Annotated in this window: 107 protein-coding genes (2 of these 107 only partly in view); 42 read left to right on the top strand and 65 right to left on the bottom strand. The window is 33.8% G+C overall.

The features are described 5' to 3' along the window. The 5 genes in view from P178_RS0108570 to P178_RS0108550 are tightly spaced (at most 27 nt apart) and all read right to left on the bottom strand, a layout consistent with a single transcriptional unit that may run on beyond the window. Positions 1-767: the 5' portion of a DUF4301 family protein gene (locus P178_RS0108570; RefSeq protein ID WP_027065837.1), read on the bottom strand. The gene continues 772 nt to the left of window position 1, outside the view; only the first 767 of its 1,539 coding nucleotides appear in the window; it begins with the start codon at positions 765-767; its stop codon lies beyond the left edge, outside the window. Next, positions 760-1,326 carry an AAA family ATPase gene (locus P178_RS0108565; protein WP_027065836.1) on the bottom strand — a complete coding sequence of 189 codons (567 nt, stop codon included), beginning with the start codon at positions 1,324-1,326 and terminating at the stop codon, positions 760-762. The genes P178_RS0108570 and P178_RS0108565 overlap by 8 nt, the downstream gene beginning before the upstream one ends. After that, complete coding sequence (gene pnuC / locus P178_RS0108560; protein ID WP_027065835.1) at positions 1,287-1,919, bottom strand: nicotinamide riboside transporter PnuC; 633 nt, start codon at positions 1,917-1,919, stop codon at positions 1,287-1,289. The genes P178_RS0108565 and pnuC overlap by 40 nt, the downstream gene beginning before the upstream one ends. Continuing rightward, the gene (locus tag P178_RS0108555) at positions 1,903-2,163 is read right to left on the bottom strand and encodes a thiamine-binding protein (RefSeq protein WP_027065834.1); all 261 of its coding nucleotides are present in this window, start codon (positions 2,161-2,163) and stop codon (positions 1,903-1,905) included. The genes pnuC and P178_RS0108555 overlap by 17 nt, the downstream gene beginning before the upstream one ends. Before the next feature lie 27 nt (positions 2,164-2,190). Beyond that, positions 2,191-2,829, bottom strand: coding sequence for a 4'-phosphopantetheinyl transferase family protein (locus P178_RS0108550; RefSeq protein WP_027065833.1), 639 nt, complete (start codon positions 2,827-2,829; stop codon positions 2,191-2,193). Positions 2,830-2,911: 82 nt separating this feature from the next. Here P178_RS0108550 and ahcY point away from each other — a divergent pair, with 82 nt between their 5' ends. After that, entirely contained in the window at positions 2,912-4,228 is a 1,317-nt protein-coding gene (ahcY, locus tag P178_RS0108545; RefSeq protein ID WP_027065832.1) for an adenosylhomocysteinase, read from the top strand. Between the two features lie 72 nt (positions 4,229-4,300). Here ahcY and P178_RS0108540 read toward each other — a convergent pair whose 3' ends face one another. Next, entirely contained in the window at positions 4,301-4,885 is a 585-nt protein-coding gene (locus P178_RS0108540) for a DUF3332 domain-containing protein (protein WP_027065831.1), read from the bottom strand. A 223-nt stretch (positions 4,886-5,108) separates the two neighbouring features. Between P178_RS0108540 and P178_RS0108530 the strand changes: the two genes are divergently transcribed. Next, positions 5,109-5,630, top strand: a complete 522-nt coding sequence (locus tag P178_RS0108530; protein ID WP_027065830.1) for a 5' nucleotidase, NT5C type — start codon at positions 5,109-5,111, stop codon at positions 5,628-5,630. On the opposite strand, the gene P178_RS0108525 is transcribed toward P178_RS0108530, so the two are convergent. The 5 genes from P178_RS0108525 to P178_RS0108505 form a co-directional block, all read right to left on the bottom strand. Next, positions 5,622-6,635 (bottom strand): phytase, encoded by a 1,014-nt coding sequence (locus P178_RS0108525; protein ID WP_027065829.1) that lies wholly within the window; start codon positions 6,633-6,635, stop codon positions 5,622-5,624. The genes P178_RS0108530 and P178_RS0108525 overlap by 9 nt on opposite strands. 26 nt (positions 6,636-6,661) lie before the next feature. Beyond that, positions 6,662-9,544 carry a TonB-dependent receptor gene (locus P178_RS0108520; protein WP_027065828.1) on the bottom strand — a complete coding sequence of 961 codons (2,883 nt, stop codon included), beginning with the start codon at positions 9,542-9,544 and terminating at the stop codon, positions 6,662-6,664. 184 nt (positions 9,545-9,728) lie between these two features. After that, complete coding sequence (rpmA, locus tag P178_RS0108515; RefSeq protein ID WP_027065827.1) at positions 9,729-9,989, bottom strand: 50S ribosomal protein L27; 261 nt, start codon at positions 9,987-9,989, stop codon at positions 9,729-9,731. Positions 9,990-10,029: 40 nt separating this feature from the next. Beyond that, complete coding sequence (rplU, locus tag P178_RS0108510; RefSeq protein ID WP_027065826.1) at positions 10,030-10,695, bottom strand: 50S ribosomal protein L21; 666 nt, start codon at positions 10,693-10,695, stop codon at positions 10,030-10,032. A 97-nt stretch (positions 10,696-10,792) separates the two neighbouring features. Beyond that, on the bottom strand, positions 10,793-11,248 hold the full coding sequence (locus P178_RS0108505) for a DUF4199 domain-containing protein (RefSeq protein ID WP_027065825.1): 456 nt from the start codon (positions 11,246-11,248) through the stop codon (positions 10,793-10,795). A gap of 183 nt (positions 11,249-11,431) precedes the next feature. Here P178_RS0108505 and P178_RS0108500 point away from each other — a divergent pair, with 183 nt between their 5' ends. After that, positions 11,432-12,754, top strand: coding sequence for a M16 family metallopeptidase (locus P178_RS0108500; protein ID WP_027065824.1), 1,323 nt, complete (start codon positions 11,432-11,434; stop codon positions 12,752-12,754). A gap of 8 nt (positions 12,755-12,762) precedes the next feature. After that, on the top strand, positions 12,763-14,835 hold the full coding sequence (locus tag P178_RS0108495) for a M16 family metallopeptidase (RefSeq protein WP_027065823.1): 2,073 nt from the start codon (positions 12,763-12,765) through the stop codon (positions 14,833-14,835). Positions 14,836-14,905: 70 nt separating this feature from the next. Here the strand turns inward: P178_RS0108495 and P178_RS0108490 are convergent, their stop codons facing one another. Both P178_RS0108490 and P178_RS0108485 read right to left on the bottom strand, forming a co-directional pair. Then, entirely contained in the window at positions 14,906-15,646 is a 741-nt protein-coding gene (locus tag P178_RS0108490) for a head GIN domain-containing protein (protein ID WP_027065822.1), read from the bottom strand. Positions 15,647-15,706: 60 nt separating this feature from the next. Next, the gene (locus tag P178_RS0108485) at positions 15,707-16,603 is read right to left on the bottom strand and encodes a DMT family transporter (RefSeq protein ID WP_027065821.1); all 897 of its coding nucleotides are present in this window, start codon (positions 16,601-16,603) and stop codon (positions 15,707-15,709) included. Between the two features lie 152 nt (positions 16,604-16,755). Here P178_RS0108485 and P178_RS0108480 point away from each other — a divergent pair, with 152 nt between their 5' ends. Continuing rightward, complete coding sequence (locus P178_RS0108480; RefSeq protein WP_027065820.1) at positions 16,756-17,103, top strand: heavy-metal-associated domain-containing protein; 348 nt, start codon at positions 16,756-16,758, stop codon at positions 17,101-17,103. A gap of 1 nt (position 17,104) precedes the next feature. Then, entirely contained in the window at positions 17,105-17,527 is a 423-nt protein-coding gene (locus P178_RS0108475) for a hypothetical protein (RefSeq protein WP_027065819.1), read from the top strand. A 13-nt stretch (positions 17,528-17,540) separates the two neighbouring features. Here the strand turns inward: P178_RS0108475 and P178_RS0108470 are convergent, their stop codons facing one another. Genes P178_RS0108470 through mutY form a run of 5 tightly spaced genes read right to left on the bottom strand, consistent with a single transcriptional unit; the run spans position 17,541 to position 21,936 of the window. Beyond that, positions 17,541-18,488 carry a pyridoxal-phosphate dependent enzyme gene (locus P178_RS0108470; RefSeq protein ID WP_027065818.1) on the bottom strand — a complete coding sequence of 316 codons (948 nt, stop codon included), beginning with the start codon at positions 18,486-18,488 and terminating at the stop codon, positions 17,541-17,543. A 9-nt stretch (positions 18,489-18,497) separates the two neighbouring features. Next, on the bottom strand, positions 18,498-19,058 hold the full coding sequence (gldD, locus tag P178_RS0108465; RefSeq protein ID WP_027065817.1) for a gliding motility lipoprotein GldD: 561 nt from the start codon (positions 19,056-19,058) through the stop codon (positions 18,498-18,500). Then, positions 19,048-20,376: a gliding motility-associated protein GldE gene (locus P178_RS0108460; protein WP_027065816.1), complete on the bottom strand. Its 1,329-nt coding sequence runs from the start codon at positions 20,374-20,376 to the stop codon at positions 19,048-19,050. The genes gldD and P178_RS0108460 overlap by 11 nt, the downstream gene beginning before the upstream one ends. Before the next feature lie 21 nt (positions 20,377-20,397). Further along, complete coding sequence (locus P178_RS0108455) at positions 20,398-20,859, bottom strand: single-stranded DNA-binding protein (RefSeq protein ID WP_027065815.1); 462 nt, start codon at positions 20,857-20,859, stop codon at positions 20,398-20,400. Between the two features lie 27 nt (positions 20,860-20,886). Beyond that, the gene (gene mutY / locus P178_RS0108450) at positions 20,887-21,936 is read right to left on the bottom strand and encodes an A/G-specific adenine glycosylase (RefSeq protein ID WP_027065814.1); all 1,050 of its coding nucleotides are present in this window, start codon (positions 21,934-21,936) and stop codon (positions 20,887-20,889) included. A 127-nt stretch (positions 21,937-22,063) separates the two neighbouring features. Between mutY and P178_RS0108445 the strand changes: the two genes are divergently transcribed. Together P178_RS0108445 and P178_RS0108440 are read left to right on the top strand one after the other, a co-directional pair. Continuing rightward, complete coding sequence (locus P178_RS0108445; protein WP_027065813.1) at positions 22,064-22,354, top strand: HU family DNA-binding protein; 291 nt, start codon at positions 22,064-22,066, stop codon at positions 22,352-22,354. A 262-nt stretch (positions 22,355-22,616) separates the two neighbouring features. Further along, on the top strand, positions 22,617-24,167 hold the full coding sequence (locus tag P178_RS0108440) for an Rne/Rng family ribonuclease (RefSeq protein ID WP_027065812.1): 1,551 nt from the start codon (positions 22,617-22,619) through the stop codon (positions 24,165-24,167). Between the two features lie 58 nt (positions 24,168-24,225). Here the strand turns inward: P178_RS0108440 and P178_RS0108435 are convergent, their stop codons facing one another. Beyond that, complete coding sequence (locus tag P178_RS0108435) at positions 24,226-25,869, bottom strand: hypothetical protein (protein ID WP_027065811.1); 1,644 nt, start codon at positions 25,867-25,869, stop codon at positions 24,226-24,228. 115 nt (positions 25,870-25,984) lie between these two features. Between P178_RS0108435 and P178_RS0108430 the strand changes: the two genes are divergently transcribed. Continuing rightward, a complete protein-coding gene (locus P178_RS0108430) occupies positions 25,985-26,464 on the top strand; it encodes a regulatory protein RecX (protein ID WP_036145927.1) in 480 nt (159 codons plus the stop codon). 12 nt (positions 26,465-26,476) lie between these two features. On the opposite strand, the gene P178_RS0108425 is transcribed toward P178_RS0108430, so the two are convergent. The 4 genes from P178_RS0108425 to bioA all read right to left on the bottom strand — a co-directional run bounded on the left by P178_RS0108425 (position 26,477) and on the right by bioA (position 31,113). Next, positions 26,477-27,343, bottom strand: coding sequence for a cupin-like domain-containing protein (locus P178_RS0108425; RefSeq protein ID WP_027065809.1), 867 nt, complete (start codon positions 27,341-27,343; stop codon positions 26,477-26,479). Between the two features lie 77 nt (positions 27,344-27,420). After that, positions 27,421-28,512, bottom strand: a complete 1,092-nt coding sequence (gene bioB / locus P178_RS0108420) for a biotin synthase BioB (protein WP_027065808.1) — start codon at positions 28,510-28,512, stop codon at positions 27,421-27,423. Positions 28,513-28,624: 112 nt separating this feature from the next. Beyond that, a complete protein-coding gene (locus P178_RS0108415; RefSeq protein ID WP_027065807.1) occupies positions 28,625-29,836 on the bottom strand; it encodes a beta-ketoacyl synthase N-terminal-like domain-containing protein in 1,212 nt (403 codons plus the stop codon). 8 nt (positions 29,837-29,844) lie between these two features. Then, positions 29,845-31,113, bottom strand: a complete 1,269-nt coding sequence (gene bioA, locus P178_RS0108410) for an adenosylmethionine--8-amino-7-oxononanoate transaminase (protein WP_410477201.1) — start codon at positions 31,111-31,113, stop codon at positions 29,845-29,847. A gap of 114 nt (positions 31,114-31,227) precedes the next feature. Here bioA and P178_RS0108405 point away from each other — a divergent pair, with 114 nt between their 5' ends. After that, on the top strand, positions 31,228-32,667 hold the full coding sequence (locus tag P178_RS0108405) for an ArnT family glycosyltransferase (protein ID WP_231500520.1): 1,440 nt from the start codon (positions 31,228-31,230) through the stop codon (positions 32,665-32,667). Here the strand turns inward: P178_RS0108405 and bioD are convergent. The 3 genes from bioD to P178_RS0108390 are packed head-to-tail and all read right to left on the bottom strand — an operon-like array spanning position 32,659 to position 34,830. Continuing rightward, positions 32,659-33,276 carry a dethiobiotin synthase gene (gene bioD / locus P178_RS0108400; protein WP_027065804.1) on the bottom strand — a complete coding sequence of 206 codons (618 nt, stop codon included), beginning with the start codon at positions 33,274-33,276 and terminating at the stop codon, positions 32,659-32,661. The genes P178_RS0108405 and bioD overlap by 9 nt on opposite strands. 6 nt (positions 33,277-33,282) lie before the next feature. Next, on the bottom strand, positions 33,283-33,666 hold the full coding sequence (locus P178_RS0108395) for a DUF2007 domain-containing protein (RefSeq protein WP_027065803.1): 384 nt from the start codon (positions 33,664-33,666) through the stop codon (positions 33,283-33,285). A gap of 6 nt (positions 33,667-33,672) precedes the next feature. Next, positions 33,673-34,830, bottom strand: a complete 1,158-nt coding sequence (locus P178_RS0108390) for an aminotransferase class I/II-fold pyridoxal phosphate-dependent enzyme (RefSeq protein ID WP_027065802.1) — start codon at positions 34,828-34,830, stop codon at positions 33,673-33,675. A 306-nt stretch (positions 34,831-35,136) separates the two neighbouring features. On the opposite strand from P178_RS0108390, the gene P178_RS22600 reads away from it, so the two are divergent. The 6 genes from P178_RS22600 (at position 35,137) to P178_RS0108360 (ending at position 41,417) form a co-directional block, all read left to right on the top strand. Next, on the top strand, positions 35,137-37,791 hold the full coding sequence (locus P178_RS22600; protein ID WP_051638211.1) for a PAS domain S-box protein: 2,655 nt from the start codon (positions 35,137-35,139) through the stop codon (positions 37,789-37,791). Continuing rightward, on the top strand, positions 37,788-38,189 hold the full coding sequence (locus tag P178_RS0108380) for a response regulator (RefSeq protein WP_027065801.1): 402 nt from the start codon (positions 37,788-37,790) through the stop codon (positions 38,187-38,189). The genes P178_RS22600 and P178_RS0108380 overlap by 4 nt, the downstream gene beginning before the upstream one ends. A gap of 106 nt (positions 38,190-38,295) precedes the next feature. Further along, positions 38,296-40,095, top strand: a complete 1,800-nt coding sequence (locus tag P178_RS0108375; protein WP_027065800.1) for a M61 family metallopeptidase — start codon at positions 38,296-38,298, stop codon at positions 40,093-40,095. Further along, complete coding sequence (locus tag P178_RS0108370) at positions 40,096-40,629, top strand: GNAT family N-acetyltransferase (RefSeq protein ID WP_027065799.1); 534 nt, start codon at positions 40,096-40,098, stop codon at positions 40,627-40,629. Positions 40,630-40,695: 66 nt separating this feature from the next. Then, entirely contained in the window at positions 40,696-41,208 is a 513-nt protein-coding gene (locus P178_RS0108365) for a DUF2975 domain-containing protein (RefSeq protein WP_027065798.1), read from the top strand. Positions 41,209-41,210: 2 nt separating this feature from the next. Further along, complete coding sequence (locus P178_RS0108360; RefSeq protein ID WP_027065797.1) at positions 41,211-41,417, top strand: helix-turn-helix domain-containing protein; 207 nt, start codon at positions 41,211-41,213, stop codon at positions 41,415-41,417. Positions 41,418-41,469: 52 nt separating this feature from the next. Here the strand turns inward: P178_RS0108360 and P178_RS0108355 are convergent, their stop codons facing one another. From P178_RS0108355 to P178_RS0108325, 7 genes are all read right to left on the bottom strand, one after another. Then, positions 41,470-41,748: a F0F1 ATP synthase subunit epsilon gene (locus tag P178_RS0108355; protein WP_027065796.1), complete on the bottom strand. Its 279-nt coding sequence runs from the start codon at positions 41,746-41,748 to the stop codon at positions 41,470-41,472. A gap of 73 nt (positions 41,749-41,821) precedes the next feature. Continuing rightward, positions 41,822-43,330 carry a F0F1 ATP synthase subunit beta gene (gene atpD / locus P178_RS0108350; RefSeq protein ID WP_027065795.1) on the bottom strand — a complete coding sequence of 503 codons (1,509 nt, stop codon included), beginning with the start codon at positions 43,328-43,330 and terminating at the stop codon, positions 41,822-41,824. Positions 43,331-43,497: 167 nt separating this feature from the next. Beyond that, positions 43,498-45,132 (bottom strand): SGNH/GDSL hydrolase family protein, encoded by a 1,635-nt coding sequence (locus P178_RS0108345; RefSeq protein WP_036145921.1) that lies wholly within the window; start codon positions 45,130-45,132, stop codon positions 43,498-43,500. A gap of 17 nt (positions 45,133-45,149) precedes the next feature. Next, complete coding sequence (locus P178_RS0108340; protein ID WP_027065793.1) at positions 45,150-47,939, bottom strand: TonB-dependent receptor; 2,790 nt, start codon at positions 47,937-47,939, stop codon at positions 45,150-45,152. A 243-nt stretch (positions 47,940-48,182) separates the two neighbouring features. Beyond that, positions 48,183-50,027 carry a glutamine--fructose-6-phosphate transaminase (isomerizing) gene (gene glmS, locus P178_RS0108335; RefSeq protein ID WP_027065792.1) on the bottom strand — a complete coding sequence of 615 codons (1,845 nt, stop codon included), beginning with the start codon at positions 50,025-50,027 and terminating at the stop codon, positions 48,183-48,185. 153 nt (positions 50,028-50,180) lie between these two features. Then, a complete protein-coding gene (locus P178_RS0108330) occupies positions 50,181-52,088 on the bottom strand; it encodes a DUF4270 domain-containing protein (RefSeq protein WP_027065791.1) in 1,908 nt (635 codons plus the stop codon). A 5-nt stretch (positions 52,089-52,093) separates the two neighbouring features. Continuing rightward, complete coding sequence (locus P178_RS0108325; RefSeq protein WP_027065790.1) at positions 52,094-52,903, bottom strand: glycogen/starch synthase; 810 nt, start codon at positions 52,901-52,903, stop codon at positions 52,094-52,096. Between the two features lie 102 nt (positions 52,904-53,005). On the opposite strand from P178_RS0108325, the gene panC reads away from it, so the two are divergent. The 6 genes from panC (at position 53,006) to radA (ending at position 58,003) form a co-directional block, all read left to right on the top strand. Beyond that, a complete protein-coding gene (gene panC, locus P178_RS0108320; RefSeq protein WP_027065789.1) occupies positions 53,006-53,851 on the top strand; it encodes a pantoate--beta-alanine ligase in 846 nt (281 codons plus the stop codon). A gap of 9 nt (positions 53,852-53,860) precedes the next feature. Next, on the top strand, positions 53,861-54,211 hold the full coding sequence (gene panD, locus P178_RS0108315; protein ID WP_027065788.1) for an aspartate 1-decarboxylase: 351 nt from the start codon (positions 53,861-53,863) through the stop codon (positions 54,209-54,211). Between the two features lie 2 nt (positions 54,212-54,213). After that, a complete protein-coding gene (locus tag P178_RS0108310; RefSeq protein WP_027065787.1) occupies positions 54,214-55,179 on the top strand; it encodes a lysylphosphatidylglycerol synthase transmembrane domain-containing protein in 966 nt (321 codons plus the stop codon). Between the two features lie 28 nt (positions 55,180-55,207). Beyond that, a complete protein-coding gene (locus P178_RS0108305; protein WP_027065786.1) occupies positions 55,208-56,350 on the top strand; it encodes an alpha/beta hydrolase in 1,143 nt (380 codons plus the stop codon). Between the two features lie 48 nt (positions 56,351-56,398). Beyond that, on the top strand, positions 56,399-56,569 hold the full coding sequence (locus tag P178_RS23200; RefSeq protein WP_155941599.1) for a hypothetical protein: 171 nt from the start codon (positions 56,399-56,401) through the stop codon (positions 56,567-56,569). Between the two features lie 72 nt (positions 56,570-56,641). Continuing rightward, on the top strand, positions 56,642-58,003 hold the full coding sequence (gene radA / locus P178_RS0108295) for a DNA repair protein RadA (protein ID WP_027065785.1): 1,362 nt from the start codon (positions 56,642-56,644) through the stop codon (positions 58,001-58,003). Between the two features lie 106 nt (positions 58,004-58,109). On the opposite strand, the gene P178_RS0108290 is transcribed toward radA, so the two are convergent. After that, complete coding sequence (locus P178_RS0108290; protein ID WP_027065784.1) at positions 58,110-59,150, bottom strand: aldo/keto reductase; 1,041 nt, start codon at positions 59,148-59,150, stop codon at positions 58,110-58,112. A 70-nt stretch (positions 59,151-59,220) separates the two neighbouring features. Continuing rightward, the gene (locus tag P178_RS0108285) at positions 59,221-59,985 is read right to left on the bottom strand and encodes an exodeoxyribonuclease III (protein ID WP_027065783.1); all 765 of its coding nucleotides are present in this window, start codon (positions 59,983-59,985) and stop codon (positions 59,221-59,223) included. Positions 59,986-60,100: 115 nt separating this feature from the next. Between P178_RS0108285 and P178_RS0108280 the strand changes: the two genes are divergently transcribed. Both P178_RS0108280 and P178_RS21665 read left to right on the top strand, forming a co-directional pair. Continuing rightward, complete coding sequence (locus P178_RS0108280) at positions 60,101-60,622, top strand: DUF3575 domain-containing protein (protein WP_027065782.1); 522 nt, start codon at positions 60,101-60,103, stop codon at positions 60,620-60,622. A gap of 26 nt (positions 60,623-60,648) precedes the next feature. Continuing rightward, positions 60,649-62,736, top strand: a complete 2,088-nt coding sequence (locus tag P178_RS21665) for a TonB-dependent receptor (RefSeq protein WP_051638210.1) — start codon at positions 60,649-60,651, stop codon at positions 62,734-62,736. Between the two features lies 1 nt (position 62,737). Here P178_RS21665 and P178_RS0108270 read toward each other — a convergent pair whose 3' ends face one another. After that, positions 62,738-64,282: a glycine--tRNA ligase gene (locus tag P178_RS0108270; protein WP_027065781.1), complete on the bottom strand. Its 1,545-nt coding sequence runs from the start codon at positions 64,280-64,282 to the stop codon at positions 62,738-62,740. A gap of 36 nt (positions 64,283-64,318) precedes the next feature. Beyond that, on the bottom strand, positions 64,319-65,218 hold the full coding sequence (locus P178_RS0108265; RefSeq protein WP_027065780.1) for a hypothetical protein: 900 nt from the start codon (positions 65,216-65,218) through the stop codon (positions 64,319-64,321). Between the two features lie 40 nt (positions 65,219-65,258). Between P178_RS0108265 and P178_RS0108260 the strand changes: the two genes are divergently transcribed. Both P178_RS0108260 and P178_RS0108255 read left to right on the top strand, forming a co-directional pair. Next, positions 65,259-65,966 (top strand): ComF family protein, encoded by a 708-nt coding sequence (locus tag P178_RS0108260; protein ID WP_036145916.1) that lies wholly within the window; start codon positions 65,259-65,261, stop codon positions 65,964-65,966. A 43-nt stretch (positions 65,967-66,009) separates the two neighbouring features. Next, entirely contained in the window at positions 66,010-67,626 is a 1,617-nt protein-coding gene (locus tag P178_RS0108255) for an Ig-like domain-containing protein (RefSeq protein ID WP_027065778.1), read from the top strand. On the opposite strand, the gene P178_RS0108250 is transcribed toward P178_RS0108255, so the two are convergent. Continuing rightward, entirely contained in the window at positions 67,610-68,395 is a 786-nt protein-coding gene (locus P178_RS0108250) for an amidohydrolase (protein ID WP_036145914.1), read from the bottom strand. The genes P178_RS0108255 and P178_RS0108250 overlap by 17 nt on opposite strands. A 5-nt stretch (positions 68,396-68,400) precedes the next feature. Next, on the bottom strand, positions 68,401-68,865 hold the full coding sequence (locus P178_RS0108245; protein ID WP_027065776.1) for an ankyrin repeat domain-containing protein: 465 nt from the start codon (positions 68,863-68,865) through the stop codon (positions 68,401-68,403). 131 nt (positions 68,866-68,996) lie between these two features. Here P178_RS0108245 and P178_RS22595 point away from each other — a divergent pair, with 131 nt between their 5' ends. From P178_RS22595 to P178_RS0108230, 3 genes are all read left to right on the top strand, one after another. Next, positions 68,997-71,192, top strand: a complete 2,196-nt coding sequence (locus tag P178_RS22595; RefSeq protein ID WP_051638209.1) for a sensor histidine kinase — start codon at positions 68,997-68,999, stop codon at positions 71,190-71,192. A gap of 14 nt (positions 71,193-71,206) precedes the next feature. Beyond that, entirely contained in the window at positions 71,207-71,614 is a 408-nt protein-coding gene (locus P178_RS0108235) for a response regulator (protein ID WP_027065775.1), read from the top strand. Positions 71,615-71,777: 163 nt separating this feature from the next. Next, positions 71,778-72,185, top strand: a complete 408-nt coding sequence (locus tag P178_RS0108230) for a response regulator (RefSeq protein ID WP_027065774.1) — start codon at positions 71,778-71,780, stop codon at positions 72,183-72,185. Positions 72,186-72,187: 2 nt separating this feature from the next. On the opposite strand, the gene P178_RS0108225 is transcribed toward P178_RS0108230, so the two are convergent. Together P178_RS0108225 and P178_RS0108220 are read right to left on the bottom strand one after the other, a co-directional pair. Beyond that, positions 72,188-73,552, bottom strand: coding sequence for a DUF5689 domain-containing protein (locus P178_RS0108225; protein WP_027065773.1), 1,365 nt, complete (start codon positions 73,550-73,552; stop codon positions 72,188-72,190). A gap of 2 nt (positions 73,553-73,554) precedes the next feature. Continuing rightward, positions 73,555-76,296 (bottom strand): TonB-dependent receptor, encoded by a 2,742-nt coding sequence (locus P178_RS0108220; protein WP_027065772.1) that lies wholly within the window; start codon positions 76,294-76,296, stop codon positions 73,555-73,557. Between the two features lie 108 nt (positions 76,297-76,404). Between P178_RS0108220 and P178_RS0108215 the strand changes: the two genes are divergently transcribed. Continuing rightward, entirely contained in the window at positions 76,405-77,451 is a 1,047-nt protein-coding gene (locus P178_RS0108215; RefSeq protein WP_027065771.1) for an endonuclease/exonuclease/phosphatase family protein, read from the top strand. Here the strand turns inward: P178_RS0108215 and P178_RS0108210 are convergent. The 9 genes from P178_RS0108210 to uvrC all read right to left on the bottom strand — a co-directional run bounded on the left by P178_RS0108210 (position 77,448) and on the right by uvrC (position 90,543). Next, positions 77,448-78,044: a DUF1080 domain-containing protein gene (locus P178_RS0108210; RefSeq protein ID WP_027065770.1), complete on the bottom strand. Its 597-nt coding sequence runs from the start codon at positions 78,042-78,044 to the stop codon at positions 77,448-77,450. The two genes, P178_RS0108215 and P178_RS0108210, sit on opposite strands and share 4 nt — an antisense overlap. 17 nt (positions 78,045-78,061) lie before the next feature. Next, positions 78,062-78,502 carry a hypothetical protein gene (locus P178_RS0108205; protein ID WP_027065769.1) on the bottom strand — a complete coding sequence of 147 codons (441 nt, stop codon included), beginning with the start codon at positions 78,500-78,502 and terminating at the stop codon, positions 78,062-78,064. 94 nt (positions 78,503-78,596) lie between these two features. Continuing rightward, positions 78,597-81,278, bottom strand: a complete 2,682-nt coding sequence (locus P178_RS0108200) for a TonB-dependent receptor (protein ID WP_027065768.1) — start codon at positions 81,276-81,278, stop codon at positions 78,597-78,599. Positions 81,279-81,448: 170 nt separating this feature from the next. After that, complete coding sequence (gene pgi, locus P178_RS0108195; RefSeq protein WP_027065767.1) at positions 81,449-83,086, bottom strand: glucose-6-phosphate isomerase; 1,638 nt, start codon at positions 83,084-83,086, stop codon at positions 81,449-81,451. A gap of 1 nt (position 83,087) precedes the next feature. Beyond that, positions 83,088-84,368: a peptidoglycan DD-metalloendopeptidase family protein gene (locus tag P178_RS0108190; protein WP_027065766.1), complete on the bottom strand. Its 1,281-nt coding sequence runs from the start codon at positions 84,366-84,368 to the stop codon at positions 83,088-83,090. Beyond that, on the bottom strand, positions 84,368-85,339 hold the full coding sequence (locus tag P178_RS0108185) for a tryptophan 2,3-dioxygenase family protein (RefSeq protein WP_027065765.1): 972 nt from the start codon (positions 85,337-85,339) through the stop codon (positions 84,368-84,370). The genes P178_RS0108190 and P178_RS0108185 overlap by 1 nt, the downstream gene beginning before the upstream one ends. A gap of 7 nt (positions 85,340-85,346) precedes the next feature. Further along, complete coding sequence (locus P178_RS0108180) at positions 85,347-86,126, bottom strand: DUF3108 domain-containing protein (protein ID WP_027065764.1); 780 nt, start codon at positions 86,124-86,126, stop codon at positions 85,347-85,349. Positions 86,127-86,480: 354 nt separating this feature from the next. Further along, positions 86,481-88,772: a patatin-like phospholipase family protein gene (locus P178_RS0108175; RefSeq protein ID WP_081819407.1), complete on the bottom strand. Its 2,292-nt coding sequence runs from the start codon at positions 88,770-88,772 to the stop codon at positions 86,481-86,483. Beyond that, entirely contained in the window at positions 88,753-90,543 is a 1,791-nt protein-coding gene (gene uvrC, locus P178_RS0108170; protein WP_027065762.1) for an excinuclease ABC subunit UvrC, read from the bottom strand. Before uvrC ends, P178_RS0108175 begins: the two co-directional genes overlap by 20 nt. Before the next feature lie 493 nt (positions 90,544-91,036). On the opposite strand from uvrC, the gene P178_RS0108165 reads away from it, so the two are divergent. Beyond that, entirely contained in the window at positions 91,037-91,606 is a 570-nt protein-coding gene (locus tag P178_RS0108165; protein WP_027065761.1) for a 5-formyltetrahydrofolate cyclo-ligase, read from the top strand. Here P178_RS0108165 and P178_RS0108160 read toward each other — a convergent pair. From P178_RS0108160 to ileS, 4 genes are read right to left on the bottom strand one after another with little or no spacing between them, the layout of a single operon-like run. Beyond that, positions 91,585-92,256: a lipoprotein signal peptidase gene (locus P178_RS0108160; protein ID WP_027065760.1), complete on the bottom strand. Its 672-nt coding sequence runs from the start codon at positions 92,254-92,256 to the stop codon at positions 91,585-91,587. The genes P178_RS0108165 and P178_RS0108160 overlap by 22 nt on opposite strands. Before the next feature lie 33 nt (positions 92,257-92,289). Continuing rightward, positions 92,290-92,910: a hypothetical protein gene (locus tag P178_RS0108155; RefSeq protein WP_036145907.1), complete on the bottom strand. Its 621-nt coding sequence runs from the start codon at positions 92,908-92,910 to the stop codon at positions 92,290-92,292. Between the two features lie 38 nt (positions 92,911-92,948). Beyond that, positions 92,949-93,332: a TraR/DksA family transcriptional regulator gene (locus P178_RS0108150; protein ID WP_027065758.1), complete on the bottom strand. Its 384-nt coding sequence runs from the start codon at positions 93,330-93,332 to the stop codon at positions 92,949-92,951. A 3-nt stretch (positions 93,333-93,335) separates the two neighbouring features. After that, on the bottom strand, positions 93,336-96,734 hold the full coding sequence (gene ileS / locus P178_RS0108145) for an isoleucine--tRNA ligase (protein WP_027065757.1): 3,399 nt from the start codon (positions 96,732-96,734) through the stop codon (positions 93,336-93,338). A 188-nt stretch (positions 96,735-96,922) separates the two neighbouring features. On the opposite strand from ileS, the gene P178_RS0108140 reads away from it, so the two are divergent. Continuing rightward, positions 96,923-97,327 (top strand): hypothetical protein, encoded by a 405-nt coding sequence (locus tag P178_RS0108140; protein ID WP_027065756.1) that lies wholly within the window; start codon positions 96,923-96,925, stop codon positions 97,325-97,327. Positions 97,328-97,381: 54 nt separating this feature from the next. Here the strand turns inward: P178_RS0108140 and P178_RS0108135 are convergent, their stop codons facing one another. The 4 genes from P178_RS0108135 to P178_RS0108120 form a co-directional block, all read right to left on the bottom strand. Continuing rightward, a complete protein-coding gene (locus tag P178_RS0108135; protein WP_081819406.1) occupies positions 97,382-99,811 on the bottom strand; it encodes a TonB-dependent receptor plug domain-containing protein in 2,430 nt (809 codons plus the stop codon). Beyond that, positions 99,786-100,514, bottom strand: coding sequence for a DNA repair protein RecO (recO, locus tag P178_RS0108130; RefSeq protein ID WP_027065754.1), 729 nt, complete (start codon positions 100,512-100,514; stop codon positions 99,786-99,788). Before recO ends, P178_RS0108135 begins: the two co-directional genes overlap by 26 nt. 118 nt (positions 100,515-100,632) lie before the next feature. Then, a complete protein-coding gene (gdhA, locus tag P178_RS0108125) occupies positions 100,633-101,976 on the bottom strand; it encodes an NADP-specific glutamate dehydrogenase (protein WP_027065753.1) in 1,344 nt (447 codons plus the stop codon). A gap of 160 nt (positions 101,977-102,136) precedes the next feature. Continuing rightward, positions 102,137-103,291: a cystathionine gamma-synthase gene (locus P178_RS0108120; RefSeq protein ID WP_027065752.1), complete on the bottom strand. Its 1,155-nt coding sequence runs from the start codon at positions 103,289-103,291 to the stop codon at positions 102,137-102,139. A gap of 84 nt (positions 103,292-103,375) precedes the next feature. Here P178_RS0108120 and P178_RS0108115 point away from each other — a divergent pair, with 84 nt between their 5' ends. Continuing rightward, a complete protein-coding gene (locus tag P178_RS0108115) occupies positions 103,376-104,119 on the top strand; it encodes a DUF3298 and DUF4163 domain-containing protein (RefSeq protein WP_027065751.1) in 744 nt (247 codons plus the stop codon). 2 nt (positions 104,120-104,121) lie between these two features. On the opposite strand, the gene P178_RS0108110 is transcribed toward P178_RS0108115, so the two are convergent. Then, a complete protein-coding gene (locus P178_RS0108110; protein ID WP_231500519.1) occupies positions 104,122-104,613 on the bottom strand; it encodes a DinB family protein in 492 nt (163 codons plus the stop codon). Between the two features lie 101 nt (positions 104,614-104,714). On the opposite strand from P178_RS0108110, the gene P178_RS0108105 reads away from it, so the two are divergent. Next, complete coding sequence (locus P178_RS0108105) at positions 104,715-105,068, top strand: arsenate reductase family protein (protein WP_027065749.1); 354 nt, start codon at positions 104,715-104,717, stop codon at positions 105,066-105,068. Then, on the top strand, positions 105,065-105,961 hold the full coding sequence (locus tag P178_RS0108100) for a DMT family transporter (RefSeq protein ID WP_027065748.1): 897 nt from the start codon (positions 105,065-105,067) through the stop codon (positions 105,959-105,961). The genes P178_RS0108105 and P178_RS0108100 overlap by 4 nt, the downstream gene beginning before the upstream one ends. Positions 105,962-105,963: 2 nt before the next feature. Here the strand turns inward: P178_RS0108100 and P178_RS0108095 are convergent, their stop codons facing one another. Continuing rightward, entirely contained in the window at positions 105,964-106,581 is a 618-nt protein-coding gene (locus P178_RS0108095) for a GntR family transcriptional regulator (protein ID WP_027065747.1), read from the bottom strand. 51 nt (positions 106,582-106,632) lie between these two features. Then, the gene (locus P178_RS0108090; protein ID WP_027065746.1) at positions 106,633-107,106 is read right to left on the bottom strand and encodes an acyl-CoA thioesterase; all 474 of its coding nucleotides are present in this window, start codon (positions 107,104-107,106) and stop codon (positions 106,633-106,635) included. Between the two features lie 122 nt (positions 107,107-107,228). Between P178_RS0108090 and P178_RS0108080 the strand changes: the two genes are divergently transcribed. From P178_RS0108080 to trxA, 5 genes are all read left to right on the top strand, one after another. Then, positions 107,229-108,203 carry an NAD(P)H-dependent flavin oxidoreductase gene (locus P178_RS0108080; protein WP_027065745.1) on the top strand — a complete coding sequence of 325 codons (975 nt, stop codon included), beginning with the start codon at positions 107,229-107,231 and terminating at the stop codon, positions 108,201-108,203. Between the two features lie 27 nt (positions 108,204-108,230). Then, positions 108,231-109,193 (top strand): YheT family hydrolase, encoded by a 963-nt coding sequence (locus P178_RS0108075; protein WP_027065744.1) that lies wholly within the window; start codon positions 108,231-108,233, stop codon positions 109,191-109,193. A gap of 170 nt (positions 109,194-109,363) precedes the next feature. Further along, the gene (locus tag P178_RS0108070; RefSeq protein WP_027065743.1) at positions 109,364-109,843 is read left to right on the top strand and encodes a c-type cytochrome; all 480 of its coding nucleotides are present in this window, start codon (positions 109,364-109,366) and stop codon (positions 109,841-109,843) included. Positions 109,844-109,986: 143 nt separating this feature from the next. Further along, the gene (locus P178_RS0108065; protein WP_027065742.1) at positions 109,987-110,676 is read left to right on the top strand and encodes a DsbA family protein; all 690 of its coding nucleotides are present in this window, start codon (positions 109,987-109,989) and stop codon (positions 110,674-110,676) included. A 36-nt stretch (positions 110,677-110,712) separates the two neighbouring features. Further along, positions 110,713-111,009 (top strand): thioredoxin, encoded by a 297-nt coding sequence (trxA, locus tag P178_RS0108060; RefSeq protein WP_027065741.1) that lies wholly within the window; start codon positions 110,713-110,715, stop codon positions 111,007-111,009. Here trxA and P178_RS0108055 read toward each other — a convergent pair. From P178_RS0108055 to P178_RS0108045, 3 genes are all read right to left on the bottom strand, one after another. Continuing rightward, positions 111,006-112,115: a lactonase family protein gene (locus P178_RS0108055; RefSeq protein WP_027065740.1), complete on the bottom strand. Its 1,110-nt coding sequence runs from the start codon at positions 112,113-112,115 to the stop codon at positions 111,006-111,008. The genes trxA and P178_RS0108055 overlap by 4 nt on opposite strands. Before the next feature lie 116 nt (positions 112,116-112,231). After that, complete coding sequence (locus P178_RS21655) at positions 112,232-112,540, bottom strand: DUF2237 family protein (RefSeq protein WP_036146439.1); 309 nt, start codon at positions 112,538-112,540, stop codon at positions 112,232-112,234. 61 nt (positions 112,541-112,601) lie between these two features. Next, positions 112,602-112,979, bottom strand: coding sequence for a DoxX family protein (locus P178_RS0108045; protein WP_231500518.1), 378 nt, complete (start codon positions 112,977-112,979; stop codon positions 112,602-112,604). A 51-nt stretch (positions 112,980-113,030) separates the two neighbouring features. Here P178_RS0108045 and P178_RS0108040 point away from each other — a divergent pair, with 51 nt between their 5' ends. Both P178_RS0108040 and P178_RS0108035 read left to right on the top strand, forming a co-directional pair. Continuing rightward, complete coding sequence (locus P178_RS0108040) at positions 113,031-113,405, top strand: DoxX family protein (protein ID WP_027065738.1); 375 nt, start codon at positions 113,031-113,033, stop codon at positions 113,403-113,405. 119 nt (positions 113,406-113,524) lie between these two features. Then, positions 113,525-113,800 carry a hypothetical protein gene (locus P178_RS0108035; protein WP_027065737.1) on the top strand — a complete coding sequence of 92 codons (276 nt, stop codon included), beginning with the start codon at positions 113,525-113,527 and terminating at the stop codon, positions 113,798-113,800. Positions 113,801-113,828: 28 nt separating this feature from the next. Here P178_RS0108035 and P178_RS21650 read toward each other — a convergent pair whose 3' ends face one another. After that, on the bottom strand, positions 113,829-115,343 hold the 3' portion of the coding sequence (locus P178_RS21650; RefSeq protein WP_051638207.1) for a SulP family inorganic anion transporter. The gene runs 111 nt beyond the window's last position; the window shows 1,515 of its 1,626 coding nt (coding positions 112-1,626); its start codon lies off the right edge, out of view; it ends in the stop codon at positions 113,829-113,831.

The following is a 115,343-nucleotide window of genomic DNA, read 5'->3' as shown; positions in this document are numbered from 1 at the left end:
CTAAATGGATTATTATCCATATCTACCGCCAATGTATCTGTAGACGATTTTTGAAACGAATAATCTACATCATATGCTATACCTGTATCTGCAGATACTTTTGGTCCAGACTCCTTAAACTCTTTACCAAACATCTCTTCATGTTGTTCAGAGATTGTAAAATGAAGTTTTGCCTTTCCATTAGAGCCTGCATATAATGCTCCTTCTTTTAAATGCTCTTCAAATGGTGTAGCTGCAGAAGACCCATAATTATGAAATGGCAATAATCCTTTCGGGTAAAAACCGTAATTAAGTGCATCTTCCCCTAATAATTCAGAAATGAACTTATATACTTTTTCACCTTGAGAATCTGATTTCAATTCTATTCTATCCATTACCTTTTGGTAAAATGGAAAACGTTCTAAACCTTCAGAAAACTTCTTAATGTCTTTATCGTTTGTTCTATTTAAATAAGCATCTAAAGTTTCTTCTACAGGATTATATGCTGATAAAAAACTAAACAAAGCTTTGAACATTCTAGAAGCTGCACCAGAGGCAGGAACAAATTTTAAAATATCAAGCTCTTTTAATTTTGAATCATAAAATGCTATAAGTTCTTTTTCTTCAATTTCAGAAAACTTAAGAATTCCATTACCAATTACGGCCGCATTCTCTAATTTTACATAAGGAATACCTTCTTTAAATGTGTTGATATGACTCAACATCGTTTCTTTAGAAATTCCTTTACTCTCTAATTGCTTTAGGTCTTTATCTGTAATTTCAATCATTTATTAATAACGTATCTATATGGTTAATGGCTTTCGCTAAACGTTGTTTTTTACTTCCCTTCAAGGTAATAAAATTTTTGCCATATTTTTCTAATGTATCTTTAAAATAATTGAACATTTCTTCCCTTTCGTTAGGCTTATCCCTTAAATCATCTGCCTCCCAAGGAATATCTATGTACGTCAACAAATAAAGATCATAAGAATTCTCTAAAGCATACTTTTCTAAAACCGGGTCACAATCGCCAACATAATATGCTTCTGAATATACTTTTGTTTCCAAAAGATCGGTATCGCAAATAAGAATTTCTGTTGCTTTTTTAGTAAGCTTGTTTTCTAATCTCATTTGCCCTTCGGCAATAGGTAACAAATCATGAGGTTCACAAGTTTTACGCTCATTGTTCCATTTATCTTGCAGATAATCTCTGGCATACTCCGGTACCCAGACCGTATGATAATGCCTAGCCAATTGTTCCGATAATGTTGTCTTGCCTGTAGATTCTGGTCCAAAAAGAACCACTTTTAAGACATCTGAAGGTTCTTGTCTGTATTTTTCTTCCATGCATTATAACCGTAGACGGCCAATATTGTAAAAATGAGATATTGAAAACTAGTAAACGTAAATCCTTTATAAAAGTATAATGGAATAGATATTAAATCTCCTACAATCCAATATATCCAATTTTCTACTTTTCTTTTGGCCATTAGCCACATACCCACAAAAAATATGGCTGTTGTTATAGTATCGACATAAGCTGTCCAGCTATTCCATTTGTCAAAAACTTGATACACTGTAAACACAAAAATAATGGTAGTTAAAAAAATGTATACCGAGGTTATATGTTCTTTTTTGGTTACTCTTGTTATAGGGGTATAATGTTCTGCATCAACCTTTCTTGTCCATATATACCAACCATACAAACTCATTATAAAATAGTAGACGTTAATTAGCATATCGCCCAACAAACCCCACTTTAAAAGTAAGTAAACAAATATTGAAGTACTAATTAGCCCTGTTGGGTATACCCAAATTTTGTTTTGTTTAGAAAACCATACAGATAGCAGTCCAAAAATTACGGCAATAATTTCTAAAGCAATATCTAAAACATCGTATTCGGCATACTGCCCAAAGAAATAATCAAAAATGGGGCTCATAGTCGCTTCTATCAGATTTAACTATTTTCATGAATAAAAGACCACGATCCATAAGCTCAAATGCTATTTTAATCTCGGCATTCAACACTTTCATCACCTCATCATATGCACCATAAACTTGAGTACTTAGCGGATTCTCAAGAACCGTTAAACTACTAGCACGTAATTTTTTAATAAAATTTATTATATGTTGTTCAAAATCATCTTGCAGTGGCGAAAAGGTTAATTCTACTGATATTTCCATGATATGCTTCTTGGTATTTATTAAAATTTATTCATTATCTCTAGTGGCATAAACGCAAGTGAAATTTTCAAATTCCAGAAATCGAATTCCGTACATAGAAGATTTACCTTCAAAAATAATTTGAGCAGTCGTCTTATTATTATCAAACATAAAATCCTTCACATTTATATGGTGTAAAAAGCTTAAGCCTTTATGCCCGTAAATCTTATAAAGTGATTCTTTAGCTCCCCAGACAATGGTCAGTTTTCTAATAATAGCAGCCGTATTCGCCAAAGTTCTATATTCTTCGAACTGAGTGAATTTATTTGCGATGCGAAGTATTTTATCGCGCTGCATTTCAATATCTATTCCTACTTCTTCAGCTGTACTAATGATGATGCCCGTAAAATTATGTGAGTGGGTGATCGAAATAAAGTTTCCATCTTTTAAGTGTGGTTTCCCTTTTTCATCATATACCAAATCTGCATCTTCATACCCATACTTAGCCAACAGATGCCGAATGCTTAAAAAAGCCCTACGGTGAAGTTCAGACTTCATACCATTGAATCTATTCTGGCAATGCGTTGTAAGTTCTATTCCTTTCCAAAGATCATCTTCAGACTCTTCAACCTTCCATATAGCTAAAGAGGTTTGTTCGTTTACTGTTATAGTTTTGTAAAGCGGCATGGGATTCTTAGTGTTATTCGTACCTTTGCACGAATTAAAAATTGCTGTACACAGATTAACGAAAGTATAAAATAATAAAGATATGAGCACGAAAACTATTCCGTATGTGCCTTATAAGGTTAAGGATATATCCCTTGCTGATTGGGGAAGAAAAGAAATTGAATTAGCAGAAGCTGAAATGCCAGGTTTAATGGCACTAAGAGAAGAGTACAAAGATGAGCAACCTTTAAAAGGAGCTCGTATTGCTGGATGCCTTCACATGACCATACAAACTGCTGTTTTAATTGAAACTTTAACAGCTTTGGGTGCAGATGTTACTTGGAGCTCATGTAATATCTTTTCTACTCAAGACCAGGCTGCAGCAGCTATCGCATCAACAGGTGTACCTGTTTATGCTTGGAAAGGTATGAACGAAGAAGAATTTGATTGGTGTATCGAACAAACCTTGTTTTTTGGTGAGGACAGAAAGCCATTGAATATGATTTTAGATGATGGTGGCGATTTAACCAATATGGTATTGGACAAATATCCAGAAATGGCAGAAGGCATTAAAGGTCTTTCTGAAGAAACTACTACTGGTGTTCACCGATTATACGAGCGTGTAAAAAAAGGTACTTTACCTATGCCAGCTATTAACGTTAACGATTCTGTTACCAAATCTAAATTTGATAACAAATACGGATGTCGCGAAAGTGCCGTTGATGCTATACGTAGAGCTACAGATACTATGCTTGCCGGTAAAAAAGTTGTTGTTGCTGGTTATGGTGATGTTGGTAAAGGTACCGCAGCTTCTTTTAAAGGTGCAGGTTCTATTGTTACTGTTACTGAAATTGATCCAATTTGTGCATTACAAGCTTGCATGGACGGATTTGAAGTAAAGAAATTAGAAACGGTTATTGGTAAAGCTGATATTGTTATTACTACAACCGGAAATAAAGACATTATTAGAGCTGAACATTTTGAAGCCCTAAAGGATAAAGCTATTGTTTGTAACATTGGTCATTTTGACAATGAAATTGACATGGCGTGGTTGAACAAAAACCATGGTAGCACTAAAGATGAAATTAAACCACAGGTAGATAAATATACTATTAATGGTAAAGATTTAATCATTTTGGCTGAAGGTAGATTGGTAAACTTAGGTTGTGCTACTGGTCATCCTAGTTTTGTGATGAGTAACTCATTTACAAACCAGACACTAGCTCAAATTGAGCTTTGGAAAAATAGCGCTAACTACGAGAATGATGTTTACATGTTACCTAAACATTTAGATGAGAAAGTTGCAAAACTTCACTTATCTCGTTTAGGAGCTGAACTTACAGAGTTAAAGGATTACCAAGCCGATTATATTGGTGTAACGGTTGAAGGTCCTTTTAAGCCTGAATACTACAGATACTAAAAAATTGATTTTAGAAACTAAAAAAGTCCTGATTTTCATCAGGACTTTTTTTTGTTTTACACTTTTTTCAGATTAGTTATTTTCTGCTAACATACCATCTAAATAGTAGCAATCTGTTTGCTCTTTAATTTGAGCTAAACCTTCTTCTTTAGAGCTTAACGGATTAATTTTAACCTCTTTACCGTTTGGCATGTAAACGATATAAAAACCTTCTTCAAAAGAGGATAATTTTATAATCTCCCCATTAGGTCTTACAGCATTCCATGACTTTTCACTTGGCTTATAAACCAAATCAATTTTCTTTCCTTTTTTAGGTCCATCAACAACAGTTACCTGCATTCTGTTTTTAGTTGCCGTCATTTCAAAAGTATTACCATCTCTTTCTACCATTTGAGTCTCTGACTCCCCTTCTTCCATGGCTATTGGGTTAGAGCCGCTCCAAAATTCTATTACGTTGAAAATAACGGCATCTCCTAAAAAGAATAAACCGTAAACCGGAATTATATTCAAGCCCCAAAACACCAAGTTATTTACAAACTTACTATCAGAAACACCCTGGTTCCAGTCTTTTAAATTGTTAAATGCACTAAAAGAACCCAAGCAACTAGAGAATAATAATGTACTCGCCATTGCAACACAGATAATTGATTTTTTCATGATATAAATTGTTTAGAATTAGATTCGTAAAATACCGCTCTACACCTCTTTTACTTTCTCTTATACATAATATTGTTAACTCTATAGATGCTTTTGCCAACACACTACATTAAATGATTGTTAAGCTAGCCTCTATTTATTTCAAAATTCATAGTTTTAATTCTTCATTAGAAAGTTGGTTTTACACTATTACCTTTCTATTAATTAAATCAGAATTTTTTTTATGATACTATTTGTTGACATGGATGAGGTAATTGCAGATACCTACGGTGCCCATATTGAACTTTACAATGCAGAATTTAATGGTGAGCTCACCAAAGATTTATGTTCAGGTACAGACGTTTGGCGAATGGTTCCAGAAGCGCACCAAGACAGTGTTCGTAAACACGCTACAAGAAGAGGGTTCTTCAGAAATCTAAAACCTATTGCAGGTAGTCAAGAAATATTATCTAAACTTGCGGACAAACATGAAGTCTATATCGCATCTGCCGCCATGCAATTTCCGAACTCTTTAGAAGAAAAAAGTGAATGGCTAGATGAGCACTTTCCTTTTTTACCTTGGCAAAATAGAATTCTTTGCGGTCACAAACACATTCTAAAAGGAGATATACTTATAGACGACAGAAGTTTTAACTTAGAAAATTTCGATGGTAGAAGCCTACAATTTACATCGCCACACAATGTAAATACTGAAGGATTTGAACGTTTGAATACGTGGTTTGAGATTGGAGAAAAATTATTGTAACCCCAATCTCTTCAAGTCATAAAAGTAAAAGTTCTTTTCGTCGTTCATTGCGACGAAAAGTCCATTTTTGAATGTATCATTTAACGGCACAGTTACCGCCTCACAACCATCAGTTTCGGTGGTAGAAAGATTCACAGCATTAATATAGGCATTGGTTTCCCTATCAAAAATATTGAACTCGCCCTTCTGCTGGTTCGACACAATTAAATAACCATGTCCATCTGTGTAAGATGCAATAGCAATACCTTCTATATCTTCATCAAAATATTCACCCCCAAAACAAGAAATCTCTTCATTTCCCATACTTGGTTCTGCATGGTATTTTTTAATGCAGACACCTTCATCAGAGAAATAAACAAAACCATTTTCATCATCTACCGCAATTGCCTCAATTTCTTTAACTCCGCTAAACTTGCCGAATTTTCGAACATAATTAGAGGATACACCAAGACTATCAGCATTAAGAGCATACTGGTACAGATAACCTTCTGCAGGACCAGTTTTTCTACCTACAATAGCATATACAGTTGCATCCTTGGGTGACTTAAATAAGCTTACCCCCATAGGCAATCTATTCACTTCTAATTTCTCATCTTCAAATACCTCAAAACCACCACCGTCTAAAGGCTTCATATCAGGTACAGAAAACATTCTTATTTGCTGCTTCTCACGCTCTGTAAAAACCAAAATATCGGTTACCGTAGAATCGTTCAGCTGAAAGCCATATTCAATATCGACATTGTTTGGGCGTTGAATACCTCTAATAGTTTTATCCTGAATAATTTTTCCGTTCAAATCAAAAGCATAGATAGCACCATTAGTTTTTTTATCGGTTCCAAAAACAATACTCTCAGCAGGATTTTTAGGGTTAACCCAAATAGCAGGATCATCGGTATCGTTCAACGTAAATTCCGTGATAACATTAGGTATAATTTTTGGCAACCTACTTTGTCTGCAAGAAATCATTACAATTGTAAGCACTAGTAAATATGATAAATTTTTCATTTTTGATATTTAACGTGGGTACTGAATTATTTTTTAAACAGGTCGTATTTTAAGCCTAAGCTAAAACGTTGTCCATAAAATTCAATTTGCTGTGTACGCTCTTTAACTCCTTGAAAATAACGCAATGGCTGATTGGTAATATTATTTAAATCTGCATACACACTAAGATTTTTATTAATCTGAAAAGTAGTATTAAAATCTAAAAACATTTGAGTATCGTAGTACCTATCTTCAAAATCGTTACCGCCGATTTCATCAATATAACTATCAGAAAAATTTGCCGATAATCTTGCACTGAATTTTTTATCTGCATAACCTAAAGACCCATTAAACATATTGGGTGCCGTATTTGGCAAATCTAAATCGCTACGCTCATCGCCATCTTCATTTCGTATGCCATCGGCAGAAGATGATAAGTAAGTGTAGTTCAAATAAAGACTAAAGTTTCTAGCGAAACCTGGCAGAAAATCTAACTGACGCTGAAATGCAAATTCCATCCCAAAAATTGTAGCGCTATCGCCATTTAATGGTTGAAAAACATCATAGCCTTCTGTTCCTGCACCTAAATTATCATCAGGTGCCTCATATATAAATGTATAAATGAACTCATCTATATTCTTGTAGAACAAACCTCCAGAAATTAAACCTACACTTTCAAAATAATGCTCTGCCATAAGGTCAAAATTCATAGATGTAGTTGGGTTCAAATCTGCATTACCTAAAACCAATTCTTTGTCCTCGTTAATTACTTCTGCCCTTGGAATTAAATCTTGATAATTTGGTCTTGCCAATGTATTGGTCCATGCAAACCTTAATATGGTATTTGTAGATACATCATATTTTAAATGAACACCAGGTAACACATTTGTATATGAATTTTCGCCAATTACTTCTTCTACCAGTACAGCCTCATCTATACCAGCATCTTCATCTTCCTCTATATAAATAACTCTATTACCCTTAGATTCCAGCTTCGTATTCTCTAATCTCACCCCCACCAAAACACTAAATTTTTCAGATAGTTTCTGATTTAGCATAACATAACCAGCAAACACATCTTCATTTACGTTAAAGTTGCTTGGCGCAAACTCATCTACAACTAACTCGCCATCTGCAATGTTTAAATCTAAAGCACCTAGCCAAGCCTCACTCGCAAAAGAACCTATTTGATACTGACTTCCTGCCAGATAATTTGGGTCACTATAATCTTTTACGGGTACTGTTGCCAAGGTTGGAAAATCATCTTCTAAATCAAATTCATAAAAATTATTGTCCCTTAATTTGGATTTAAATCTACCTCTTGCACCAAATTTTAAGCTGCCTTCACCTTGACTAAAAATATCTGATGGAATTTCAAAATTTACAAATACGTTTAAATCTTCTTCTTCTGTATACTGATTTTCTTCAGTAATCTCACTATACTCGAAATTTTCTAAAGCAGCATCTGCAGTATTTACTACCGAATATCTTGGATACCTAGAATTTAATACATCATTATTAATACTATATTCAGATTCAAACTCTGCATAACGCTCATTTAAACGCTCTTCAGATGCTTTAGCAAAAGAAGTCATCCAATCTACTTTTAAACTGCCCCAAAGATGATTTCCTCCTAAGCTGTAATTTTGCATGCGTTGATCTTCTAAGCGGCGATTTTTATTTCTACCGCTATCAATACCACCTTTAGATTGTCTTTTGACTTCTACAGGGAATCTTGTAGGTACACCGTCGGTTATAATAAAGTCGCTTTCTTCAATATCTTCTGCATCTAAAATCTCATGCTCTAAACGAAATCTGTTTTCACGATCATCTCTCCAATTATACATTGTTTTTAAAAACACAGTATTATTTGCGTCGAATTTGTAATCTAAATTTGCTGAAAAACTACGTCTTATCCTCTGTACTAAATATTCTCGTTGCTCATATACATTTACGTAAGGATCAACATCTACCTCTTCTAAAATTGGTTCTCCATCTCCATCTTCAATTCCAGTATTATATTCGAACTCATCTGTCCACTCCGCCTCTACATTATCAGAGCCAAAATCGTTATCATTACCAGAGACTGAAATCATCCAACCAAACTTATCATTTTTACTACGGTCACCTAAAAGAACCGAGCCATTTAAAATGGGTTTATCTGTAATGAAATTAATACCCGACCCCAATGTAGCAGAAAGTCTAAAACCTTGCGGAGATGTTCTTGTTATCAAGTTTACAGAACCACCCAATGCATCTGCATCCATATCTGGTGTAACCGCTTTACTTACTTCTATAGATTGAATCATATCAGCAGGTATCAAATCCATCTGAACATTTCTGTTATCGCCTTCAGCGGAGGGTATTCTGCTACCATTTAATGTCACGGAATTTAATTGAGGTGATAAACCTCTAACAATAACATTTCTTGCCTCACCTTGATCCATTTGCATTGTTATACCAGGAATCCTTTTTACTGCATCACCTATATTGGCATCAGGAAATTTACCTATTTGATCAGTTGAAACTACATTGGTTATATTCAAATTGGTCTTTTGGGTATTTAAAGCTTTTGATTGACCACTTAACCCGTAAGCAGATACCTCAACACCTTCAAGTTCCACACTTTTCTGTTCTACAGATAACCTAATACTAACGGTTTGGTGAGCAACTATGGTAACTTCTTGTGATAAATCTGCATATCCGAGGTAAGATACTTTTATAGAATAGGTGCCTTGAGGCACATCTACTATTGTGAATTTTCCATCAAAGTTTGTAATCGAACCCTTTGACAATGAAGGTATAATGGCATTTGCCCCGGGCAAATATAATCCGTTCTCATCGGTGACGACACCCTGAATGTTACCAGATTGGGCAAGTAAAATAAAAGGTAATAATAAGAGCAAGAAGAGTAATACTGGTTTTTTCATTTTCTATGTGGTTGTTATTGGGCCACAAAGAAATTAGAAACGAGTTGAAATAGTGTTGTCTTAATTTTAAGGCTATTTTAAGATTTCTTGAATTTTAATAGATATTTACATTAAGTTAACCCATTGCTAACAAAAAAACCCTCTTCATTGCTGAAGAGGGTTTTTTAAAATAAGTTATTAAAGCTTATGCTTCAAAAGGCTCAATGGAAACAAATGATTTTCCACCAGCTTTTTTAGTAAACTTTACCATACCATCTACACGTGCGTGTAATGTATGATCTTTTCCTGCGTAAACATTCTCACCAGGATTGTGTCTTGTTCCTCTCTGTCTAACAATAATGTTACCAGCGATTGCAGCTTGACCACCAAAAATCTTAACTCCTAATCGTTTCGATTCTGATTCTCTACCGTTTTTCGAACTACCTACACCTTTCTTATGTGCCATTGTCTAAGGTTTTAAATATTATTTTACTTAATGGTTAAGCTTATTTAGCTACACCACCATCTAATTCGTCTTGCCATTTCTGTAACTCGTCCCATTTACCATCAGCAGCTAATTGTGCTTGCTTTGGCCATGTTTCTGTTACGTGATTTCCACGAACGTCAGCAATAATTTCAGAAATTTTAGCTGCGTCTGTTTTTGCTAAATCAGCAAAAGTAGAAATACCTGCATTGTTTAAAGTTTCAGCGATCTTTGGACCAATACCTTCAACTTTTTTCAAATCATCACCTTTACCTGTAGCTTTTTTAGCTTTAGGCTTAGCTGCTACCGGTGCTGCTTTAGCTTCTTCTTTTTTAGCTTTTGGTTCAGCTTTTTTAGTTTCTGCTTTTTTAGCTCCTTTTGAAATGATAGATTCGATAACAATCTCAGTTAGAGATTGACGATGTCCATTTTTCTTTCTGTAACCTTTACGTCTTTTCTTATGAAAAACGATTACTTTGTCACCTCTTAGGTGTTTAACGACTTTAGCCTCTACTGCGGCTCCGTCTATAGCCGGGGCGCCGATAGTAACGTTCGATCCATCAGCTAAAAGAAGAACATTGTCAAAAGTGACTTTCTTACCTTCTTCTGCTTGTAAACGGTGAACGTACACTTTCTGGTCTTTTGCAACTTTAAACTGCTGCCCTGCCATCTCTACAATTGCGTACATATTGTTAAATGTAATGATTAAACCTGATGGATTTTTTCCATAGGCGGGTGCAAATATAATTCTTAATCGTGAATTTACAAGTGTTTTTTTACGAATTTTATACTCCCTTTAATTTTGTAGTGTTCGAAGTCTTAAATAGTTGCATAAAAGAGAGCGTTAATACCAGACTAGTGGTAAAGCCCATAATTGCCACAACCAGAAATACTATAGCTTCAAAACTACGATAGGTACTTGCCCATTTCGTAGACAATTCTTCTAAAAATCCCGGCTGAAGCTCTGTAGAATACACTGCAAAGAATAGAGTGAAAATTAGAGTTGCCACCCCACCAGTAATTAAGCCAGCCATAAAACCACCCCCATAAGAAAAGGTACTGCCTTTTTTTAATTTGTAATATTTAATGGATTCATAAATTGCAAAGCCCGTTATAACGACGTTAAAAAGACTATAAAAAACATTTACGTGTAGCTGTAATAATGACAATATTAAAAAGTAAGTAATTAAACAGCCACTGGCAGCTACGCCAAATCTAATAGGAAGAGCATAATTATTCATCGCAGTAATTTTTTGTTTAGACTTTTAAGATAATGAATAAACAACAATTATATTGAATTAATCTGTTAAAGAATACTTATATTGAAGATTGTTCCTACAAAAAACTATTTTGACGTAACAATTTATGAAGATTACTTACTAATGATATAGAACTATAAATTACACTAACTTAAAACTGTTTAAATGAAAATGAAATTACTATTGGTTTCGGCCATGTTCCTCTACGGGTTTAGCGCTACTTCTCAAGAGGTCACTTACGAAGAATACAATTTGGAAAATGATCTTCATGTAATTCTTCACCAAGACAATACAGCTCCTATAATATCCATTTCAGTTCTGTATCATGTGGGATCAAAAGATGAAGACCCTAAAAGAACTGGTTTTGCCCATTTTTTTGAGCATTTACTTTTTGAAGGTACAGAGAACATAGAAAAAGGACAGTGGGATAAAATTGTTTCATCTAACGGTGGATCAGGTAATGCCACTACAAATGAAGACAGAACGTATTATTACGAAGTTTTCCCTTCTAACAATTTGGAATTAGGCCTTTGGCTAGAATCTGAAAGAATGCTTCACCCTGTTATTAACCAAAAAGGTGTTGACACGCAAAATGAAGTAGTCAAAGAAGAAAAAAGACTTCGCGTTGATAATTCTCCTTACGGAAAATTCATAGAAAAGATTAAAAAGAATCTATTTCAAAGCCATCCTTATAAAGAAACTGTTATTGGAAAAATGGCCGACTTAGATGCCGCTACTTTAGATGAATTCAAAGCTTTCCAGAAAAAATTCTATTCTCCTAACAATGCCGTTTTGGTTATTGCAGGAGATTTTGAAACCGAAAATGCCAAAAAGTTGATTTCAGATTATTTTAAGGATATCCCTAAGGGAGCAGAAATTACAAGAAGCTTTCCAAAAGAAAATCCTATCACAACAGAAATTAATGCAAAGGCTTACGACTCTAACATTCAAATTCCAGCTTCTATGATTGCTTATAGAACTCCAGGACTTAAAAATAGAGATAGCCAGGTGTTAGAAATGATTTCTACCTATTTATCTGACGGTCCATCTTCAAAACTTTACAAGAAAATGGTAGATGAAGAAAAGCAGGCATTACAAATCGGTGCCATACCGGTAACCTTAGAAGATTACGGTATGTATATTGTTTTTGCACTTCCTGTGGGTGAAACTAGCTTGAGCACGCTTAATACTTCTATTGAAACTGAAGTTGAGAAATTGAGAAATGGCCTTATTTCTGAAAATGATTATCAAAAACTACAGAACAAGTTTGAAAATGAATTCGTAAACAGTAATTCTAGTATTGAAGGTATTGCAGAATCACTTGCTGAGTATTATGCACTTTATGGAGATACATCTCTTATCAACAAAGAAATAGAAGTTTACAGATCTATTACGAGAGAAGAAATCAAAGAAGTTGCCAACAAGTATTTAAAACCTAACCAAAGGTTAGTATTAGAATATTTACCTGAACAAAATACTGCAAACTAAAAATGACTATGAAAACTACATATATATTATTCTTAACATTATTCTCGGCAATTACTCTACAAGCACAGGTAGACCGTTCAGTTATGCCAACACCTGGACCTGCGCCTGAAATTAACTTGGGAGAACCGCAATCTTTTAACCTCAACAACGGATTAAAAGTATTGGTAGTCGAAAACCATAAACTACCAAGAGTATCTATGCAATTATCTATAGATAACCCGCCAATTTTAGAAGGTGACAAAGCTGGCACAGCTAGTTTAACCGGCAGTCTCTTAGGGCTAGGATCTAAAAATATAACAAAGGAAGCCTTCAATGAAGAAATCGATTTTTTAGGGGCTAGACTATATTTTAGCTCTCAAGGCGCTTATGCACAATCGCTTTCTAAATACTTTTCTAGAATGATGGAGCTTATGGCAGACGCGGCTATAAATCCGAATTTTACTCAAGAGGAATTTGACAAGGAAAAGGATAAACTTATTACCGGATTAAAATCTGAAGAAAAAGTAGTTTCTTCGATTTCTAGTAGAGTTCAAAGGGCTTTAGCCTACGGCAAAAATCATCCTTATGGAGAATTCACTACAGAAGCAACAGTAAACAATGTTACCCTTGGTGATGTTGAAGAGTTTTACAGAGAATATTTTGTACCTGCAAATGCCTATTTAATTGTAATTGGTGATGTAAATTTTGAAGAAGTAAAGACTTTGACAGAAACTTATTTTACATCTTGGACGAAAGCCGTGCCACCAAGTTTCTCTTATTCTCAACCCAAGAATGTACCAAATACGCAAATCAACTTTGTTGATATGCCAAATGCCGTACAGTCAGAAATTACTGTACAGAATATTGTAAACCTAAAAATGAGTGATGACGATTACATTGCTGCATTATTAGCCAATCAAATTTTAGGTGGTGGTTCTGACAGTAGAATAAATCTTAATCTTAGAGAAGACAAAGGCTATACTTATGGTGCATATTCGTCTCTTGGAAATGATAAATACGGACCATCTAGATTTGCTGCTTCTGTTGAAGTAAGAAATTCGGTTACAGATAGTTCAGTTGTACAATTATTAAAAGAGATTGAACTCATTAACACACAACCTGTAAAAGACGAAGAACTTAAAACCACAAAGGCATTATATGCCGGTAGTTTTATAATGGCTCTTGAAGACCCAGAAACAATTGCTAGATATGCTTTGAACGTTGAGAAAGAAAATCTATCTAAAGATTTTTACAAAACATTTTTAGAGAAACTAGATAAGATTAGCAAAGAAGAAGTAGAAACAGCTGCTAAAAAATATTTCAATGTTGATAACGCCAGAGTAATTGTCGTTGGCAAGGGAAGTGATATTTTGACTAATCTAGAAAATGTTCAGTTCAAAGGAAAGAAACTTCCTTTGCTTGCTTACTCAAAAACTGCCGACAGAGTTGAAACTCCAAATTACAATGCAGCTATACCTACAGATGTATCTGCGCAATCTGTACTTGAAAAATATATTGAGGCTATTGGTGGAAAATCAAAACTAGAAGGTGTTAACACGCTAGCAATGATGGCTGAAGCAGAAATGCAAGGCATGAAGCTTAATTTGAACATCAAAAAAACATCTAGCGACCAACTAATGCAAGATGTACAAATGATGGGTAATTCAGTTAGCAAACAAGTACTTAATGGCGATAAAGGTTATATGATTGTACAAGGGCAGCGTAAAGATCTTGCTGGTGAAGAAATAAAAACCTTTAAAGGTGAATCTGCTCCATTTTCTGAACTCCAATTATTAAGTGACAACACCATTACTTTGGAAGGCATGGAAATGGTTGGTGATAAAAATGCTTACAAACTTAAAGTTGGCGAAAACAAATCTGCTTTCTATGATGCCGAAACCGGACTTAAACTACAAGAGGTGACCATAACTGAAATGCAAGGTCAGCAAATTGCAAGCACTTCTAATTTTGAAGATTACAAAGAGGTAGCTGGTATATTGTTTCCTTATAAAATAATGCAGACTGTTGGACCGCAATCCTTTGAATTTATAGTTTCTGAAATTAAAGTTAATGATGGTGTTTCTCCTTCAGATTTTGAATAACAACATACTATTTCCAAAAGAAAAACCCGCTAATAAGCGGGTTTTTTATACTTCTATATTGACTTTATTACTATCCTATTTTTCTAATTCTGGCTTCGCCAAATATTAAACCTTTATCCACTTCAGGATTACCTGAGTAATTCACGTTGGTTTCACCATAGCAAGTCACTTTTAATCGTTCCACAACATTTACCCTAAAATTGCTTTCTCCATAAGCAGTAATCTTAGTTTCCTCTGCTACCATGTTTTCAGTATTTACTTCACTTTCTCCGTAAGCTCTAAATACTTGTCGTGATACTTTACCCTTACCTATTTCCAAATAACTGCTACCGTAAATTGCAACGGTTAATTCATCAATAGAAACCGAATCAAAATAGACTTTAGCCTCACCATATAATGACATTTTAAAATCATCAGCAGTAAAAAGATTTTTACATCTTACTATCTCTTCTCCCCTAATAGATAAATTTTCAAGCTTTCTATACGTTACAGTAACGGAAGCCATTGTACCGTTGTAAATAGATTTGCTACCTCTCCATTGATCACTAGAAATACGTTCAGACTTTGTTACCACTTTTGCACCATCTAAATACAACCTTAAGGTTCTACCTTCTACCTCCACATTTAGTTTATCTAACGAGATTTTTGCATTATCAACCACTACACTTTCTTCTTCACCCTCAACTAGATTAACCTCTATATGCGGACTAACTATTAGTTTATCAAAAGATTTTACATTGAATGTTTTTTCTTGTGCCTGAATTCCACTGACCATGAAGATTATAGCCAGAATAAATAGTGATTTTTTCATGATTTCTGTTTTTTGATTAGTTCTCTAAAAAGACAATACTATTTTTCATTTGTTACAGTACTACTTAATTTTTTCATTCAAATTAGGTTTTTTACGATTTACAAGCCAGACTCCAAATAAGATGATAAGACCACCTAATAACTGAATGAAACTAATATTCTCACCATCTAAAAACCCGAATAAGACAGCAACTAGCGGAATTAAATAGGTCACCGATGCCGCAAATACCGGACTAGATAATTTTATTAATTTATTAAATAGAATGTTTGCCAAAGCTGTTCCTAAAAAAGCCAATGCCATTATATACCAAACTGCTTGATGCATAGCACTATTATGAACAAACTGTTGAAATACTCCAGTATACATAAGTATAATCAAGGCAGGAAAAAAAGCCACTCCAAAACTAGCTGTTGTTACTGCCAACGGACTTAAATGAGACAGATATTTCTTTATGATATTGATATTAAAAGCATACCCTAAAGCCGCAAAAATAATGAATAACGAATACCAGTAATTTTGATTTATATTATTCTCCATACCAGCTGCAATCAGCACCACAGTCCCAAAAAGACCTATTAACACCCCAAGAACCTGCCTACCCTTCAGCATTAAACCAAATAGCGCTATACCTACCAAAGTAGTAAACAAGGGAGCAACAGAATTTAAAATTGAGGTTATACCACTACTTATTTCCGTTTGTGCCAAAGCAAAGAAAAATGGCGGAAAAAATGAACTGCAGAGTCCCGCTATCCCAATCCATTTCCAATCTGTTTTAGAAAGCGTTTTCAATGATCTAAACCCTATAATAAAAAGTAAAGTTGATGCAAAAACAATTCTTAATCCGCCTACTTGTAATGGAGTATACCCAATAAGAGATCTTTTAATTAAGATAAATGAAGAGCCCCATATAAATGAGAGAGTTATGAGGTAAAGCCACTTTTGATCTATATTTTTCAAAACTATTAGTTTAAAACAAAAGTGGGATTTTTTACAAGAAAAATATCTAACTACTAGTTTATTTTATCAAATTCTGAATTGCATTTTACATAATTGGTATCTTTACAAGGAGTTTTTGCTCTATTTGTTAATCAGTACAAAAGATTTGAAGTATGAAATTTAAATTATTATTTCTTGGATTGGCACTGTTTGTTTTAGCCACCAATGTTTCACAAGCACAAGAAAGTCCTATCAAAATTGAAAATAGAATTACAAATACCATAGTTGTAAATATTGACGGTATGGCTTGTCAAGAAGGGTGCGCAGATAAAATTGCCTCTAACCTAAAAACTAATGACGGTGTAATTTCCGCTGATATTAGCTTTGAAAACAAAAACGGAATTATCGTTTATGACCCCTCTTTAATTTCTATTGACCAAGTTAAATCTGTTATTACAGATACCAAAGTAAAAGATTACAACTACACAATAAATTCTGTAAAAACTCAAGACAACAATTAAAATGAAAAATATTCTTTATACCCTATTAGCAGCTATTTTGTTGACTTTTACCTCTTGCAAGGAAACAAAGAAAGTTGAAGAAACTTCAAAAATGGAGCATGTAATGAGCATACATGATGAGGTGATGCCAAAAATGGGAACTCTAGGAAAACTAGTTGGTCAATTAAAACCACTGGCAGATTCTCTTGGAGCCGAATCAGTAGAAGCAAAAGCAATGAAAGACCTCCAAGAAGCAAATAGATCAATGATGGATTGGATGCAAGATTTTGGTGACCGTTTTGATGCTGAAGAGATAATGGACGGCAAAGAACTTTCTGACGAAAAGAAAGAATGGCTAAAAGAAGAAGAAGAAAAAGTTAATCAGGTTAAAGAAAATATTAATTCTAGTATTAAGAATGCAGAAGAAATTCTTAACAAGCAATAGAATTTTAAATCTTCTAAAAAGGTAATTTAGAAAGATCTACATTACCACCAGATATAATAACACCTATTTTTTTATTCTGAAAAATTTCTGGCTGTAGTTTTGATTGTTTTAAAACTGCAGCCACAGTTACAGCACTAGAAGGTTCTATAATAATTTTCATACGTTCCCAAACCAATTTCATAGCGACAACTATTTCATCTTCGGTCACTCTTATGATTCCGCTAACCAATTCTTTAATAATAGGGAAATTCTTATCCCCTAACACTGTTTTTAGTCCGTCCGCAATGGTATTTGTGGTTTCATTACTTTCAATTTTACCACTTTGCAAAGAACGGTAGGCATCATCAGCCTCAAAAGGCTCAGCTCCATAAACTTTACAATTATTACTAAAATATTTAGCCGCCAAAGCAGATCCCGCAATGAGTCCGCCACCTCCTACCGGGCAAAATATAAAATCTAAATCAGGCTGTTCATATAAAAGCTCCATAGCCGCTGTACCTTGACCCAAAATAACATTGTTATCGTTAGAAGGATGTACAAACGTAGCTCCAGTCTTTAATGCAATTTCATCTGCCAAAGCTTGTCTTGCATCAACTGTAGGCTTGCACTCATATATTTTACCACCATACTCTCTAACACCAACTTTTTTAACTTCTGGGGCAGTATCGGGCATTACAATATGCGCAGCAACACCAACACTTTGCGCTGCCAATGATAATGCTTGAGCAAAATTACCTGAAGAATGCGTTACTACACCACATTTTTTCTGTTCTTCTGATAATTGTAAAATTACATTTGTAGCACCACGCATTTTGTAAGCACCTGCTCTTTGAAAATTCTCACATTTAAAAAATATACTTGAGTTGACTTCTCTATCGATTAGTCTAGAGGTAAGAATAGCGGTATTATGAACAAATGGTTTTATTCGAGTGTGACAATCTAAAAGATTTTGCTTTGTCATCATGCCTTATTATTTTTTCCACCGTAGTGTTTCAATGATACCCCTTATATCATTTTGAAGATATGCGGCAGCCGGAAGAATAGAATCGTAATTGGGTTTAGTATAAAAATAAACAGAACCCGTCAAAAAGTGTTCTGTACTATCCGTTACAAAAAACTGAGATTGAGAGGCTGCATTTCCTTGAACTTCAAATAAAGCCCCATAAATTTTCTCATTAGGATTTACATATGGTTGCTCTACAATATTATCTGCCTTTGAAGCATGCTCATAACTTAGCCTTTTTGAGTCATTGATCAATTGAGACAAGTTACCTTCTATCTTTTTATAACTTAGAAATATGGCACCTTTCATATCAGGGTATGAAATAGTATATGCTCTATCCCCATTAGGCTCCGCCGTTGCTAGTTGATTGTATTTAAAACTGAAATTTTCAGTTTCTAAATCCGCTAATTTACCTTGTGGATATTCTAAACGCATTTTAGCCTTTGGTTTAGGAATTACAGGCTCAACTTTACAGCTAACTACTAAAATAAATAAAATCAAAAATCCTACTAACGAATTAAGCTTCATGTGGCAAGGTCACTTTTATTTGTTTCAATCTTTTTTTGTCCATTCCTTCAACAACAAACGTATAAGAATCAAAAATTATTTTTTCTCCTCTCTTCGGGAAACTTCCCGCTTTTTCTAAAACAAAGCCAGCTAATGTTTCAGACTCCCCTTTGTTTTCTTCAAACAAGTCACTATCTTCCAACTTAATTACCCGATAAAAATCTTTAAGAGGGGTTTTACCTTCAAATACATAATTAAAATCATCTAACTTAGAGAATATAAGATCTTCATCATCAAACTCGTCACTTATATCTCCAACAATTTCTTCAATAATATCTTCCAGGGTTACCAAACCAGAAGTACCTCCATACTCATCAACTACAATTGCCAGGTGATTCTTCTTTTCTTGAAACTCACCCAATAAATCATCCAACTTTTTATTTTCAGGAACAAAATAAGGCTCCCGTATTAAAGTCATCCAATTAAATGTCTTTCTATCTAGGTACGGCAGTAAATCTTTTACATATAGCACTCCCTTTACCGTGTCTATATTCTCGCCAAAAACGGGTATTCTTGAATATCCATTCTTCTTTATTTCACCTAGAACTTCTGGAAATTTCATTTGCTCATTAAGTGCAAAAATATCTATACGAGGTCTCATTACCTGCTTGGTATCTGTGTTACCAAAGGTTACAATACCTTCTAAAATCTTTTTCTCTTCTTTAGTGGTATCTCCGTGAGAAGTTAAATCTAATGCCTGTGACAACTGATCAATACTTAAGTTGGTTTTTTGTTTCCCTAGTTTATTATACATAAACAGTGTACCTGAACGCATGGGTAAACTTAATGGCGAGAAAATAAAATCTAACACACGTAGCGGAAAAGCCATTAAGTGCGCAAAACTCATTCTATTTCTATTGGCATATACTTTGGGCAAAATTTCACCGAACATTAAAATAAGAAAGGTAGCGACGACAACTTCTAAAAGAAAACGTACAGATACGACACCGAACAATACATTAGTTATATTTTCAAAAAGGGTGTCACCAATAATACTGAATAAAAGCACTACTCCAATATTAATGGCATTGTTGGCAATCAATATAGTTGCCAATAATTTTTTGGGACGTTCTAAAAGTTTAATTAAAATGGAACTTTTGGCAGATTTCTCATCTTGTAATTCCTTAATTTCTGTTGTAGATAGACCAAACATAGCTACTTCGGCACCAGAAATAAGTGCAGAGCAAATAAGCAGTACACAAAGCACAATTATATTCATTGCAAAAACACCGTTAACAACCAATGTTGTCATTAAGAACGGTAAGGGGTCTGGGTCCAATAGTTTCTGTTTATAATTTTGTTAGAATGGCAAATCATCATCTGCATCTTGACTTAAAGGAGCAGGTGCTTTTGGTGGTGTTCTGTTTTCAGTATCTGCCTTTTGAGGACTAGGTGCTGAACCACCACTGTTCTGCATACCCTCTTTTTTAGTAGACAAAAAGGTAAATTCTTGCACATGTACCTCGGTAGAATACCTGGTATTACCATCTTCCCCTTGCCATTGACGATTCTTTAATCTTCCTTCAACATAAACCTTATCTCCTTTACTAAGATATTTTTCGCAAATTTCAGCAGCTTTATTCCTTACAACAACGTTATGCCAATCTGTATTGGTAACGCGCTCTCCCGTAGATTTATTGGTATAGGTCTCATTAGTAGCTATTGGAAATCTACCAATACTACCGCCTCCTTCAAAATAATGCATTTTAACTTCATCACCTAAATGCCCTATTAACATCACCTTATTTAATGTACCGCTCATAACTTAAAGATATAAAAATCAAAAGTACTAAAATTTAAATGCTTTTATAAAGTCTGCTATTAAAACAGGCACAGGAAATTCAGTTAATTTTTTAATCGAAATCTTACCATCAAAATCATTTTCTGTGTTCACTATCCAGAACTTAGTATGTAAATGTTGATGAGATAATTTATGCACAATGGCATTCTCATTATATTCTAACAACTCAACAGATTCAATATCACCTAACGCTTCCTTATACCTTATAGTAATATCATCAATCTCTAAGATTTCTTTTGACTCTAAAAGTGGAAATTCCCAAAGGTTCTGCCAAATACCTTTTCCTTTTCTTTGTTTAAGACCTGTAAATTGAGCTCCATCCATATCCTTATATATAGGTATAAGATAATTGAAGTATCTATTTCTAACTTTTGTCTTCTTTAACTTAACAGGTAATTGATCAACCAGACCTTTTTCTAGACCTACACAACTATCATTTAAAGGACAAAGGAGACATAATGGTTTCTTTGGTGAACATTGTATAGCTCCAAACTCCATTATACCCTGATTATAATCCCTTATTTCCACTGGATCCATCACTTTTTCAGCTAACGCTTTAAAATATTTAATCCCTTCAGTACTGTTAATTGGTATATCTATACCATAGTATCTAGCCAAAACCCTGTATACATTTCCATCTACTACAGCTTGTGGTTCATTAAAACATATAGATGAAATGGCACTAGCCGTATAATCGCCTACCCCTTTCAGTGTTAAAAGTTTCTTATAATTATCAGGAAATACACCACCATACTCGTTTACGACCATTTTGGCCGCCGCATGCAGATTTCTTGCTCTTGAATAGTAACCCAAACCTTGCCAAAGTTTTAAAACTTGTTCTTCATTGGCATTGGCGAGATCATGAACAGAAGGGAAATTGTCTACAAAGCTCAAGTAATACGGGGTTCCCTGGGCAACACGTGTTTGTTGGAGTATTATTTCTGACAGCCATATTTTATAAGGATCAGTAGTCTTACGCCATGGTAAACTGCGTTTATTTATGTGATACCAATCTAAAATTTTACCCGAAAATGACATGCTCTTGAATACTAAGTTATAAAAGTAGCAGTTTATACACTTAAAATTAACCCATTAGAAAGAAAGATTGAATTTAATTTATATATTTGCAACCCGAAAAAACATACAGAAAATCTAATATTGAAAGATGACGAAAGCGGAAATTGTATCGAAGATCTCAGATAAGCTGGGAATTGAAAAAGGAGATGTACAGGCAACTGTTGAATCCTTTATGGAAGAGGTAAAAACATCATTAGAAAGTGGTGACAATGTTTACCTAAGAGGTTTTGGTAGTTTTATCATCAAAACTAGAGCCGAAAAGACCGGTAGAAATATTTCCAAGAACACAACTATTAAAATACCCGCTCACAACATTCCAGCATTTAAGCCTGCAAAGGTTTTTGTAGAAGGAGTTAAGAGCAACGTACACGTAAAATAATTAATCTTAAAAAAAGAACTTTATGCCAAGCGGTAAGAAAAGAAAGAGACATAAGGTAGCTACACACAAGCGCAAGAAGCGTAGAAGAGCTAACCGACACAAGAAAAAGTAGTTTTATAACTACTTTTTCTTTTTAAAATACGTTCATTGACATAGAGGTCCATAGTTTGGATCTCGGCAGATACTTTTGTATTTGTCTATGGTATTGTTTAATCAGTTCGTTCCCTATTTTAATAGTTGGAACAACTAAATATATATTCAGGTGAATAGAGAATTAATCGTAAGATCTAGTTCCCAAGCCGTTGACTTTGCCTTGTTAAAGGACGGAAAACTCACTGAACTACACAAAGAAGAGAATAGTAACGATTTTTCTGTTGGCGATATTTTTCTAGCCAAAATAAGAAAGCCGGTGACTGGTCTTAACGCAGCGTTTGTTAACGTTGGTTATGAAAAAGATGCATTCTTGCATTACCACGATCTTGGACCGCAACTATCTTCTATGCTCAAGTTCATAAAACAAGTGAGTACTGGAAAATTAAAGGATTACTCCTTAGGAAATTTCCCGTTCGAGACCGATATTGACAAAAATGGTGTTATTACCGATGTCATTAAAGCGAACCAATCACTATTGGTTCAAATTGTAAAAGAACCTATATCTACTAAAGGACCAAGAATTAGCTCTGAGCTATCAATTGCCGGACGTTACTTGGTTATGGTTCCTTTTTCTGACCGTGTTTCCGTATCTCAAAAGATAGCGAGCAAAGAAGAAAAAGACAGGTTAAAAAGACTAGTTAGAAGCATTAAACCAAAAGGGTTTGGTGTTATAATCAGAACAGTCGCAGAAGGACAAAAAGTTGCCGAGCTGGACAAAGATCTAGAAAACTTGCTGAACAAATGGACAGCAATGTGTAAAAAATTACAACGTGCTCAAACGCCATCTAAAGTATTCGTAGAACTCAATAGAGCATCATCTATATTAAGGGATGTTTTTAATGATAGTTTTACAGGTATACATGTTGATGACGACACCTTATTTAATGAAATTAAGGAGTATGTTGCGGAAATCGCTCCAGAAAAGGAGAGCATAGTTAAGCACTATAACAACACTAATGTGCCTATTTTTGAAAAATTTGGAATCGAAAGACAAATTAAAACGTCTTTTGGCCGTACAGCCGCAATGAGCAAAGGCGCCTATTTAATTATAGAGCATACCGAAGCACTTCACGTAATAGATGTAAACAGTGGTAATAGATCCAATAAAGCCAAAAATCAAGAAGATACTGCCCTAGAGGTAAATCTTTTATCCGCATCAGAAATTGCAAGGCAGTTACGCCTTCGTGATATGGGCGGTATTATAGTGGTAGATTTTATCGATATGATAAAACCACAACATAGAAAAAGGCTTTTTGAACATCTTAGAGATGAGATGAAAGACGATCGTGCCAAGCACAAAATATTACCTCCTAGTAAATTTGGTTTAATTCAGATTACCCGACAAAGGGTACGACCTGAAATGAATATTAAAACAACGGAAGAAGATCCCAACAACACAGGGAAACAGGTGGAAGCACCAATTGTTTTAATAGATAAAATTACAGTGGATCTTGAAAAACTCCTTAAAGGACCCGCAAAGGATAATAGTATAACTCTTAATATACACCCCTTTATAGCGGCATATATCACAAAAGGATTTCCATCATTAAGAACGAAATGGTTCTTAGAATACAAACGATGGATCAAAATACAACCACGTGATGCGTATACGTATCTTGAATACCGTTTTAAAAATAAAGACGGAAAAACAATATATTAAATAAAAAAAGCGACTTCTTAACGGAGTCGCTTTTTTTGTTTTAGGTTTTTTTTAATTGTTAATCAAAAAATGTATCTGAATCGAACATAAAATTACTATACTTGTCGTTAGATATAAATTTTGCCTCAAACAAAGGGCTTACTTGAAATAGAATTTTATTCTCCCTTATAATTTGATTTAAATAATTATCATAATCTTCTATATTTTCATACCTCTCTACTCTAAACCATTTAACATTTAGATTAGATGAATTATAAAATTTTCCAAAACTCCAATTTTTAATTTCTTGAGGAACCTCAGGAAGTGTAATTATTGATGTTTTATTACTATCAAAATTAATGTTCCAAGTATAATGGTTTAATTTACCTTCAACAGTAGGGATTTCATCAGCCGAATTTCCTGAAGAAATTAATAATTTACCTACATTATGACCACTTCCATTGACTGTTAAATTTATTTGCTTATCAATAATTTGAAAATCTAAATCCCAATTTGGTATATTATATTTTTCAAAAGGGACACCAACCCTATTTGTTATATAATCCTCTAAACGTAAGAAATGTGAATATTTATAAAATGATGTATTTAACACATAATCTTCTATAGGCTGAATGTACATATCAGGAGATTGCGTTGTGGTATGACCACTTCGCCAAATTTCATGATAATTATCATTTTTAAAATCTTTTTCATTTTGGTATCCTCTTATTTGAAGCATTCTAGTATGATCATTCTCTAAACCATCAGAATAAGTTGTATCTACAAAACCTTCAATCTGGTCTTCTGTAGATAGTTCATTCGCATTTAATTCTTGATTGTTTAATAAAGTATCATCGTTAATCCACATATGACTTACTTGTCTAGTATTTCGATTATAAGCGTTGATATAATAAGTATCTATATTATTATCCTCGTTTAAATATTCATACTTGGTAAAAGAAAAAGAAAAATCCAAATGATCATAACCTGTGGAATACCCTGGATTGATTGATCCTTCAATTATTACATCCTCCGAAAAACCAATAGTGTTTAATTTATATTGTTTAGAATACTCACTTCTTCGTGGAGATTTTGGTCTAAATTCATTAAAACCTGACCTTGTTACATCCATTACAGTATATAAATTTGCATATTCTATATCTACGAATTCGTTTCTTGAGGCAATAGTAAACATATAAGGTGTTTCTAAATCTATATCTACTTCAGTAGATAAAACAAACGATATTGGAATAGAATCAATTAACCTAGTTGCTAACAATGAACCATCATATGCTGATGCAAAAATCATAAAATCTTTATTTCCTTTACGAAAAAAGTAATTATCTAATTCAACGTCTAATAACTTTCTATGAATTGTAATTGGATAAATTTTTGAAATAAGCCCACCAGATTTTTCAATTATTTCAATCTTAATATTTGCTAATCCAGTTGGGTATAGTTCAGGATTAAAACTAAAGTTGACATTTGAATCATTCTCTAAATTCAAAAGAATTTCATCATTAAAATAAACTACTATAGATTCTATTGCCCCACTATTATTTTCAACTGTGATATTGACATCAGTTGACTCATAAATAATAGGGTTATTTATTAAAATGTTACTTGTAATATCTTTTAACTCTATTTCATTAACTATTATTTCTTCTTCGTCACAACCAGTTAACATCGAAAAAACAAATACTAGCAATAACAATTTTCTCATTTTTAATATTTTATTATAAAACTCGCAATCGCCCAAAATATTATAAAATTTCAACTTATAGATAAGTTATGGTAAATTTACCTAACGTTTATTCTCAATTATAATAAATATACTTTTGACTACTTCAAAAACTAAAGGCTTCACCATTCAGGAAGCGACAAAAAAAATAGAAAACTATTGTGCTTATCAAGACCGTTGCCATAAAGAAGTGGTTTCCAAATTGAAGGAAATGGGCATGATTCCTATAGCAATCGACACTATCATTGCTCAACTTATTGAAGATCGTTTTTTAAATGAAGAAAGGTTCGCTAAAAGTTTTGCAAGAGGAAAATTCAATATTAAAAAGTGGGGAAAAAATAGAATTGTCAACGAATTAAAATTTAGAAACATTTCTAAATACAACATCACTACTGCGCTAAAAGAGATTGACCCTAATGAGTACTTGAAAACATTAGATATATTGGCCAATAAAAGACTTCAGCAAATATCAGAAACCAATATTCAAAAAAGAAGAAAGAAATTAGCAGATTACCTTCTCTATAGAGGCTGGGAGAGCCACTTGGTTTATGAAAAACTCAAAGAACTCATTAATTAAGTTAAAGTCACTTTAATTCGAAACTCTAAAAACTTCGTTCGTTTTAGCAATAGCTTTTTCATTCTTTTCATCGATCCAATCTTGACCTTTTAATTTTCGCATCAATACATCATAGTAGCGCATGATGAAAATATTATAAGATGCCTTTGCTAAATTTTTTGGATTACGAGCTATTGCTCGCAAACTCATAGAAAAACCAGGGGTGTTGTATTTCATGTAATGCCAATATCCTTCGGGCATGTATAAAACTTCACCATGAGAAAGTGTTGATTTATATCCGCTTGCATTTTTTAATGCCGGCCATTCCTTATAATCAGGATTTGAAAAATCTATGCTTTCATGTGTAATTAATGAATGCGGAACTTTATATAGATGTTTTGTTTCGGATTGCGGAAAAAGCACAACTTCCTTTTCACCATCAAAATGAAAATGAAATATATTGGCCAAATCAATATCGTAGTGCATAAAGGTATACGAATCTTTACCTCCAAAAAATAACATAGGTAACCCCTTCAACAATCGTAATCCAAAATCAGGAAAAGTATAATCTTTTTGAAGTTTTGGAACTTCCTTTAAAATATTCCAAAGAAATATTCTGTATTTAGTTGGTTCAGCTTTTAATAAATCAACATAATCTGCCATCTTCATTGTAGCATGAGGTTCATTGAAACCATCTTTATGTTGTACCGGTCTATTATCATATAAAGGTACTGTAATGTCACCCGCAACATCTTTCATGTACGATAGGTTCCACTTTCTAAAAGCAGGCCAATCCTCAATTGCCCTCTCGATAACGACAGGCTTTTGAGGCTTAAAATAATTCTCGATAAAGTCTTCCTTGGTAATATGACTTACCCTAGGGATTTCTGATAAATTCAATTACTACTGGTTTTTTTGGGAAGCCAAAGGTAATTAACGAATAGAAATTATATTCTTAAAAATGTATTAATATAGAACTAGTTAACTTTTGCTTTCTGTTTTGCAGTTTCATTTCGCTCTATTGAATGCCCAGGTCGAGACCATTTAGGCTTCTCCCCTAATGTTTGTAATTTAGAATCTTCTGCCTCTACTGTCTTAGGTTGGGAAACTTTAGTAAACGGTTTTTGAGGATTTAGCCCTAGTAATTTGAACATTTCCATATCAGCATTTACATCTGGGTTTGGCGTAGTCAACAATTTATCGCCCGCAAATATAGAATTTGCACCTGCAAAGAAACACATGGCCTGCCCTTCTCTACTCATTTCTGTACGCCCAGCAGATAATCTCACTTGGGTTTCTGGCATTACAATTCTTGTAGTTGCAACCATTCTAATCATCTCCCAAATTGAAATTGGCTCAATATCTTCCATAGGAGTACCCTCTACGGCAACAAGTGCATTAATTGGCACAGATTCTGGTTGCGGATTCAATGAAGTCAACGCCACTAACATACCGGCTCTATCTTCTAATTCTTCCCCCATACCAATAATACCACCACTACAAACAGTAACATTACTTTTACGAACATTTTCAATAGTATCTAAACGATCTTCAAAAGCACGAGTAGAAATAACATCTTTATAATAATCTTCTGAAGTATCTAAGTTATGATTGTAAGCATACAAGCCTGCTTCTGCCAAACGTTTTGCCTGATTCTCGGTAATCATACCCAACGTACAACAAACCTCCATGTCAAGCTTGTTAATGGTACGTACCATTTCTAACACTTGATCAAATTCAGGACCATCTTTTACATTTCGCCATGCAGCCCCCATACAAACTCGAGAACTACCAGAAGCCTTAGCTCTTAGCGCTTGAGCTTTTACTTGAGAAACAGCCATAAGATCATTCCCTTCAATATCTGTGTGATAACGAGCAGCTTGAGGACAATACCCACAATCTTCCGGACATCCGCCTGTTTTAATTGAAAGTAATGTAGAAACCTGTACTGTATTTGGGTCATGATTTTTCCTGTGTACAGTTGCAGCTTCATAAAGTAGCTCCATTAAAGGCTTGTTATATATTTCTAGGATTTCTTCTTTTGACCAATTATGTCTTGCTTCGCTCATATAATCTTAGGTTGTTACCAAGGTTCAAAAATAACGGAATTTAAATTGAAAAAATAATTGGAGGTTTTAAAATAATAACCTCATCATCAAATCAAACTTTATTTAAATCAGATTATTCATTCTTACTTACTAAAATACTCACAGCATTACCACCAAAACCAACAGCATTTACCAGTATTTTTTTAAGTTTTCTATTCGTAGTTTTTGACTCCACAAAAGGCACTGAGATCATCCTATTATGTTGTAACATTAAAACTGCCAACTCTAGATTTAGCATCCCCGAGGTTGCGAAAGTGTGACCAATTTTCCATTTGTTAGTAGTCAATTGAGGCATGTAATCCCCAAAAACTTCTTTAATAGCATTGAATTCTGACGAATCTCCTTTAATGGTACCTGGCGCATGCATTACAATTGCATCGACCTCAGCAAAATCTATTTCACCTAAAGCCATTTTCATAGACTTTTGAAAACATACAGCATTAGCAGATATAGATGTGTTATGTTTTAATATTTCAGTCGCATAGCCTACTCCATCTATAATAGCCAACGCATTCTTTACTACTCCTGTTTCTAAACAGGCGACTGAAGCAGCTTCGCCTAAAATCATAGAATTGTATTCTTTCTTCAGGTTTAATGCTTGGCAAGGGTAACTTCGGCTTCGTTCAGTTACCGTTGCGATATTGACTACCGAAGCAGAATTCGACTTGGGCGCTTTTGCATAAATTTTCAATGCCTTCATTTGGGCAATAGTGAAATTGGTCAGCGGCGCTTCACTAGCACCAACCAAAAACTTAGTTGCCATTCCGCTATTTAGCCAAGCTACTCCGTTCAATACAGAATGCAAACCCGTTGAACAGGTGATGGAATGTGATATTTCTGGTCCAACAGCTCCTAAATCATGAGATACCCATGAAGAAATGTTGCCCAATGTTGTTGTAGGCGAACTTAAGGTAGATGTAATGCCCGTTTCCAAATATTCCGCATGATACTGTTCAAATAATTTTGTAGCCCCTCTAGAGGACCCTAAATTGATTCCGAACTCTGAAGTGTTTTCCCAACCAGATTGCTGTACTGCCAATCTAGACGCCTCCATTGCGAATAGCACACTATCATCTAACTTTTTATATTTAGTATCAGAATTTCTAAGTTCATCGACTTTTGTTCTTGCAGCCGGTGACAATGGTGCAACCCAAGAGGTATTTCCATTTTCTTTTACTAAAGAAAAGTAATGGTCATTATTTTGATATGCCGCCCAAGTTTCTTCTATTGTACTTCCCAGGGGAGATAAGGAGGCAATGGCCGATATGGATATTTTTTCTTTCAATTTCTATTCTAAAATGTATCTAATGCTTCAGTAATGGCGTCATAAATTTTCTGAAGTTGTGCATTTGTAATTACATATGGTGGCAATACATAAATTGTATTTCCTAATGGTCTTAATAGCACACCTCTTTGTAAAAAGAAGTTATAAAGTTCATCACGTAAATTACCATAACGTTCCATTTTAATCTGAAGGTCTATGGCTAATATTACGCCCATTACCCTTACTTGTTCTACTTTAATATGACTTTCAATTTTCGATGCAAATGCGGTGTGAGCCTTTTCAATATAAGTTCTTCTTTTTAAGACATCGGGAGAATTTAACAGCTCAATACCCGCTATTGCCGCTACACAACCTATAGGATGTGCACTAAAAGTATGCGCATGAAAAAAACCTTTATGTACCTCATCACTTAAAAACCGATTATAGACTTCTTGAGAACAACTAGTAATACTTAATGGGAACATACCCGCAGTAAGTGCTTTACTTAAACACATAATATCTGGCTTGTTCACTAAATTATCTGAAGCAAAATCTTTACCAGTTTTACCAAAACCAGTCATTATTTCATCTGCTATACATAACACCTTGTTCTCATGACATAGTCCGATTAATTCATCTAAACCTGTAGCGGAATGAAATTTCATGCCTGCCGCACCTTGTACTAATGGTTCAAAAACAAAAGCAGCACAACTATTCTCTTTTAGTATTTGAGCCAGCATCTTTTTTACTTCACCTATATTATCAACTTGGGGAGTAGGTATACGAACGACTTTCAATAAAAAATCTTCAAACGGACCATTGTAGGATGAGAGTCCAGATGCACTCATTGCCCCAAATGTATCGCCATGAAAACCATCTTCAAAAGCAATTAGGGTATCTCTTTTTTCTCCATTATTATGAAAATATTGAAGTGCCATTTTTATCGCTGCCTCAATTGCCGTAGAACCATTATCGTTGAAGAATAATTTCGCCTGATTTTGAGGTAAAATCTCCATTAACTTTTCTGAAAGTTCAATTGCCGGCTCATGAGTTAACCCGCTGAACATCACAAAATCTAACTTCTGCATCTGTTTGGTCATTGCCGAAATAATATATTGGTTACCATGCCCATACATTACCGTATACCATGATGCTATTCCATCAATATATTCGTTTCCTTCCTCATCAAATAACAAAGCATCTTTAGCCTTTACAATGGGTAATTGCGGCTTGTTTAATTTATGCTGCGTTAAGGGGTGCCATAAATGTTTTTTATCGCGAGTAGATAGATTTTCCACTTTCATAGAATTTATAATTCTTCATTTTATCTATCTTGCAAAGATCGGGAAATAAACCGCAACTAAGAGATGCCCTTAAAAAGAAAGCTAAAAGCATTTTTAAATTTTTCCCAAATGAAAAATACATCCGTATTTCTCATTTTCTCTTTTATCACCTTTTTTATTCGTTTCCCCTTTTTCTTTAGGGATTATGTAGATCGCGACGAAAGTACTTTTATACTTTTAGGTCAATCTTGGGCTAACGGCTTTTTACCTTATACACAGTTATGGGATTTAAAACCACCATTAACATTTGCTTTCTTTGCTTCAATAATATCTGTATTCGGTAAAAGCTTTATAGCTATACGTTTTACAGGTGTGCTTCTAGTAATTATAACTGCTTATTTTACATATAAAATAGCACTTACGACCATACCTAAAAGGGCTTCTGTTATAATTGGCATATGCTGTATTTTTCTATTAAGCCTTTTTGGAAGCCTACAAGGTGTTATGTCTGAGCATATTTGCATTGCCTTTTTTGTTCCTGCACTTTACATTTTGTTTACTAAGAAATCTACCATTTATATATTCTTAGCTGGTCTATTAATGGGTGCCACAGTTATGGTGAAATTGAACATGGCATTCCCTATTCTATTCATTGGTATATTCTTGCTTTATGAATCCTTTTTCTCTAAGAAAAACATTAACCTAATTCATGTATTATTATTTGGAATTGGTGTTGTAACAGTAATTTTAGCGACTATACTTCCCTACTATTTAAGCGACCAAACACTTGTATGGTGGAGATCAGTAATTTTAGCGCCCTTAGAATACACCGAAGCCAGAAGATACTCCATTTTTAAGTTAGCACCCATTTTTATAATTACCGGTCTATTCTTGATATATGCATTTAAAACCAAATATCTAAATTTTAAAAATAGAACCGTACAACTACTTCTAGTTGCCATTTCAGGTGTTCTGTTCTCTTTTGTTAAAGGCGGAAGAATTAATGGTCATTACTTAATTCAACTACACCCAATGTTACTTATTTTGGTTGGGACCGTCATCTATAACTTAATATTACAATACAAGCCAAAACTACCTGCATACTTAGTTTTTATAGTCTTTTTGATACCTGCTGAGAGTTATTTAGAGTATGCTAATGTCATAAATAATAAATACAAGAAAGGAACTTTTTTTAATGGCGAAGGTTTTTCTGCACCGCAATTTATTTTAGAAAATAAATTAGAAACCAAGAACATTCTATTTTTTGAATATCACATTGGTTATTGGAATTTAGATACGCTACCGCCTACAACCGCCTCTACACACCCTAGTAATATTTGTAGAGACGAACTATTTTCGTTTTTTAACAATCCAAGAAAAAACTCCATTGAAGAGCTTCAGTTTATAATGGAAGAATTGCAACCTAAAACAGTTGTAATACGAAAGAACAGGCGAATTTTAGATAAAAAGGAGATTGAGGAAAATGAATATATAGATGCCTATTTAGCCCAACATTATAAATTGCTCGCTACCGTAGATAATGCCGAAATATTACAGCGTTTAGAGTGATTTTAATATCCCCTCAAACCTATCTGCATATTTTTTAATCACCTCTTTTGTAAACTCTTTTTCTTCATCTAATCTACCAATTAAAGAGACACCTGTTTTATGAAGAATAATATTTTCTGTATGTGGATTGACCTCTCCACTAAATATTACCGAAACATCATATCCTTTATGCAACAACCATTTAATTGTTAAAAGCGAATGATTTATACTACCCAAATAATTTCTTGATACAACAACAACTTTATAATCTGGCATGATAATATCAAACATGGTATCTTCATCATTTAACGGCACTAAAATACCGCCAGAACCCTCTATTATTAGGTGGTTTTCTGTTTCCGGTTCATTAATATGAAACCTATCTATTCTTATACCATCTATTTCTGCCGCTGCATGCGGACTCATTGCAGATTTTAATTCATAACTACATGGGTGAAATTTAGATTTATTGTTAGAGATAAGGCGTTTCACTTTATCCATATCCGTATTATCTAAATCTCCAGCTTGTACAGGTTTCCAATAATCTGCTTGTAGTGCTTCAGTAAATATAGCCGATGCAATTGTTTTACCTACTTCTGTTGAAATTCCTGTTATAAATATTTTCTGCATGTAATTTTACTTTGAGTTTGTGATTATACCACAATTTAAACACTTATATTTTCTTTTTTCGAAAAAAGGAAAAAGTTTATAAAATATTCCATTGCTGTTATAAAATGGCTCTGATCGTTGTGCTTTACAATTGGGACATACAATTGTATTTCCATCGTTATCAACTGCGTAAGCTCTAATTTCATCATATATAGCTATTGCCCTTTCTTTATCTTTTGAGTAAACCTGTAATTTTACACCCCCAATTGCATTACTAATTAACGGATCTGAATTTAAAGTATTTTCATCTCTAAGAAATACAGGAATACCTTCAGATTCTAATTTACCCCTAACAATTTGTACGTCGGCAACATATTCAAAAGAAGCCAGTTGATAGAATTTTTCTTCCATGTTTACTTATATAAAACCAGCTAACAATTTCACCAACAAACCAATTTCTTCTTTAGAATTAAAACTATGTAAACAAATTCTAAGTCGTTCTTGCCCTTCAGGTACGGTAGGTGATAGAATCGCCTTTACATTGAAACCTTTATCAATTAATTTTTTAGATACCTGTTTAACTTTTTTAGAACCTGCTACTATACAACCCTGTATTGGAGTATCACTAGGGATAAAAGACCCATCTATTTTATGTACTTTAAGCTGATTTTTAAAAAACTCTATATGCTCTTTCAATGTTGCTTTTGACTCTTTGCCCAGCTCATTAATATATTCATGTGCCGTTATAATTGTTGCTAAGGTATGAGGAGTTAGAGCCGTGGTATAAATAAAAGGCTTAGCGAAATTAACTAGATAATTTTTTAAATCTTCAGAACCAAGTATTGCTGCACCGTGGCAACCAAATGCTTTACCAAAAGTAACTGTTCTAGCAAAAACATCATTTTCAAGTCCCAATTCTGCAATTAACCCTTCTCCATTCTTTCCTAAAACACCAACGGCATGGGCTTCATCGACTATTAAATTATAACCATTAGACTTGGAGAATTTCGCCAATGCTTTTAAATCTGGAGAATCACCGTCCATTGAAAAAACGCTCTCCGTTACTATATAAACTGCGAAGTCTTCATTCTCATTTCTTGCAGCGTTTAAGTTGATTCTCTCTTCTAAGCTTGATAAATTATTATGCAAAAAACTATAAGCTTTTGCATTGCTCATACGAATTCCCTCTCGTATACTAGCATGTACAAATTCATCATAAAAAACTAAATCTCCTCTTTGCGGCAATGCACTAAAAAGACCCATATTAGCATCATAACCAGAATTAAAAACCAATGCCGCGTTAGATTTATAAAATGCAGCTAGCAATGGCTCTAATTTTTGATATAATTTATGATTGCCCGATAAAAGTCTAGATCCACCAGAACCATTTGATGCAATACTCTCGGTCAATAACAGCTGAAAGGTTTTAGAAAACAAGGTTTCATTCGTCGCAAAACCTAAATAATCATTAGAAAGAAAATCTATGAGACCATCAAGCGAATTTAACGACCGAAAAGTATCCTCCTTTTTACGATTTTCTAAAACATTAAGTAATTTTTTGGGCAGTTGGTTCATTTCACAAAAATAGCTTTTCTCTGAAATGATTGTAGCCTAATTAACGAATTCCTGAAATTTTTACAATGTGAATCACCATATTACTGAAAGTCTTTCAATCTTTCCACAAAACCAGTGCGAAAATCGTTTTATAAATCTGACTAGTAATGATTTACAAAATCAAAAAAACCACACATTAACGAAAAAATTTTATCCAAAATGATAGAAAGATAAACTAATGGCATATTTTTGCGTCTTTTTTTAAAGAAATTTCCTACTTTAATATTAAAGTAATGGAATAAGTGAATGTCTTTTGACAACGATTAAATGAAAGGGAGCAACATTTTTGATAATAATAGATTAGATGCATTGTTGTCATTTGACGTAATGGATACGCATCCAGAGGCTATCTATGACGAAATTACATCACTTGCCGCGGCTATTTGCAACACCCCGTCTAGTTTAATATCACTAGTAGATGATAAAAGGCAATTCTTTAAATCTCACCACGGGTTAGATATTAATGGTACATCATTAGAAGACTCTTTCTGCAAGAACGTAATTAGTGATGATGTAGATTTACTCATTGTAGAAGACACACACAAAGACAATAGATTTAATGATTATAATCTTGTTAAAAACGACCCCAATGTAGGGTTTTATGCCGGTGCATCATTAACTACAGAAAATGGATATCGTCTTGGTACGTTATGTGTATTAGATTACCAATCAAGAAAACTCGATAGCACTCAAATTGACGGACTTCAAACTCTTGCAAAACAAGTTGTTCAATTATTAGAATTAAGAAGGTCTAAAAAGAAAGAGAAAGACCAAAAATTAGATTTAGAAAGAAAAGGACAACTTCTAGACAATATCGTTTCTGCAACGGGAATAGGTATATGGGAACGTAATCTTAACGAGGATTCTATAATACTAAACAAGCAAGCTTTTGACATTTTTGGCTTAAACAAAGACTCTGTTAATCAATTTAGTACAGACATTTGGTTTAGCCTGATACATCAAGATGATTTACCAGAGGTTAAGAATAAAATGCTGGCATGCTTAAGCTACCCTTCTGTTGGTTGTAGCGTTCAATACCGATTCTTACAAGAAGATGGTACGTATAAATGGGTTCATGAAAAAGGTAAAGTTTTAAAATGGAGCGATACTAAGAAACCATTGGCAATGTATGGTACCATTCAAGATATCACAGATAAAAAAAATTATACTGCCGAGCTTCAAAGGGTTAAAAACAACCAAGAGGCCATGATCAATAGCACTAAAGATCTAATGTGGTCAATTGACTTAGATTTTAACTTGATTACCGCAAACACTGCATTTCACGAACTTGTAAAGAAAATTCAAGGTAAACCATTTGAAGAAGGAAGTCCAGTATTTTCTGCATTTGTACCACAAGGTGTAACTGAAAAATGGAAATCATATTATAATAAAGCCCTTAAATCGGGGAGTTTTTCGGTAAAACAAAAAGTTCAAGATCCAGATAATTTTTGGACAACTTACGGACTTACTTCTTTTGACCTAATGTATAATATAGAAGGGGAAACAATTGGTATCGCCTGTTTTTCAAAAGACATTACTTCAGAAGTATTATCTCAGCAAGTATTGATTAGTGCTAAAACGGAGATGCAAAAAATAATGGATACTTCTTTAGATATTATATGTACTATTGATGAAGAAGGTTATTTCTTGAGTATTAACAAAGCTGTTAAAGAAATATGGGGATACACACCCAAAGACATTATTGGCACAAATTATTTAGAATTAGTATACAAAGAAGACCATATCTTAACAGAACAATCAGCTGCCTCGGTATTGACTGGAGAAAAAGTAGTCAATTTTGAAAATAGATATGTACATCAAAATGGTCATATAGTACCTATGCTTTGGTCTTCTAACTGGGATGAAAAAGACCGTGTATATTATTGTATTGCTAGAGATAACACTGAAAATAAAAAAGCTGAACTTCAATTGGAGAACAGTGAACGCCGCTTTAAAACACTTGTACAGGAAAGTAGTGATATTATTTCCATTTCTGACCTTGAAGGTAATTTTAAATATGTAAGTCCTAGTTCGAAAAATGTAATTCAAATTAGTTCCGAGGAATTAATAGGCAAAAATGCTTTTGACTATGTTCACCCCGACGATACTGAACAGGTATTAAAGTCTTTTAGTTTAATATCTGAACAAAAATCGGTTCAAATAGCACCCTTTAGATTTAAAAATAAATTAGGCGAATGGCGATGGTTTGTTGCAAATGTTTCGAACCAACTTAATGCACCAACAATAGAAGGTGTCATTGTTACAGCTAGAGATATACATGAAACACTACAAGCCAAAGAGCAGTTAATACAAAGTGAGCGACGCTTCAAAACTTTAGTACAAGAAGGTAGTGACATGATTTGTCTATTGGATGAAAAAGCTGACTTCACCTATGCAAGTCCCACTTCTACAAAAGTACTGAACATTACACCCGAACAATTTGTAGGTACCAACTCTTTCGATTACATTCATCCAGAAGATTATGAATTTGTTTATAATGAATTCATTAAAATTTTAAAAACACCACAAGTATATATAAAACCGTTTAGGTTTAAGCACGGTGACGGACATTGGGTATGGCTAGAAACCATTATCACTAATAAGATTGACGAGCCTGCTTTAAAAGGTATTGTTGCCAATTCTAAAAACGTTACCACCAGGGTTCAACATTTAAAAGCTATTGAAGAACAGAATGCCCAGCTTAAGAAAATTGCATGGACACAATCTCATATCGTTAGAGCCCCTGTTGCTAGATTAATGGGGTTGATTGATTTGTTGAAAGATGATAAGGAAAAGTTAAAACTTGAAGAAAAAGAACGTATTCTTAATTATATATTTACCTCTGCAAATGAAATTGACAATATTATAAAGGATATAGTTGAAAATACAATAAATGCAATTGACCTAGACGAAATTACATGAATTACCAAATACTATTAATTGAGGATGATCCTATATTCACATTTTTACTGGAAAAGGGAATTGATCATGCAGAACTGGAAGGCGAAGTACTAAGGTTTTTAAATGGTAAACCTGCTATTGATTATTTAACTAAAGAATATTCAGATAAAAACAACTACATCATATTTCTTGACCTTAATATGCCAGTCATGAATGGTTGGGAATTTATGGAGCAATTAGAAGTTTTAGCCAAAACAGATAATTGTATGGTGTTTGTTCTAACGTCTTCTTCATATCGTGATGATATTGAAAAATTAAAGAAAAAACCACTAGTAGCAGAGTTTGTAACAAAACCTATTACCGAGTATCACCTAAAAGGAATTAAAGAAACCATTCTAAATAAATTTGAAAAAAACTAGATTAACCAAGCCCTATTTTTTTCCAACTTCTAACGTTTTAATTATTAAAAATTTAATGTAGATACATACTTGAAACAGCTTCATTATCTTAGCTAAAAATCATCGTATGCGCTATTTTATTCTTTTTATCATTTTTGGTTTTCAGTCAATTCAAATAATTGCACAAACCAATTCATATTCTATTTCTTTTGAAAATGCCGTTCATCATGAAGCTAATGTCTCTGCTACCTTTCCAGATATAGCATCAGATACTTTAACACTTAGAATGAGTAGAACATCGCCTGGTAGGTATGCTCTACATGAATTCGCCAAAAATGTCTACAACTTTAAAGCAAAGGATAATAAAGGAAACTCACTTCAAGTTTCTAGAACAAACCCATATGAATGGAAAGTTTCGGGCCATGATGGTACCATTGTAATTTCATATACACTTTTTGCCAATAGAGGCGATGGTACCTATTCGCAAATAGATGAGTCTCATGCACATTTAAATATACCGGCAACATTTATGTATGCCCCTATATTAAATGAAAGAAAAATTGAAGTAGATTTTAAAACAAGAGACGATTTAAATTGGAAAATAGCTACACAATTACCACACGTAAAAGACAACATCTATAGTGCTCAAAATCTCTACTATTTTATGGATAGCCCTACAGAGTTAAGCAATCATAAGACCAGAGAGTTTAATGTGGATGGACAAAAAATAAAACTAGCATTACACGACCCAGGTACCGAAGAAGAGGCTGATACTTATTTTGAAAAAATTAAAAAAGTCGTACTTGAAGAAAAAGAAGTTTTTGGAGTATTACCTTCATTTGATTATGGTTCATACACCTTTTTAGCATGCTATGTTCCAAATGCATCTGGAGACGGTATGGAGCATAGAAACTCTACAATTTTAACCAGCACAAGAACTTTGGCAAATGGAGGTTTGGAAGGTAATATAGGTACCGTATCCCATGAATTTTTTCATAGCTGGAATGTAGAACGCATTAGACCAAAATCTTTAGAACCTTTTAATTTTGAAAAAGCAAACATGAGTGGAGAACTCTGGTTTGCAGAAGGCTTTACAAGCTACTACACCAATCTTATTCTTTGTAGAGCAGGACTAATTACTCCTGAAAAATATGTTGAAGGGTTAACCGGCACCTTTAACTATGTATGGAATTCACCTGCCAGGCAATTTTTTAACCCTATTGAAATGAGTTACCAAGCTCCTTTCGTTGATGCATCAACCTCTGTAGACCCTGTAAACAGGGAGAATACATTTATCTCTTACTATTCGTATGGTAGCGTTCTTGGTTTAGCTCTTGACCTTTCTTTAAGGGAAAAAGACTTGAATTTAGATGATTTCATGAAACTAGTCTGGAATACCTACGGAAAAACTGAAAATTCGTATACTATTGAAAACTTAAATGAAACCTTGAACATTTATGCCGGTGACATTTTCGGTAATAACTGGTTCAACAGTTATATTCACAAAAGCGATATGCCGCCGTATAACGAACTATTAAAAACTGTAGGTGTTAGTTTATCTCAAAACAAGGAAGCCGCATATTTCGGTGCCGCTGTTTCTATAACAGATGATTTATATGGCAAAATTAAAAGCAATACTAAAATTGGGAGTCCCGCTTATATTGCCGGATTAGATAAAGATGATATCATCACATCAATAAACAATAAACCTTTCCCTAACGGAATTCAATTTAATACGTTTATCAAAGATGAATTCAAACCAAAAGATACCCTTTCAATAACATTTTTAAGAGAAGGTATAGATAGAAAAACAGAAGTCACTTTAACCTCTGACCCAAACTATGCAATCAACTTAATTGAGAAAAATGACAAAATTCCTTCAAAAAAAGTATTAAAAGCCCGCCAAGCTTGGTTAAAAGTTGAATAAATGAGTCTAATTTATACTAAAGCCACAACTACTGAAGAATTAATACAAATTCTCTCTTTACAAGAAATGAATTTAAAATCGTCTGTTTCCGATTTAGAAATGGAACAAGAGGGTTTCGTTACCGTTCACCATACTTTAGATGTTCTGACAAGAATGAATAATGCCTGTCCACATATCATTGCCAAAGATGGCGATAAAGTGGTAGGCTACGCATTATCGATGACCGATGATTTTAAAGATGAGATTTCAATTCTAAGACCAATGTTTACAGAACTAGAAAATGTAAACATTAAAAATTTTATTACCATGGGGCAAATATGTGTTGCCAAAAGCCATAGAAAGTTGGGTATTTTTCGCGGACTTTATAATGCTATGAAAATTGCCTCTTACCCTAAATATGACGTTATCATCACAGAAGTTGATGCTACTAATACTCGTTCTTTAGGAGCTCATTACGCCGTAGGGTTCAAAAAAATATGTACATATAATAGTTTAGGTCAAGATTGGGAATTGATCTCTTTGAAAACATTTTAAAATATAATTATTGTTTATCGATAATTTTTTATATTTTTGTTATCGTTAAACAATAATTATATTACCATGAGAATATTTGGTCCAAAATCTCTTTCAGCCTTCTTCTATTATATTTTTAGAAGTGCCTCAATTGTACTCTTGGCTTTTCTAGCTTACATGGAATTTGCTTTTATTACCGATAGATTTACGGTCAAAAACGGTAGATTTGATATGAAAATTCCTTTGATAGGAAGTTCTATAGAAGCTGATTATCAGTTTAGCGACATTCTAACCATTACCCTTACTTTAATTTTTGGAATTCTACTTCTCTATTTACTTTCTAACATATTCAAAGCCCTTAAAAAAACAGTTATATTTAATAAAGGTATTATCAAAAATTTAAAACTCTTAACCATCCTAAATTTAATTGTTGGTCCTATTCTATACTTTCTTATTCATTACCCTATAATGCATAAGACGGAATTTAGAAATGTTCACAACCTTATATTATTGGTCATCTTTGGAATGATTTCTTTGTTTATTACCTACGTTTTTCAAAAAGGATATACCGTACAATCTGAAAACGACCTAACTATATAACTATGAGCATAGTCGTAAATCTAGACCATGTATTATCAGAAAGGAACTTAAAAAGCAAAGAGTTAGCAGAAATGATCGGCATTACAGAAGCTAATCTTTCCATACTTAAATCAGGAAAAGCCAAAGCTATACGCTTCTCTACTTTAGAAGCCATTTGTAAGGCATTAGATTGTCAACCAGCTGATATTTTAGCTTACAAAAAAGAATAAAAAAAAGGCTATACATTACAGTATAGCCTTCTTATATTTATAATATATTGAGTTAATCTGCTAACACAATAACCTTATTATTCTTCAACTCAATAGTACCGCTAGAAATTTGTAATACTGTATTACCTTCTGCATCTTTAGTAAACTTAGATGCATACTCTTTTTCTAAAGATATATTACCTGAAATCTTGACTTTACCCTCTTGTAATAATGATACAATTGGCGCGTGATCCTTCAACATTTGAAACTCTCCATTAATACCAGGCACCGTTACCGAAGTAACTTCTCCTGCAAATAATGTAGCTTCTGGTGATACAATTTCTAAATACATATTTTTTTCAGTATTCAGTATTCAGTGTTCGGTATTAAGTTATAAAACTGACACCGTAAACTGTTTACTAGTTTTAAGCTTCAGACAACATTTTCTCACCTGCTTCGATAGCCTCTTCAATAGTACCTTTAAGGTTAAAAGCAGATTCTGGTAAGTGATCTAATTCACCATCCATAATCATATTAAAGCCTTTAATAGTTTCTTTAATATCAACTAAAACTCCTTTAAGACCTGTAAACTGCTCTGCCACGTGGAAAGGCTGAGATAAGAAACGCTGTACACGTCTTGCTCTACCTACCGCAGACTTATCTTCTTCAGATAATTCTTCCATACCTAAGATGGCAATAATATCTTGAAGCTCTTTATATCGTTGCAAAAGCTCTTTTACTCTTTGTGCACAAGCATAATGCTCTTTACCAAGAATATCAGCAGTTAAAATTCTTGATGTAGAATCTAATGGATCAACTGCAGGGTAAATACCAAGCTCAGCAATCTTACGAGACAATACCGTTGTTGCATCTAAGTGAGCAAACGTTGTTGCCGGTGCTGGATCCGTTAAATCATCCGCTGGTACGTATACCGCCTGTACAGAAGTAATAGAACCTCTTTTTGTAGATGTAATACGTTCTTGCATAGCACCCATTTCTGTTGCTAATGTTGGTTGATAACCTACCGCTGATGGCATACGACCTAATAAAGCCGATACCTCAGAACCTGCTTGTGTAAAACGGAAAATATTATCAACGAAGAAAAGTACATCTTTACCTTGACCTTCCCCTGCTCCATCACGGAAATATTCTGCAATTGTTAAACCAGAAAGTGCAACTCTAGCACGTGCTCCTGGTGGTTCGTTCATTTGACCAAAAACGAAAGTCGCTTTTGAACCTTTCATTGCAGCTTTATCAACTTTGGTTAAATCCCATCCGCCTTCTTCCATAGAGTGCATGAAATCATCACCGTATTTTATAATACCAGATTCTAACATCTCACGAAGCAAATCATTTCCTTCACGAGTTCTTTCACCAACACCTGCGAATACAGAAAGACCACCATGACCTTTGGCAATGTTGTTGATCAATTCTTGAATCAATACAGTTTTACCTACACCTGCACCACCAAATAAACCAATTTTACCACCTTTTGCATAAGGCTCAATCAAATCGATTACCTTAATACCTGTAAATAAAACTTCAGTAGAAGTAGATAAATCTTCAAATTTTGGCGCTTCTCTGTGTATAGGAAGACCATCTTTACCAGATTTAGGTAAATTACCTAAACCATCGATAGCATCACCTATTACATTGAACAAACGACCATATACATCATCACCTACTGGCATTTGAATCGCACTACCTGTAGCAACTACATCAACCCCTCTACTAAGACCATCGGTAGAATCCATAGAAATTGTTCTAACCGTATTCTCGCCTACATGAGATTGTACTTCCAATACTAAAATAGACTTATCCTTATTAACAATTTCTAAGGAATCATAGATTCTAGGAAGATCTGCACCTGATTGAAATTCTACATCAACTACGGGTCCAATGATTTGCGAAACTTTACCTGTAACTTTTGACATTACTTATATGTTTATTTATTACGTTTAATAATATCTGAAAAATGCTCTCATTTTCAGGCTGCAAAGATATAGTTTTCAATTTTAAAGAAAAATTGTTTTTTTTCTTTTTTACAAAAGTAAAAAGGTGCCTATTAAGCACCTTTTAAATCTTACTATTTTATATACAATTATTGTAGTGTTGCTGGGTAGTTTGTAGGGTAATCACCTACATTCAATAAATTACCAGAGGCTTCAAAATTTGAACCGTATGTAGCATCAATTGCTTTCATAAATTCATTTGCCAACAATGCATACCCTCTAGCAGTAGGGTGTATACCATCTAAAGAGAAGGCACTACCTGTGACCAAACTAGATGTTAAAGTGAAATCTCCACTTGTAATACCACCATTTGCCAATTGATTCAATAATGTATTTGTATCAACTAAAGCTAAACCTGCCTGATTGGCTGTAGCTGCAATTATTTGATTAAAAGCTTCTGTAGCCGCAGCTATTTCTGCTTGCTCACTAGGAATTAAAACCCATTTATCTTCTAACGGAAGCGAAATACCTTCTACCGAAAATTGACCTGCCAATGTTTGAGGCAATCCCGCTTCCATTAAAGCACCAACCGATTCTAAATTTACCGTACCAATGATAGCTGAACTAGGTAATACAAATAAGTCATCTGCTGTTGCCTCTCTTGTTTGTCCATAAGTATTACCTAACAACCCTGCAACTAAGGGAGCTGCTTCAGCAGGTAACCCGAAAGACTGTACAAAAGCCGGAAATGTTGGACTTGCACTTAAAACTCCTGCTATCTGAGCAGAAAGATCAGTTAATGTTTCATCTCTTATAACCACTTCACTTGCCGCTGTTGTAGAAAATTCTATGGAACGTTCTGGCACACCTAAGAAAGCATACACTTGATTCAGTTGTCCAAAAATTCCATTTAAAGTCGCTATTTGATTTCCAAAATCTGGGTTAGTTGGATCTAAGGGATTATGAGGTACCGTTGTAAAATGAGGTACATCAGTAACATTTGGAATATTCGCAACTACTCCTTGTGCTCCTCCTGCTGTTAAAGTAGCTATCAAAGCTCCATAACTTCCGTCAAAACCAACTCCTGGCGCTCCAGAAACTGGTGTAATTGGATTTGTTCCATCACCTCCTGTAGTAGCGTATCCCAATACATCATTATTACCTATCCATAAAGAGAAAAAGCTTGGTGCCTGCGCTACCGCCATTTGCAACACACTAACATCTGGAGTTGAACCAGTCATTCTAACAAAATAAGGATTTGCAAGACCTAATTGCACATTGGCAATATTACCATAACCAGGCGCTAATAAGTGAAAACTTTTAGCCCCAGGTACTCCTAAATTATTGAAAGGACCTGTTGGATTATTTAAGGCAATATCAGTTGTAACAGTTACATCTCCAATCAAATCTTCTAAAGGTACTGGACCAGCGCCACCAAAAACCAATCTAGGACTCTGAATTCTAGTACCAGCAAGAGCAAGACCTCCAATATTATCACTAGTTAATGGTTGTGTAAAACTACCACCACCTGCAAGACTAAATTTCTGTGACAACAAATTTGGCATTGACAATGTTTGACTTGCTTGAAACAAGGCACCATCTGTGAAACCTGCCGTTAATGAATTTCCTAAAGAAACATAATTAGAGAAATCTGCTGATCCTGCTGTTAATGCAGGCAACTCTTCAGAAATTACCTCTGGGTCAAGATCAACATCTTCAGGGTCATTACAAGCTGTAAAAGCTAATAGACCTAAAGAAATATATAAATATTTTAAGTTTTTCATTTCAACTTTTGATTTTATTAGTTGTTAATTGTCCAAGATAAGTAGTACATAGAACCTATATATCCAGTTCCGAACGCTGTATAATACTCTTTATTAGTAAGGTTGGTACCCCCTAATTTAAAAGTTGATTTAATACTTGGCACATCATAATTAATTTGCGCATCTACTACATGAAATTCTGGAATTACACCATTTCCAAAAGTAGCTTCCCAGTAATAATCATCGCTAAATCTATACGATACATTAAATCCGAAATTTTCAAAAAGTTCTTTATTTCCGAAAGATGCTTTGAACTTGTGTTCTGGAGTGTTGAAATTCAACATAACATCAGGATTAGCATCGCGATCAAAATCTAATTTTGTAAACGTATAACTACCACCTAAATCAAAATTACCCAATACCTTAACATCAAGACCAATAGAAGCTCCATAAGAATTAACATTGGCATCAGTATTAGTGTATGTACTATATGCCTGAAAATCTCCATTCGCTATTGCCGCTACAGAAAGTCCGCCATCACCAACTTCTCCGTAAAATGGGGCAACAACCACCTCTTGAGAAATGAAGTCTTCATAACTGTTATAATATGTACTAAAATCTATTACAAACTTATCAACCTTACCTCTATACCCTATTTCAAAAGATGTTACTTTTTCCGGCTTAACTAAATCTGGATTAGCCACTTCAAGTACAGATGGATCTCCGGTTTGCCCCAAAGCCGTAGCAGATGCTGCAGAGTAGGAATTGTTATATGCCGCTGCACCGGTTTGAGTAACCGACGAAGGCTGACCTAATAATTGACCGGTAGCACTCACATCAAAATCTCTTGAATACTGCTCCAAATTATCGGGTGCAGACCCTACTAGAATTGCTCTACCAGCATCCAAACCAATAAAAAGATCTTGAGTAGTCGGGTTTCTAAAACCAGTTTGAGCAGATGCTCTTATATTATGGTTTCTGTTCAACGTAAAACCTGCAGATAATCTAGGAGAGTAAAACCCATCAAAGAATTCAGATTTATCATAACGCAGAGATCCTGTTAATTTTAAACTTTTTTCTCCCGCCATAGGCAATGTCTTTTGAACCTGAGAGTAAATTCCAAATTCGGAATAATCAATAGGACCGTCTTCCTCGGAATCCGTATAAATGGTACCTAAAGAATTTAAACTATATTCTCTAAAAGAACCACCAACTTGTATTTCTGCCCAATCAATCAAATGACTAAAGTTATAATTAGCATCAGCATGATAGTATTTAGATTGATCATAAAACTGTGACCCCACACTTAAATCTGGATCTTTAATTACTTTATTAAATGCAGCTTCAAATTCTGGTGTACCTGGCAACAATCTGCCTGACTCGGCTTGTGCTCTTGCAGCAGCATGAGCTTGAGCATCAGTAGCCCCACCTAAAGTGGACTGAACATAAGCTCCAGTATATTCACCAAACCAAGTATTGTCATCTTTCCAACTTCTATTAATGTTGATACCTGTAAATACCATATCATAAGAGTCACCGGCTTTATCACTAACAACATAACCTCTTACAAAGAAGTTATCGTTCCTAATTTCAAGTTTATGTTGTTCTTGAAAAAAACCTGCTATATTATACCTGTTTGTACCTTGATAAATTGTGTTACCTGTACCTACTTTACCAACATAAGAAAGCTCCAAGCTATTGTCTTCAATTGGTCTATAATACAAGCCCCAATCTGCTTTAATACTTTCTGCATTATAATTCGTTAAATCACTTTCATTATACCCTGTTCTACTAACAATTTCTGAAGGCACCAAAGCATTTGCTCCTGAAGGTAAAATACCCAAGCCCTCTAAGGTAAGTGCAACTTCTTTAATATTGGTAGACACCTCATCACCATAGACATTGATTCCATCATAGTTCAAGTTATCTCTTGTACCCCCAAGTGTATTTCTATCATCCGTATTATTTGCGGCCCAATCGGTTCCTTTTAAGTAACCGAAGTTAACTTTTGCAGCAAATTTATCACTGAATTTATGTGCCGCTCTAATTCCAAAATCAGTATATGAATTATCACCAGAAGCTTTTTGAGAAGTTATTCCTTGTTTAATAGAAACACTTATACCCTCATAATCGAAAGGACTTTTACTACGCATGAATAAAATACCGTTAAAAGCATTTGCCCCGTAAAGCGCAGATGATGCTCCTGGTAAAAGTTCAACACTTAGTACATCTGGTTCAACTAAACCTACCAAATTACCAATAGGAAAGTTTAATGCAGGTGTTGAGTTGTCCATACCATCAACAAGTTGCATAAAACGTGTATTGGCAAAAGATGCAAAACCTCTAGTATTAACAGATTTAAATGTTAAACTGTTCGTATTTACATCTACACCTTTTAAGTTTTCAAGACCACCATAAAAATCAGCAGCAGTGCTGTTTTTAATTTCAGAAACACCAATTCTCTCTACCGTAACAGGTGATTCAAAAATACGCTCTGGCGTTCTTGAAGCAGATATTACAACTTCATCCAAAAACGTTTGAGATTCATTTAAGGTTATTGTAATAGTTTGACTTGCGCTAGTAATATTTTCTGTTGTACTAGTATACCCGATGCTTGAAATCTCTATTTTAAAAGGCGGAACCTCGGAAGTAGCCAAATTAAAATTTCCATCGAAATCTGTCACTGTTCCAATGGTCTTGCCGACAATAACAATATTGGCCCCGGGGATAGGGTCGTTATTTTGGTCAACAACATTACCATTGATATTGGTCTGGGAATACCCGAATGTACCAATAATCATCAATGCTAAAAGTAGTATTGCTCTCATTCTCAATTAAAGTTTAAAATTAGTTGAGGGTTAAGATACAGATTATTTTATATGGATAATAGTAATTTGAAAAAAATTATGCATGCATAGTAAAATTTCCGTAATTATCCATGGTAATTTCTAAGATATACGCAATTAACTTTAAAATAACAGTGATAAAATCATTATCCAAAAAATGGTTTTTAAACGCAAAAAGGGCATGAAATGAATCATGCCCTTTTTAAAATGTGATAAAAAATTAATTTATTCTACCGTAACCGATTTAGCCAGGTTTCTAGGTTGATCTACATTACAACCTCTCATTACCGCAATATGGTATGACAGTAATTGTAGTGGTATAGTAGTCAACAAAGGAGTTAGGCTTTCTAAAGTCTCAGGAACCTCAATTACATGATCAGCTAAATCTCTAACTTGCTCATCACCTTCAGTAACTATAGCTATAATTTTACCTTTCCTAGATTTTATTTCTTGAATATTACTTACCACTTTTTCATAATGCCCCTTTTTAGTTGCTATTACAAAAACTGGCATATGTTCATCTATTAATGCTATTGGACCGTGTTTCATTTCCGCAGCAGGATATCCTTCTGCATGAATATAACTTATCTCCTTTAATTTAAGTGCACCTTCTAATGCCACAGGGAAATTATAACCCCTTCCTAAATAAAGACAATTTGTTGAGTCTTTATATACGTCTGCGATTATTTCAATAAGTGCATTTGACTGTAAAGATTTTTCGACCTTGTTTGGTATATTCTCTAATTCAGTCAAGTATTCATGATATTTTGACTCAGAGAAAACACCTTTAGCTTTCGCTAATTTTAATGCAATAAGAGTAAGAACTGTGATTTGAGTAGTAAACGCTTTTGTAGAAGCAACACCAATTTCAGGACCTGCATGTGTATATGCACCTGCATCGGTTTCTCTAGCGATAGAAGACCCAACAACATTACAAACACCAAAAACGAAAGCTCCTTTTTCTTTAGCTAATTTAATAGCTGCCAAGGTATCAGCAGTTTCACCTGATTGTGAAATTGCAATTAAAACATCCTTATCTGTAATAACAGGATTTCTATATCTAAATTCAGATGCATATTCTACCTCCACAGGAATTCTTGCTAAATCTTCAAATATATATTCAGCTACTAATCCTGCATGCCATGAAGTACCACATGCTACAATTATAATTCTATTGGCATTTAAGAATTTTTCCATATTAAGGTCAATTCCAGCCATTCTAATTAAACCTTGATCCGCCAATAAACGACCTCTATAAGTGTCTTTAATTGCTCTAGGTTGCTCATAAATCTCTTTCAACATAAAGTGATCATAACCACCTTTCTCAATTTCTTCTAGATTCATTTGAAGCTCTAAAAGATTAGGATATGCCACTGAGTCATCCTTAATTTTTCTAAGCTTAATTTCTTTCCCTAATCTAATAATTGCCATTTCCTCATCTTCAAGATAAACAGCATTATTAGTAAATTCGATAAAAGGAGAGGCATCTGAAGCAATAAAAAATTCTCCATCACCAATACCAATAGCCAAAGGACTACCTAGTTTGGCAACAACAATCTCATCTGGTTTTTTCTGATCAAAAACTGCAATAGCATATGCACCTACCACTTGATTAAGCGCTATCTGAACTGCCTTTCCTAATTTAACACCTTCAGTTTTTTGAACCTCTTCAATTAAATTAACTAAAACTTCAGTATCTGTGTCTGATTGAAAAATATAACCACGCTTTGTCAACTCTTGCTTAATGGACTCGTAATTCTCGATAATTCCATTATGAATAATTACTAATTCACCTGAATTAGAATAATGAGGATGAGAGTTTACATCATTTGGAACACCGTGGGTAGCCCAACGTGTATGACCAATACCTATACTTCCTTCTTGAGAAATACTTTTAGCTTTATTCTTTAAGTCCTCAACTTTACCTTTTGTCTTAGCAAGATTTATTTGATTACCATCAAATAGAGCAATACCCGCACTATCATATCCACGATATTCTAATCTCTGAAGCCCTTTTATTACGATAGGAAAAGCATCCCTATATCCTATGTAACCTACAATTCCGCACATAATACTATTTGTTTGAAAATTTTATTAAAATCTAATTGCATGTTAGATATACGAACATGCCCAAAATTTAGACTATTTAGGATATACAACGTTAATAATCCTTCGCTGGTATGCCATCGATAAAATAAATGGATGTAACCTAAAAATAATATGTTAATCTGCTTTTGTATAAGATATCTCTAATTTTAATCGCTTATCAAAATTAGGATCGGTAGCCTGAATATTACTACCGTACAAGATAGTACCTAATGGAGTGACTGTAGAAGTTGTAGGTAATTCCATTTCACCATTTGTAACCTTTGCATCAGCAATACTCCAATTCTGAATATTTGTTGTTAATGTCAATGCCAAAGTAGCGTTCGTAGAATCCCTAACAACCATATTATTGATATGGTCTGTAATCTTAACAGAATACTGTACACCTTTACCGTTAGACTTTTCTATTATCCCATCGAAATTAAGATATGCACCAAATAGGCTAGATGATTCAAGATCAGTTTGTTCAGTTAGCGTATTTATTAAAGGAAATTTATTTTCTGTATTATACAAATACAATCTTGGCGGCTCTATTGCACTACCTGCTGCGTCTAATTGGTCTCTATCTATATAGAAAATTAAATTTGCCTCATTTATAACCCAATTTTGACTTCTAATTTGCTCAACTACACTCTCGCCTCCATCTTCTTCAAATAGATTTATTTCAGCATAAGTACCAGGACCACCTTTTAAATATAATCTAGAAGCATTTTCACCGTTATCCAACGCCTGTAAAACTTGAGGACCGTAGTTTTCGGTAATTAAAGTATTTACAGCATTACCAGAAACACCAGTTGCAACCGTAGACAGGAATGAAAATGTAAAATCTTTTTCTAAAATATTATTAGGGTTATCATCACTAGTATCGTCAATGGTACCATTAGTATCGTAATTATCATAACTGTAAGTCATTGTGATATTAGCACTTTTAAGATCAAACATGACCAATACATCATTACCCTCTTGATCAACAATTGAAAAATGTAAACCACGAATAAATTCAGTAAAATTAGATTGACTTAACAATTCTGAACTTCCTTCTTTATCTAGAATATTATTTTGAAAGAATTCATTATCTAACGCTACCCTAATACCAGGCTGTAGTTTAGTTGGTGTTTGAGACTCATCAACATCTTCTGTGGATTCATCATCTTCATTAGGAATTAATATTTCTTCATCAATAATTTCAACTACACCCTCAAACAAAGGTTCGCCTGTAACAAAATCAGGAGAGAATACTTGATTTGAATAATATTGTTGTGCTTCTTGAAAACTTGCATTTGGATCTAAATCGCGCAAGAAAAAAGTTGAACGCTCTACCTTTAAATTAAATGAAGGTAAAGGGGATTTACTTACATCATCATAATTTTTCCCGTTTATATAAATACTATCCAATTCAACCTTTTCTGCAAAACTGTCTGCAAAAATAGTTTCACCATCTCCATCGTTCAACCCATCTCTATCGGCATCAACACTTGAACTATCTAACGGATCTGTATTAGATGCTGTCTCTACAATGTTGGAAACACCATCACCATCATTATCATTACTACTATTATCTGGTTCTAAATCATATTCATCTACAACACCATCACCATCACTATCCAATGAATTAGTTAAAAAAGGAATATAAAGATACACCTCTTTTATTGTTTCATTTTCCTGAATTGTTGTAATAGACTCATCTGTTATACCCTCCCTATCTTCTTTATCTTGAGATAAATTACCAAACGACGGATTAGCAGCATTTAAAAATAACTGAGAAGTTACAGATGCTTGTGTTTTACCATAAATTGGATCATTATAAGTTCCCAATTGATAAATTGGCAATTTATTGGTCTGTACCGCCTCAATATTCTTATTGTAGGCAAAAACATCATATACTTCCTTACCGGTCGTAAATGGCTCATTCCCAACAACACCTGAACCTACAGTTGTTAAATCTTGCTCGCAAGAAACCAAAAGACCCAATACCAAAAACAACCCCGATAACTTAGGGATAGCGGACTTAACAATAAAATTCATTCAGATTATTTTAAAACTTCGGTGTTATAAAAATTAGCATAAGCCTCCTCAAACTCTTGAACGGGGACATATGGCAACACTGGTTTTTCTTGGTTGGATATATGGCTTTCTAATTCTTCAGGAATATCTTCCGAAGCTAAAATAATAGCATCAGAATAATCAACAGCAACCTTTAACAAATTATTATAGGTAGGCTCTGCTAATGACGCAATTGCTTCTTCTGGGATGCCATCAAAAGCTATTCTTTTAATCATATCCTTATCTAAAGCCCCTTCAAAAGTTTTACCGTATACAGACAATACTATTTTACTTTCAGCAAAAAGTGGTTCATCTGCATAAAATTTCTTAAGATACAATGGTAATAAACTTGCCATCCATCCGTGAACATGGATAATATCTGGCGACCAGTTTAATTTTTTAACCGTCTCCATAACACCTTTGGCAAAGAAAATTGCACGCTGGTCGTTGTCAGGAAAAAGAGCTCCTTGCTTGTCAGTAAAAGTAGCTTTACGCTTAAAGTACTCTTCGTTGTCTATAAAGTAAACTTGTATTCTCTCTTTTGGGATAGATGCCACCTTAATGATTAATGGCATATCCATATCATTAATGACCAAATTCATTCCAGAAAGTCTAATTACTTCGTGTAATTGATGCCTTCTCTCGTTGATGTTCCCATATCTTGGCATGAAAATCCTAATTTGACCACCATTGCTGTTGACCATTCTAGGTGCTTCATAAGACATTAGGGAAACTTCGTTTTCGGGTAAGTAAGGAACTAATTCAGAAGATACAAATAATATCTTTTTTCCATTCATAAAGGTTATATTTTATTTTTCACTGGAACGCAAGTGCAAAATTACAAAAAATATAGAGATTAGCAGTAATTATAGTAAGTTTGCTCGCTAATGCAATTTTCAATGCTGGTAATAGAGACCAAAAATAAGCTTAAGGAAGTATTAAGTAAATTAGACGACAACCTAAGTCTAGGCCTTGTCCCCACTATGGGAGCACTACATAAAGGCCACGCTTCTTTAATACAGAAAGCGGTAAATGAAAACGACAGAGTAGTCGTCAGTATTTTTGTAAATCCTACACAATTTAATAACAAGGAAGATTTAGATAAATATCCTAAAACTTTAGAATCTGACATTAAATTGATTTCGTCGATTTCAAAAGATATTATTGTTTTCACTCCTGCAGTTTCAGAAATATATACCGATTCAGTCGTTCCCAAAATATATGATTTTGAAGGGCTTGACAAGGTTATGGAAGGTGAATTTAGAGACGATCATTTTAATGGTGTAGGCACTATCGTAGAAGAACTCCTTACTATTATAAAACCCACAAAGGCATATTTTGGGGAAAAAGATTTTCAACAATTACGTATTATTCAAAAACTTACTGAAATACAGCATATTCCTGTAGAAATAATTGGTTGTGAAATTATTAGAGAAGATCATGGCTTGGCCATGAGCTCTAGAAATGAAAGGTTGAGTAAAAAAATACGACAAAAAGCTGCATTCATTTATAAAACATTGCAAACCGCCAAAAATAAATTTGGCATGGAAAATGCATTGAATGTTAAAGATTGGGTTATAAATGAATTTCAAAAAAACGATGAATTTGAATTAGAATATTTTGATATCACCGATGTTGAAACACTGACCCCAATCAACAATAAAATTAATAATGTAAAATACAGGGCATTTATTGCCGTTTACGTTGAAGACGTAAGGCTAATTGATAATATAGCCCTAAATTAGAATATAGATATGCAAGTAGAAGTAGTTAAATCAAAAATACATCGTGTAAAAGTTACCGGTGCAGATCTTAATTATGTTGGCAGCATTACAATTGATGAAGATTTAATGGATGCCGCAAACTTTATTCGTGGCGAAAAAGTTCAGATCGTAAATAATAACAATGGCGAACGCTTAGAGACATATATTATACCTGGTCCAAGAAAAAGTGGAGAAATAACTTTAAATGGTGCCGCTGCACGAAAGGTGTCAGTTGGTGATATTCTTATTTTAATTTCTTATACTTGGATGGATATTGAAGATGCAAAAAAATTCAATCCATCTTTAGTTTTCCCTAACGAAGCAAATAATCTTTTAACTTAACGTTGAAGAATTCAGTAAAAAAAAATCTTAAGATTATACTCCCAATAGCATTGGGAGTTTTTTTAGTTTGGTACTCTTACAATTCTACAACCCCTGAGAATAGAAAAGAAATAATATTCTACATAAAAGAAGCAAACCCATTTTATGTATTTCTTTCCGTTTTACTTGGTATTTTAGGGCATGTATCTAGAGCAATTAGATGGAATTATCTTTTAGAACCTCTTGGATATAAACCTAAACTAATTAATAATATTCTAATAATTTTAACTTCTTATTTTGCTAATCTAGGCATTCCTAGAACAGGTGAAATTCTAAGGGCAACAGCCCTAACTACATACGAAAATGTTCCATTTGAAAAAGGCTTTGGAACAATTGTAACCGAAAGGGTTATAGATGTAATTATGCTACTCTTGGTGGTTACTATTGCATTTCTACTACAGACAGATATAATTATGGGCATTCTTCAAGCACGTGGGTTTAATATAACTGGACTTATTTTACTTGCTGTCTTTGGTATCGTTCTGTTCTTTTTATTCGTGTTTATCATTAAAAAGTCAAAGAACGCATTTGCCATTAAAATCAAAACTTTTGTAAAAGGTTTACTAGACGGAGTTTTTAGCATTTTCAAAATGAAAAACAAATGGCTGTTTATACTGCACACTTTTTTCATTTGGGGATGCTATATAGGTATGCTTTGGATTATTAAATTCACTGTACCTGAAACCATCTCACTTTCCCTTAGCCAGCTCTTGGTTGCCTTCGTAGCTGGGGCATTCGCTATGGCAACTACAAATGGAGGTATTGGTCTTTATCCTATTGCAGTAAGCAGCGCTTTAGCGATTTTTGGAATCAGCGGAGTATCAGGTGATGCCTTTGGATGGATAATTTGGATTGCACAGACTTTGATGATAGTCGTTTTTGGGGCAATATCTTTTCTTCTATTACCGTTATTGAACAGAAGTAAATAGTATCTTACAACTAACAATTACCACCTCTATGCGTTATGTATCTTTAATATTCGCACTTTTATTTGGGATTACATCCTATTCTCAAGTGACACAAGAAATATTTGAATCGTTTAAGCTTCAAGAAAGAAGAGACGTTCAATATTATTTTCCAGAGAAAATGGATGAAACCAAAAAGTACCCCCTAATTATAGTACTTGACGGTGAATATCTTTTTGAACAAGTTGTAGCGACATCAAAATTTTATAGTCGTTTTCATGGTATGCCACAAAGTATAGTTGTAGGCATAAACCAAAGTAAAAATGATATTAGGTACGAAGATTGCTCTTTTGATCCAGACAGCGGTCTTCCATCAGAAAAAGGTAAAAATTTTTATGAGTTTATAGGCATGGAACTTATACCATACTTAGATCTTAATTATAGTACAGCACCATTTAAAATGGTAGTTGGTTATGACATCACCGCAAGTTTCATGAACTATTGGTTGTTTAAAGACAATTCTATTTTTGATGGTTATGTAAGCATATCCCCAACTCTTGCTCCGGAAATGGAAAGTAGGGTCCCTATGCGTTTAGGTATTATAGAAAATCAAATATTCTATCAGTTAATTGTAGAAGGCGAAGACAGCAATGATAAGAAAAGGATTATGTCAATGGACAAAAGCCTTAAAGCATTAGAAAAGGAGTCTTTACATTATTTCTTTGATGAATATAAAAATGCCGATCATATATCTGTTGCCACATACGGTATCGGCAAGGCATTTGATAATATATTCGGGATGTTTAAGCCAATTAGCCCTAAAGAATATAAGACTCAAATTCTTATTAGCGATGATCCTGTATACAGTTATTTAGAAAATAAGTACCAAGGTATTGTTGATATGTTTGGCTTTAGCAAACCTGTTGAGCTGAACGATGTAATGGCAATATATGCAGCATCTAGAAAAAAGGAAGATTTTGAATCGTTAAAACCATTATCTGAACTTTGTAAAAAAGAATACCCAGAAACTATGCTTGGATTTTATTTTGAAGCTGAGTATTACGAACAACTAGGTGAACCTAAAAAAGCATTAAGAACATTTGAAAAAGCTTTTCAAATGGAAGAAATAGATTTTTTAACTAAAGAAATGGCCCTTGAAAAAATGGATGCACTAAAAGCCGATTTCGGTTTTTAAACAGAATTAATAAATGGCTAGTCCCAAATTAGCCCAACCTACTTAATTATGATTAAAATTGACGCAATGTACTTCGTTTTTTCCGGAGTGCTCTTTACTTATTTTGGATTAAAAGGAGAATTTATCTTAGCTTATAATGGTATTGCCCTATTTATGGCATGGGCTTCATTTTTCCTAGCTTTTAGCGCTTTTAAAAAAGAAAGATCAGGTGAAAATTAATTTTTAATTTCTTTCTAAGATATACTCGTTTCAAACTTCTTGCTACCTTTAGCCACACCTTAAAAGCTAAAGATGGCCAAAACAAAAACTGCATTTTTTTGTCAAAATTGCGGAACTCAATATGCGAAATGGGTTGGACAATGTTCTGCCTGTAAACAATGGAATACCGTTGTTGAAGAGGTAGTGCAAAAAGAAGAAAAAACCAATTGGAAGTCCTCTTCACAAGCATCAAAAAGAGTATCCAAACCTCTTTTGGTCAATGAAATTAGTATTGAAAAAGAGGTGCGATTAAATACGTTTGACCTTGAATTTAACAGAGTTCTTGGTGGAGGTCTTGTACCTGGTGCCCTTGTTCTACTAGGTGGAGAACCTGGGGTTGGAAAAAGCACACTGTTACTTCAAATTGCATTAAAATTACCATACAAGACATTATATGTTTCTGGTGAAGAAAGCCAAAAACAAATTAAAATGCGAGCTGATAGAATTTTCGCGAATAGCGAAACGTGTTTTATACTAACCGAAACGAAAACCCAAAACATATTCAAACAAATTGAAGCTACAGAACCAGATATTGTAGTTATAGATTCCATACAAACCCTACACTCAGATTACATAGAGTCTGCTGCAGGTAGCATTTCTCAAATTAGAGAGTGCACAGCAGAACTTATAAAGTTTGCAAAAGAAACCAACACCCCTGTAATACTAATCGGTCATATTACTAAAGATGGATCAATTGCCGGACCTAAAATTTTAGAACACATGGTTGACACCGTTCTTCAGTTTGAGGGTGATCGTAATTATGTGTATCGCATTCTAAGGTCATTAAAAAATAGATTTGGTTCTACAGCAGAGCTTGGTATTTATGAAATGCAAGGTAGCGGACTTAGAGAGGTTAATAATCCTTCTGAAGTGCTTGTTTCTAAAAATGATGATGGATTAAGCGGCACGGCCATTGCCTCTACCGTTGAAGGAATGCGACCGTTACTAATAGAGATACAAGCCTTGGTAAGTACCGCCGTATATGGAACACCACAGCGTTCGACTACAGGATACAATGCCAAGAGACTTAATATGTTGTTGGCTGTTTTAGAAAAACGTGCTGGCTTTAAATTAGGCGCAAAAGATGTTTTTTTAAATATAACCGGTGGAATTTCTGTTGACGATCCAGCTATAGACTTAGCTGTAATAGCAGCTATTCTATCCAGCAACGAGGACATTCCGATAGATAAAGGAATTTGTTTTGCTGCAGAGGTAGGTTTAGCAGGTGAAATTAGACCTGTACAACGCGTAGAACAGCGTATTCTTGAAGCCGAAAAATTAGGTTATACCACAATTATCATTTCAAAAAATAATAAAATCGGACTTAAATCAACCAAAATAAAAATACTACTAGCTTCTAAAATTGAAGAAGTTGCCGGTAATTTATTTGGTTAACGTTTATCTCTCATTATTCTGGCCATGACCATAATTATAATGATTACAATTATAATGAGAATAATTTGTCCAAATCCGACTTTTAAAAAAACTAAACCACTCATAATTAAGGTGCAGGGTTAGGTATAGAATTGTGAATTGCTTCTATTTTCTCAATAATATCTTCCGACAAATTAACGTCTATACTGTCGATATTCTCTTCTAATTGACGCATACTTGTAGCTCCAATTATAGTACTTGTCACAAAAGGTCTGGTATTCACAAATGCCAAAGCCATTTGTGCTAAGGTCAGACCATTTGCCTGTGCCAGTTCATAATATTTTTTTGTAGCCTCTACAGCCGTTTTGCCAATATATCTATTATATTGAGGAAACAAACTTAACCGAGACCCTTCTGGCATTCTATCACCTAAATATTTACCACTTAACGCGCCAAAGCCCATAGGTGAATAAGCTAATAACCCAACCTGTTCTCTCATTGAAATTTCTGCCATTCCTACTTCAAATAGTCTATTTAATAAACTATAAGGGTTTTGAATGGTTATGGTTCTAGGCAATGTTCCATGAACTTTACTTTCCTCTAAAAAGCGCATAGTTCCCCATGGCGTTTCATTAGATATACCTACATGTTTAATTTTGCCTTCACGGATTAAATCTCGCATGGTTTCTAAAACCTGATGAATGTTATCTTCCCAATGGTCAGATATATCATGTTTGTATCCTCTTTGACCAAAATAGTTAGTACTTCTGTCCGGCCAATGTAGTTGATACAAATCAATATAATCTGTTTGTAAACGCTGCAAACTTCCTTCTACGGCATCAATAATAGATTCCCTGGTAAAACCGGTAGTACGAATAAACTTCGTCATATCGGCTTTTCCTGCAATTTTTGAAGCTAAAACTATATCTTCTCTATTACCATTTTTCTTAAACCAATTACCAATAACTCTTTCAGTAGCGGCATACCTGTCTTTATGCGCCGGAACTGGATATAGCTCTGCTGTATCTAAAAAATTAACACCTTTGTCAATGGCATAATTTATTTGCTCATGACCTTCTTCTTCGGTGTTTTGATTACCCCAGGTCATAGTGCCTAGACAAATTTTACTTACTTCAATATCTGTATGGGGTAAATTGGTATAAATCATTCAACTTAATTATTTGCTAACATTAAATACAAAACTACTAAATAAACCAAGGGTTCTTGCACCCTTTTCGTTAACTCTCTACCTCTATTAAAATAGGGCAATGATCACTATGCTTTGCTTCCGAAAGAATAACAGATCTAGTTAATCTATCCTTTAAAGTAGAAGCAACCATAGCATAATCTAAACGCCAACCTTTATTGTTATTTCTAGCATTTGCCCTATAGCTCCACCAAGTATAATTATCTGGTTCAGAATTAAATTCCCTAAAACTATCTATGAAACCACTCTTTAAAAAATCTCCTAACCACTCTCTTTCAACCGGCAAAAATCCCGATACATTTTTTAATCCTACGGGATTATGAATATCTATGGCTTCATGACAAATATTATAATCGCCAAGTACGATTAAATTAGGATTTGTCAATTTCAGCTTATTGGCATATTCTTGAAAATCATCCATATATCTAAGTTTATGATCTAAGCGCTGCATATTTGTTCCCGATGGCAAATACATACTCATAACAGAAATATCTCCAAAATCTGCTCGAATATTTCTTCCCTCAAAATCCATATAATCTATACCAGTACCAAAAACTACTTTGTCTGGCTCGGTTTTAGATAATATGGCTACACCACTATACCCCTTCTTTTGCGCACTATACCAATAGTTGTATTTATAACCTGCATCTTCAAATAAAGAAAGATCTAATTGATCTTCATGTGCCTTAATCTCTTGCAAGCAGACTACATCTGGAGATACAGTACCCAACCAATCTAAAAATCCTTTTCTAATAGCCGCCCTAATTCCGTTTACATTATAGGATATGATTTTCATCTATCTACATTTTGGCCTAAAAATAAAAAAGAGTTGAAGATTAAAGGTGTATACTTTCTATTAAAATCATAATTTCACAGCGTTAAAATATTATTTGCATATTAAAACGCATCTCATGTACAAGTTTATTTTATTCCTTTTAGTATTATTTACAACTACTTCTTCATTCGCTCAGGCTTATGGCAATGATGAAAACAGCCATGAAGTAAAGTTGAACATTGGTCAATTTTTAGTTTCCACTACGGTTGAATTTGGCTATGAATATTACATAAATGAAGATACAAGTATAGGAGGAACCCTATATTTTGATGGTAAGGCAACAGATTACAATGGTAACTTTGGTATAGGACCTAATTTAAGAGCATATTTTGGTTATGGACCAAAAAGCGGCTTATTTGCAGAAATATTTGGACTTTACTACACTGGTGAAGATGATGACGATTCTGAAAATTTAGGTAATAGAAATTACGACTATTCTACCGTAGCCTTAGGTCTAGGTGGTGGTTATAAATGGGCAACTAGGAGCCAAAAATTTACAATTGAACTTAATGGTGGATTAGGTAGAAATATTAATCCTGAAGATTTTCAAAATGACTTTATGTTCAAAGCCGGTTTATCTTTAGGTTTCCGCTTTTAATAGGTATTTTTGGGGTTTATACCTCTATGAACAAAATTTTACGACTATTACCGCTTATCATTATTTCATCAAATATTTTTGCGCAAACTACTATTGAAAATGATAGTATTATGCAATTAAACGAAGTAATTGTAATAGATACGCTTACTGCCAAAAACGCTATAGGCATCATTCCTTCGCAGACCATTGGAGCTTCAACTTTTTCAAATTATAGTCCAGTCGATTTTATCAGTTCCATAAATCAAATCTCTGGTTTGTATGCCCTATCTGGCGCACTGAACACTAACAGAATTACAATAAGAGGTGTAGGCTCTAGAACTCCTTTTGGTACGGATAAACTTAGACTTTATTACAATAACATTCCTGTTACCAACGGCACTGGTTCATCTACTATAGAGGCATTTGATTTAGAAAACTTAACTTCTGTAAAAGTTATTAAAGGTCCTAAAGGTTCAGGATTTGGAACGAACTTAGGTGGCGCAATTATATTAAATACAAAACAACTTAGCAACCAGCCTACTAAGCTGACAAATAACACCACAATAGGTTCTTACGGTCTATTTAAAAATAGCCTAGGTTTTACACATTCTCAGGACGATTTCTATATGACTTTTCAATATGGGCATATGGAGATCGATGGGTACCGAGAAAACAACAGATTTGAACGTGATGGGTTCTTATTAAACACAATTTTTAAACTTTCTGAAAAAAGTGAAATTGGACTATTAGTAAATCATATTGATTACTCTGCACAAATTGCAAGTTCTATTGACCAAGAAGACTTTGATGAAGACCCTACACAAGCTGCATTTACTTGGAAATCATCAAAAGGATATGAAGACAACAATTATAGTCTTATAGGACTATCACACACATATAAGGCTAGTTCTAAACTAAAAAATACAACTAGTTTGTTCTATACTTATTTAGACCACTACGAACCCGCACCCTTTAATATTTTAGATGAAAATACAAACGGATACGGACTGAGAACTTTGTTTTCTGGCAATATTAACATTCTTGAAAATTCTCTTTTTTACACTTTTGGCGGCGAACTTTATAAAGATGAATATTCTTGGGGAACTTTTGATAATCTATACCAAGAGAATAATGGCAATGGAAGTCTACAAGGCGATAGGCTATCTCAAAATAAAGAATTTCGCAGTCAATTAAACGCATTTGCTACAGCTTCTTATTCTTTAACAACTAGATTAACCGCGCAATTAGGATTAAATATTAATAAAACCCAATATGACTTTAGGGACCTTTTCAACTCAGGAGATACTAATACAAGCGCCAACAGAGATTTTAAAGCACTATTCTTACCAAGTTTAGATATTAATTACACTGTTTCACCAACCAATCAATTTTATGCAAATATTAGCCGCGGATTTTCTAATCCAAGTCTTGAGGAGACTTTAACACCCGAAGGAATAATTAATCCCGATATCGTTCAAGAAACCGGTACAAACTATGAAATAGGCATCAACCATAAAAGCCAAAATGATAGGTTAAAATTAGATATCGCTTTTTACCGAATGCCCATTAAAAATTTACTGGTAGCTAAACGTGTTAGTGACAACCAATATATTGGCCGTAATGCCGGCAAAACAAAACACCAAGGTGTTGATCTAGACTTCAGCTACAAAATTAAAATTTCTGATAAAATAAGAATTTCACCATTTATAAATTACACGTATAGCAATCACAAATTTGTAGATTTTATAGATGATGAAGCCAACGAAGATTATTCTGGAAATGCATTGACCGGAGTACCAAAATATAAAATTAACTCAGGAATACAGACCAATTTTGGAAATGGTTTGTTTGCAAATATTACTCACCAATTTATTGACGAAATTCCGCTTACAGATGCAAATTCCCTCTACAGTGATTCTTTTAATATTTTAAACTTAAAATTAGGTTATAAGAATCAAATTTCAGAAAAGTTTCGAGTAGGGTTAGAATTTGGTATCAACAATTTAACCAACACAAAATATTCGCAGTCGGTCTTAATAAATGCTAGTGGATTTGGAGGAAATGCCCCAAGGTATTTCTACCCTGGGAACAATCTAAATTATTATGGCGGTGTAATATTAACCTACACCTTGTAGTTTATTCTATTTTCTTCAACCACGTCTTCATATCTACCGCATCATGAATAATACCATTTAATGCAGATATAGCAACCCGCTCTTGTTCCATAGAATCTCTATGTCTTATAGTAACTGTTTGATCTTCTAATGTTTGATGATCAACAGTAATACAGAAAGGAGTACCATTAGCGTCTTGTCTTCTATAGCGTCTACCAACGGCATCTTTTTCATCATAAGTAACATTAAAATCCCACTTAAGGTCATCTACAATACTCTGAGCAACTTCCGGTAAGCCATCTTTCTTCAATAGTGGTAAAATTGCTGCTTTTACCGGTGCTAAAACCGCTGGCAGCTTTAGAACGGTTCTAGTAGTATCGTTCTCTAATTGTTCTTCTCTTAGTGAATTTGAAAATACGGCCAAGAACATTCTATCCAAACCAATCGATGTTTCCAATACATAAGGCACGTAGTTTTTATTTACTTCGTGATCAAAATATTGTAATTTCTTACCGGAAAACTTCTCATGACTACTTAAATCAAAATCGGTACGGGAGTGAATTCCTTCCAATTCTTTAAAACCGAATGGAAAACGAAATTCAATATCTGATGCCGCATCAGCATAATGTGCCAATTTCTCATGATCATGGAAACGATAATTATCTTTCCCTAAACCTAATGACAAGTGCCATTTCATTCTTTTTTCTTTCCAGATTTCGTACCATTCTTTTTGAGTACCTGGTTGAATAAAAAATTGCATTTCCATTTGTTCAAACTCACGCATTCTAAAAATGAACTGTCTAGCAACGATTTCATTTCTAAAAGCTTTACCGGTCTGTGCAATTCCGAAAGGAAGTTTCATTCGACCAGATTTTTGAACGTTCAAGAAGTTCACAAAAATACCTTGCGCAGTTTCCGGTCTTAAAAATAAGTCCATAGCACTTTCTGCATTGGCACCTAATTTTGTACCGAACATCAAATTGAACTGCTTTACATCTGTCCAGTTTTTAGATCCAGACATTGGACAAGCAATATCCAACTCCTCTATAAGTGCTTTTACGTCAGCCAAATCTTCATTTTGCAAAGACTTACCTAACCTGCTTAAAATTGTTTTTCCTTGTTCTTGATAATCGACTACACGCTGATTCGTTTTTAAGAAAGTCTCCTTATCAAAAGCTTCTCCAAAACGTTTTGCAGCTTTATTGACCTCTTTTTCAATTTTAGCATCGATTTTAGCGACATAATCTTCTACTAAAACATCAGCTCTATATCTTTTCTTGGAATCTTTGTTATCTATTAATGGGTCGTTAAAAGCATCTATATGCCCTGATGCCTTCCAAGTTAATGGATGCATGAAAATAGCAGCATCTAGTCCAACAATATTGTCATTAAGTTGCACCATTGCTTTCCACCAATACTCACGTATATTCTTTTTTAGTTCTGCACCGTTTTGACCGTAGTCATATACAGCACTTAACCCATCATAAATTTCACTAGATTGAAATACATAACCGTATTCCTTGGCGTGAGAAATTACACGCTTAAAATCATCTTCTTGCTTTGCCATTATGTAAAAATAGAATAATACCTAAAAAAAAAGTAGTTATTTCAGTTGAAATTCTGAAGAAGTAATCAAACGTTCATCTTCAAACACATTTAATGTGTAATTACCTTCCATTAAAGAACCTTCTGGAATGGTTATAGATTCACAGATATACATGTCAACCCCAGTAAAAGAAAATTCAACTCTTTTACTATAAACATTACCATTAACAGTAATAGTATTAGCGTTGTCTTCAATAATCTGCTTGTTAGGATCAAGAAACTGTAAATAAACTATTTTGTCATTACCGGCTTCACTTTCGTCTGCCAAAATAGTTACACAACCTCTTAATTTCTCTATAATTGATGCCTTATTGGTTTTGGTTGGTTTTGTTCCACGAATTAATCTAAAACCGCTTCCTTCAGAATTAGCCATTTTTAAATAACTCTTGGTCTTTAATTTCTGGTTTAGTTCTAAGATTTTTCTTCTCTGTAAAGCTTCCGCTTCTGCTAAAGAGTTACTATTAGCTCTAAGATTTTCTATCTGCTTACGAGACTCATCATACTTATCTGTAAGCAACATGTTATTATAACGTAAAAAATTGTTCTTTAAAATTAAGCTATCGTTTTTAGATTCTAACCTACGTAACTCTGTTTTAAACTCTCTTAATTTTTGTACGGTAAAATTTAAACGCCCAACTGAATCTAAAAGCTCTTGAACTTTAAATTTTGAATCTTGTAATTCAATTTCGTTCATCTCACTTTTAGCAGATAAACGATCAACATCTGCTTTCATCAAAGTAAGGTCTTTTACCAAAATTGATTTTTCCTTTTCTAAAAAATCAATTTCAGCATTTGACTGGGCATAACTATAATAGAAAGCAATTAATAATGCTATAATAACCGCAACAAATGCCGCGAGTATTATTTTATAATTGAATTTGTTATCTTGACTGTCCATTTAATAAGTGGGCTGTAGGTTGTTTAATCTGTAAAATTTGATGAAAAACAGAATTTCAAATATACTAAAGGATGTTACCAACATACTGTTACCCATATCATGTTTTGGATGTAATGCACGATTATACAGAGGAGAGGTTATACTCTGCACATCTTGCCGACATCAATTACCTCTTACCGAGTACACATTTAACGATGAAAATGCTGTTGACAGTATTTTTTATGGTCGAATTAACATAAAAAAGGCAAATTCATTCTTATTCTATACCGAAATTGGAATCGTAAAAAATCTCATACATTTTTTAAAATATAAGAATCAAGAAGGAATAGGACGGTTTTTGGGCGATTGGCACGGTCAAATTCTAAAAGAACAAGGCGACTTACCACAAATTGATTTTGTTATTCCAATTCCCCTGCATCGAAAAAAATTAAAAAAAAGAGGCTACAACCAAGTGACACTATTTGCTAAACAAATAGCCTTTCATATTAATGCTGTTTATGCAGAAGATTTACTTGTTAAAACAGCTAACACAAAAACACAGACCAAAAAAAATAGATTAAGCAGATGGTATGACAACCGGTCTTTATATGAAATAAAAAATAACGAAACCCTTATAAATAAAACCATTTTATTGGTTGATGATGTAATTACCACTGGTGCTACTATGGAAATTTGTGCCAAAACTTTTAAAGATATTAAGGGTGTAGAAATTTACATTTCTAGCATTGCTGTAGTTCCAAAGAATTAAATTCTATAAATATGTTGTTTCTTTGCGGTCGATAATCACACTAATGAGCAGAAAAATTTTAGGTTTTATATTTGTTTTTATCATTGTTTTGGTATCCTACCAATGTGCACAACGTGGCACCCCTACTGGTGGACCAAAAGATATTACCCCTCCAGAATTAACAAGAGCAGAACCACCTAATTTGACAACCAATTTTATGGGCAATAAAATTAGGCTCTATTTCAATGAATTGGTAAAATTAAAAGATATTCAAAAACAACTTATAATATCTCCTCCCTTAAAAAACTCGCCTGTACTTTCTCCAATGGGGAATGCTAATAAATATGTAGAAATAATAATTAAAGACACTTTAGAACCTAATACCACATACACCTTCAACTTTGGGCAAGGAATTGTAGATAATAACGAGGAAAACCCAAATTCATTTTTTACCTATGTTTTTTCTACCGGTAATTATATTGACTCTTTAGAACTTACAGGAGTTGTTAAAGATGCATTCAATAAAAAAGCAGATGACTTTGTTAGTGTAATGCTTTATAAAATAGACACAAGCTATACAGACTCTACAGTTTATAAAAAACCACCCAATTATATTACCAACACACTCGATAGTGCCGTAATATTTAAACTAAAAAATTTAAAAGAAGGAAAATATGCCCTATTTGGTATAAAAGATGCCTCTAGCAACAACAAATTTGATCAAAAAACAGATAAAATAGGGTTCGTAAAAGATACTATAAATCTACCTACAGATTCTATTTACCTACTGAATCTTTTTAAGGAAATACCAGATTACGGTGTTGCCGTGCCTAGTATGGAAGCAAGTAACAAAATTAGCTTTGGCTATTATGGGGTTGGTACAGATATAAAGATTGAATCTCTTACAGAAATACCAGACTCTGTTAGAACCAAGATTATGAAAGAAAGAGAAAAGGACACTATCAATTTTTGGTTTACACCTTATGAAATGGATTCCCTTCTTTTTACGATTACCAATGAAGCATTAAAAATACAGGACACATTTAAAGTAAAGAATAGAAAAGTTGCATTTGATTCATTAAAAATAACAATGAGCCAAAAAGGTAATATTGAAATGAACAAACCTATTAATCTTCTTAACAATACGCCGTTAGTTAGTTTTGATAGTACCAAAATAAAATTGATGGATAAGGATTCTATTGAGATAGCTTACAAATTAAAGCTGGATACATTAGAAAATTTATTGAATTTCGATTTTAAAATTGACCCTGACCAAAGCTATAGAATGGAGCTTATACCGGGTGCCGTGACAGATTTTTTTGAAACTACTAATGATTCTGTGGCATATTCCTTTAAAACCAAAAGCATAGCAGACTATGGTAACTTAACCTTAAATCTAAATGGCAATTCAATTGTCTACCCCATAATTGTTCAACTAACGAACGAAAAGGGCGCTATACAACGCGAGATTTACGCTACCGAACCGCAGCAATATGTTTTTGACAATTTAAATCCAGGTAAATATCAAGCTCGTGTAATATTCGACAATAACGAAAATGGAAAATGGGACACAGGTAGTTTCTTAGAAAAAAGACAACCTGAGAAAATAAGTTATTATCCTACATTAATAGAATTACGGGCTAACTGGGAAAAAATAGAGACATTTAATCTAATAGACTAAACCTATCCCTATCATTTAAAAAGGGTAGTTTATTCCGTATTAAATCTATTTCATTCTTAACGACATCAACAATTAGCACCTCTTCTTTTTTTGAAAGGGAAATTAATTCCCCAAGAGGGTCATATAAACTTGAGTGACCAGGGTAATTATGTCCTAATCCGTCGGCTCCAACACGATTTACACCAATACAATATGCCATATTTTCGATGGCACGTGCTTTTAATAGAGCATCCCATGCATTAATTCTTGGAGTTGGCCAATTTGCAGCATATAATAGAATATCAAAATCTTCTGTATTTCTGCTCCATATAGGAAAACGAAGATCATAACAGATTAATGGACAAATGGCAAATCCCTTATAATTAACAATTAATCTTTTATTACCTGCCGTGTATTTTTCATGCTCTCCTGCCAAAGTAAAAGTATGTCTCTTGTCATATGTAACATATTTTCCATTGGGTTCTACAAAGAAAAGTCTATTGTAATGAGTATCATCCTCATTAAATACAATACTGCCTACTACTGCGCTATTTATATTGGCAGCAATATCCATCATCCAACTCAATGTAATTGACCCTTCTTGATTTTTAATATTCTCTGGAGACATGGTAAAGCCTGTTGAAAACATTTCTGGAAGAACAATTAAGTCAACATCTTCTACAATTTGTTCAATTTTAGCACTGAACATTTTCCTATTGGCACTTGGATTTTCCCAATGTAATGCAGACTGAATTAGAGCTATTTTCAAATTACTTTTTTCTTGTGCCATACAAATTATTCAAGCATATCTATAAAAGCATTTAAACCCTGAGTTTTTGCGTGATCCAATGCTGTATTTCCCCTATTATCTTTAATTGTTTTATCCGCACCATTTGCCATTAATAATTTGGCTATTTCCAAACGGTTAAATTGTGCCGCATAAATAAGGCAAGTTGCACCCATTGCGTTTCTTTCATTCAATTGCGCACCTTTCTCAATCAGCAATTTTGCTATATCTGTAAAACCTTTAAAACAAACACCCATTAAAGCAGTGTTTCCAGAAGCGTCTACAGCATCAATTTTAGCTCCCTTGTCTAAAAGTAACGTTGCAATCTCCATTTCATCATAGTATGTAGCCAAAATTAATGGGGTTGACCCTCTAGTGTCTTTACTGTTAATAAGTACAGGGTTCTTTTCTAACATAGACTTAACCTCATTAAAACTACCCTCTCTAATGGCCTTAAAAAAAAACTCGTTCATAATCTTACTTTATTAAAAATCCTATAAAATTTAGAAAAAAAGTGATTAAATCATGAAGTATTTTCTTACTTGCCAACTATTTTTTCTTACCTTAAAGGAAATATGTACCTTTAAATTTAAATCAATAACTTTTGAAAACACTGGCCGTTGACTTTCTTTTAAAAGAGTCCCCCAATGCAATTGCTATCGTCGATACTAAGTTAAACTTTATTAGCTACTCTAACCAGTGGCTGCGTAAATTTACCTTAAACGACAACGATATTATCGACAAACATCTTTTTGATGTTACTATAGAAACACCCGATTTTTTCAAAACTGCGCTAGAAAATGGAGTTAAAGGGAAAGAGGATATTAACCACGGGCAAAAATTTGTTTTGCCCAGTGGAAAAATACAGTGGTTAAAATGGAAAATTCTACCATCAACTTATGATACTAATGGTTTTGATGGAGCAATAGTGTTTTTAGATGATATAACTGTAGATAAAAAAGAAATTGAACTCCTTCACAAAGCAGAAGAAGTTGCCAGAATAGGCTGCTGGGAACTTGATTTAAAAACCGGATTGATTAACTGGACCAAAACTACTAAAGACATTCATGAAGTTGATGAAAATTTCACACCCAACTTAGAGGACGGAATTAACTTTTACAAAGAAGGAACTCATAGAGATAACATTACAAAATTAGTAGGTGCAGCAATTGCTGATGGTAAACCGTTTGATACAGAATTAATAATTGTAACCGCGAAAGGGAATGAAGTTTGGGTTTCTGCAAAAGGTGAAGTAGAATTAGTAAACGGTCATGCTTCAAGACTAGTTGGTACTTTTCAAGATATTGATGAACGTAAAAAAGTTCAGTTAGCACATAAAGAAATTACAGAGCGCCTTAAAATTACCACCAAAACAGCGAAAATTGGAACATGGGAATATGATCTTTTAGAAAATGAATTAATATGGGATCAAGAAATGTATAAAATTTTTGATGTAAAAGAAGATCAGTTTTCAGGAGCTTTCGAAGCTTGGTCATCAACAATACATCCAGAAGATAAGGAAAAGGCACTAACAGCTACTAATAATGCCATAAAGGGAATTAAAGATTTTGATGAAGAGTTTAGAATAAAGCATCAGAATGGTTCAGTTAAACATATTAAAGGTCTTTCTAAAACAATTAAAGATTTTAATGGTAAAGCTATTAAAATGACAGGTGCAAACTGGGATATTACAGAATTGCGAAGTGCAGAACTTAAACTAGCCAAAAGCACTGAAATATTTACAGAAACTTTTGAACACTCTTCTATTGGTATGGCACTTGTAAGCCCTGAACTTAAATGGCTAAAAGTAAATAAAAGCTTATCTAAAAGCTTAGGATATTCAGAAGAAGAATTACTAAAAATGAAAACTACAGATATTACTTATCCAGATGATTTAAGTAATAGTGAAGTTTTTAAATCTAAAGTATTCAGTGAAAATAATAATAATTTACAATTGCAAAAAAGATACTTTCATAAAGATGGAAATGTAGTACACGCTATTATTGGGGTTACACCTGTAAAAGATTTAAATGAGAATCCAAGTCATGCCATCGTTCAATTTTTGGATATCACCAATAGTATTGAATCACAGAATAAATTAGAATCTTTGGTAGAGGTTACAAAGAGCCAAAATGAGAGCCTTACAAATTTCGCACATATTGTCTCTCACAATCTAAGGTCGCATTCCACCAACATGACAATGCTTGCTAAATTTTTAAATGAAGAGAAAGATGAAGATGAACGTCTAAATTTAAATAGAATGATTACGAGTGCTACTGAAAGTTTATCTGAAACTATTGATCATTTAAATGATGTAGTTTTAGTAAAAACAGGAGCTCTAGAAAAGTTACAGAGTATTAGCATACTTAATACTATTAACCAAATAACAAAAAGTATAAACGGTTTACTAGAAGAACAAAGTGCAACTATAAAAATAGATGTATCAAAGTCTCATTTTGTAAATGCCGTTCCTGCTTATTTGGAAAGTATATTTCTTAACATTCTTACAAATGCTTTAAAATATAGGTCATCTGAACGAACTCCTATTATTGAAATAAAATCTAAAGTAAAGGGTGATTTTATCCAAATATCATTTAAAGATAATGGTCAAGGTATTGACTTAGAAAAACACGGTGATAAAATATTTGGTATGTATAAAACATTCCATAAACATAAAGACGCAAAAGGTATAGGTCTTTTTATTACAAAAAACCAAATTGAAGCAATGAGCGGTACTATTTCTATAGAGAGTATTGTTGATAATGGTACCACTATATTTATAGAACTTAAACGCAACTAACTTAAAAAAAAATTATGAAAAAAGTTCAACTTTGCTGCATAATAGACGATGACCCTATATTCGTTTATGGTACAAAAAGAATTATTAAAGAAGTAGATTTTGCAGAATCTATTATTGTTTATACTAATGGACAAGAAGCTCTTGACGGACTTACGAAAATTTGCGTAGCTAAAGAACCATTGCCAGATGTAATATTTTTAGATTTGAATATGCCGATTTTAAACGGTTGGGAATTTTTAAATGAATTTAAAAACTGCCAGAGTAAAAGATCAAAATCTATTACAATCTATATCATTAGTTCTTCTGTAGACCCTAGAGATTTAGAACGAGTTAAAGATTACAATCAAGTTGACAACTATATTTTAAAACCGATAACTCCTGATGATCTTGCGAAGATTCTAGGCGCTGCCGTGGAAAGATAATTTATAAAATATCAATCATACTTAAGTCCATTGTTAATTACACCGATTAGTGTAATTTTTTTTAAAAAAAAGGTTATCTTAATTACATAACTTAGCAAATAAATTTGATTACTCCATATAAAAATCTAAATCTGGTTAAGATTTACTATTGAACTATTTTAAAATGAGCGTATTTACAAGTTGTTGTATTATAGATGACGACGAATTTTTTTCTGTTAGCGGCAAAAGTATTTTAAAGCAACATAATTTTAGCGATAATATGCTATACTATACTGGCGGTCAAGAAGCTATTGATGGTCTCATAGGTTTGTTAGTTGAAAATATTACCCTTCCAGATGTTATTTTTTTAGATTTAAATATGCCAAATAGAGATGGCTGGTCTTTTCTAGAAGAATTTGAACAATTACCTGAAGATAAAATAGAACATATTCAAATTTATATCACCAGTTCATTTATAAGCCCTACTTACATGGAGAAGGCAAAAAATTATAAATTGGTTAAAGATTACATTGTTAAGCCATTAACTGAAAGTGCGGTTAAAAAAATAATAGACGCAAAAGAAAACGGATAGAATTATCGCACACCAGGTGTAAAATCTACTGGAGCATTCTGTGGCTGATTGATGGTGCCTTCATTACCAGTATCATTAAAAATTACCCACTCAATTGGTTTAAAAATAGGGCTACCAAATTCTATTTCTACATTTCTAACCGCCCTACCATCTTCAAATTCATGGTTAGTGTTACTCCCATCTTGTCCCACAACTCCAAACAAATCTATAATTTTCCCAAAAGAGTCTTCTAGAACTATATTATCATCTCCATTGGAATCTGCCGGAGAATTAGCACCAGAAGAAATGTCTGGAGCAAAGCCGTAAACTTCTTCAAATTCCTCTGCATTTGGAGAAATCACCAATAATTCTTTCCCTTCCATAACAAAATCAGACAAATCGATTGTGGAACTAACTTCAGTATTATCATTTGTGTATCGTAGCAAAGACCAACCTTTTAAAGACAAACTTTCATTACTAACGTTATAAAGCTCTATAAATCTTGCACCTGCGTTGTTATCTGGGTCTGCTATTTCAGTTATTAAAATGGAATTAGAAGTGAATTCATCAACAAATTCCTCACATCGTTCCTCATTAAAATTTAGGTCATTCTCATCTCTTATTATCAATTGATATTCATTCTTGTCTAAAGTCAAAATACCAGTAGCATCACCCATTTTATCTGGAACTATCTTAGATTGAAAATCAGCGTAACCACTATTTAAAAGTACCAACTCTTTATCACTGCAGTCAACTAGTGTTCTTAAGGTTTCCTCTTCAACAACTGCATAACTCTTGCCTAGCTCATCTAACTTAAATTCCACGTTATTCACCTTCACTAGAGTATTTACCATGTTCTCATTTAATTCAGATATAGCAACTGAAGTCGGCAGAATACCATTGTTCTCTTTACAAGAGACCAATACATGATCAAAAACAACATTTTTAGGTAATCTACCCACACTTATATTGCCAAAAGAAGTAAATACACCACCAAGCTTATAAGCACCATTAGATCGCCCTAAATACAATCCCTTTAACTTTATGGTTATTTGCTGACCAACATCAAAAAACAAATGAGCATCTCTTAACTCTAACTCCAATTGCAGACCTTCAGTAGGATTAGCAGGAGCGTCTTGAAAAAAGACAACATTGAAAAAATTGCCTTCTTTATCAGAGGAAATAACATATCCCTGAACAGCAATATCTTCTTGAATTTGAACAGTTTTATCTATATATAAACTTTTTAGCTCTGAAATACTTATGATTGTAAAATTGGAATTTGAACATTCAATCTCAGGCGTATTGAATTCTCTGTTTTTAACACAAGAGCCAAGCACTACACACATTGCTATCATCAAATAAAATATGTTGCTATTACTATTCATATTTAAAAACTAAATGCAAAATTTAAAAAATATGTTCTACCGAAACCATACCAATATTTTGGAGCAAATGATGGATTACCACTTAAATTATCTTGTTTCAACTGACCATAATTACCATTTCTACTTTGTTCATATCCACCAGTTCTGAAAGTGGTATCAAATACATTATTAATACTTGCAAAAACACTTATATACTTGCCCTTTCTTAGCCAAGATTTACCACCAACCATATTTAACAAGTAAAAATTATCAAGCGGTTTTTGCTCTAATAATTTTCGAACATTTTCATCTGTCGCATCTGTAAACCTCAATTGTGTCTCAGGGTCAATTAAAAAGCTTTGAGTTCTAGTAATGGTAGATATATTAGCATAATTATTCCCTAGATAATTAGCCGACCCACTTATCCACCAGTATTTGGGGTCTCTATATTCGATACCTCCTGCAATAGCTTTTTGCGGACCTTGTGCCAGTTTATAACCCTTTACGGCAGATTGTCCTAAAAATTTTGAACCAGAAACATCGATTAAGTCTTCACTTGCTCCTGCCGTATCAAAATTAATGGTCACGAACGGATTGCTTGCATATTCGTATTTTGCTATTGAAGCAACCAAAGAGAGTTTAACCGCACTAGATAACTGATACTCTAGACCAAGTTCTGCACCTAAATGTAACTTGTCTAGGTCAGTTAAAACTTCTTGAACAAAATCTGAACCTACACCTGAGTCGACAAAAAAGAAATTTACATCTGTAGTATTCTGAAAACGAGTATAAAAGCCAGTTAACCGCCCGGTAAGTTTTGGCATTCTTAAAAAATAACTGGCATCTACACTAGTTATTCTTTCACTTTGTAAATCGGGAACTATCGCATTATTTTCTCTGGGGTTGATAAATATATTTTGCAGAACAGGTGCTCTGTTAATATGTGCGGTATTTACAGCAACCCAATGCCTACCAGTTATAGTATATGTTGCACCAGATTTAATAGACCAATTTGAGAATTTTATTTGCTCACTTTCCCCGATAGAATTATCAAGGAACCGTTCATTCTGGAACAAACCATTTCTTCGAAAATTATCTAAAACGTACTTGCCTGTCACAAATACTTTAACCTTATTATAATTTGCATTTAACTGGGTAAACATTGCTGTATTACTACCATTCAAGTTATAATTGTAATTGAATATATCTTCTTCAAATTTATTTACATCAGATGAAGTATCGTTGAGCGTTTCTGAAAATGTATCAATATCACGATGATATGCTGCCCCCAACAAATCATTTATTTGAGCAAAGTTTTTTGAACTTAATCGTTTATGTGTAAAACCAATATCAACCTTTAAATGACTGTTAACATCAATGTTCGAAGTTATGTTTGCGGTAAATTGATTATCCTTAATTACATCATCATATAACACGTAAGCCGCCTCTCCTCCTTGACTTATACTACTATTAGCTTTATACAACTTTTCCCAATCTAATTGTGGATTTAATACAAACCCCTCCTTTGCTTGAATAGCACTTTCATAGTTTGAGCCTATAGGTGAGTTCAGATAGAAACTCGGTAAATACCTGTAATAGGTAGGATCAGGATTGGGTGCATTAAAATAACCTAACCTACTTCGCTTGTAGCTCCCTGTTTGATATCCCAAACCTGCATTAATACGTAAACCTTTGGACTCATGATGATAATTCAACAAAAACAAAGGTTCACGAATGTTACGCTCTCTAGAATTTCGAATTTTCCCGTTTTGCAGACCTGAATAAGGATTGTATTTATTGCCTTGAATTTCATAGACCTCTTCAGTAATGGCAGATGAACGCCCTCTTCTGTTTGATGCAACTATTGCGGTAGTAGAAATTGTGTTTTTTTCATTTAGGAGATATTCGAATGAACCATAAACCGAATAAGAATCATACAATGTACCACCAATATAACCTTGTTTTGCCCAACGTCTAGAAGCAGAAACTATATATGCAAATTTCTCATTTTTAACTCCAGAATTATAGGTAGCCATGAGTCTGCCGCTATAAGTTCTGTTAGATATTGATGAAGATAATCTAGTACCCGGTCTTAAACTAGATGGTCGTAAGTCTATATTTGTATTTCCTAAAATACCACCAAAAGTAAAATCTGAAGCACCTAAACCATTAGAATATTGCTGATTTCTAATTACATCATTCAAGCCTCCCCAATTATTCCATTGAGGTCTGCCATCGTACATTTTATTCATTGGCAACCCATTAAGATGTACTTCTCCATATTGTGAGTCGTAGCCTCTTACTCTAAAAAATGCCTGTCCAAAATCAAAAGCGGCCCTGTTTAGAAAAATATCTTTCGTTGATTGTAATAAAGCTAGTGCGTTAGAATTTACCTCATCATCTAACAATTCGTCATCAGTAATATTGACTAGGTTAATTTCTTTCTCAACCGTAATATCACGTTCTAAAAAAATTACACCTAAATCAATTTCATTTCCAATTAGATGTAACGGTATTCGTTTCGGATTATAATCTGGTGCATATATTTGTAAAATATAATCTCCAGTAATTGAGACGACCATAGCAAAATGTCCCAAATTATTGGTAGTAATTGAGTTTGCCTCACCTTCTAACATTACTTCTACATCCGTAATTAGCTCACCTTTAATTTTATCCTTCACCACTCCTCTAATGGTAGACGTATTTTGAGCCTGAAGTGAAAATATTCTAAGAAAAAATAATAATAAAAGCGCATTCCTAATCATACGATACCTTAACACCTTATTAGTGAGCCCATAAGATACTATTTTAAGAAATAATTAACATTAAAAATCCGTATACTCGCTATTTATTAAGATAAAATACCCTCAACAATGCGCTTTTTATGTTTTTTGTTCTTTCTGTTCCCTATATGTTTATTAGCTCAAGACGGTAGTACCTATCAAATTAGAACCATAGCATTTTATAATCTAGAAAATCTATTTGATACTAAAAATGATACCTTAATTTTTGACGACGATAGAACTCCTACAGGAAAAGATAATTGGACAGAAGAACGTTATCAGCAAAAAATAGAGCAAATGTCAAAGGTTATATCTGAAATTGGCTCAATAGATAACGACACCGCACCAGATATTGTAGGTGTTTGTGAAGTAGAAAACCTAAATGTTTTACAAGACTTAGTACAACATAAAAATCTGTCTATTTACAACTATGGAATAGTACATTATGATTCTCCTGATGAGCGGGGTATTGATGTAGCCCTACTTTATAAAAAGAGTGCTTTTGTTCCCGTAAATTTCAATAGCCACAGGTTATTACTCTTCAATTTAGATGGAAAACGAGATTACACCAGAGATCAGTTAATTGTTGAAGGGTTATTAGATAATGAAAAAGTACATTTTATCGTTAATCATTGGCCATCTAGAAGTGGAGGCGAAGCAAGAAGCAGACCATACAGATTAGAAGCCGCAAAACTAAATAAACGTATTATAGATTCCGTTAGAAGACAAGACCTAAATGCTAAAATAATAAGCATGGGAGATTTCAACGATGACCCTATAGACCCTAGTTTCAAAAAAATTCTAAAAGTACAGAAGAATTTTAAAAGCTTAGATTGCGTTGGATTATACGGACCTATGGAAAAACTATTTAAAAAAGGAAGGGGATCATTAGCATACCGAGACAGTTGGAATCTATTTGATCAACTTTACTTGACTTCTAGCTTTATAAACAAAGAAAAAGATAGTTACAGCTACTGGAAAGTAGGTATATTTTCTCCCAACTATCTAATGGATCCAAAGGGAAAATATGAGGGCTACCCTTTTAGAACATATGCTGGCGGCAGCTATATTGGTGGTTATAGCGACCATTTTCCTGTCTATCTTCATTTAATTAAGAAAGTAAATAAATCAGATTAATCTAATTCTTCAATTTCTATATTTTTCCACTTTACTTTAATACCTCCACCAGAGTGTATTTGCAACAGAATTGCACCTTCTCCTTTACCAATACGCCTATCCTTTAAAGAAACCATTTCAACACCGTTTATCCAAGAGGTTACCACTTTGCCTTCAACTTTGATTTTCATATGGTTCCAATCCCCAAATTTTAAAGCTTCGTCTTTATCTGCTGTTGGCTTAATTAACCATTCTCTACCGTAAGATTCATAAATACCGCCTGTAAAAGCACCTGGAGGGGCAACTTCTACTTGCCAACCACTAACAGTTGTACCTTCTACATTAGAGCGAATAAACACACCGCTATTACCATCAGCTTCTTGTTTAAAATCTAAATCAAGTATAAAATTCTTATAATCCTTATCCGTTCCTAAATACCCATACTCAGCATCAGGTCCGCTTTCACATATTAATAAACCTTCTTCTACATACCATTTTTCAGTTCCGTAGATAGTCCAACCATCTAAATTTTGTCCATTGAAAAGTTCTTGCTTTTGAGCGAACATTGAAGCACTAAAAAGCACCATCAATATTATTGACGAAATTTTATTCATTATAAAATTTTATAAGATTAGTTAAACCATTGACCCCAAGGAATTCTGCTAAGAATTAGCAACAATCCTATTCCGTAAAATATAGCAATACTCTTAAATTTCTTATTGCCTTCTACAAACTTCTTGTGTCTAGACCAGCCAATAGTTATAGCTGCTATTGCCAGTATGTTAATGAAAGGATGCTCTACCGCCAATAAACGTGCCGCCGAAGACAAACCACCCATGCCAAATTCTTGAATTGCACTTAACCCACTTGGAGAAACAAAGTATAGTATTAACCCTATTAATAATTGAATATGGCATAAAATAAGTGCAAATAGGCTTAATCTAAGATCTTTGCCCATATTAAAAATTCTCTTTCCTACTAGACCAGAAATAGCGTTGATAACGGCTAAGACCAATACAGCCAATGCTATATATGCCAAGTAAGAATGTAACATGTGAATAGTTTCGTACATAGTTCTATAATTTAAGTTTTAAATGTACTGAATTTTGGGCATAAAAAAACCCTGACTTTACAGTCAGGGTCTATTTTTACTCTTAATATTTCTACTAGAATTCGTAACGTAAAGTAACGTTCCAAGTTCTACCCCAACCAAAGTAACCTTGGTTAGATACAGCTATACCTTTATACAATTCATCACCAGCTTCTGCAAAATTAGCAGTAGTCAATGTTGAAAGATACTCAGTATCAAGTAAGTTGTTAATGTTACCTCTTATTTTCAACTGCTTTAATTTATCAGCACCTAAAGGAACTCTAAAAGTAATACCAGCATCTAACAAGTTGTAAGAAGGTAATTTCAAATTCTCTTTAACAGCACCAACATCAGAATATAAATTATCATAATATCTCCAATCAGAATCGATAGAGAATTTTTGGTTGATTTTATAAGCAAAACCTAAACCACCAGATAATTGTGCAGCACCACCAACTTTACCACCGTCGTAATCAACGGTTTCAAAGCTAATTATGTTTCTATCTTCATCAGCAACCTGCGTAGTTGCATCACCTTTATATTCCCAATCTCCTACAGAAAATTGACCATTTATAGATAGGTCTGCAATAGGTCTAAGTTTAAAATCTACTTCAACACCAGAGTGTAATTGCTCAGTACCAAAATTGGTTGTAAACTGAAGAACATCATCAACTATGTTAGAGCTAGATACAACTCTATCTTTCCAAGAAGTTCTATACAAGTTAACGTTAGCAGAGAATATTGAACTTTTGAAACCATAACCAGCTTCTAAACCAAAAATCTTTTCATTTTCAGTTAACGGGTTTACTTGGTTTGTAAAGTTTAAGTAAATATTATCGTGGTAAGGCTGACGATTGTAGTAACCAGTGTTTACATAAAATGCGTGAGCTTCAGAAACTTTATAGCTTAAACCTGCTTTAGCGTTGTAACCTAAGTTATCTACTTTTTCAGAATCTGTACCAGGAGTAATACCAGCTGGTATAGGCTCATCTGTACCTTGACTAGAAGTACCATCGATTAATGCTTGATCCGCATATTGAAAAAAGTCAAATCTTTGGTGAGATTGGTTAGAAACCGAACCTTGGAAAAATGCAGACATATTATCTGTAGCATACTCTAATTGCGTAAACAAACCACCGTAAGAAATACGCTCATCATTGCTATATGCAATTTTTTGATCTTCAGGATAAGAATCAAAAGCAGCAGCCCAACCAGAAGGTCTAAAGCTTTCTGTTGCCAATACATTCTTATAAGTACCAAAAGTACCATATCTCTCGTGATTGTTATTTTGATCTCTTAAACGAATTGTTTCTGCCCAAGAATCAAGACCATGAAAATCAGAAACAACTCTAAAGTGCTTACCGTAATATGTTCTTAAATCAAAACCTACATTCCAAGAAAGTTCATCTGTAATTTTAGTTTCGAAGTTTGAAATTAAACCGTACCAGCTATGTAAGTTCATAGAAGAACGAGTAACATAACCTCCACCAGCTGTAAAATAACCACCAGCTCCATTTTCAATTTCACCGTTAGCAGCGTAAATAGCATCATAATCAATACGACCTTCGGCAGTTCTAATTCTGTTACCACGGTCACCAGTACCACCACCATTACCCCAAGAAGCATATAATACAGTAGAAAGGTTTGATTTATCACTGATAGTAAAATCCCAGTTTAAGTTAGCAACCGGTTTATGGTAAAAGTTTCTTCTTTCAGTTTTGTACTCACCATTGTAAGTACCCCAGTTATTATTGTAACGTAAACCATATTGCTGATAATCAGCTATAGATTTTGTAAAGTTTTGATCGTGAAATTGTGGTGCACCAGTTAATAACAAGTTAAAACCATGCTTTTCATTTGGTCTAAAACCAGCAGAAATAAAATAAGTTTGACCTTCACCAAAGTTACCTTCGTTGTAACCATCTCCTTGCCAGTGTGAAAGCATTACACTTAAACCCCAACCTTTTTCAGAAACACCTGTGTTATAACCTGCAGAAGTTTTAATATAGTTATCGTTAGCTACCGTTGCATAACCAAAACCACCTTCGTTCATTTCTGTTGCTTTAGTTACGAAGTTAACCGTACCACCAACAGAGGAAATCGCCAATTTAGAAGAACCTAAACCACGTTGAATTTGAACTCCACTTGCAATATCATTTAAACCAGACCAGTTAGACCAGTACATTTTACCGTCTTCCATACCGTTAATTGGCTGACCATTTAAAAGAAAGGCAGTGTTATCTTGCTCAAAACCACGAACTCTCATATCAGAATCACCAAAACCACCTGCTTGACCAGATACATATACAGAAGGAGTATTAACCAATGTCATGGTAATATCTTGTGTACCTATCTTCTCTTGAATAATCTCAACAGGAATAGAAGAAACAGCAATTGGAGTTTGTCTATCACTAGCAAGGTCAATAATACCTCTACCAACAACAACAACACCTTCTAATTCTTCAGCATTAGGCTCTAAAACAATTGAACCAATATTACCAGCAGAAGTAAAAGCAATCTGCTTTGAATCGAAACCGATATAAGAAATTACCAATGTTCCAGATTCAGCACTTACATTGATTGTAAAATTTCCATCAAAATCAGATGAAGCACCATTTGTAGTACCCTTTACCATTACGGTAGCACCAGGCAGTGGTGAATTTGTGTCACCATCTAATACGGTACCTGTAATAGTGCCTTGTGAAAAAGCAGTTACGGTCATTAAAAATGCCGCTATTGCAAAATACATTTTTTTCATTTTTTCAAGTATTTGTTAGTTTTTTAACTTGCTGCAAAAGTCTTTTAATTTTTGTCCTCTAACGTTAAGGTAACGTTAAATCAGCAGTGCAAAAATACCGTAAAAAATGAAACAATGAAACTGAATATTAAATAGTTATAGTTTTTAGATTAAGATTGTAGAATTGCCAATTATTTCTTAAAATATCGAAGAAGTTGCAACGTTGAGCTGTCATGTTTTGATATTTCTGAATTTTTAATATCATCTAAAATTGTACCAGCCAATTGTTTTCCTAATTCTACACCCCATTGATCATAGCTAAAAATATTCCAAATAACACCTTGTACAAAAATTTTATGTTCGTAAAGCGCTATTAATGAGCCTAATGACTTTGGAGTAAGCTTTTCTATCAATATTGTATTCGTAGGCTTGTTACCTGTGAACACTTTAAACGGAGCAAGCTTGTTAATTTCTAATTCTGATAAATTTTTAACTTTTAACTCTTCTACGACTTCTTCTTTCGTCTTACCATTCATTAAAGCCTCTGTCTGTGCAAAATAATTAGCCATCAATTTATCATGATGATCTTTATCTCCATGCAAAGAATGCTTGAACCCAATAAAATCTGTAGGAATCAATTTAGTCCCTTGATGTATTAATTGAAAAAACGCATGCTGAGAGTTAGTGCCTGGTTCTCCCCAGATTATTGTACCTGTTTCATAACCAACGGTATTGCCAGCTCTATCTACACTTTTACCATTACTTTCCATTATGCCTTGCTGTAAATATGCAGAGAACCTACTTAAGTATTGAGCGTAAGGAATTATAGCTTCTGTTTCAGCGCCATAAAAATTATTATACCACACACTTACCAATGCCATAATTACAGGAATATTCTCTGAAAATTCAGTTTCCTTAAAATGAACATCAACCTCATTGGCACCTTCTAATAGCGCATCAAAATTTTCATATCCAACTGCTAAGGCAATTGTAAGACCAACAGCACTCCATAATGAGAATCTACCACCTACCCAATCCCACATAGGAAATACATTCGCCGGATCAATACCAAATTCAGCAATTTTCTCACTGTTTGTTGAAACTGCCGCAAAATGTTTTGCTATATCTTCTTGTGTACCATGCTTTAAAAACCATTTCTTAATGGTGGTAGCATTACTTAAGGTTTCTTGGGTTGTAAACGTTTTAGAAACAACTACGAACAAAGTTGTTTCTGGGTTCAACGTTTTTAAAATTTCATGAACATGGTCTCCATCTACATTACTAACAAAATGAATGGATAAATGATTCTTATAAAATTTCAACGCCTCGGTTACCATCGCCGGACCTAAGTCTGATCCTCCAATACCAATATTTACTACATCAGTAAAAGCCTTACCAGTGTATCCTTTTAAATCTCCGTTGATTACTGAACTGGTAAACTCTTTTATATGTTCTTTTACTTCATAAATCTCTGGCATTACATTTATGCCATCTACCAAGACTTCATCATCTTTCTTAGCACGTAACGCGGTATGCAAAACAGCTCTTCCTTCTGTTTCATTAATTAAGGCACCATCATAATAATCCTTAATTGCTCCTTTTAAATTAACCTCGTCAGCCAACTTAAGTAACAACTGCATTGTTTCCTCAGAAATTCTGTTCTTAGAATAATCAAAAAGAAAATCGTTCCATTGTAGCGTGAACTTTTCTGCCCTATTGGCATCCGAAGAAAATAAACTTCTTAGGTGTGTACCTTTAGTTTCTTCATAATGAGCCGTTAACTTTTTCCAAATGTCAGTTTGTTGTGGGTTAATTTTATCTAGTGCCATTTTATTGATTAAGTGTTAGTAAATCCTCTTCATCTTCTAATAAAACCTTAGGATATATAATACAATCCAATTGTTCTTTATAGGTAGAGATATATGTAAAATATTCTTCTTTTAATGAATCATGCAAGGGTTCTGCTTGTGGCAATTCCTCTCTTAAAGGATCAACCTGTCTTCCATTTTTCCAAAAACGATAACAAACATGTGGACCTCCTGTATTACCTGTCATACCTATCCAACCAATTACATCACCTTGCCTTACAAATTCGCCCTTTTTAACATTTTGAGCTTTCATATGCAGATACTGAGTAGAGTATGTAGCATTATGCCTGATTTTTACGTATTTACCATTACCACCCCTTCTCGTTGATTCTTCAACTGTACCATCGGCAGTTGCCATTATAGGCGTTCCAATAGGTGCGGCATAATCAGTACCCTTGTGTGGACGCAATTTGTACCCGTAATATTTAATTCTTCTTTTTAGATTGTACCTAGAAGATAACCTACCATATTCAACAGGCATTCTTAAAAATGTTCTTCGAAGATTATTCGCTTCTTCATCAAAATAATCTACAATACTTCTTAAAGAATCATTTTCATAGGCAAAGGCATAAATAGGTTTACCATTATGCTCAAAATAAGCAGCCTCTATTGGCTCAGCACCTGCATAAACCGTATCGTTTATATATTTTTCATTGTAGATAATCTTGAACTTATCATTCTTTTGTAGTCTAGAAAAATCAATAGTCCAAGCATATACATTTGCCAAGTTGTGAGTAACATTATAATCTACTCCTTGATCCAATATTGCCTCTGACAAGCTGGATTCTATAACCCCGGAAACTTCACGTTGAACAAATTTCACCTTGTTTTTATCTTTATACACCTTCACGCTATCACGCAAATCTACTACGGTATAATTAATTGGGTCGTTCTCATAGATAAACACTTGAGCCTGTGCCAATGTATCTTTAGATTGTAAGATAACATATGGCTTACCTACCCTAATTTTACGAACATCAAAACTGTCTCTGAAATTTTCTGAAATAGATAAGACTTTTGGATAATCAACTTTATGCTCTTGCATTAATTCACCAAAACTATCACCATACCTCACTGTATCTAGTTTAACATTGAATTCATCTAAATTAAAACCAAATCTTTCATTTACTTCTGGCACTTCAATTACACTAATATCTTGCGCTATGTCATTTTTCTGGTCATTAGCGTCTTTGCATGATGCCATTAAAGTCAACACTAATATTATGCCCCAATATTTCTGCATTACTCTACTCTTGATTTATCTGGATTTAACATATGGTCTACCCATTGCTTACCCCAATTATTTAATTCTTGTTCTGTATACAATTCTGGAAAAAACACAATCTTCTGAAAGCTTGGGGGTAAATACTCTTTCCAATTTGTACCTCCCGTAGCCTCAATATCACCAGTATCTTTTCTTAAATACCTATGGGCAGAACCCATATGCATTAATTGCCAATTTATATTGGCGTTCATATCTAAAGTTTTTAACGCACTTACCAATGCACTATCTTCTCTTTGCTCTTTGGGTAAACTTAAGTATTTATGATATATTGTTGCGTTTTCCACCTGTTTGGCAATTCTTATTAACCTTGGCGTATATCGATACTCAAACTGTTTTAATGTTAAAGTTTTTTCTCCGGTAGATAAGTCTGTCGCTCCCTTTTTCCAATAGATATGTTCGTACAATTCTTCAATAGAATCTTTTGATGAAAACTGAGCCCTATCTGTAACGTGAACCAAATTTTCTAAAGGAGTAGCGTACAACTCAATCATTCTAAATTGCGCTGATTGAAAACCACTTGCAGGAAGCAATGCCATACGGTATTGCAAAAACTGCTCACGCTCCATACCCTTTATCATTACACTAAAAGAGGATATAAGTACTTTATAATAGCTATTGACCCTTCTAACTTTTTCTATAAAAAATTCTAAGTTTCCACTTTTATCATCTACCAATTGTTTTTGCTCATGCAAAATCAATTTAAAATACAGTTCAGTTATTTGATGGTACATGATGAAAATTTCTTCATCAGGAAAGTGTGTTCTTGGAACCTGTAAGCTAAGTAAGGTATCTAAATGTATATAGTCCCAATAGGTAAGATAACGCTGGTGCAATAAACCATCTAAATAAGAGCCTAAATCTTGCCCTGAATCTTTATATTTTTCTTCTAGTTTAGATATCTGGGATTCGATTTTCTCTTTATCTTCCATTTACGGTCTAATCCATTATAATTTTAAACTGATGCTTAAGACCATTATACCCGTCTAAATCTGCTTTTATAGCACCTACCGCTAAATCTGCTTTAATTCTTATGGGAATTCTGTTGTCATCATTCGACACCCATAACGATAAGCTTTCTTGCTCTTTAAATACACGCCCAGATTGAACTAGTGGTCTAAATTTTAAGCATTCTACTTTACCGTATTTTGTATTTAAAACTTCTAAACCTAAATACTTAAGTTTAAAGTCGAAAATACCATCATCATCATAAAGCATTTTCAGGGTAATGGCTTTTCCTACTTCAAGGTCCTCTGTTTTATAATTGTTCCTTAAAAAATAAAAAGCGGATATTAAGTCCTGTATATTGTTCTCTAATGTAAAATTAAGCTTTTTCTTGTTTTTCTTATCATTAAGTTCGGCTTTAGACGCATTATGATCAAAGTTTATTTCAACGTCTTTAGTATAACCGCCTTCATCAATTTTTCGAACAAACCTATATGGCTTGCCGTCTCTTTTATCGAAATAGCTTTCATAAGTATCATCTACTTTAAAAAACCAACTAGCAACACCAGTTGTTTCTCCATGGCCAACCACATGATATACAGGCTTGTCATCTATTGTTGTAGAATTAACTTGAAGTGTAGCATAACTGGCATTTAAAAAACCATAGTGCATTCTAAATTTTAACCATTCCCCTGTTTTAAAGGCAGATTGGGAGCTTTGACTTTGGACACCAAAATATGTTAAGAAAAGGGCGAATAAAAATATTTTTTTCATAGTCCGTAGTTTAATGTAAAAATAGTAATTGATCTTAATCAATCACTTTCGTTACAATATCTTAAACAATATTTATTCCAAAGTATTGTATAAAAAAAGCCCAGTCTAAAAACTGGGCTTTTCCTAAATAACCAACCAAACTTTAAATTATGAAAAACCACTACTTAAAGTTGTAAGGGAACCACCCCTTAGCTGATGTAAATTTAAGGCACATTATTATACCTATAGTACGGTTTAACTTACTTTAATGATAAACTTAACAGTTATTCACACTTCTAATTGATAATTGGGAATTTCTTAAGAAAACAAAATGTAGTTTAAGCTTTTTGAGCCATTATTATTTCTTGGTCATGATCAAAACCAATAGCCAATACTAACAAAAAACTGAGACCTTTCTATTTCTGGCGTCCATGAGTACATAAGGTTTACAGGTCCCAAAAAAGATTCCCAACCATAACCAATACCATAGCCAGAATAAGTTGGTGCCTGAAACCAATCTCCAGTTCTAAACAAATCATCATCTACATTGGCAAAGTTAGCGGAGAATAAGGCATGGTTCTTTTTAGCAAATTCATAATCTAACCTAGCATAGGCTTTCACAAAACTATTACCGGGCAGACTAATAAAATCATAGCCGACAAAAGGTACTAGGTTATTTATAAAATCTGTACCGTAACCTCCTAATATAAAATCGAACGAAGTTACTTTAGATGTACCTAATTTAAAACCACCTTCTGTTTCTATAATAATAGATAGATTTTTAACTATTGGTATAGCCATACCCATACGAGCTTTTGATACTGAAAAATCCTTAAAATTATTATTGTAATCTGATGACAATACATAGTAATGCATATCACCACTAAAATATAATCCTCTAGATGGAAAATATTTATCATCGTACGTATCTAGTTTCAATTGACCATACGTACTAACAAAATTACTTCTTTCAAAATACGTTCTACCACTACTAGTAGTATTATCTGGCACAGTGGTGTCAGGTATATCCCCAAAAGTTCTAGTACTATATTGTAAGTGTTTAAATTCTGCCCCTAAAGTAAAAGCAAATTCTTCTTTAACTACGGTTTGAATATATAGTTGATTTGTAAAGTCAGATACATTCAAATTAATTGTATTAATTCGGCTTCCTGTGCCAACCTCAAAATTATCCTCTATTAAATCGAAATTTATTTCCTGTTCAAAATCATTGAATCTAGAATTGAAACCAAAACTCCAATACGAACCTTTATCTACATAATACTCGAAATTATATCTAATATTATCCCCTAAAATTAAATCAAAGGAAGCAACATCATCCTTTGATAATATTCTATGCTTTGTCAGGTTAATAATTGCAGCACTTTTATACAAATCATCAAAGTGAGCTCCTAATCTTAAAAAAGAGGTATTCCTGGTTTCATCTAAAGGAAGAATTAAGTCTTCACCTCCATTTAAGTTATCTAGTAATTTGTATTTTATGGTTCTAAAATTACCTGTTGCAGATAAATTACTAATACCCTGTTGTAGTTTTTTAAAATTAATAGATTCATCTAAATTGAATCGTAATTTACCTTTTACATACCCTCTTGTATGATTAGTATTACCATCAATCAACAATCTATTTACCGTAAGTTCTTCATCTGCCTCAATTACAGAGATTGAATTTTTGTTCTTCTTATAATCTGTTGCCAGCTCTCTTAATTCTTCTATTTTTAAATTTGCAGCATCTTCACCGGTTTTAACTATTTCTGCCAATTTATTGAAATCCAATACGGTATAATCTTCTATTTTAGGTTTTATATAAATATCGGTTTTTGCAGACTTAACTTTCATATCAGCAACCGTTCTATAATTATTAATCTGCAATAGAATTTCAGTAGCGGATAACAATGCTTCCCTGTCAGATAAATCATGCTGAACATCTACACCAATTATTATATCTGCTCCCATAGCCCTTACTTCATCTATAGGATAATTATTGACTACACCACCATCTATTAAAACTTTATCATTAATAACGGTAGGCTCAAATAAAGACGGCAAAGTACCACTTGCCAAAATAGCCTCTGGCAAATAACCAGAATTCAAAATTACTTGTTTACCTGTTTCAATATCGGTTGCTATGCAGACAAATGGGGTAGGCAATTTATTAAAGTCATCTATATCTTTCACATGATACAAAAGTCTAACAAATTCATTATATATATTCTGACCACTAGAAAATGCTGGTGGTACAGTTACTTTAAAGTTTTTAAAAGGCAGCGTTAATGCGTACCGTTCAGAGTCCTCTTTTTCATAAAAAGTCTTAGCACTTCTAGGAAGATTATCTTGTATTAACGAGCCTATATTTGTCGCTTTAAATAACGAATCTAATTCATTAGCGGTGTAACCTGCGGCATATAATGCCCCAACAATAGCACCCATACTAGAACCACCAATATAATCGATTTCAATACCAGCTTCCTCAATTACTTTTAAAGCACCAATATGTGCCATCCCTTTTGCACCACCACCACTTAAAACAAGACCTATCTTTGGTTTCTTCTTTTCCTCCACATTTTGAGACATTAAAGAACTAGCGGTTAACATGGCCACCACTACCAAGATTATTGTTTTATCCAAATTATTATTTATGAAAAGACTCATATATCTTTTTTGCTTTTGACACACCTACCTCTTGACTTAAACTCTCTACCGAAGCTTCTTTGATACGCTTTACCGATTTAAATTTTTTCAATAATTGCTGTGCCGTTTTTTCACCCACTCCATCTATACTTTCTAGCTCAGAATTAATAGCTCCTTTACTTCTTTTATTCCTATGAAGGGTAATACCAAATCTATGCGCCTCATTTCTTGCAGTCTGAATGATCTTTAAACTTTCAGATTTTTTATCTAAATAGAGCGGAATTGGATCTTCAGGAAAATAAATTTCCTCTAACCTTTTTGCAATTCCTACAATAGCAATTTTACCTCTTAAACCTAAAAGGTCAAGACTTTTTAAAGCTGAAGATAGCTGCCCCTTACCACCGTCAATAACAATTAACTGAGGCAAAGGTTGCATTTCTTCCTGTAATCTTTTATACCTGCGATACACAACCTCTTCCATCGAGGCAAAATCGTCAGGTCCGGTTACTGTCTTTATATTATAATGTCGATATTCTTTTTTCGACGGTTTACCATCTTTAAAGACAACACATGCAGCTACAGGGTTACTACCTTGTATATTACTATTATCAAAACATTCAATATGCCTAGGCTCCGCAGATAATCTGAGATCTTTTTTCATTTGCGCCATAATCCTATTGGTATGGCGATCGGGATCAATTATTTTAATTTGATTGAATCGTTCTTGCCTAAAAAATTTGGCATTACGTTCAGACAGATCAAGTATCCGTTTTTTATCCCCTAGTTTAGGAACAATTACCTTAAGACCTGGTGACACTGCAATTTCAAAAGGAACATAAAGCTCTTTTGAATCTGAGTTGAATCTTTCCCTTATTTCAACAACGGCCAATTCTAAAAGATCTTCATCTTGCTCTTCAAGCTTCTTTTTTATCTCCATGGTATGAGACCTAATTATAGAACCATGTGCCAATTGAAGAAAATTTACATAAGCAAAAGAATTGTCTGATATAATACTGAATACATCAACATTACTAATCTTAGGGTTTACAATGGTAGATTTAACCTGATAGTTTTCAAGTACATCTATCTTATCTTTAATTTCCTGAGCTTCCTCATATTTCATTTCAGCAGCCAAAGCTTTCATTTGACTTTTAAAATAAGTAATAGACGATTTAAAATTACCCTTAACAATTTGCCTTATATCATCTATTTGACGATCATATTCGGTTATAGATTGATACCCCTCACAAGGTCCTTTACAATTCCCTAAATGATATTCTAAACATACCTTATACTTACCTGTATTAATTTTCTCTGCAGACAAATCATAATTGCAAGTTCTTAAAGGATATACACTTTTAATAAGGTCTAAAAGGACTCTTACCGTTTTCATACTAGTATAAGGTCCAAAATATTCTGAGCCATCCTTTATCACCCTTCTCGTCGGGAATAATCTTGGAAACCGTTCATTTTTCAAGCATAACCAAGGATATGATTTATCATCCTTTAATAACACGTTGTACCTAGGTCTTAGCTCTTTTATTAAATTGTTCTCTAACAAAAGGGCATCTGATTCCGTAGGAACTACTATATGTTTTATAGCCCTAATTTTTTTTACTAAAACACGTGTTTTTCCGTACTCATGATTCTTATTAAAATAAGAGGAAACACGTTTCTTTAAATTCTTTGCTTTCCCTACATATAAAATACTGTCATTACTATCATAAAATTGATAAACCCCCGGTCCGGTAGGCAATGCACTTAATTGTATGTTTAAGGGAATTTCTGTCATAATTCAACACCACTAATTTAGTCTATAATAGCCACTTTATATTACACAACAATGCTTAATTATTAATGCTAAAACCATAATTACAGTTTACGAATCTGATATTTTTATTAATCTGAAATTGACAATTAAATAAAATTACCAACGTTAAATTATAACATTAATAATGTGTTTAAATCTTGATACAATTAATTTATTGATTTTCAGTCGATTAGATTAATAAATGTTGCGGAATATATACCATAATGTTAATTTTATTATAAAAAAGTGCATTTCAACGAGAAAAAAGTGCATTTCAAGGATAGTGTATTAATTATTTTACCTATTTTTAACTCAACAACAACGATTATTGGCTCATTTACAAAAAACAAAGACTATGGACAGTTATATCATCACCTTGGGAACTTATCTTATTTTAATGTTATTTTTTAAGGTATTTTTTGCTGTTGCAGGTAAAGAATAATTTGATAAATAATATCATTATACTCTCTTCACTATGCTGAAGAAAGATTTACGCATAAAATATTCTCGACTACGTAGTTCCCTATCTACCCGAGAATTATCATCTAAAAGTATTGCAATTGCAAATTCAGTTTTGCAATTGCCAATTTGGAATAATCAATATTTCCATATTTTTCTACCAATTGAGCAAAAGACTGAAATAGATACAGAAGGCATTATATCTATACTTCTTGGTTTAGATAAAAATGTAATTGTCCCAAAAGTTATTTCACCTACTCAACTAGAACACTTTCTACTTACTGACAATACAAAGTTTACAACCAATAATTTAAATATACCTGAACCTGTTGATGGCATTACCATTGAAACTAGCAAACTAGATGTAGTATTTATTCCGCTTTTAGCTTTTGATGGATCAGGAAATAGAATAGGATACGGCAAAGGATACTATGATCGTTTTCTTAAAGATTGTAGAAAAGATGTCATAAAAATAGGTCTATCATTTTTTGAAGCTGAGGTAAAAATAGATGATATTGCACCAACAGATATACCGTTAGACTATTGTGTTACCCCTTATAAGACCTACTCTTTTAGAACTTCTTGATCTTGCAAAGTTTCATTTGCTTCAACAGCAGCTTCTTCCTCTTTGTTAAAAGCACGTTTATTGAAAACAAGTAGAATACCAACACCTGTACTTATTGCTGTATCTGCAATATTGAATACTGGTTCAAAAAATCTAAAATTCTGACCTCCTACCATAGGCATCCAAGAGGGCCACGTAGAATCTACCATTGGGAAATATAACATATCCACTACTTTACCATAAAACAATTTACCATATGGCTCATCAGAAAAGAGCGTTGCTACTTCATTATAACTTTCATTGAAAATTGCACCGTAGAAGACTGAATCTAAAATATTCCCCAAAGCTCCCGCAAATATTAATGAAACTGCCCAAATCAAAGTATTGGATGCTTTTTTCTTAATAACATCAAAAAGCCAATAGCCAATGCCAAAAATTGCAAATAACCTAAAAACGGTCAGTACTAGTTTTCCTATATTATCTGATATAGGTAAGACATCACTTAGCTTTGCTCCCCAGGCGGCTCCTTCATTTTCAATGAAAAGAATTTTAAACCAGTTAAACACTTCAACAGATTCTCCCAACACAAAATGGGTCTTTATATAAATTTTACTCCATTGATCAATTATTAATATCAATAAAATAAATAGTACAGATTTTTTAATGTTCATGGGCTTTAATCAATGAGCGCAAAAATATAAATATTATTCGGTTTTACTAAGATCTATATTTCCGGTAACAGTTTCTAATGTATAAGTAGATGTTCCATAGGGAATAGAATTAAAAGATACTTTGCCATATTTACTTGTAGCGTTAATTTGAGCTGACTCAGAGACTACTTTTATATTACCACTCTGCGATTTAACCGTAGCATCTGCATCTACATTATTCAACAAGCAAGTGCCATCAGATAAGGACACGTTAAGCTCTTTATATACTCCATCTATGACAACTCTAGAATTAGTACCGAAGATTTCTAACTTTTTATGTACAGGCATGTTCAACCTCAACAAAATAGAAATTACTTTATGTGCACTTAATTTATCATTAGGATTTTCAAAACTTGGTGTAAAACCTGTTTCTATAATCAATGTATTACCATTTGTTACAATCTCTAAACCTAAATCTTGACTATACTCGCCTTCTATTTCTGCCTCTACGCTAATCTCGTTCCCTAAGCTAGTATGCACTTCTACAACGTAGCAATTGGTAGCATCTATTTGTATTAAGCCTATATGATCTGCTAATATTTTATTGTAAATTTTCTTTTGGGCATTAAGCCCCAAACAAAGCAATAGCAGAAAATACAGTAAACACTTCTTCAAAATATAGCTATTAAAAAACGCCCCTAAAGGCGTTTTAATTATGATTGCATATTCTTAGCTTCAATACTAAGCGTGGCATGCGGCACAAGTTTTAACCGTTCTTTGTTGATTAGTTTTCCTGTAACACGACAAATGCCATATGTTTTATTTTCTATACGTAGCATTGCATTCTTAAGATCACGAATAAATTTTTCTTGTCTAATAGCCAATTGCGTATTAGCTTCTTTACTCATTGTTTCAGAACCTTCTTCAAAAGCTTTAAAGGTAGGCGATGTATCATCTGTACCATTATTACCATCATTCATATAAGCACTTTTTAATAGCTCTAAATGACTTTTAGCCTTTTCTATTTTCTCTTCGATCAATACCTTAAATTCTGCCAAATCTTTGTCAGAATACCTCACTTTTAAATCTTCTGCCATCTCTTAATGTTTTTCAATAAACAATTTTGTGTTCACCTCGTCAAAAGTAATTTCAACACCTTCGTCCAATTTTTCTTCAAAAACCAATTCTGCTGTTAAAGTCTCCGTTTTAATATACTCAATATTATTCTGAACAGCTACTTCAACAAAACCGTCTTTTAAAATTTTAACGGTAATCTTATCAGTTACTTCAAAACCAGAATCTTTTCTTATGTTTTGAATTCTATTCACTAATTCCCTTGCAACACCTTCATTCCTTAATTCCTCATTGATGGTAACATCTAAAGCAACGGTTAATTTTCCCGAAGTTGCCACCATCCATCCTTCAATATCTTGCGAAGAGATTTCTACATCTTGTAACTGTAAAGTAATACTTTTATTATTTAATTCGATTGTTAATTCGCCATCCTGCTCAATTTTTTGGATGTCATTCTGAGTAAACCCGTTAACAACTTGAGCAATTTGCTTCATTTCCTTTCCGAATTTTGGACCTAAAGTCTTGAAATTCGGCTTAATACGTTTTACCAATATTCCAGATGCATCATCTAGCAATTGAATTTCCTTAACGTTAACTTCAGATTTTATTAATTCTGATACTGCTTCAATTTCTTCTCTGTCCTTATTATCTAGAACAGGAATCATAATTTTCTGCAATGGTTGACGTACTTTTATCTTCTCTTTTTGGCGAATAGATAATACCAAAGACGAAATTGTCTGTGCTTTCTCCATTTTAACCTCTAAGCTTGTATCTATCAAGGTTTCATCTGCTACGGGGAAATCTGCCAAATGAACACTTTCAAATCCTTTTTTCACGGTTGCTTTATTTAAATCTAAATACAGACGATCCATAAAAAACGGAGCAATCGGTGCCGACAATTTAGCAACTACATCTAAACAGGTATACAAAGTTTGATAAGCCGCAATTTTATCTTGAGCATATTCCCCTTTCCAGAAACGTCTTCTGCACAAACGTACATACCAGTTACTTAAGTTCTCTTGAACGAAATCTGATATTGCTCTCGCTGCCTTGGTAGGCTCATATTCTTCATAAGCCGTGTCTACAATCTTTATTAACGAATTCAATTCTGACAAAATCCAACGGTCAATCTCTGTACGTTGAGCCATTGGCACGTCTTCCTCGGCATATGTAAACTTGTCTAAGTTTGCATATAGACCAAAAAACGAATACGTATTATATAAGGTTCCAAAAAACTTACGCTTAACCTCTGCTATACCTTCTGTGTCAAATTTTAAGTTGTCCCAGGGGTTGGCATTGCTAATCATATACCATCTTGTGGCATCTGCACCATGAGCGTTCATTGTCTCAAAAGGATCTACGGCATTGCCCAATCGCTTAGACATTTTCTTACCATCTTTATCTAAAACCAGACCATTAGATACTACGTTCTTATATGCGACCGAGTCAAATACCATTGTTGCTATAGCGTGCAATGTGTAGAACCAACCACGAGTTTGATCCACACCCTCTGCAATAAAATCTGCAGGAAATGTCTTTCCTTCATCTATCAACTCTTTATTTTCAAATGGGTAATGCCACTGGGCATAAGGCATAGAACCACTATCAAACCAAACATCGATCAAATCACTTTCTCGTTTCATCGGCTTACCTGAAGCCGAAACTAATGTAATTTGGTCAACAATATTTTTATGTAAATCTATTTTATCATAGTTCTCTTCAGACATATCGTCCACTACGAAATCTGCATAAATATCCTTTTCTAAAACTCCAGCCTCAACAGCCTTTTTCATTTCAGATTTTAATTCCGCAACAGAACCAATGATTATTTCTTCCTTACCATCTTCCGTTCTCCAAATTGGTAATGGAATACCCCAATATCTTGAACGAGACAAATTCCAGTCATTGGCGTTTGCCAACCAATTTCCAAATCTACCTTCACCTGTTGCTTTTGGTTTCCAGTTAATGGTTTTGTTCAACTCAAACATCTGATCTTTTACATCAGTTACTTTAATGAACCAAGAATCTAATGGATAATATAGAATTGGTTTGTCCGTACGCCAACAGTTAGGGTAACTGTGTACATATTTTTCTACCTTAAAGGCTTTGTTCTCTTCTTTTAATTTAATGGCAATTTCAACATCTATAGAACGTTCTGGAGCTTCGCCATCTTCATAGTACTCGTTCTTAACATACTTACCACCTAATTCTTTTAATTCAGGTCTAAACTTACCTTGCAAATCGACCAAAGGAACCAAGTTTGCGTTTTCATCCAATACTAGCATTGGCGGAATTTCCGGTACTGCTTGTTTAGCTACAAAAGCATCATCTGCACCAAAAGTAGGTGCCGTATGCACTATTCCGGTACCATCTTCTGTTGTAACGAAATCACCAGCTATTATTCTAAAAGCATTTTCAGCATTTTCATACGGAAGCACATAATCTAACAACTGCTCATACCTAATACCTAATAAGTCTTTACCCTTAAACTCTTTTACAACATAAAAAGGGATTTTTTTATCACCAGAAGTGTATTCAAGCAATTCAGATTTATCTGAAACTTCATTGAACTTTCCTGAGAACTGCTTACCTACCAAGTTTTTGGCAAGAATAACGTTCATGGGTTCAAAAGTATATTGGTTATAAGACTCAACTAATACATAATCTATTTTAGAACCTACAGTTAGTGCCGTATTAGAAGGAAGAGTCCACGGTGTGGTAGTCCAAGCCAAGAAATAAATAGTGCCTTCGTTCTGCAAAAAATCTGGCAATGTTTCTTCTACAGCTTTAAACTGTGCAGTTACCGTAGTATCTGTAACATCCTGGTACGTACCCGGTTGGTTTAACTCATGAGAACTTAAACCTGTACCTGCTTTTGGTGAATATGGTTGTATGGTGTAGCCTTTATAAATCAAACCTTTTGAATAGATTTGCTTTAACAGCCACCAAACGGTTTCCATGTATTTAGATTTGTAGGTAATGTACGGATCCTCCATATCTACCCAATACCCTACTTGTTCGGTCATTGAATTCCAAACATCCGTATATCTCATAACCGCTTTCTTACAAGCAGCATTATATTCTTCAACCGAAATCTTTACTCCGATATCTTCTTTTGTAATACCCAGTTCTTTTTCAACTCCAAGTTCTATTGGAAGACCATGCGTATCCCAACCAGCTTTACGTTTTACTTGAAAGCCTTTCATGGTCTTATACCTAGGGAAAATATCCTTTATGGTTCTAGCCATTACATGATGTATACCAGGCATACCATTTGCAGACGGCGGACCTTCATAGAATACATAACTATCCTTACCCTCACGGGAAGAAATACTTTTCTCAAAAATGGCATTCTTTGACCAGTAGTCAAGTATTTCTTCTGCGACCTTTGGTAAATTCAATCCTTGATATTCTGTGAACTTCATACGAAATGCTTATTGTACTGGGATTTAAAGGCTGCAAAATTATAAAATTTTGGTCAAAAAGGAGCGTATTAATAGCATTGAAATGCCTCTAAACCATGTAATAAATGAATTATTAACCTGCTAAACATCCAAAAGTTAAATTTCTACGTATATAACTCCGAACAATTAACCATTAAACGTTTACACAAATGAAAAAAGTAATTTTAGGATCATTAGCAATTTTAGCACTTAGTATGTCTGTTTCATGTAGAGATGCTGCCGACAAAGCTAAATCTGCAACTGAAGAAGCTGGCGCTGCTTTAGAAAATGCAGGAGAAGAGTTAAAAGAAGCAGGTCAAGATTTAGAAGAAGCTGGCGAAGGTGCAATGGATGCTGCTAAAGAAGCAAGCGAAAATGCAATGGATGCTGCTGAAGATGCTGCTGAATCAGTAAAGGAAGCTGGTCAAGAAGGTATTGATGCCGCTAAAAAAGCAGGTGAGGATACTATGGATGCTGCTAAAGAAGCAGGTAATGATGTAAAAAAAGCAGCTAACGATGCAGCTGATCAAGCAGCAAAAAAAGCTGACGAAGTAAAGAAGGCGGTTAAACACTAACAATAACCTTTTTTTTATAATTATAAGAGACCCGTTAATAGCGGGTCTTTTTATTTAAAAATTATAACCTACACCAATAATTAAATTTATTCCCGGCGCTACTATACCAGAAGAATATGTTCTATATCGCTGATCGGTAAAATTTTCTAAACTGCCTGTTACCTTAAAACGGTTTGTAATATCATACTGAGAGCGAAAATTTAAAGTATACCATGATGGTGCATATGGGTTTCCATTTTCATCTACCGCATAGATATACTCTTTTGATTGCTCTGACATTGCCAAATCATCATTTGCTATTTCCTCATTGTAATTCATAAACAAATCTGTGCGCAGCCCTTGATTTTTCCATACCAAATGAAAATCTCCAAAAGTTGGTGCCGCATGTCTTGCAGGTGTTTCCGTACCGTCATCTTCTTCTTCTATACCTTCCGTCAACGTTAAATTAGAAGATAACGACCACTGCTCAGTCAAATATGCTTCTACTCCAAATTCAAATCCATAAACATATGCTTTCGCTGCATTTTGAATGGCTTGTACATTACTTAATTCACCACCATATTCTATTTCTGAGAAACCATTGAAACTAAAATCTCTACGCACCAAAGCATCTACTAAATAGGTATAATAAGCAGTACCTTTTAAAATAATCTTATCATTTATATTTCGCTGAACTCCTACTTCAGCATTATATGCATACTCAGGTTCTAAATCTGTATTTGGTACAACAACAGAACCTGGCTCTGAATCGAAAATTTTACCAACATCGTCAATATTTGGAGCTCTAAAACCGGTTGACCCGTTTAGTGTAACCTGGAGATTTGCTCTAGGAAACCAGCTAAAACCTATACTACCGGTCAATGCTCCCGTACTTAAATCTGCTGTTTCAAATGGAAAGCCATAAAAAGTATCATCAAAAATTGCATCGACCCATACGTGACTGTAACGCAAACCAGACATTATTGTAAAATTTGGTTTTGCCTTGTATTCCCCATTTACATAACCTGCCAAACTTTGCCATGATGAATCATCTGGATATCGCGATGCCGCCGCGGTTCTTTCATTAGTATTGATATTCAAATCAAAACCGGTGGATCCAATTTTATTGTAGATATACTCACTACCATAATAAAGCCTAAAATCACCTAATTTTTTATTTTCGAAATCTACAGTAAAGTTTACTGCATCTACTTTTTCTTTGGTCGTATTTCTTACTTCATCTTGAAAATCCCTATTAATTCTGCTTTCTTCAAAATGTTGATATGCCAAGCCTAATTTTAAACCGTCGTATACTTTACCATCTCCCTTTTTCTGTAATTGAGCATTACCCATAAACCATTTTTGCGGTCCATAATACCATTCTGCAGAGCGCAAGCCCAAACCATCGCTCGTTGGTCTAATTAAACGATCATATCTAGAATAGTCTGAAGTTTCAGTGTAATATGCACCTAAATTTAAATCCCACTTAGCATTTGGTTTATATAGAAATTTCTGCATTAGATTAATTTGATCGTAACCGGTTGGCACTTGCTTCTTTGGTGAATTATTCTCCACCAATTCATCAACTCCATTTACCGTGCGAACCAACGTATTTCTTAAATAAGAATCAGGACCATGGGCACCCATTCTCAAATCATTAAAGTTATTATAAGTAATACTGGTTAATGACGACCATGTCTTCTTTCCTAAATTAATATCTGCATGTACCGTATTCTCCATATTGGCAGAGGCAAACCTATAGTTGGCATTTCCATGCACTAAAAGACTATCATTCTGGGACAACATGGGTTTGTTCGTATAGAAATTCATTACCCCACCAATAGCATCGCTCCCATAAATAACCGATCCAGGACCAAATATTACCTCTGTATTTTTAATGGTAAAAGGGTCTATTGATATTACATTTTGCACATTACCTCCTCTAAATATCGCATTGTTCATACGTACTCCATCTACTGTCAATAACAATCTATTTGTAGCGAAGCCCCTAATCATAGGGCTACCACCACCCATTTGGCTTTTTTGAACAAATACTTTACCACTATTCTGAAGTAAATCTGCAGCCGTCTGCGGTGTAGTAAAGGCAATTGACCTGGCATCAAGAGAAATTATTCTATTTGGAATATCTCGTTTTTGCTGCTCCCATTTAGAAACCGACATAACCACTTCATCCAATTGCTGCGCTTTCATAATCAAGAAAGCCTTATGACCTTGTCTCTGTAATTGTAGCCTGGTTGTTTTAAATTCTTGATAACCAATATGCTTTAAGGTAATGCGCTCTTTATCCATAAAGACAGCTGCATCAAAAACACCGTCAAAATTCGTTAATGCAATTTTAGACTTGTCTTTGTTAAATACGGCAACATTGGTAATCTCCTCACCACTATCCGCGTCTAAAACAGTTATTTGCTGGGCACTAACAAAAGTGCTACATAAAAAAAGTGCTACAAACAGATACTTATACATATGTATTGAAAACTTCATTTAAAACGGCAAGCGACTTTGGTTTCCTGAATCCTTGTAAGTGTAATTCAAAATAAAGTATTAAGGATTTAAGTAATTCTTGGCGATTGGTTTTTTTCATCTTTACGGTATGCATTGCATCAAAATTTATGCCCAAGAAGGTCTTGAAATAATAAATATTTTCTCCCCTAAGAATCGGATTCAATGATTCTATAGCTACAAACTCACCTTCTAACAAATCAAAATACGGCTTATCTATCTGATATACATCTGGATAAAAACCTAAAAACCGAGTTAATGACAACATAAAATACAGATGAAAATTAGCCACATCTTTATTCATATCCAACCATTGTAACGATGCTATAAGATATTCGAATAAATCCTCATTCTGTTCCTCTTCTCGAATACTATTGCCTAAAAGCTCTGCTAAAAATAATGTCATGGCATTTTTAGCCATATCTGCATAAAGTGTTTGGTAATGATAAGACACCTTTGCTTCTTTTATCGTCTCTAAAGTACCTTTGTTTTTATGGTTCGCTACAATTTCTAATTGCGTTAAAGGCTGAAAATAGGCTGACTTTAATTTCCCTTTTTTTGAAGCTAAAACTCCTCTTAACAAATAAGATTTAATACCGTCTGATGCTGTAAAGGCTTTTACAATGAGACTTGTGTCGCCATATTTAATTGCAGAAAATACTATCGCCTTTGTCGTTACCTGCATATTATAACATCTATTTCAACAAAGATAGTTGATTGAAGCTTGGTGACGAAAGGGTATAAAAAAATGCGAGGTTTCATAATAGAACCTCGCATTATATATAAAAAAGATATATTTAATACTAAATAACCCCTTGTGCTAACATAGCATCGGCAACTTTAACGAAACCTGCAATATTGGCTCCTTTTACGTAGTTACAGAAACCATCTTCTTCTTTACCATATTCAATACAAGAATCATGAATATCTTCCATAATATCTTTTAAACGCTCATCAACCTCTTCACGTGTCCAACTAATTCTTAGTGAATTCTGAGACATTTCTAAACCTGATGTTGCTACACCACCAGCATTAGATGCTTTACCTGGTGCAAACAATATTTTTGCATTGTTGAATTCATGAACAGCATCTGTATCACAAGGCATATTTGCACCTTCTGCAACACACATACATCCATTACTCAATAGATTCTTAGCATCTTGTTGATTCAACTCGTTTTGAGTGGCACATGGTAATGCGATATCACATTTAACATCCCAAGGAGTTTTACCCGCGTGAAATTCTGCAGAAGTATACTTATCTGTATATTCAGAAATACGTCCTCTTCTGTTGTTTTTAAGATCCATTACAAAAGCTAGCTTCTCATCATTAATGCCATCTTTATCATAAATATACCCACTAGAATCTGAAAGTGTTACCACTTTTGCACCTAATACAATAGCTTTTTCAGCTGCAAATTGCGCAACGTTTCCTGAACCAGATATAACTACCGTTTTACCATCAAAACTTTCGTTTTTGGTCTTCAACATACTTTGTGCAAAATATACGGTACCATAACCTGTTGCTTCTGGTCTAATTTTAGAACCACCCCAAGAAAGCCCTTTACCAGTTAATACCCCGGTAAACTCGTTACGTATCTTTTTGTACATACCAAAAAGGAACCCAATTTCACGAGCACCAACACCTATATCACCAGCAGGCACATCTGTATTAGGACCAATATGTCTATTTAATTCTAACATAAAAGCATGGCAAAAACGCATTACCTCATCATCAGATTTTCCTTTTGGATCAAAATCAGAACCACCTTTACCACCACCCATTGGCAGTGTTGTAAGGCTATTTTTAAATACTTGCTCAAAAGCTAAGAATTTAAGTATACTAGCATTTACGGTTGGGTGAAAACGTAAACCACCTTTATATGGACCTATGGCCGAATTCATTTGTATTCTATAACCACGGTTTACATGTATTTCACCGTCATCATCTACCCACGCAACTCTAAAAGAGATTAAACGCTCTGGCTCAACCATTCTTAAAAGAATGTTCTTACCATTATATATGTCTTGATTTGCAATATATGGTATAACAGTTTCTGCAACTTCTTGCACCGCTTGTATGAATTCTGGTTCGTGACCGTTTCTGGCGATAACCTCATCCATAAATGCTTTTATTTTATTCTCCATAAAGCTATTTACACTTATTTAAATTATTGATTTCAAAATATAACGTCAAAATTATGCTATTTGTGTAATTTGATTGCTTATTTTTTTAAAAATCGATAAAAATTGTTGTTTTGGCAACAAACTACCTATTCTTACTACACATAATTTAACATTTAGGCAATTATCCTATCGCTTGCTCTAAATCTGCTATTAAATCATTAACATCTTCAATACCAACACTCAATCTAATTAACGAATCTACTATTCCACTTTTTAGTCGTTCCTCTTTTGGAATACTTGCATGGGTCATACTTGCCGGATGACCTGCTAAGCTTTCTACCCCACCCAAAGACTCTGCTAATGTAAATATGCGTAGCCGCTCTACAATCTTAATTGTATCGTTATAACTACTTCCTTTGGGCACGAAAGAAATCATACCCCCAAAATCTTTCATTTGCTCTTTTGCAACTTTATGATTGGGATGGTCTTCAAAACCAGGCCAATATACTTTTTCAACCTTTGGGTTACTTTTTAAATATTCTGCTATTGCTCTTCCATTTTCACAATGGCGTTGCATACGCACATGTAATGTTTTAATACTTCTAAATACTAAAAAGCTATCCATTGGTCCACAAACGGCACCACTTGCATTTTGAATAAAATAAAGCCTATCTGCTAATTTCTTCTCCTTAACTATTAGTGCACCAACAACAGTATCACTATGACCCCCAAGATATTTAGTTGCCGAATGCATAACAATGTCTGCACCCAACTCTAATGGTAACTGTAAATAAGGAGTGGCAAAAGTATTATCTACCGCTAAGAGAATATCCTTATCCTTAATCAATTTGGCTACCGCTTTTATATCTATAATATTCATCATAGGGTTAGTAGGTGTTTCTACCCAAATCAACTTTGTTTTGGAATTGATTTTATCTTGAATTGCATCCGCACTTTGCATACCTACAAAATGAAATACTATACCAAAGTTTTCAAAAATCTTTTTAAAAATTCTATAAGACCCACCATACAGGTCATTGGTTGAAATTACTTCGTCACCTGGTTTTAATAATTTCATTACTGCATCTATTGCCGCTAACCCACTACCAAAAGCCAAACCAAACTCACCACCTTCTATGCTTGCCAATGAATTTTCTAAGGCAGTTCTTGTAGGGTTAGCACTACGAGAATACTCATACCCCTTATGCCCACCTGGTGTAGTCTGTGCATATGTAGAAGTTTGATAAATAGGAGGCATTACCGCCCCATAGGCTTCATCTGGTTGTTGACCACCGTGTATTGTCTTTGTATTAAACTTTATGTCTTTTGCAGCCATATTAAAGTATTTATCATACAAATGTATCGTTATGTTTTGGGGTATACAATGAAGCTGTATTTTTACACTAAATCTAATTTTTCCATGAAGTCCAAGTTTACCTGTCTTATCATCTGTATTCTTCTTTTTGCCTGCAATAATAAGAACACTCTTTCTTTTGAACCATTAACAATTGCTACTGATTCTTGTGAAAACTGTACTACGGTAACCATAGAAATCCCTAATGCTAAAGGCAATACCAAACTAAGTGAAACCATTAATTCTGCTTTAGAAGGAGAAATAATAGCTTTGTTAAATTTTGATGAAGAAAGCAATGCCCAAAATCTTGAAGATGCTAAAAAAGCTTTCGTTTTTGATTACGAAGAACTAAACGGAAAATTTCCTGAGGAATCTATGCCATGGGAAGCTAATATCGAAGGCACTATTACTCACGAAAATGAAGAAATAATTACCATTGAAATACAATCATATATTTATACCGGTGGAGCACATGGCTACGGCACTAACCGCTATTTAAACTTTGACAAAGTAAAGGGCTCAGAATTATACCAAGAAAACTTATTCAAAGACATAGATGGTTTCAAATCTTTTGCCGAAACCTTATTTAGAAAACAAGAAAATATACCTGCAACAGGCTCTATTAACGATACTGGTTTTATGTTTGAAACCGAAAGTTTTTACTTACCCGACAATATTGGATATACTGAAAACGGATTAATTCTATTCTATGAACCATACGAAATAGCATCTTTTGCAGATGGTCCAATTATTTTGACCATACCCTACACAGATGCAAATCCCTTTTTAAACTTTCCACAAAAACCATAGCACTACTGCTTTAGCAACAAAGATATTTGCCCAATATGTAATCCTTCATGAAATAAATTAAAAGCTATGGCATCCTCTACATTTCTAAGGGTTACACGAGCACTTGTGGTATACTCATTAAAAGTTTGAAAAAGCGCAGTATTATAATCTTCAATAAGCCATTCTGCCGTTGAAATCAAAAAATCTGCAACCTTCATGATTTCCTCATCTGAGGCAGTACCATCTGGAACAGTTCCTTTACTAAATTTCGAAATCAAATCATCTGGCACACGCATTTGTAAACCACTGAATTTATATATCAGAATTTGTTGTGTAACTACGGTATGCGCAATATTCCAATAAACATTATTATTAAATCCTTCTGGTATTTTAAGTAATTTTTCTTTTGGTGTTTTTGTTAATATCGCATGTAGATTTCTACGATTTTGTAACATTACTTCAAAAATATTCTCTGTCATCATTTCACATTTAAATGCATTGTAAAAGTAGCACATTTAATGATATTTAAGTTTCTTTGTACTCCTAACATCGTTTTCAAAAACTAGTGTTTTAATCATCTATAGTATTAAATACACTTTATAAAATATCCAAAAGCATGAAAAAAATATACCATTTAAGTACTTGTTCTACCTGCCAGAGGATTATTAAAGAATTACAACCACTTACTGATTTCGAATTACAGGATATAAAAACAGAACCGATTACCGCTTCTCAATTAGAGCAAATGCATAGCCTTTCTAATAGTTATGAATCTTTATTCAGCAAAAGAGCAGTTTTATACCGTGAGAGAAACTTAAAAGAACAAAATCTTACAGAAGCAGATTTCAAAGACCTAATTTTAGAACAATACACCTTTTTAAAACGACCTGTTATTATTGTAGAAAACCAAATTTTTATTGGGAACAGTAAAAAAGTGGTTGAAGCCGCTAAAATGGCAATTCACTCGTGAACAAAAGACTACTCGCCATACTTGCTGCCTTAGGAGCAACTACCATCTATGGGGTAAACCATACTATCGCTAAAGGGATAATGCCACATTATGTTCAACCTTTTGGTTTCATTATCCTTAGGGTAACAGGTGCCGCTATTTTATTTTGGCTGATTTCACCTTTAGGGCCAAAAGAACGTATTGATCCTAAAGATTATCTACGTATGCTCATCTGTGCTTTATTAGGCATGGCAATGAATATGTTGGTCTTTTTTAAAGGGTTATCACTTTCTACCCCTATTAATAGTGCCGTATTAATAACCACTGTACCTATCGTAGTTTTAATACTATCGGCTGTAATTTTAAAAGAAAAGATTTCAGGCAGGAAAATTCTTGGTATTGCCATAGGACTTCTTGGGGCTCTAGGTTTAATATTATTTGGAACTGAAGTTAGGCAAGACGCCCCAAATATTCCTCTTGGAAATTTCTTGATATTTATGAATTCTGTATTCTACGGCTCTTACCTTGTTTTAGTCAAAGTACTAATTTCCAAATACCACCCATTCACTTTCATGAAATGGTTATTCTCATTAGGTGTACTTATTTGTTTACCGTTCGGGTATGAAGAATTTATGGAAATATCATGGAATACATTACCCCCTGAAGCTTATTTTGGTATTGGCTTTGTAATTCTAGGAACTACATTTTGTACATACCTATTTAACATTTTTGCCTTAACCCAATTAAAAGCTTCTACGCTAAGTGCTTTTGTTTATGTTCAGCCTTTAGTAGGTATTTTTTATGCCGTATTAACGGGACAAGATACAATCACAACTATTAAAATTGTAGCTGGTTGTTTTGTTTTAGTTGGTGTTTACCTTTCTAGTAAAAGACCAAAGCGACAAGTTCAATAAACTTAAAGATGTGATTTTTTAGCGTTTTCTAAATGAAGTGATATTATTTTTACAGCTTGTTCCTCATCTCGTTGATGCATAGCTGACACCAAATTAAGATGTTCTTTCATAATTTCATTCAAAGGTCTATTTAAACCCACAAGATCCATGAAGGATAAGATTTTTGCAGATTTAAAAAGCTGGTATAATGTTCTATTACCACAATTTTTAGCAATAAACTCATGAAAATATCTATCTATCTTATAGAAAACGTAGTTGTTTTTTGGACCATTTTCAAATGGAACAAGAAGATTCCTTAAATCATCAATTTTAGATTGTGGCGCGTTACGGGTAAATAATTTTACCGTCATTGTTTCCAACGCTATTCTACAATCAAACATTTCTGCAATTTCTTGTTCACACAATTCCCTAACCAGAAGACCACTATCCAAACTCCCTACCAGTAGATTCTCTTGTTTTAGCTGAAGCAGCACAACTGGTATGGTATCGTCTTTAATATTTAAGGTGTGCGATAGCCTATGTTCAGTTATTAGCTGACCAGGCGCCAATTTCTTGGTGACAATCAACTTTTTAACTTTACCGTATGTCTCTTGAAATACTTCTTCTGGTAGGCTAACCATTAATTCATTATAATTTGTTACTTAAAAATAATCTTTTTAACATTCCAATTCCTATAAATTTTTAGGAACTCTCGCGAATTTTCTAGAATCTTCTTTTGTAAGCACCTTAAAACCTTCTGCTTTTTCTAGCGCACTGAACTTACTAAGTAAATCATTAGTTAAGCCTGTAAGCTTTCTAGCTTTTAAATCTATCCACGCACCCATCATTTCGCAACGGGCTATATTCTCGCCTTTATGATTATAAAAATTATGATGAAACTCAAAAAACATTCCATCTTCGCTTAAACCCATAATTTCTAAAGAAACTTTTATTGGCTTGCCAGGAAATGCTTCTTTAAAATAATATACATGCTCATAAAACACCACAGGTCCTATTTCATGGGCAGCCATTGTCTTATGATCAAAACCTTGCTCTATTAAAAAAGCCATACGCGTATGGCTCATAAAGTTAATATATGCCGAATTGGCCAAGTGACGGTTTGCATCAACGTCGCTCCATCGTATCTCAAAATCTTTAAAGTACATATTTATATTTTTTGTTATGCATGCATAATACCCCATAAAAATAACATAGTTTTGAAATCTAAGAAATAAAGAACACCGTTTTTTATAGTTATTTTTAAGTCTCTTTCAAAATTCATATTGTTATGTCAACAAAACCTGCTTTCATAAAAGAATTATCATTACCAATAGTTGCAGCTCCAATGTTTTTAATTTCTGGACCACAGTTGGTCATTGAATGCTGTAAAAATGGTATTGTCGGTACTTTTCCTGCTTTGAACCAACGTTCAACTGAAGGATTTGAGGAATGGGTTATTGAAATTAAATCTGCCTTAAAAACGTTTGAAGAAGAAACAGGTAAAAAAGCTGCACCGTTTGGTGTAAATCTAATTGTGCACGCAACAAACCCAAGATTAGAAGCTGATATTAAAATTTGTGTAAAACATAAGGTACCGTTAATTATTACTTCACTAGGTGCAGTTTCACAAGTTGTAGATACTATTCATAGTTATGGCGGACTGGTTTTTCACGATGTTATTAAAAAACGTCACGCAGAAAAGGCGGCAGAAGCTGGTGTTGACGGATTAATTCTTGTTGCAGCTGGTGCCGGAGGTCATGCGGGTAACATTAACCCAATGCCATTAGTTGCAGAAATAAAGAAATTTTTCCATAAAACTATTCTACTTTCTGGTTGCATAAGTACTGGTAGAGATATTGCCTCTGCATTACAAATGGGCGCGGATTTAGCATATATGGGAACTCGCTTTATTAATACCAATGAAAGTAAAGCCACACCAGAATATCGCCAAATGATTATTGATGCCGGTGCTAGCGATGTGGTTTATACCGCTTCTATTTCTGGGGTACATGCCAATTTCCTTAGTGCCAGCTTAAAAGCTGCAGGTATTACGGAAGATGATTTAAAAAAAGATGTAAAAATAGATTTTGGAAAAGAGCTAGATACTGAGGCTAAAGCATGGAAAACCATTTGGTCGGCAGGGCAAGGTTCTGCTCTTATTAATGATTCTACCTCGGTAACCGAATTGGTATCCCATTTAAAAACTGAATTTAAGGAGGCCGTTGAAGAACAAATAAAAGTATTGGAAACTTACCCAAAGTAAATTCAGAAATTTAGCTTTTATATAAAGATGCCTTTAATAGATTCTTCATACAACCCGCCTTTATTTTTTAAAAACGGACACTTGTCTACCATATATTCTGGACTGGTAAGAAAGGTTGAAAATCTAGAACAAATACGCATTCGTATTACTTTGCCCGATTCTGACTTTTTAGACACCGACTGGAGTTATGGAAAATCTCCTTCAAACAAACTGGTAATAATAATTCATGGTTTAGAGGGTAGTACAAAACGGGCATATATAAAGGGAAGTGCTAAATTATTGACACAATCTGGCTTTGATGTTTGCGCCATAAACTTAAGAGGATGTAGTGGTACTGCAAATAAGCTCTTTCGCTCTTACCATTCTGGTGCCACCGAAGATTTACAAGCGGTCATTGAACATGTATTACAATTAGATGAATACACTAGCATTTATTTACACGGTTTCAGTCTTGGTGGTAATCTGTTACTAAAGTACCTAGGTGAAGAAAGACAATTACCTAAAGAAATTAAAGGTGCGGTTGCTATTTCCGTTCCTTGTCAATTAGCAGATTCACTTCACCAGTTACTTCAATTTAAAAATGCATTGTATGCTAGAAGATTCAGAGGAAACCTTATTGACAAGCTAAAACTAAAACAAGAGCTCTTCCCTGATAATATCTCTGATACCGATATTGACAATATTAAAACTCTTAAAGACTTTGACGACATTTATACGAGTAGAGCACATGGCTTTAAAGATGCAATGGATTATTACACAAAGAGCAGTAGTCTTCAATTTTTAGAAAATATTACGGTCCCAACGCTAATTATCAATGCTCTAAACGATTCTTTTTTAGGATCTGAATGTTACCCTATAGAAATTGCAAAACACCACAGAAACCTTTATCTAGAAATACCAAAATATGGGGGTCATGTTGGTTTTTATGTCAGTAACAACTTTACATATGCAGAACGCCGTACATTAGAATTTTTAGAGAATCTCGCCTAAAACAAGCCTCTTAAATAGAACAGATATAAATTGATATCACAAATTTGTTAGTTGCTTACTATTATTGGTGAAAATCCATAATACAACCTTATTAAAATATACTGCAACCCCGCAAAAATTCATATATTAGTCGCTCATTTGATAGACAACATTTAAAATATAGAAAAGGTATGCGCAAATTATTCACTTTATTAGCTCTTAGCACATTGATTATCAGCTGCGGAGAAAAGAAAGAAGAGAAAAAAGAAGGTTTTGAAATGAACAGAACCAAAAAAGAAGTTAAAGCTGAAACAGCAAGCCAAAGTGTACCAGTAGATTTAGATAATAAAGGTGTTGGTCCAATAACTAGTGTCAAATTTGACGATACTATTAACGAGGAAATGGCTGCTGCCGGTAAAGAAAAATTTCAGGCAATTTGTACTGCTTGTCATATGGCAGAACAACGTATGATCGGACCTGCATTAAAAGGGGTTTACGAGCGTAGAAGTCCAGAATGGGTTATGAACATGATTATCAATCCTGATAAAATGTTGAAAGAAGATCCAATTGCAAAGGCATTATTGAAAGAATACAACAATGCTATTATGCTTAATCAAAATTTAAATGAAGAAGAGGCGCGTAACTTAGCAGAATACTTACGTACACTCTAAATTAAAACGCCAACCTAATACCGAAAACCCTTTCATAAATATGAAAGGGTTTTCTTTTTTTAAGCAACTCCCATTATCTTTATAAAAAGTATGTTTTCACCACTTTTTACGACCAAGTAGAGGTAATATGAAATAATCGAGATATGCAAAACGATAAAATAAAAATAGATATAGTTTCTGATGTAGCTTGCCCTTGGTGTTATGTTGGTAAGAAGAGATTAGAGAAAGCAATAGCGCAGTGGGATGGTGCCGAAATAGAAATAGAGTGGCATCCTTTTCAATTAGACCCTAATATTCCAAAAGAAGGATTGGATAGAGACACATACTTAACCAACAAATTTGGAAGTCTTGACGGTCCGCTTGAAATGACAAACCGCTTAGTAGAAAGTGGGAAAGAAGAAGGTATTACTTTTAATTTTGGTAACAAATGGTTGGCAGTAAATACCTTACCATTACATCAACTATTACATATTGCAGGTGAAGAAGGATTTAAAGATGAATTGAAAGAACGTTTTATGAAAGCTTATTTTGATGAAAATCTTCTTTTAAACGATGTTGATGTTTTAAGTTCCATCATGTCTGAATATGAATGGTCTGCTGAAAAAACACAGAATATACTTAATGATGACGCTATCGCATATGCGGTAAAACAAGAAATTGCACATTACCAACAACGTGGTGTTAATAGCGTTCCATTTTTTATAATCAATGATAAATTTGGTATTAGTGGTGCACAACCACCAGCTGCCTTTTTAGAAGCTTTTCAACAAGTGGCACCTTTAAAAATTATAGGTATAGGAGACAGCTGCGACCCTAGTACTGGAGCTTGTTAATTTTAAAACTAATATAAAACTGATAAATCAAAAGATATGAAATCATCATTTTCTGAAATAATAAAAGGGGAAACTCCAGTTTTAGTAGACTTTTTTGCTGATTGGTGTGGACCATGTAAAACGCTTGCTCCTATTTTAAAGGAAGTAAAGGGAGACTTAGGCGACGCTATTAAAGTCGTTAAAATTGATGTAGATAAAAATCAAGCTTTAGCTTCTCAATATCAAGTTAGGGGTGTACCTACTATGATTTTGTTCAAAGATGGCAAGCAAGTCTGGAGACAGTCTGGAGTAGTTCCAAAAAACGACTTACTACAGGTCATTAAATCTAACTAGTAAAATTTTAAGCATACTGGACTAGGCAAATCAACCTGGCTTACAAAACTTAGGGTTCCATTCTCTAAATCCCTTTTAAAAACAACAATGTTGTTGCTTCGTTGATTTGCTACCAGTACATATTTTCCTGAAGGATCAATAGTGAAATTTCTGGGCCAATCTCCTTTTATAGACTCTCTGCCCACCAATTTTAGTTTTCCTGTAGTATCATCTATTTTAAAAATTACTACAGTATTCTCACCTCTGTTGGTACCATATAAAAATTTACCATCTGGAGATAAATGAAGATCTGCGCAATAGCTATCTCCTTCAAAATCTGACGCTACCGTATCAAGGGTTTCAATACCATAATATTTATCTCCATCTTTTTTAAATACGGTAATGGTAGAATTCAACTCATTAATAACATAAAGATATTCTCCGTTAGCAGAAGTTACAAAATGTCTTGGCCCAGCACCTTCGGCAACCACCAATTCTTTCTGGTTACTTGCAACGAATTTTCCATTCAATTCACTGTATTTTTTTATTCTGTCTAACCCCAAGTCTGACACAATTAATTCATCATTTAAAAACGATGCCATGTGAGCGTGTGCCGTCTTACTTGTATCTATACGCTTTTGATCAATTACTTGAGGAGACGGTTTAAGACTCCCATCTTCTAAAGCATTATAAATCGCTACATTTCCGCCGGTGTAATTGGCAACGGCAACTAATTTTCCATTTTCACTAACACCAACATAACATGGATTAGCACCATAAGTAGACTGTTCATTAACCTTAACAAGGGTTGTATCTTTAACTGTAAATGTGGTAATTGAACCATCATCCTTTTTGAAATCATCTACCTCGCTTACGGCATATAAAGAACTTCCGTTTGTAGAAAATGCTATATAAGAAGGATTTTTAATTTTTGCAGCTACTACTTTATTTTTTAATTCCCCGGTATCTAGATTGAAATTAAATCTATAGATTCCTTCACTATCACCATCCGTATAGGTTCCTACGAATAGTACCTCTTCATTTTTAACTTCTTCCACTTTACAGCTGTTTATAATACATAATGTGGTAATAGTTATTAAGACTACTACTATGGCTTTATATTTCATCCTTTAAAAATAAGAACAATTTTTACACGCAACACTTATGTCGTAACAAAAATTGCTTTATTAAATGATTAGAACTTAGCCTCTAAAAGTGATGTAAAATCAATATAATCTAAGGTCTATTTATGGGTAGCTTCTAAAACTACAGCAGGAGCAACACCAGCTTTATAAGCTTGTAACCAACGTTTAGCACATAAACACCATTTATCACCTGCTTTTAGACCTGGAAAATGATACATGGGCAACGGAGTAATTAAATCATTTCCTTGATTTTTTGAGTATTCTAAAAATTCTTTGGTCATAACGGCGCATACTGTATGTGTGCCGCTATCTTCTAGTCCTGTTTTGCAGAAACCGTCACGATAAAAACCAGTTAGTGGCTCGTAACAACAGGCTATTAATTTGGTATTTAGAACATTAACTTCCATACTTTAAATTTTAAAGTTTCTTAATGAATTATCAAGGTAAATAATTTCTATACCATTAAAATCATTCATTTTCAAATCGAAATAAAATCACAAACAATATCATGTTTAAGACAGCATAAAATAAAGAAGGAAAAGATAATATAAATGGGTCTTTAATTTTAACTCTTACCATAAACCCAATAGCCATTAAAACCGCCAAACCTAAACTTGCTAATATTGCCCAATTTTTTGAAAAAAAACCAAGTAAAAGACCTAACGAGCCTAATAATTGAAGTAGACCTACCAAAACTCTAAATTTCTCTAAATCATATCTTTTAAACTCTAGAACCATAAAATTCGAGAACAAACAACTGATTCCAAAAAACAGAAATGATACTCCCGAAAATATGATAATCGCCTTGGTCAACCACATGTATTCTTTAAAATTTGTAAATAACATATCCAAGTTTAAAATATTTTGTTTAATTTTATTTCAAATATATTAAACAAAATGGATTATATCAGTATTCTAGCCAAAGTAATTATCTTCATATCAATTATTAATGTGTGGTTTTTTCGCTTTAATAAGAAAACAATGTACAGAGGAGGTGACGCTTCTTCAATGAAAGAAGAATTCGCCGCTTATGGATTATCAGAATCTACTATGTATTTTATTGGCGCCTTAAAAGTACTTAGTGCTCTAGGCTTTATAGTTTCAATCTGGGCACCTATGTTAACCCTACCTTCTGCCGGTTTAATGGCAATACTAATGGTAGGTGCCATATTAATGCATGTAAAGATTAAAGATTCACTAAAACAGTCAATGCCCGCAGCAATATTCCTACTACTATCTCTTTTTATTATTAGTCAATCCTACATGGTATAAATGGCTAAAAAAGATATGCTATCCTTGATAATTTAGAATCTTATAAGTAGCACCCATATATTAAAATAGATAAGATTTTATGTAACAAAACCTCCAAATTCTCTACATATAAGAAAGATATGACGATGGGATTCTCAGGGCATGCAACACAAGTTTTAAAGTCAAATAGACTTTTACTTAAGAAAAGTAGAAGCTTTAGAGAATTACGTAAAGATTATATTGACTACTCACAAGAAACAAAACTTCACTTTAAAGAACTAACCGATCTCGAGCGTAAAGTAGTACGTGACAAAATAAGAGCTCAAGCCAAAAAAGATAACATACAAGAAATAGGTTTTTATATACTTTCTCTAGCTATTGTCTTAGGAGTCTTTTACGCTATCTATCATTTTTAAGTAACAACAATAACTAAAGTAAGGTCTTCTATAAACCCCAAAGTTTAAATGGGTTTTTGGTTTCGGCATCTTTTGTTTTAGAAAGAGGCTTGTTTACCATAACCTTATATGTTGGGTCTTCCATAACATTTACCTCAATAATTTCTTCAGCATCAGCTAATAAACGAATGCAGTCTTTACTTAAATGACGTAGATGAAGTTTTTTACCAACTTTGGCATATCGTTCTGTAATTTTATTCAAGGCTTCTATACCACTCATATCAGCAATACGGCTTTCTTTAAAATCGATAATTACTTCACTTGGATCTCCTTGAACATCGAATTTTTCATTAAAAAGTGTTGTAGAACCGAAGAATAAAGGTCCGTAGATTTCATAATGCTTAACACCAAATTCATCAACGTATTTTCTAGCTCTAATTCTTTTAGCACTTTCCCAAGCAAATACTAGTGCTGAAATTATTACTCCTATCAAAACTGCCAACGCTAAATTGTGTAAAATAACCGTAATTAAAGTTACCAAAATCATTACAAAAATATCTGATTTAGGCATTCTTCTAAAAGCTTTAAAACTTGCCCATTCAAATGTACCTACCGATACCATTACCATAACCCCTACTAATGCAGCTATAGGAACAAGTTCTATTACAGGTGCTCCAAACAATATTATTAACAATATAGTTAACGCAGCAATTATACCAGACAACCGAGCTCTTGAACCAGCGGATAGATTCACCAATGTTTGTGCAATCATTGGACAACCACCCATTCCTCCAAAAAATCCATTCAATATATTTGCTCCTCCTTGAGCCAAACACTCTCTGTTACTATTACCTTTTGTACCAGTAATCTCATCTACCAAGTTTAACGTTAGCAATCCTTCTGTAAGTCCAACTGCTGCCATTATTAATCCGTACGGTAAAATAATTTTAAAGGCTTCTAACGTAAAAGGAATAGTTGGTATATGAAAAGAGGGTAAAGACCCACTAAGCGACTTTAGTTCTTCTCCAGGTAGCGTATCTTGATTAATGATATCCACTACTTGTTTGGTATCAATATTTAAAAAATACACCACTATAAAAACCACAATAATCCCTATTAATGAAGCTGGGACTGCTTTGGTAATTCTAGGAACAAAAACAATTATTGCAATTGTAAATAACACCAAGCCTACCATAGTGTACATGGCAGTACCGGTAAGCCAAACTGCAGCATCTCCTACGCCTACCTTAAATTGGTCCATTTGGGCCATAAAAATAATAATGGCCAAACCATTAACAAACCCAAACATAACGGGCTGTGGTACCAAACGAATAAACTTACCAAGCTTTAAAAAACCTACAATCAACTGAAATACACCTGCCAAAGCAACTGCTGCAAAAACGTATTCTAGACCGTGAGAATTCATTAGTGCCATTAGTACAACCACGGTCGCACCTGCTCCACCAGAAATTAATCCTGGTCTTCCACCAAAAATTGCAGTAACCAATCCCATTATAAAAGCACCATACAAACCTACTAATGGTGAAAATCCTGCAAGAATTGC

It is taken from the genome of Maribacter sp. Hel_I_7 (assembly GCF_000688315.1).
In the GTDB taxonomy this organism is placed as follows: Bacteria; Bacteroidota; Bacteroidia; order Flavobacteriales; family Flavobacteriaceae; genus Maribacter; species Maribacter stanieri.
Note: the sequence above shows the minus strand (reverse complement) of the source record. Positions and strands in the feature narration are given on the sequence as shown.

What these genes read in the sequence shown, in the direction of transcription:
- P178_RS0108550 (WP_027065833.1), bottom strand. Translation starts at nt 2,829, where the DNA reads ATGCCGCTTTACAAAACTATAACAGTAAACGAACAAACCTCTTTAGCT.
- P178_RS0108325 (WP_027065790.1), bottom strand. Translation starts at nt 52,903, where the DNA reads ATGAATGGAAAAAAGATATTATTTGTATCTTCTGAATTAGTTCCTTAC.
- P178_RS0108500 (WP_027065824.1), top strand. Translation starts at nt 11,432, where the DNA reads ATGAAAATGAAATTACTATTGGTTTCGGCCATGTTCCTCTACGGGTTT.
- P178_RS0108330 (WP_027065791.1), bottom strand. Translation starts at nt 52,088, where the DNA reads ATGAATTTTATTGTTAAGTCCGCTATCCCTAAGTTATCGGGGTTGTTT.
- atpD (WP_027065795.1), bottom strand. Translation starts at nt 43,330, where the DNA reads ATGTCAAAAGTTACAGGTAAAGTTTCGCAAATCATTGGACCCGTAGTT.
- P178_RS0108555 (WP_027065834.1), bottom strand. Translation starts at nt 2,163, where the DNA reads ATGGAAATATCAGTAGAATTAACCTTTTCGCCACTGCAAGATGATTTT.
- P178_RS0108135 (WP_081819406.1), bottom strand. Translation starts at nt 99,811, where the DNA reads ATGAAGTTTTCAATACATATGTATAAGTATCTGTTTGTAGCACTTTTT.
- P178_RS0108185 (WP_027065765.1), bottom strand. Translation starts at nt 85,339, where the DNA reads ATGGAAGATAAAGAGAAAATCGAATCCCAGATATCTAAACTAGAAGAA.
- P178_RS0108140 (WP_027065756.1), top strand. Translation starts at nt 96,923, where the DNA reads ATGAAAAAAGTAATTTTAGGATCATTAGCAATTTTAGCACTTAGTATG.
- ileS (WP_027065757.1), bottom strand. Translation starts at nt 96,734, where the DNA reads ATGAAGTTCACAGAATATCAAGGATTGAATTTACCAAAGGTCGCAGAA.
- gdhA (WP_027065753.1), bottom strand. Translation starts at nt 101,976, where the DNA reads ATGGAGAATAAAATAAAAGCATTTATGGATGAGGTTATCGCCAGAAAC.
- P178_RS0108540 (WP_027065831.1), bottom strand. Translation starts at nt 4,885, where the DNA reads ATGAAAAAATCAATTATCTGTGTTGCAATGGCGAGTACATTATTATTC.
- P178_RS0108075 (WP_027065744.1), top strand. Translation starts at nt 108,231, where the DNA reads ATGCCTTTAATAGATTCTTCATACAACCCGCCTTTATTTTTTAAAAAC.
- P178_RS0108080 (WP_027065745.1), top strand. Translation starts at nt 107,229, where the DNA reads ATGTCAACAAAACCTGCTTTCATAAAAGAATTATCATTACCAATAGTT.
- P178_RS0108455 (WP_027065815.1), bottom strand. Translation starts at nt 20,859, where the DNA reads ATGAGCGGTACATTAAATAAGGTGATGTTAATAGGGCATTTAGGTGAT.
- P178_RS0108355 (WP_027065796.1), bottom strand. Translation starts at nt 41,748, where the DNA reads ATGTATTTAGAAATTGTATCACCAGAAGCTACATTATTTGCAGGAGAA.
- P178_RS0108225 (WP_027065773.1), bottom strand. Translation starts at nt 73,552, where the DNA reads ATGAATAGTAATAGCAACATATTTTATTTGATGATAGCAATGTGTGTA.
- P178_RS0108200 (WP_027065768.1), bottom strand. Translation starts at nt 81,278, where the DNA reads ATGAAAAAAATGTATTTTGCAATAGCGGCATTTTTAATGACCGTAACT.
- P178_RS0108270 (WP_027065781.1), bottom strand. Translation starts at nt 64,282, where the DNA reads ATGGCAAAGCAAGAAGATGATTTTAAGCGTGTAATTTCTCACGCCAAG.
- P178_RS0108375 (WP_027065800.1), top strand. Translation starts at nt 38,296, where the DNA reads ATGCGCTATTTTATTCTTTTTATCATTTTTGGTTTTCAGTCAATTCAA.
- P178_RS21655 (WP_036146439.1), bottom strand. Translation starts at nt 112,540, where the DNA reads ATGGAAGTTAATGTTCTAAATACCAAATTAATAGCCTGTTGTTACGAG.
- P178_RS0108305 (WP_027065786.1), top strand. Translation starts at nt 55,208, where the DNA reads ATGCGTTATGTATCTTTAATATTCGCACTTTTATTTGGGATTACATCC.
- P178_RS0108205 (WP_027065769.1), bottom strand. Translation starts at nt 78,502, where the DNA reads ATGTACGAAACTATTCACATGTTACATTCTTACTTGGCATATATAGCA.
- P178_RS0108115 (WP_027065751.1), top strand. Translation starts at nt 103,376, where the DNA reads ATGAAGTCCAAGTTTACCTGTCTTATCATCTGTATTCTTCTTTTTGCC.
- bioD (WP_027065804.1), bottom strand. Translation starts at nt 33,276, where the DNA reads ATGCAGAAAATATTTATAACAGGAATTTCAACAGAAGTAGGTAAAACA.
- glmS (WP_027065792.1), bottom strand. Translation starts at nt 50,027, where the DNA reads ATGTGCGGAATTGTAGGTTACATAGGATATAGGGATGCTTTTCCTATC.
- mutY (WP_027065814.1), bottom strand. Translation starts at nt 21,936, where the DNA reads ATGTCATTTTCGGGTAAAATTTTAGATTGGTATCACATAAATAAACGC.
- P178_RS0108220 (WP_027065772.1), bottom strand. Translation starts at nt 76,296, where the DNA reads ATGATTAGGAATGCGCTTTTATTATTATTTTTTCTTAGAATATTTTCA.
- P178_RS0108255 (WP_027065778.1), top strand. Translation starts at nt 66,010, where the DNA reads ATGAGCAGAAAAATTTTAGGTTTTATATTTGTTTTTATCATTGTTTTG.
- P178_RS0108495 (WP_027065823.1), top strand. Translation starts at nt 12,763, where the DNA reads ATGAAAACTACATATATATTATTCTTAACATTATTCTCGGCAATTACT.
- P178_RS0108395 (WP_027065803.1), bottom strand. Translation starts at nt 33,666, where the DNA reads ATGGAAGAAAAATTCTATCAACTGGCTTCTTTTGAATATGTTGCCGAC.
- P178_RS0108280 (WP_027065782.1), top strand. Translation starts at nt 60,101, where the DNA reads ATGTACAAGTTTATTTTATTCCTTTTAGTATTATTTACAACTACTTCT.
- P178_RS0108035 (WP_027065737.1), top strand. Translation starts at nt 113,525, where the DNA reads ATGACGATGGGATTCTCAGGGCATGCAACACAAGTTTTAAAGTCAAAT.
- P178_RS0108110 (WP_231500519.1), bottom strand. Translation starts at nt 104,613, where the DNA reads ATGTGCTACTTTTACAATGCATTTAAATGTGAAATGATGACAGAGAAT.
- P178_RS0108505 (WP_027065825.1), bottom strand. Translation starts at nt 11,248, where the DNA reads ATGAATAATTATGCTCTTCCTATTAGATTTGGCGTAGCTGCCAGTGGC.
- uvrC (WP_027065762.1), bottom strand. Translation starts at nt 90,543, where the DNA reads ATGACAGAAATTCCCTTAAACATACAATTAAGTGCATTGCCTACCGGA.
- P178_RS23200 (WP_155941599.1), top strand. Translation starts at nt 56,399, where the DNA reads ATGATTAAAATTGACGCAATGTACTTCGTTTTTTCCGGAGTGCTCTTT.
- P178_RS0108260 (WP_036145916.1), top strand. Translation starts at nt 65,259, where the DNA reads ATGAAAAACAGAATTTCAAATATACTAAAGGATGTTACCAACATACTG.
- P178_RS22600 (WP_051638211.1), top strand. Translation starts at nt 35,137, where the DNA reads ATGAAAGGGAGCAACATTTTTGATAATAATAGATTAGATGCATTGTTG.
- P178_RS0108565 (WP_027065836.1), bottom strand. Translation starts at nt 1,326, where the DNA reads ATGGAAGAAAAATACAGACAAGAACCTTCAGATGTCTTAAAAGTGGTT.
- P178_RS0108345 (WP_036145921.1), bottom strand. Translation starts at nt 45,132, where the DNA reads ATGAAAAACTTAAAATATTTATATATTTCTTTAGGTCTATTAGCTTTT.
- P178_RS0108525 (WP_027065829.1), bottom strand. Translation starts at nt 6,635, where the DNA reads ATGAAAAATTTATCATATTTACTAGTGCTTACAATTGTAATGATTTCT.
- P178_RS0108160 (WP_027065760.1), bottom strand. Translation starts at nt 92,256, where the DNA reads ATGAACATTAAAAAATCTGTACTATTTATTTTATTGATATTAATAATT.
- P178_RS0108475 (WP_027065819.1), top strand. Translation starts at nt 17,105, where the DNA reads ATGAAAAATATTCTTTATACCCTATTAGCAGCTATTTTGTTGACTTTT.
- P178_RS0108380 (WP_027065801.1), top strand. Translation starts at nt 37,788, where the DNA reads ATGAATTACCAAATACTATTAATTGAGGATGATCCTATATTCACATTT.
- P178_RS0108040 (WP_027065738.1), top strand. Translation starts at nt 113,031, where the DNA reads ATGGATTATATCAGTATTCTAGCCAAAGTAATTATCTTCATATCAATT.
- P178_RS0108120 (WP_027065752.1), bottom strand. Translation starts at nt 103,291, where the DNA reads ATGGCTGCAAAAGACATAAAGTTTAATACAAAGACAATACACGGTGGT.
- P178_RS0108530 (WP_027065830.1), top strand. Translation starts at nt 5,109, where the DNA reads ATGATACTATTTGTTGACATGGATGAGGTAATTGCAGATACCTACGGT.
- P178_RS0108180 (WP_027065764.1), bottom strand. Translation starts at nt 86,126, where the DNA reads ATGAAAAAAATATTTTTATTCGCCCTTTTCTTAACATATTTTGGTGTC.
- radA (WP_027065785.1), top strand. Translation starts at nt 56,642, where the DNA reads ATGGCCAAAACAAAAACTGCATTTTTTTGTCAAAATTGCGGAACTCAA.
- P178_RS0108215 (WP_027065771.1), top strand. Translation starts at nt 76,405, where the DNA reads ATGCGCTTTTTATGTTTTTTGTTCTTTCTGTTCCCTATATGTTTATTA.
- P178_RS0108370 (WP_027065799.1), top strand. Translation starts at nt 40,096, where the DNA reads ATGAGTCTAATTTATACTAAAGCCACAACTACTGAAGAATTAATACAA.
- pnuC (WP_027065835.1), bottom strand. Translation starts at nt 1,919, where the DNA reads ATGAGCCCCATTTTTGATTATTTCTTTGGGCAGTATGCCGAATACGAT.
- panD (WP_027065788.1), top strand. Translation starts at nt 53,861, where the DNA reads ATGCAAGTAGAAGTAGTTAAATCAAAAATACATCGTGTAAAAGTTACC.
- P178_RS0108065 (WP_027065742.1), top strand. Translation starts at nt 109,987, where the DNA reads ATGCAAAACGATAAAATAAAAATAGATATAGTTTCTGATGTAGCTTGC.
- P178_RS0108480 (WP_027065820.1), top strand. Translation starts at nt 16,756, where the DNA reads ATGAAATTTAAATTATTATTTCTTGGATTGGCACTGTTTGTTTTAGCC.
- P178_RS0108340 (WP_027065793.1), bottom strand. Translation starts at nt 47,939, where the DNA reads ATGAGAGCAATACTACTTTTAGCATTGATGATTATTGGTACATTCGGG.
- P178_RS0108045 (WP_231500518.1), bottom strand. Translation starts at nt 112,979, where the DNA reads ATGTTATTTACAAATTTTAAAGAATACATGTGGTTGACCAAGGCGATT.
- P178_RS0108230 (WP_027065774.1), top strand. Translation starts at nt 71,778, where the DNA reads ATGAGCGTATTTACAAGTTGTTGTATTATAGATGACGACGAATTTTTT.
- P178_RS0108365 (WP_027065798.1), top strand. Translation starts at nt 40,696, where the DNA reads ATGAGAATATTTGGTCCAAAATCTCTTTCAGCCTTCTTCTATTATATT.
- gldD (WP_027065817.1), bottom strand. Translation starts at nt 19,058, where the DNA reads ATGAAGCTTAATTCGTTAGTAGGATTTTTGATTTTATTTATTTTAGTA.
- P178_RS0108150 (WP_027065758.1), bottom strand. Translation starts at nt 93,332, where the DNA reads ATGGCAGAAGATTTAAAAGTGAGGTATTCTGACAAAGATTTGGCAGAA.
- P178_RS0108105 (WP_027065749.1), top strand. Translation starts at nt 104,715, where the DNA reads ATGAAAAAAATATACCATTTAAGTACTTGTTCTACCTGCCAGAGGATT.
- P178_RS0108070 (WP_027065743.1), top strand. Translation starts at nt 109,364, where the DNA reads ATGCGCAAATTATTCACTTTATTAGCTCTTAGCACATTGATTATCAGC.
- panC (WP_027065789.1), top strand. Translation starts at nt 53,006, where the DNA reads ATGCTGGTAATAGAGACCAAAAATAAGCTTAAGGAAGTATTAAGTAAA.
- P178_RS0108490 (WP_027065822.1), bottom strand. Translation starts at nt 15,646, where the DNA reads ATGAAAAAATCACTATTTATTCTGGCTATAATCTTCATGGTCAGTGGA.
- rplU (WP_027065826.1), bottom strand. Translation starts at nt 10,695, where the DNA reads ATGTACGCAATTGTAGAGATGGCAGGGCAGCAGTTTAAAGTTGCAAAA.
- P178_RS0108285 (WP_027065783.1), bottom strand. Translation starts at nt 59,985, where the DNA reads ATGAAAATCATATCCTATAATGTAAACGGAATTAGGGCGGCTATTAGA.
- P178_RS0108520 (WP_027065828.1), bottom strand. Translation starts at nt 9,544, where the DNA reads ATGAAAAAACCAGTATTACTCTTCTTGCTCTTATTATTACCTTTTATT.
- P178_RS0108095 (WP_027065747.1), bottom strand. Translation starts at nt 106,581, where the DNA reads ATGGTTAGCCTACCAGAAGAAGTATTTCAAGAGACATACGGTAAAGTT.
- P178_RS21665 (WP_051638210.1), top strand. Translation starts at nt 60,649, where the DNA reads ATGAACAAAATTTTACGACTATTACCGCTTATCATTATTTCATCAAAT.
- P178_RS0108055 (WP_027065740.1), bottom strand. Translation starts at nt 112,115, where the DNA reads ATGAAATATAAAGCCATAGTAGTAGTCTTAATAACTATTACCACATTA.
- P178_RS0108165 (WP_027065761.1), top strand. Translation starts at nt 91,037, where the DNA reads ATGCTGAAGAAAGATTTACGCATAAAATATTCTCGACTACGTAGTTCC.
- P178_RS0108245 (WP_027065776.1), bottom strand. Translation starts at nt 68,865, where the DNA reads ATGAACGAGTTTTTTTTTAAGGCCATTAGAGAGGGTAGTTTTAATGAG.
- P178_RS0108435 (WP_027065811.1), bottom strand. Translation starts at nt 25,869, where the DNA reads ATGAGAAAATTGTTATTGCTAGTATTTGTTTTTTCGATGTTAACTGGT.
- P178_RS0108190 (WP_027065766.1), bottom strand. Translation starts at nt 84,368, where the DNA reads ATGCAGAAATATTGGGGCATAATATTAGTGTTGACTTTAATGGCATCA.
- P178_RS0108405 (WP_231500520.1), top strand. Translation starts at nt 31,228, where the DNA reads ATGAAAAATACATCCGTATTTCTCATTTTCTCTTTTATCACCTTTTTT.
- P178_RS0108290 (WP_027065784.1), bottom strand. Translation starts at nt 59,150, where the DNA reads ATGATTTATACCAATTTACCCCATACAGATATTGAAGTAAGTAAAATT.
- P178_RS0108470 (WP_027065818.1), bottom strand. Translation starts at nt 18,488, where the DNA reads ATGACAAAGCAAAATCTTTTAGATTGTCACACTCGAATAAAACCATTT.
- P178_RS0108445 (WP_027065813.1), top strand. Translation starts at nt 22,064, where the DNA reads ATGACGAAAGCGGAAATTGTATCGAAGATCTCAGATAAGCTGGGAATT.
- pgi (WP_027065767.1), bottom strand. Translation starts at nt 83,086, where the DNA reads ATGGCACTAGATAAAATTAACCCACAACAAACTGACATTTGGAAAAAG.
- rpmA (WP_027065827.1), bottom strand. Translation starts at nt 9,989, where the DNA reads ATGGCACATAAGAAAGGTGTAGGTAGTTCGAAAAACGGTAGAGAATCA.
- P178_RS0108265 (WP_027065780.1), bottom strand. Translation starts at nt 65,218, where the DNA reads ATGGACAGTCAAGATAACAAATTCAATTATAAAATAATACTCGCGGCA.
- P178_RS0108210 (WP_027065770.1), bottom strand. Translation starts at nt 78,044, where the DNA reads ATGAATAAAATTTCGTCAATAATATTGATGGTGCTTTTTAGTGCTTCA.
- P178_RS0108250 (WP_036145914.1), bottom strand. Translation starts at nt 68,395, where the DNA reads ATGGCACAAGAAAAAAGTAATTTGAAAATAGCTCTAATTCAGTCTGCA.
- P178_RS0108390 (WP_027065802.1), bottom strand. Translation starts at nt 34,830, where the DNA reads ATGAACCAACTGCCCAAAAAATTACTTAATGTTTTAGAAAATCGTAAA.
- ahcY (WP_027065832.1), top strand. Translation starts at nt 2,912, where the DNA reads ATGAGCACGAAAACTATTCCGTATGTGCCTTATAAGGTTAAGGATATA.
- P178_RS0108235 (WP_027065775.1), top strand. Translation starts at nt 71,207, where the DNA reads ATGAAAAAAGTTCAACTTTGCTGCATAATAGACGATGACCCTATATTC.
- trxA (WP_027065741.1), top strand. Translation starts at nt 110,713, where the DNA reads ATGAAATCATCATTTTCTGAAATAATAAAAGGGGAAACTCCAGTTTTA.
- P178_RS0108175 (WP_081819407.1), bottom strand. Translation starts at nt 88,772, where the DNA reads ATGAGTCTTTTCATAAATAATAATTTGGATAAAACAATAATCTTGGTA.
- P178_RS0108360 (WP_027065797.1), top strand. Translation starts at nt 41,211, where the DNA reads ATGAGCATAGTCGTAAATCTAGACCATGTATTATCAGAAAGGAACTTA.
- bioB (WP_027065808.1), bottom strand. Translation starts at nt 28,512, where the DNA reads ATGAGCGAAGCAAGACATAATTGGTCAAAAGAAGAAATCCTAGAAATA.
- P178_RS0108090 (WP_027065746.1), bottom strand. Translation starts at nt 107,106, where the DNA reads ATGTACTTTAAAGATTTTGAGATACGATGGAGCGACGTTGATGCAAAC.
- recO (WP_027065754.1), bottom strand. Translation starts at nt 100,514, where the DNA reads ATGCAGGTAACGACAAAGGCGATAGTATTTTCTGCAATTAAATATGGC.